This window comes from Clostridium lentum, assembly GCF_014287815.1.
GTDB lineage: Bacteria > Bacillota > Clostridia > Clostridiales > Clostridiaceae > Clostridium > Clostridium lentum.
Map to the genome: position 1 here is coordinate 173,015 of NZ_JACOOQ010000001.1, position 115,343 is coordinate 288,357.

The window sequence follows — 115,343 nt, forward strand, 5'->3', positions numbered from 1 at the left end:
TATAAAAAATAATTTAAATAATATGGTGTAAGAGAACTTTAGATTAATTGTAAGCAAGAAGGTTGAGGTAAGTATTTTAGATATTAATCATAAGATTAATATGTCTATCTAAAAATATTAGCTTTATAATTTCAAGAAAATTTTGGTAAGTGAATTAAAAATTTTTCTTAATGAGTGATATAATATTGTTATTAAATTGTAAGGGGGGATAATTATGGAGTTTGAATTAAATATTATCAGGTCAATACAAAGTATAGCAAGTCCGTTTTTGGATGGATTATTTCAATTAATAACTATGTTTGGAGAAGAAGCAATTTTAATTCCTTTAATTGCTGTTATTTATTGGACATTTAATAAGAAAATGGGCGAGTATATTGCTTATTCTTCTTTAACTAGTGTATTGATAAATGGAGCTGTTAAGGATGTTTTTAAAGCAAAAAGACCTATAGGAGAGCCAGGTATAAGATCTCTAAGAGTTGAAACTGCCACTGGATATTCTTTTCCAAGTGGACATACACAAGGGACAGCTTCTTTTTGGGGAGCAATAGCTATTTATTTAAAGAAGAATTATATGTATGCTATTTCAGGTATTATTATAGTTTCTGTAGCAATATCAAGATTATATCTAGGAGCAACTATTTAGTTGTTAGAAATATATACAAATATGTTTAATATATTTTTAATATAAAAAGCTCCCCATGTTTATAAAGAGCATGGAGTGATAGGCAAAGACCTATCCAAAACTACTTGAATTGCTGGAAGTTCCTAAAGCTAACTAAACCACAACGTAAACATGAAATAAGGTTAAGCGTGAAGGTTACGAGAGTAGAAAAAATTAGTTAGATGGCATAAGGTTAAATCCTAAGTGTTTATAAAATGGATAATCAGCAGGTAAGCCTCGAACAGAGGAAACTTCAACGACTATTCCGTAAAGGAAGTACATCTAAGTGGATGGAAGTGGGTAGCACCTTTTAAAAAGGTGGTGATATAGTCTGTGCTTATGTGAAAACATAAGAAGTTCATAGGAGAACTGGTATGGAGTAACGAACTATATTGAACACGCTAAAAATATACTAGTGTGTATATTTTTATTTATTCAAATAACCAAAATAAAATTTCTAAGAATAAATAATTTAAATTTTTAATTACGAAGAATGTTTAGTTTTTAATACTAAAGTTATATCTTTATTGATAAAAATATCACCTCTAAAAAGTATATAATTTAGAATAAAACAGTTATAAAAGTGGTATAACTAAAAAATGGATATATGAGGAGATGAAATTGTGAAAAAGTCAATAAAGATAAGATTATTACCGACAAAAAAACAAGAAGTATTAATGTTAAAAAGTATTGGTTGTAGTAGATTTGCTTATAATTGGGCTTTGAATAAGTGTAATGAAAAATATAATAATAATGAAAAATATTCAATAGGAAATATAAGAAAAGAATTTACTCAGCTAAAGAAAGAAGAAGAATTTAAATGGCTAAATGAAGTTTCTAGTAAGGTAACACAAGAATCTATTAGAAATTTAGAGAAAGCATTTAAAAGTTTCTTTAATAAAAAATCTAAATATCCTAAATTTAAAACTAAAAGAAAATCTAAACAATCTTTTTATGTTAGATGTGATAGTTTATATTTCACAGATAATATGTGTAACATTGAAAAGATAGGAAAAGTAAGATTTAAAACAAATTATAGTATTCCTAAAGATTGTAGTTATAGTAATCCTTACTGTAGTTACAATGGAAGGTGTTGGGTTTTAAGTTTTAGTGTTGAAGTAGAAGAAAACCAAACTACTTTGAATAAAAAGTTATCAATAGGAATAGATTTAGGCGTAAAAGATTTGGCTACTTGTTCTAATGGTAATGTATTTAAAAACATAAATAAAACAAAAAGAATTAAAAATTTAAAAAATAAATTAAAACACTTACAACGTAGTATTAGCAGAAAATATGAAAGTAATAAACAGGGAAATAAATTTGTTAAGACTAATAATATTATTAAACTAGAAAAATATGTGAAGCAAATTTATAGAAAGTTAGCTAATATAAGAAATAATCACATACATCAAACTACTAATAAAATAATAAAGTATTATCCATATAGAATTGTAATGGAAGATTTAAATATTAGTGGAATGATGAAGAATAAGCATTTATCTAAGGCAATAGCAGAACAAGGATTTTATGAGTTTATGAGACAAATTAAATATAAATGTGAATTTAATGGAATTGAATTTATTCAAGTAGATAGATTTTATCCATCAAGTAAAACTTGTTCATGTTGTGGATTTATAAAAAAAGATTTAAAACTTAATGATAGAAATTATAAATGTGATAAATGTGGTTTAGAAATAAATAGAGATTATAATGCAAGTATTAATTTAAGTAATTATTCTAGAGCCTAAAATGTTGAGAGGCTTTAGTCTTAGGGATTTTGGTGTATTCTTAAATGCTATGGAGTGTTATACAACCCAAAGTAGCTTAGGCAAAATAGGACACAATGAAGTAGTGAATAAATAAAAATATACACATTTAAGTATGTTTTTAGCACCAGTGCATTATCCCAAAGATGTTTTGTTTGGAGCTATCTTTGGTTTGTTGACATCTTTTATTACATATAAGTTATTTGGTAAAATTAATAATAGGATTGCTTTATATTTTGCTACATTTACAATTTTTCTACCAGCATTTTTCTATGCTCATTCAGCAGATTTTATTAAGGGTATGGGAACATTCTTAGGCTTTGTTCTAGGTATTTATGTGGAAAAGAAGTATATTAATTTTTCGGTGGAAGGAAAGTTATCTAATAAAATTTTAAGAATAGTAATTGGACTTGCAATCTTAATTATTTTAAAGGTTGGTTTAAAAGCAATTTTACCTAAAAAATTAGTATTTGATTTCATCAGATACTTTATGGTTGTATTCTTTGGTATTGGACTATACCCAGCTATATTTAAAAAGTTTAAATTATAACTTAAAAAATACAACAATAAGATATATATTATTTTACAGTACATTTAGGGCTACCCAATAATACAGTAAAAGAGTATATGCTAGGTGCTGATGGAGTTTTATATAATTATCAATCAGCTATAAATGGTATTTTACAAATGGAGCAATAAATAAAAATGAGTTATATAAAAATCAAATTTGATATAACTCATTTTTATTTATTAAGTATAAGAGCATAAAATTTATTCTAAATAATAATCCTCTTCCCAAGAGTATTATTGTTCTAACTGAGAATTTAGTTTAGAAATAGTTTCTTCTAACTCTTTAATGGAATCAAGTTTATTTTGAAGTTCTTCTTTTAATTTAGAAAGCTCAGTTTGCTTTTCTTTAAGGGATTCTTCATTTTTTATATTAGACTTTTCTAATGAAGAAATTTTTGAAAAAGATGAATATATTTTTTCTGTAAAGAAACCAGCAAAGATGGAAATGATGCATATTATAATTATTGTTAAATAATTAGTTAGTTTTATATTTTTTCTTTTGCGTATTCTTTTTTTTGTATCCATAATAACCGTTACCAATGCATAAAAATTTATAAGTATATATTTTTTAAACTGATAACAGTTTTCACCTCCGCTCTATATTTTATTTATTACATATTTACTACTAATTTAACATATATTTTTTAAATTTCATAATATTTAGTTTGTATCACTATCAGGTGATGAATCAGAAGGTATATCATCTTCAGCTGATGTAGGTGGAATAGAGTCAGTATCCAAATTATTATCCGGCTCGGTATTGGATTCAATTGGATTATTGTTTTCTGGAGGAACAACTACTGGAGGTTCTGGTGTTTGAGGAGTACTTTCAAGTAGTGATGAGTTTCCACCATTTAAACTACTACTATATGAATTATTAGTTGAATAAGAAGTTTCTTGTTCAGAGTAGCTAGGATAGCTTAAATCTTCTTCATTATCTTGTAATGGAAGAGCTAAATTTGAATTCACATTTTCACCTTCACCATTTTCATTTTCTGTAGTTTCTTCAATGTCTAATCCAAGTGAAATTTGAAGACTTTCTTTTTGAGATTTTAGTTTAGAAATATCTTCATTAGCATCAAGTATTTGTTTTTCTAAAGAGAAGATTTCCAAATCTATTTTTTGCAAATTTGATAATAATTTTTTGTTTCTACTTGTTATTTCAAGATATTTACCTTCATCATGGTTAATACCTTTAGTTAGCAAAAATGTTAAAGTAAAGCAACAAATTCCACAGAACAGTGGCATCAAAATTGCTTTATTTAAAAATTTTGATTTCATTATATGTCCCCCTATTGGTATGTATTTATAAAAAATTAATTATTAACTATATTTATTATCGTTATTAATATGCATAAAATCAATATAAAAATTAAAAATAAAATCCATAAATGTATTATAGTAGATAACAGATAATAAAAAAAAATAAGACAATAAATGACAATGAAATATTAAGGGTTTTATAAGAATTATTAAGAATTATTAAAAATTATATTTAAAATAAAGATTATAAGCACTTTTAATTTATAAATTTAATAATAAATAGAATAACATAAAAATAAGAAGGATTAAATAAGGAAAAAAATAACTTATTTGTCGTAATAAATATAAAATGCCAATCTTTTCAGAATGGAGAAGATGATATATAATTTATGAAGAATTATTATTGGAGAGGTGCTTATAATGTTTGCAATAGCTAGAAAACCTAAATCAACTGAAGCAGAATCTTATAGAAGATTGAGAACTAATATAGAATATTCATCATTTGATGATAAATATAAAGTAATTGTTGTTACAAGCTCTTTTCCTGAGGAAGGGAAAAGTACAACAGCAGGGAATTTAGCTATTTCTATGTCTGATACTGAAAAAAAGGTTTTACTAATAGATTGTGATATAAGAAAACCTAGTTTACATAAAAAATTTAAAATATCTAATTCAAAAGGATTAACTGAGTTAATAAGGGGTAGATCATCTTTTGATGAAGTTTCTTATAAATATAATGAAAACTTAACAGTTATCACTTCAGGTTCTAAGGTTCCAAATCCATCTGAACTATTAGCAAGTGAAGTTATGAATATATTTTTACAGGAAGCTAGAGAAAATTTTGATTATGTAGTTATAGATACACCACCAGTACAATTGGTAACTGATGCACAAATTTTAGGCAGTAAAGCTGATGGAACATTATTAGTTGTGAAAGCAGAATCTACCAAGAAAAATCAAGTTGCTTCATCGGTGGGATTATTAAGAAAAGTAAATGCAACAGTAATGGGAACAGTATTAAATGCAGTTAAAAATACTGTAGAAAAGAAATATAACTATTATGAATAAAGATAAATGAATAAAGGTATCCTATGTATAAATATAGGGTATTTTTTCATTTAGGGTTATTAAAATTACTAAGAATGTAATTATACAAAAAAATATAAAATATGATATATTATTTAAGAAGCTTATAATTTAATAATATGTTATATGGAGGAAGATTATGGTAGATATGCATTCACATATTATTTACGGAATAGACGATGGGTCTAAGAGTAAGGAAATGACTTTAGAAATGTTAAAGTTATCTATTGAATGTGGAGTAAAAAAAATAGTGGCAACACCACATTATATGAAAGGAAGGTTTAATGTTGAATATAGTGAGGTAAAAGATAAAGTAAATGAATTACGACAAATGGTAAGTGAAGAAAAATTAGATATAGAAATATACTGTGGACAAGAGGTTTATTATAGGGAAAATATATTAGAGTATTATGAGGAAGGTGCTATTGGAACTATAAATGATAGTAGATATATGTTAATTGAACTTCCAATGATGGAGTTTGATGTTAATAGTGTTATTGACAATTTATATGAGTTAACATTAAAGGGAATTATACCAATTATTGCTCATCCAGAAAGGTATATACCATTTATTAAAAATCCTAGTTTAATTAATGATTTTATAAAAGAAGGATATTTATTTCAATTAAATACAGGAAGTGTAATTGGTGATTTTGGTAAGGATGTAAAAAGATTAGCATTAAACTATTTAGAAAATAATGTGTATTCTGTTGTTGGTTCAGATGCTCATTCTAATGTAAATAGAAACACAGACATATCAGAAGCAATTTCAGGAGTTTTAAGAGACTATAAAGGTGAATTTGGTAAAAATGGACAATTAGTATTGGAAGATAAAGAAATAGTAAGAAAATCATTATTTATAAAAGAAAGAAAAAAGTTGTTTGGAATATTTTAAATCTAAATTATTTAGTACAAATACATTAAATTGGTTTTAATAGAAATAAAAAATACTTAAAAATAATAAAGAAATAATATAAAATATTATGTAAAGTGACAAATAAAAACATGCAAAATCACAGTGGATTTAATTTAATTTAATAATAAATTGAAATTTGTGTAGTATTTTTATGCTTTAAAGTTATATAATAGAAAAAGTCATATAATATTTATAAAAAGGAAGTGTGAAAAGTATATGGAAGAACAAGTAATTAGTATATCTGAAATAATAGATGCAGTAAAGAAAAGGTGGAAAATAATAGCCTTATGTACTTTAATAGCAACATTGGTATCAGGGATTTTTAACTTTTTTATAATAGCACCTACATATGAAGCAAGTACAAAAGTTTTTATAGGTAAAGAAGAAAGTAGTGTAGAAAATTATAACTATAATGATATAACAATGTATCAAAAACTTTTAAAAACATATTCAGAGCTTATAAAAACTAAGGATTTAATTAATAGATCTATAACTAATAGTGAATATGAATTGGAGGTAGAAGATGTATTAAATAATGTATCTGTTACAACAGTGGCTGATACACAAATGATACAAATAGCATATAAAAGTACAAGTCCCAATATAGCAAAAAATATGTTGGAGAATATAACAAATGAATTTATTACAACAGCACAAGAATTAGTACCTAATGGTAATGTGAGAGTTCTAGAAACTGTAGAATTACCAGAAGAACCAGTGGCACCAAATAAAAAGATGAATATAGCTATAGCTTTCATTTTAGGAATGATGGTAGGCCTTGGTATAGTGTTTTTATTAGAATATTTAGATAATACTTATAAAAATAAAGAACAATTAGAAAAAGATTTAGATATACCTGTACTTGGAGTTATTCCAATGTCTGATTTAGAATAGGGGGAAATATTAATGTTTGTAATGGAAAAAGCACCAAAATCAATTGATGCTGAAGCTTACAGAAGTTTAAGAAGTAATATTGAATATTCTTCTTTTGATGATGAATATAGAGCAATTGTAGTAACAAGTTCAGTGCCAGGGGAAGGGAAATCAACGACCAGTGGGAATTTAGCTCTTTCTTTAGCACAAAGTGGTAATAAAGTTTTATTAGTAGATTGTGATATGAGAAAACCTTCAATACATAAAAAATTTAAAATATCAAATATTTCTGGAACTGCGGAACTTTTATTAAGGAAGGAATCTTTTGAAGATGTTGCCAATTGTTATAATGAAAATTTAACAATTATAACAGCAGGAAAAATTCCACCTAACCCTTCAGAAATGTTATCTTCTAGAGCTATGGCAGCTTTTATTAAAGAAATGAAAAATGAGTTTAAATATATCATTCTTGATACACCACCACTACAAGCAGTAACAGATGCACAAGTATTATCAACTAAATCAGATGGAGTGTTACTGGTTGTAAGAGCTGGAAGTACTAAAAGGGAAATGGTTTTAAATTCTGTGGATTTAATTAAAAAGGTACATGGAAAAATTATTGGTACTGTTTTAAATGGGGTAGAAAATAAGAAGAATAACTATTATTATTACGGGGAATAACAATAAACATTTAAATGGAGGGGTTAAATGAGTGAAGTAATCGAAAATGAAAGAAGTAATATATTATATGAAGTAATTAAAAGAATAATTGATATAGTAGCATCTTTTACAGGACTTATATTACTATCTCCACTTATTTTAATAGTTTCAATGTTAATCAAATTAGAATCTAAAGGTGAAGTGATTTTTAAGCAAAAAAGAGTAGGTTTAAATGGAAAAGAATTTTATATGTATAAATTTAGATCAATGGTAATTAATGCAGAAGAACTTAAAGAACAACTGGAAAGTCAAAATGAAATGTCAGGACCTATGTTTAAAATAAAGGATGATCCTAGAATAACAAAGGTAGGTAAGTTTATTAGAAAAACATCTATAGATGAATTACCTCAGCTTATTAATGTTATTAAGGGCGATATGTCCTTAGTTGGGCCTAGGCCAAGTCTTCCAAAGGAAGTTGAAAAGTTTGAACAATGGATGATGGAAAGGCTTGAAGTTAAACCAGGATTAACATGTATATGGCAAATAAGTGGAAGAAATAATATTGATTTTGAGGATTGGATGAAGCTTGATATTAAATATGTAAGGGAAAGAAGCTTTAAATTAGATATGAAGCTTATATTAAAAACTGTATTAGTGCTTTTGGGAGATAAAAATGCATCTTAGTTTTTATATAAAATAGTATAAAAATGGGGGAATTGAAAATGAAAATAGCAGTGGTTGGAACAGGTTATGTTGGATTGTCTAATGCAATTTTATTAGCTCAACATAATGAAGTAGTAGCAGTTGATATAATTCAAGAAAAGGTAGATATGATTAATGATAAAGTATCACCTATAGTAGATAAAGAAATAGAAGATTATTTAAAAAATAAGAAGTTAAATTTAGTAGCAACAACAGATTCTTATAAAGCATATAAAGATGCTGAGTTTGTAATTATTTCAACACCAACAAATTATGATCCAGAAATGAATTATTTTAATACAAGAAGTGTTGAAGCTGTAATTGCCAATGTACTTTCAATTAATCCAGAGGCAACAATGGTAATTAAATCTACAGTTCCTGTTGGATATACCAAGAAAATTAAGGAAATGTTTGAAACAGACAATATAATTTTCTCTCCAGAGTTTTTAAGGGAAGGAAAGGCTCTATACGATAATCTTCATCCTTCAAGAATTATTGTTGGTGAACAATCTGAAAGAGCTGAAAAGTTTGCTAATCTTTTAAAAGAAGGAGCTATTAAGGAAGATATTCCAGTATTATTTACAGATAGTACTGAAGCAGAAGCAGTTAAGCTTTTCTCTAATACATATTTAGCATTAAGAGTAGCTTATTTTAATGAGTTAGATACTTATGCAGAAATGAAAGGTTTAAATACTAAACAAATTATTGAAGGTGTTGGATTAGACCCAAGAATAGGAAGCCATTATAATAATCCTTCCTTTGGATATGGTGGGTATTGTTTACCTAAGGATACTAAACAATTAAGAGCTAATTATGAAGATGTTCCAAATGAAATTATTGGAGCTATAGTTGAAGCTAATAGAACAAGAAAAGACTTTATTGCAGAACAAATAATTAAGAAAAATCCAAAGGTAGTTGGTATCTATAGATTAACTATGAAGACTGATTCAGATAATTTTAGAGCTTCATCAATTCAAGGAATAATGAAGAGAATTAAGGCTAAGGGAATTGAAGTTGTAGTTTATGAACCTGTTCTTAAGGAAGAAAGTTTCTTTAATTCTAAAGTTATTAGAAATTTAGAGGAATTTAAGACTATTAGTGATGTTATTGTTTCTAATAGATTAGCAGAAGAGTTATTTGATGTAGAAGAGAAAGTTTATACTAGGGATTTATTTGGTAGAGACTAATAAATATTAAAGAGGGCAATAGGAATGAAGAAAATTTGTTTTACTGCGTCAACTGGAGGACACTTTGAACAGTTAATGATGTTGAAGCCACTTATGGATAAGTATGATAGTTTTATTGTAACAGAAAAAACAGGATATTCGGTGATAAAAGACAATAGAAAAATTTATTACTTAAATCAAGTAAATAGACATGAGAAAACCTTCGTATTTAAGATGATAACTAATGCTTTTAAGAGTTTTAAAATATTTCTTAGAGAAAAACCAGATGTAATTATATCAACAGGTGCATTAGCAACAATACCTATATGTATATTTGCTAAGGTTTTAAAGAAAAAGATTATATTTATTGAATCTTTTGCAAAGGTAACTTCACCTACATTAACAGGTAAATTAATTTATAAATTTGCTGATCAATTTTATGTTCAATGGGAGCAAATGAAGGAATATTATCCAGAGGCTATATATGAGGGGGGAATATATTGATTTTTGTAACTTTAGGATCTCAAAAATTTCAATTTAATAGATTATTAATTGAAATTGATAGATTAGTTGAAGAAGGAAAAATAACAGAAGAAGTATTTGCTCAAACAGGATATAGCGATTATGAACCAAAAAATTATGAATATAAGAATTTCTTAGATAGAGATGAATTTAGCGATATTATGGGGAAGTGTGATAAGGTTATTACTCATGGTGGAACTGGAGCTATAATTGGTGCAGTTAAAAAAGAGAAGAAAGTTATAGCTGTATCTAGATTATCTAAATTTGGAGAACATGTTGATGATCATCAGTTACAGATTATTGAACAGTTTGAAGAAATGAATTTTATTAAAGGTATAAAGAGAATAGATGAATTAGAAGGAGCATTAACTAAAATTGATAAACTTAAATTTAATTCATATGTTTCCAATACTAAAAATATTTTGAAATATATTGAAGAATTTATAGATAAAGTATAGTAAATATCAAATTGGAGGATGTATGAAGAATAAGAGAGTTAGAAGACTTGTTAAATTTGTGTGGAGAAGGATTACACCGATAATATATAATATTTCTCCAGTTTTTTCATCAAAAATATTATTTAGAATTTCAACAGGAAAAAAACTAAATTTGAAAGAACCGAAGACATTTAATGAAAAGCTTATGTGGCTTAAATTATATGATAATAACGAATTAGTAGTGAAGTGTGCAGATAAATATGAAGTTAGAAAGTATGTAGAAGATTTAGGATATAAAAACTTATTACCTAAATTATATGGTATTTATGAGCAAAGTGAAGATATAGAGTGGAGTAAGTTTCCTAAAAAATTTGCTATAAAATGTACGCATGGATGTGGATTTAATATAATCTGTGATGATAAGTCGAAATTAAATATAAATGAAGCAAATGAGAAGTTGAAAAAATGGTTAAAAACTAGATATGTATTTGAAGCATTAGAAAGTCAATACGATAAAATGATACCGAGAATAATATGTGAAGAATATATAGAAACAAAAGATGGAGTATTACCTAATGATTATAAGATTTATTGCTTTAATGGTAAACCTAAATTAACACTAGTATGTACGGAAAGAGCTAAAGAAGTAAAAATGAAGTTTATGGATTTGAAATGGAAAGAAATGAATATAGGAAATCCAGATTTCTTAAGTGATGAATATCCTAATAAACCAGAGTGTTATGATGAAATGTTAAAAATAGCTGAAAGATTATCCAAGCCATTTCCATTTGTAAGAGTGGATTTTTATGATTTAAATGGTAAACCAATTTTAGGTGAAATGACATTTACACCGGCTGGGTGTGCAGCAAGATATTATAATGAAAATGGTCTAAATATGTTAGGAAGTATGATTAAACTATCTGAGAAATAAATATTATTTTAAGAATAAGAATTTAAAGTTAATATTTTGAAGGTAAATTGTATCAGTATATTTATAATAGTGGCGCATTATAATAAAGTATTTTTATAAATATGAACAGTATTAGATAATTATTATAAAAATATTGATATGCTATCAGTAGTGAAGTTGCTATCAGGAGATTTTGAATTCATCAGGGTTGTTGATTTAGATTGTTCAAATGGAAAAGTATATTTTGAAGAAGTAAGAGTTATATCTAATAATGATCGTATATTATGTGAACTTGATGAAAAAATTTATAAGTAGCTAAAATGATGAATTATATAAATATAATAAGAATACTTTTTAGTATTAGAATATAAGATGAGGACTAAATATATGAATAATAAATTGATTAAAGTATTAGAAATAGGACCTAGTGTAACTAGATCTAAAGGAGGAATGGCAACTGTTATTGATGGAATATATAAAGATAAGGTAAGCTTTCAAGGATATAAAATTGATTTATTTGATTCATTTATTGATGGAAATAAATTGAAGAGATTAATGTTTTGTATATATGCTTATATAAAATTTCATTTATTATATAAGCAATACGATATTTTTCATATTCATATGGCTTCATATGGGAGTACTTTTCGTAAGATTAAGTACATAAAATTTTTAAAAAGAAATAATAAAAAAGTAATAGTTCATGTGCATGGTGCAGCATATATGGAGTTTTACAGAGCGTTAAATGATAAAAGAAAAAAAATGATAACTGACACAATTAATGAAGCTGATTTGGTGATTGCATTATCAGAAACATGGAAATGTTTTTTTGAAAATGAGATAAAATTTAAAAATGTTGTAGTATTAAATAATGCTGTAGATACCAAAGAATTTAAAAACATAAATATTAATAGGAATCAAAAAGTAAATAAATTGCTGTTTTTGGGGAGATTAGGGAAAAGGAAAGGTACATATGATTTAATTTATGCGATTAAAGCATTAAAAGATATGGGAGTACTAGTTAAGTGTATTTTTGCTGGAGATGGTGAAATTGAAAAAGCTAAAATGTTGGCTGAAGAATTAGGAGTATTGAATCAACTAGAATTTACAGGATGGATTGATACAAAGAAAAAAATGAAATTGTTAAAAAGCATAGAAGTCATAGTGTTACCATCTTATAATGAAGGATTACCAATGACTATTTTAGAAGGAATGGCAAGTGGAAAAATTATAATTAGTACTACGGTTGGAGCAATACCTGAAGTCATTATAGAAGAGGAAAATGGTTTTTTAATAGAACCGGGAGATATTACAAAACTTGCAGAAGTAATAAAATATGTTTATGAAAATGAAGAGATTTTAGAGAAAATATCTAAAAATAATATTGCTAAAATAGATAAATATTTTAATATAAAAAAAATAAATAGAAAATTAGAGAAGCATTTTTATAATATATATACTAGATAAAGGTGGTATAATGAACAAATCATGTTACAGATTATTAGTATATCTAATAATTATAAATTCATTTATTTCAATTACAAATAAATTTTATCCGGGTTTTTTGCAAATAGGGAAAATTTTGGGTGGATTATTATTAATAAATATTGCAATAATTTTTAAAGAAACTTTAAAAATAAAAGATATATTTTTTTGTATATTTTTGGGGATATTTTCAGGGTTAGCTATTTTACACTCAGTAGAGCATTCTATTACAATTGAACATTTAATGTTTTTTATATCAACTACATCACTTATATGGAAATTGTGTGAAAGCAATGTACGTATTAATTTGAAGCAAGTTTTATCTAATAAAATTAAACTATTAAATAGATATGTATTTTTTATAGTAGGTTTGTTGTTAATTGGGTTAATTATGCCAAGTTGTTATAAGTATATTAATGGTGACAATCTATACTATGGATTTGCAGAAAGTGGTCATAAATTAGCAGGAAATATTTGCTTTGTTACAGCATTAACTATATTTATATATCAAAAAAGAAAATTTCAACTATACCAGGTATGTATTCTTGGAATATTATTTATGATACTTTTAATGACAGGTTCAAGAACTTATTGTATACCAGAAATAATCTTATTATTTGTATATTATAAATTTAACATTGGGAAATTAAGAACAAAATGGATAATTACACCTATTATTTTGGTGGCAACTGTGTATTTAATTATTAATTCAAATGTTCTAGAAAGGTTTATATCTATGGGGAATAATACTTATGTGTCCAGTAATTTCTGGGAAGCTGTATCCAGTGGTAGATTAATTTGGTGGAAAATTGATATACAAGAATTCGCAAAGTTAAGCATAATAGAACAGCTTTTAGGAAAGGGATTTGCATTTGTTTATCAGATAAATGAACAGTTTTATGGATTAAAAATTGGTGCTCATAATGATTTTTTAAATATATTATTATCTGTAGGCTGGATAGGACTTATAGGATATATACTGATTATTTTAAATTTATTTTTCAAATTTGGAAGGCAATTATTTTTTAAAAATGATAAGAGTATAATAATGAAGTTAAGTTTAATAGCTGTATATATATTATGGAATGCAAATATTAATGGATTTTATGGAGCACAACAGTATTTATTTAGCTTTATAATATTAATATTAATTTTTGATAAGAATTAAGGAAGTAAAGACTATTAGTTAGGAGTGGATTTTTGGTGGATAATATAAAAAAGAGAGTTCTATGGATAGATCTACTTAAAGCTATATCAATGTTATTTGTAATGTTAGGACATATTGATTTTTGTCCTAGTCAATGGAGTTATTTTTATGGCCCATTTTTTTTATCTGCATTTCTCTTTGCATCAGGTTACACATTTAATAATAAGAGAAGCTTTAGTGAATTTTTTATAAATAAGGTTAAGACTTTACTAGTCCCGATGTTTATTTTTAGTTTAATAAATATTGGAAGTAGGTTATTATTAACATTCAATAATGACCAAGTTATAAGTCAAGACATTAAGGATTGTTTTTTTCAGATTAGAGGGAAAAATGATGAGTTATGGTTTATAGCATGCATATTTGGAGCAAGTATTGTATTTTATTTTGTTAATAAATTAATTAATAAGCAAAAGATTTTTATTATTACTATTTTATTATTATGTTTTTGTAGCATAATTTATGATAAGACAATTGGTATACCATTACCATGGCATATTCAAATGTATGGATCAGCATGTTTTTATATGGGGCTAGGAGCATTATATAAACAAAATGAAAATAAATTAAGAAAGTTTATAAATTATTATTCATTAATGCTTACTTTAATAATGTATTTTATTATAGTATCAATGCAATATGTATATAAACAGGGAGACCCAATTGTATTTTATAATTACGGACAAAGTATATTGAGATATTTTACAATATCTGGGCTTGGTCTGGCTATGATACTCCAAATTGTGAATTTAATTCCTAATATAAAGCTATTATCTTTTATAGGAAGAAATTCGTTCATTTATTATGCATTTCATGGGAAAGTTGAAAGCTTAATATTAGTAGTATTAAAAAAAAGTGAGGTATTATCACAACAAGTTATAAATGGAAAGATGATTTTATTATTAATTATATACTTAATACTTGAAGTAATTTTATTAATACCAGTAGCAATTATTATAAATAGATATTTTCCATTTATGCTTGGGAGAAGTAAAGTGAGGAATTATTAATGAAAAAAATATTACATATTGTTTCTAGTTGGGGAACTGGTGGTGTAGAGAGGTATATTAGTAATTATATAAATGAAATGGATGAATATATATTTGATATACTTACTATTAGAAAATGTAAAAAGGAATCTGTTTTTACTCAACCAATTTTAGATAGGGGGGGAGAGTTTTTCTCTCTTAACCAAGTAGAAGGAAATATTTTTGAAAGAACTAGTTCTAGAAAAAAAGAATTAGTCAAATTGATTAATAAGAATAAATATGAAATTGTTCATATTAATGCTGGTACTGCAGATGCTTTTATACTTGCTCATAGTGTTAAGAAACAGTTGCCAAATATAAAAGTAGTAATGCATTGCCATGGTAGTAATGTAGAAGCTCCAAAAAAAATATTAAAGAGAGCATTTCATGAAGTTTGTAAGTTTATTTATGGAAATAATGTCGATTACTGTATTGCTGTTTCTGATATAACATTATCATGGATGTTTAAGAAAAGTACATTAAAAAACAAGCCATATTCTGTTTTTAGTTGCGGTATTGATATTGAAAAATTTAAATATAATAAAAGCGATAGAGAGAAAATTAGAAAAGAATTGGGTATAGAAAACGAATTTGTAATTGGAACGATAGGTAGATTTACACAACAAAAGAATCCATTTTATATAGTGAAAATTATATCAGAACTAAATAAATTAAATGATAATTTTAAGTTTTTATGGGTGGGAGAAGGAAAGCTTTTAGATGATGTTAAGGAAAAAGCAAAGGAACTAGGCATTTATGAAAAGTTTATATTTTATGGTATTAGTAAAAATATAGCTCCTTTATTATCTACAATGGATCTATTTATTTTACCGTCTTGTTTTGAAGGGAATCCAATTGTAGGAATTGAAGCTCAGGCTAATGGATTAAAATGTATATTCTCTAATACCATTACTAGAGAAGTTGATGTAACAGAAAATTCAGATTTTATATCTATTGTTAATAGTGAGAAGATATGGGCAAAGAAAATATTAGAATGTAAAGTTCCCCATGATAGAAATCTAAAAAATATAACAAGTAGTATTAAAAGTAGTGGATGTGATATGAAGGAAAATTCAATTAAATTAAGTAATATTTATAATATTCTAACGGAGAGAAAATAAATGAAAAAAATTATTATAATAATACCTTATTTTGGTGAATTCCCAAATTATTTTGATTTGTGGATGAAATCTGTTAAATATAATTCAGATATAGATTTTTTATTAATTACAGATAATAATATAACGGATAAACCTAATAATATAAAAATAATTAATATAAGTTTTGAAGAATGTATAAATAGAATACAAAAAAACTATAAATTTAAAATAAAAATTCCAACTCCATATAGACTTTCCACTTTTAAACCAGCATATGGAGATATATTTCAAGATGAAATTAGAGGATATGATTTTTGGGGTTGGTGCGATATTGATTTAATATTTGGAGATTTAAGAAAGTTTTTGACTGACGATATTCTTACTAATAATGAAAAAATATTATCACATGGACATCTTACATTATTAAAAAACAACAAAAAAATGAATGAGTTATATAAAGTTAAAAAATTCGATTGTATAAACTATAAAGATGCCTTTTCAGCTGGCCTATTATTTAATAATTTTGATGAATATCCTTATGGAATATCAAGAATTGCTAATAAGGAGAATATTAAAGTTTATAATGAAGGGATATTTGCTGATTTAGATAGTTTTTTCTTTACGTTTAGAAAGCTATACTCATATTTAAGTAAAGATGATGATTCAGAAGAAATCATTCAAGTATTTAAATGGGATAAAGGAAAGTTATTTAATATAATATTACAAGATAATAAAAGAATTGAAGAAGAGGTTGCATATGTTCATTTCCAAAAAAGGAGTATGCAAAATAATGACAATTGTAACGATAAATATATGATTGTTCCTAATAAGTTTATCAATAAAGAGGATTTATCTAATGAAGAAATAATTGATATTTGTGATTTAAATAAAAATAAGTATTATTGTGAAGAATTAAGAGAAAAGATTTCTAAAAATAGACAAAAAAGTTTTTTTAAAAAACTTTTTTCTTATATTTATTGGAAAAATCGTATTTTTCGATTTAAAATGATAAAAATTTTAAAGATTAAACCTTACGAATTTTCAAAAGGTGGATTCTAGGAGGAAAACAATGAGACCATTATATATTTGCTTAGCTACAGATGAAAATTATGCTCAATTAGCAACAGTAGCAATTACGTCAGTTTTCGAAAAAAATAGATATGCAACAGAAATTGAGATATACATATTAGATGGTGGAATAAAAGAAAAAACTAAGAATATTATGAGGTCTTTAACAAAAAAATATCAAAGAAAAATATTTTTTGTGGATGTTACAAATAAATTAAAAAAATTAAAGGAAATGAATGTGAATTCTCAAGGGAAATTTGGATCATATGCAGCATATTCTAGATTTTTTATTACTGAATATTTACCAGACTATGTTGATAAAATATTATATATAGATTGTGATACTTGTGTTGTAAATTCATTAAATGAATTATTTAGCATTGACATGAAGGAATATGCATTGGCGGGAATTTTAGATATTTTACCTCAGTTTCATAAAAAATATATAAATTTTTCAGAGCAAGATAATTATTATAATTCTGGAGTATTACTATTTAATTGTGAGATATGGAAAAAAGAAAATTATACGAATAAAATTATAGAGCATATAAAAAATATTAAAAGTAATTATTCTTTTCATGATCAAGATTTAATTAATATAATATGTAAAAATAAAATATTAACATTAAGCCCTAAATATATGGTGTTTTATCCAGAATATAAGTGGGGAGAAAAAAATATACGTTGGTTAAATGGGTTTAATCATGAATATTATTCGAATGAAGAACTAATAAATGCTTTAAAAGAACCTATAATTATCCATTATGTTGATAGTATTGTAGGAAGACCATGGTATGAAGATAATATAAATGATTATTCAAGGTATTGGGAAGAAATGAAAGCGAAATCTCCTTATGATGATAGTTTTACTAAAATAGTTAAGCCTTCATCAATAAGACACAAAATATTAAGAGGAATATATAGGTATTTACCTTTATCAATATTTATTACTATTCATAAGAAAAGAAGAAATCAATTATTGACAAAAAGAGAAAAAATATCAGGTATAAGAGGAAAAAACAATGAAACAGCATAATAAGTTAAAAAGAAATTCTAATTTTGAACTTTTAAGAGTAATAAGTATGTTTGCTATAATATTGGGGCATTTTTCTTATCATGGTAATTTTAATTTATCTCAACATTCTTTTTCAATTAATAAGGTTTTTTTAGAGTTTGTACAGTTTGGTGGAGATTTTGGTATAAATTGTTTTGTTATGATTTCAAGTTATTTCATGGTTGAATGGAATTTCAAAGTAGAGAGAGTAATAAAGATATCATATAAAGTATGGAGTTACTCAGTAGGATTTATAATTATATTTGTGACCTTTAAAATTTATAATCAAGATCTGTATACATTGATAAAAAGTATATTTCCTATATTGAGCAATTTATATTGGTTTGCAACTTCATATATTATATTTTATATACTAGTACCATTTATAAATATTTTCATTAAAAGTATTAATAGAAATATTCATTTTAGGATTTTATGTATTTGCTTAACTTTATGGTGCATAATTCCTACAATTACTCCTTTTGAGCTAATGTATAATGAATTGAGTTGGTTTATTACTTTGTATATACTTATCTCTTATATAAAGATTTATGAGCCTAAGATTACTAGTAGTTTAAAAGTAAAGGTAAGTATAATAGTTATAAGTTTTTTAACAATTTTAATATCAGTAATAGTGTTAACAAGTTTAGCTGATAAGATTTCAGTTATTAATAAATATATTACATTCTTTGAAAGACGAAATCGAATACCAACAGTGCTATTTTCACTAAGTGTATTCTTAATTTTTAAGGATTGGAAATTTAAATATAAACCATATATAAATTTATTAGGAAGTGCTACATTTGGTGTATATTTAATACATGATAATCCTCTAATGAGAAATGTTTTATGGAATGATATATTTAAAAATAATCAATTCTTCAATTCTAATTTACTATGGATATACGCTTTTATAGTAGCCTTAATAATTTTAATTTTTTCATCACTTATAGATATTATAAAACAAAATAGTATTGATAAATTAATGAATAAAATATTTATAAAAATTAAAGTAAAAAATATTATTATAGATTAGAAAAATTGATTAATTTTTTATATAAATTAAAGATAATAGGCTGAGGATAAAATTATGAAGAAAGATAGATCAATTACAAAAAATTATTTATATAATGTATCATATAAAATTCTAACATTAATTACTCCATTGATAACCACTCCTTATATAGCTAGAGTGCTTGGAGTAGATAATGTTGGAATATATAATTATACATATTCTATAATATCATATTTTGTATTGTTTGGAGTGTTAGGGTCAACGATATATGCTCAACGTGAAATTGCGTATGTGCAAAATGACAAAGAAAAAACAAACTTAGTATTTTGGGAGTTATTTTTTATTAGATTAATTACAGTAGGGACAAGTATATTAATTTTTAGTTTCTATTTTCCAAAATCAGAATATAAAATATATTTATTTATATTTTTATTTGAATTAATTGCAAATATATTTGATATATCTTGGTTATATTATGGGATAGAAGAATTTAAAGTAATTACTATAAGAAATTTTATTATTAAGATTATTGGAGTAGGATGTATATTCATTTTTGTTAGAAGTAGTACAGATTTAAATATATATATTTGGTGTCATGTTTTAATTTTACTATTAGGAAATTTATCATTATGGATTAGTGCAAAAAAATTTATAGGAAAACCTATATTTAAATTTAATACAGTTATGAAGCATTTTACACCGATTCTGATACTATTTTTACCACAGTGTATAGATTCTGTATATATGATTATGGATAAGATAATGTTAGGTAAAATATCAACTATAACCCAAGTAGGATTATATAGTCAAGCGGATAAAATAATAAAAATGGCCGTAACTATAGTAACATCTATGGGATTAGTAATGAGTCCTAGAATTGCATCTAGTTTTGCGACAGGTGATAATAAACAGATAAGAAGATATTTACATTCGTCTTTTGAGTTTATTTTTATAATAGCTATTCCAATAATGTGTGGATTAGTATCTATATCTGATAATTTTGTAGGTTGGTTTTTTGGTGAAGGTTATGAAGGAGTTATAATTTTAATAAAACTTTTAGCACCAACAGTTGTATTTTTAGGAATTAATAGTGTTATTGGATGGCAGTATTTATTATCAGTTAAAAGAGAAAAAGATTTTATTTTTTCAGTTTCTATTGGAGCTATTATAAATATTATTTTAAATATTATATTAATAATTAAATTTAAAGCAGTTGGTGCTGTAATTGCTTCCGTAGTTTCTATGGCAATAATGTCTATTATTAATTTTATATTTGTAAAGAAACAGATATCATTTAAGTATTTACTATCTAAGCTTTATAAACCATTAATAGCGGCTATAATTATGACTATTATTGTAGAAATAGTAGGAAAATATATTTCAGTATCATTTATTAGTACTGTTATACAAGTAATTGTAGGAATAATTATCTATATACTAATTCTATTCATTATTAAAGATGATATTATGATAAGGTATGTAAGTAAGATTAAGGGTAAGAAAAATAATAATAGAGATAATGATTAGATAGACTAAAAGATGAATAAAACTTTATAGACAATTTTTATTAAGTATATTAATCGATTGTTATGGAGAGTATAAAACTTCAGTTTTAGGAGTTCAAACAGTAGATCAAAAAGATGTTAATAAGTATGGAATAGTTGATGAACTACATGATGAACTGCATATTGAAGATAGAGTATACAAAGCTAAAGAACTGGTATATGATGTAGGGGATAAGATTGGATTTCTTGAGGCTACAGTTGAATATGCTCTTAGAAAAGAAAAGTTAAGAGATGGATTTATTGAGTATTTAAAAACTATACTATAATTTTATAACTTCTCCAGAAAAATTTAAGCACTAACTTTTTTCTGGAGAAATTTTTTAATGGGGTAGAGATATGAAGAGTTTAAATATGGAACAATTAATATTAAATTACGTAGAAAACAATATAACAGAAGAAATAAAAGAAGAATTTATAAATGCAGCTATACATTTTATAATTAACGAAGATAATTGTAGTCAAGCTGATATTATGAGAATCAAATATAGATTTAAGAAGATAAAATCACAAGAAATTATAGATTACTTAAAATTATGTTCAACTTATGGCTATATAATTTATAGATCAGTAATACTTAATTTAATTGAAGAAAGTATGAAATCTAGATGTTGTGAAGTTATTATAGAAATAAGCAATGAATTAACTAAGTATGTAACTATGGAAAGTGATGAAGATCAGTTACATAAAAATATAGAGTTAGCTATTAGCAAGTTATATATTAGTGACAATTGTAATAAAGTAGTTTTAGAAAAATTCAAAACATGTAATTTTAACTTTTAGTAATTTATATTATGAGGGGCTGTATCAAATATTATTTTGATACAGCCCCTGGAATTGAAGAAATACTTGTAATAACAGGAAGAAGTAAAAAGTGCATTGAAGATCACTTTGATAAATCTGTTGAATTAGAGCTTGAACTTGAAAAGAGTGGAAAGCAAGAAATGCTTAAAATGGTTAGAGATATATCAGATATGGTGGGTATTCACTTTATAAGACAAAAGGAACCAAAGGGGCTTGGACACGCTATTCAATGTGCTAAGACTTTCGTAGGAGATGAGCCATTTGCAGTACTTCTTGGAGATGATATTGTATATAACGAAGAAAAACCTTGCTTAAAGCAACTTATTGATTGTTATGATGAATATAAGACATCAGTTTTAGGTGTGCAAACAGCACCAGAAAAAGATGTTAATAAATATGGAATAGTTGATGGATTACATATTGAACATAGAGTATATAAAGTAAAAGGCTTAGTGGAAAAGCCTGCAGTGGAAGAAGCACCAACAAATGTAGCCATATTAGGAAGATATATAATATACTATGAGGACTGTTTAAAGAAGTGATATTACACAATTCTTTCAACAGTCCTTTAAATCTTAAAATAGTTATTCATAAAGGAAAGACTGAAGTTTTTCTCTTGTAGTTTCTTTATCTATTATCATATGATACATGTCTGTCCATTCAGTATAGTGATCGCCATCTTCAGGAAATCTTCCTTGGTTAATAGAGGCAGAGTTCATAGATAAAAGAGTTGATCCTATGGAAATGATTTCACTGTCAGTAAGGTTTGTTGAAACAAGTCCTAAAATATCATTAACTAAAGATAATCCTTCAGTTAATGATATATCTTTAAATTTATTAAATAGTGCATTTATAACAGTTCTATGACGTTCAGTTCTTTTATAATCACCACCAGATGTATATCTTATTCTACAGTATGCTGCAACTTGGGTACCATTTAAAAGTTGAGTTCCAGTGGTAGTTATATGTTCTGTAGATGTATTATTTTCTGAATCTATATTATCAATATAATTATTTATATAGTTTAATTCATCACTATAAATATTAAGTTCTAAACCACCTAGCTTGTCTATTATTATAGGAAGAGTGTGGAGATTAACTTGTGCAAATTTATATATAGCCAAGCCAAAATTATAATTTATAGTTTTAAGTAAGAGTTCTGCACCACCATCATTTAATGTATAGTTTAAATTTGACATTCCACCATCAGGAAGATCAAGATACATATCTCTCATCAAAGAACATAAATTAATTTCATTTGTTTTTTTATTAATGGATAAAAGCATAGTTACATCAGCTGCACCATTATTATTACTATAATCAGCACCTAGTAAAGCCATTGTAATAACTTCATCGCTATTTTCAGGAACAGTTCCTTTAGAAACTTCAGTAATGGAAGTTCTATCAATATCAATACGTTCAACTTTAGAACTAAGTGTTTTTATAAAAGCAAATATTGATAAAGTTATTAAAATAATTGCAATAGATGAGAGTAATAAGATTTTCTTTAATTTTTTCATAATGTATGAACCTCTTTCGTTATAGTGTTTAAATAAAAAATGATGAATCAAAGAGTACTTTGACACATCATTTTATTTTTATTGAGGTAACTGATCATTAAATATATAATTCATAACTTGAGTTCTTGTAGCAGTAGCATCAAAGGTTAAATAATATATTCCATCAATCATAGTTCCTTCACAATAGCCATCAATAGGGAAACGTTCTTGTTCAATAGTTACTCCATTTAAGCCCATAGATCCTATTTTTGTTGCAAGTTTTAATATTTCATTAGTATTTAAATTAGTAGTTGCATATTGAGCTAAAGTTGAAATAACATCTAGATATTGAGTAGCAGGTACATTTAAAGCTTTATTAAATAAAGCAGTTAATACTGTTCTTTGTCTTTCAGTTCTTTTAAAGTCTCCTCCGGATGTATATCTTATTCTTGAGTATGCAAGTGCTTGAGCGCCATCAACGTGATGAGCTCCAGGCGTTGTTATAATAGGAGAGTTAGTACCACTAACAGAATTTATATTGTTTATATATCCATTTATATAATTTAATTCTTCTTCTGTTATATCAATAGTTATTCCGCCAAGGCTATCTATAATTTTAGGAAGAGAAGCGAAATCTACTGCAACAAAATCAGTTATATTCAAACCAAAGTTTGTATTTAAAGTGTTAATTGCTAAGTTAGCTCCGCCATAAGCGTAAGCATGATTTAATTTATCATATCCATAGTTAGAAATATTTACATATGAATCTCTCATAAAAGATGTAAGTTTAAGTTTATTATGGATTGGATCTAAAGTAGCTACCATAATTGAATCAGATCTTCCTGATGTACTATCAGTACTATCTATTCCTAAAAGAGCAATATTAATTATTTCTGTATAATCATCATATTGTTTTAGTTCTTCTTCATCAACTACACCTAACTCATCTTCTTTAAGATCAATTTTTTCAGACTTATTAACTATATTATTAACAGTATAATAGCTATAAGTATATAAGGCGGCTATAGTTAGAATAATTGCTGAAAATATACATAATACTATCTTTGTCCATTTAGGAAGTTTTTTTGTTTTTTTATCTTTATTCATTTTAAAACTCCTTACTATATTCTTATAATCATTTAGTATAACAAAATGTTTACTAAATATAATAATGTATAATAATATTTATTATATCATAATAAACATTATTATGAAGAATATAATTGCGTATTTAATATTAAATACGGTATAATTTATAAGTGATATTTTTAGAAGGGGAATAATTATGAGTAAGAAAATTAGAAAAGCGATAATTCCAGCGGCAGGTTTAGGGACAAGATTTTTACCAGCAACAAAGGCACAGCCTAAAGAAATGCTGCCAATAGTAGATAAACCAACAATCCAATATATTATAGAAGAAGCAGTAGCTTCAGGAATAGAAGAGATACTTATTATTACAGGAAGAAGTAAGAAATGTATTGAAGATCACTTTGATAAATCTGTAGAGCTTGAGTTAGAACTTGAAAAAAGTGGTAAAGAACAAATGTTAAAAATGGTAAGAGAAATCTCTGATATGGTAGATATTCACTTTATTAGACAAAAGGAACCAAGGGGGCTTGGACACGCTATTAGTTGTGCAAAGACTTTTGTAGTTAATGAACCATTTGCAGTTCTTTTAGGCGATGATATAGTATATAATGAAGGAAGACCTTGTTTAAAGCAACTTATTGATTGTTATGATGAGTATAAAACTTCTGTTTTAGGTGTTCAAACTGTAGAAGCAAAAGATGTTAATAAATATGGAATAGTAAATGGAATTCATATTGAAGATAGAGTTTATAAAGTAAAAGGTCTTGTTGAAAAGCCACCAGTGGAAGAAGCACCAAGTAATGTAGCTATCTTAGGAAGATATATAATTACACCACAAATCTTTAAAATTCTTGAAGAAACAAAGCCAGGAAAAGGTGGAGAAATACAATTAACAGATGCATTATTAAAGCTTATTGATGAAGAAGCTATGTATGCATATGACTTTGAAGGAACAAGATATGATGTGGGAGATAAGCTTGGATTTTTAAAAGCAACTGTAGAGTATGCATTAAGAAGAGAAGACCTTAGAGATGGATTCATAGAATATTTAAATACATTAAAGAAATAATAGTTAAGATAAAATGGCATTGGACTGTAATCCAATGCCATTTTACTTTATTTCTTATTAATTGTTATTTTGAGTTTTAGAATTACCATTGACCAGGTAAAGCTAGTATTTCAACTGTAACATTTCTTCTTCCCCAAGCAATGCAATCTGCTTCTGAGTTAAAGTAAAGGTCAATAATATTTCCGTTTATAGCTCCCCCTGTATCAGCAGCAATGGCTATTCCATATCCTGAAACGTAAACTTTAGATCCTAAAGGAATAACGCTAGGGTCTACAGCAATGGTACTTATACCACCAGGATTATAAACCGGTTTAGTACCAGTAGCTGTTAATGTACCACCAGTATAAGCTGTTGATTGCATAGTTAATGTTGATAAGGCTGTAGAACCTGAGCTTGCCCCAGGTGTAAATGTTACAGTCATTGATTCACCTCTTGATGGAATGGCAGCTTCTGCTTTGGCCTTTTCTTCAGCATTAATTTTTTCAACTTTAAGATTACCTTGGGAAATACTATTATTAGCAGCTTCAATAACTGTAGAGCTATTTAAAGTAGGTATTAAATAAGTTAAAGTTGAAATTGATTCTTGTAATTCAGATATAGTATTAGAGTTTTCTATAATAGATACAGAATACGCAATAAGTTTTTGCTCATTTGCTTCTATTACAGATGAAACTTTAGCTTGCTCTTCATTAAGTTGTGCCATTTTTGTTTCTTGTTCAGATTTCTTGCTTTCTAATTCTTTTAAAGAACTTTCAGTTTCTTCTTTTAGAGCTTGTAAAGAAGCTTCTTTACTGCTAAGCTCATCCATTGTAACTGTTAAAGTTTCTTTTTTTTCTTTTACTTCACTAATTAATTCTTTGTCTAGATATACTATCTTGCTTACAGCATCAAATCTGTCAAAAATATCAGTTAGGCTTTCAGAAGCAAGCAAGTATGCCAGCATATTGGACATTAGATTACTTTTTTGGATATTTCTAAGTCTTTTGCTTAAAATAGATTCTTTTTCTGATATTTCTATTTCTGTTTGTTCCAATAAAGCTTTTGTACTTTTAATTTCTGCTTCTGTATTTGCAATTTGTGTTTCGTTATCTTTTAGCTTAGTATTGATATTGTCTATTTCTATATTTATATTTGCAATTTCAGAATTAAGGGACAATATTTGTTCATCTAGTAAGTCATATTGGGCTTTGCTTTCTGAGATAGCTTGTCTTTCATTATCTAAATCATCAGCATAAACTGAAAATGATCCAATTATGTTAGTGAAGCAAATAGTTGTAGCAAGTAATACTGATAGTACTGTTGATTTTCTATTCAAGAAAATCACCTCCTATTTTTATTTCTAACTTATTACCAAGATAAATGATATATAAGTTAGATGTATCCTTGTTGGATATATAAATAATTCAAAGTCATAAGTTAGTAATATTTTACCACTTAAGAGGCAGTGAAATTATAATATGTTGCTATTATACCACAAGATGTTGACTTTGCAAAAAACCTATATAATAATAAAAATGTAAAAGGATTACCTAAAGGGGTGTATAGAATGGAAAAGATTAAAGTTTTGTCGGTATTTGGAACAAGGCCAGAAGCGATAAAGATGTGTCCTTTGGTTAAATTGTTGGAAAAAGACGAACGAATTGATGCAAAGGTTTGTGTTACAGCTCAGCATAGAGAAATGCTAGATTCTGTTTTAGAGATTTTTAATGTTAAACCAGATTTTGATTTAAACATAATGGCTCATGGGCAAACAATAATAGACATATGTAATAAAGTGTTAGCAGGAGTTGATAAGGTACTTAAGGAGTTTAGACCTGATATTGTCCTTGTTCATGGAGATACATCAACTACATTAAATGGTGCTTTAGCAGCTTTTTATAATAAAGTTCCAGTTGGGCATGTAGAAGCTGGACTTAGAACAGGAGATATGTATTCACCATTTCCAGAGGAAGCAAATAGAAAATTAACAGGAGCCATAGCTACTCTTCATTTTGCACCTACAGAAAGTAATGAAGCTAACTTAGCTAAAGAAGGAATAGTTGAGAATGTATTTAGAACAGGAAATACTGTTATTGATGCATTATTAAGTGTAATAAATAAAGAACATAAATTTGAAAATGAAGAATTAAATAAAATAGATTTTAAGAACAATAAGGTTATATTGCTGACTGCTCATAGAAGAGAAAATTGGGGAGAACCAATGAAAAATATTTTTGCAGCTGTGAGAGAAGTGGCAGAGCAAAATAAGGATGTTCAAATAATATTCCCAATGCATAAAAATCCTTTAATAAGGGATTTAGCAAGAGAAAGTTTTAAAGGTATTGAACATAAGGTAGCATTAATTGAACCATTGGAATATGTGGACTTTGCAAATTTAATGAATAAATGTTATCTGATAATGACTGATTCAGGTGGCATTCAGGAGGAAGCACCTGCACTGGGAAAACCTGTAGTTGTTTTAAGGACTGAAACAGAAAGACCAGAAGCGGTAAAGGCTGGAACAGTTAAACTAGCAGGTGTTGAAAGAAATAAAATATTTGAAATCACTAATGAGTTAGTAATTGACGATTTAGAATATCATAAAATGGCACATGCAATAAATCCATATGGTGATGGAAAAGCTTGTGAAAGAATAGTGGAATTAATAGTGAAACACTTTGAATAATTGATAATTGAGAAAGAAAGTCCTTAGTGACTTTCTCAGTTATATTTATTTTAATAGGATAAAAAAACTTTATTAAATTGATTAATAAAGTTTGATTTATGCAATATGTTAGGTATATAATGTAAATGTAAACAATTTAATGTTTAAAATAGGGAGGTATATAAATGGCCGTTTTAATATCAGGTGGTATGGGATATATAGGAAGCCATACAGCAGTAGAGCTTTTAAATGGAGGTTATGACGTTATTATTGCAGATAACCTTTGTAACAGTAAAGAAATAGTTAAAGAGAGAATAGAAAAGATAACAGGTAAGACTACTAAGTTTTATAATGTTGATTTAACTTTAGAAGATGAAACAGAAAAGATATTCAAAGAAAATAATATAGATTCTGTAATTCACTTTGCAGCTTTAAAGGCAGTAGGTGAATCAGTAGAAAAGCCATTAGAATATTACTATAACAATTTAACAAGTGCACTTGTTATGTTAAAGGTAATGAGAAAGTATAACTGTAAGAATTTTGTATTTAGTTCTTCAGCAACAGTGTATGGAGATGCTAAAGTAGTGCCAATAACTGAAGATTCACCACTTTCAGCAACAAATCCATATGGTCAAACTAAACTTATGATTGAAAATATGCTTAGAGATATCTGCCATGCAGACAAGACTTTAAATGTTGCATTACTTAGATACTTCAATCCAGTAGGAGCTCATAAGAGTGGAACTATTGGAGAAGATCCAAATGGAATTCCAAATAATTTAATGCCATACATCACAAAGGTTGCTGTAGGTCAATTAGAAAAGTTAAGAGTGTTTGGCAATGACTATCCAACTCATGATGGTACTGGAGTAAGAGATTATATTCATGTTGTTGACTTAGCTGATGGACATGTTAAAGCATTAAAGAAACTTGAAACTAATCCAGGACTTGTAACATATAATTTAGGTACAGGAAAAGGGTATTCTGTGTTAGATGTAGTTAATGCATTTAGTAAAGCATGTGGAAAAGAAATTCCTTATGAAATAGTAGATAGAAGACCAGGAGATATTGCTACTTGCTATGCAGATCCAACAAAAGCTAATGAAGAATTAGGCTGGAAGGCTGAAAGAGGAATTGATGAAATGTGTGAAGATTCTTGGAGATGGCAAAGCAATAATCCAAAGGGATATGAAGAATAAACAAATAGTATTTTTTTAGTTAAAGTCTGCTTATTTTAGTATAAATATTGCTGAAATAAGTAGGCTTTTTTGTTTTTTAAATATCTAATTAAAACTTTTATTAACAAATTGGTTATATTATTGACAAATTTAGAGAGTTAATAAATAATTATTTAAGACAATAAATATAGAAAAATAAATAATTATAAAGAATAAGAGGTGCAAGTATTATGACCATGAGCGTTAAGAAGAATTATTTGTATAATTTATTATATCAAATGACTTCAGTTTTATTGCCTGTACTAACAATACCTTATGTATCAAGAGTTTTGTCTGCAGATGGAATAGGTATAAATACTGTTACATATGCAAATACACAGTATTTTATTTTGCTTGGTAGTTTAGGAATAAGTATATATGCAACTAAAAAGATAGCAACTATAAGAGAGAAGAAAGATAAGTTAAAGAAAACTTTTTGGGAGATATTTTCTATTCAATTTACTGGGTGTATTTTGGCTTACATGGTATTTGCTTTAACACTAGGGCAAAGTCACAAATATGGAGTTTTCTATATGCTACAAGGATTTTATATATTAGCAGCTGCTGTTGATATATCTTGGTATTTCCTGGGTATTGAAAATTTTAAAAATGCATCATTAAGAAGTTTTTTTGCCAAAATAATTTCTGTAATATTAATATTTATTTTTGTAAAAACAAGAGATGATTTATGGAAGTATATTTTAATTAACGCAGGAACAATGTTTGTAGGTCAATTAATTATGTGGTTTTATGTTGGTAAGGATATGCTTAAAGTTAAAGAAATTGGTAAATTAAAAATAGCAATGCACATTATGCCTATACTAGCATTATTTGTACCGCAAATAGCTACGCAAGTTTATACAGTTTTAGATAAAACAATGATAGATTTATTTAAGGGGGCAGTAGAAGCAGGATATTATGATCAATCACAAAAGATAGTAAGAATATTATTATCTGTTGTTACTTCTTTAGGTATTGTAATGCTCCCTAGAATTGCTAATCTATTTAGTAAAGATGATTTAAATGAAGTTAAAAAGAGTTTAAGAAAAGCATTTGTTGTAATTAGTTTTTTATCTATACCGATAACTTTTGGTTTAATAGGGATAAGTGATAAATTTGTACCAATACTTTTTGGTAATGAGTTTTTAAGTGTAATTCCATTAACTAAGATTTCACCGGTATTGGTAATAATAATAGGTCTTGGTAATGTTTTTGGTACACAGTATTTACTAGCTATAGGAAAGAATAAAGAGTATACAGCATCTGTTTGTATAGGAGCATTAGTTAATTTTTGCTTTAACTTATTATTAATACCACGATTTGCAGCTATGGGAGCAGTAATAGCTACAGTGTCAGCTGAATTATCAATTGCATTAATCCAGTTTTGGTTTGCCAGAGTGGTGTTTGATTTTACTTGGATAAAAGAAACATATAAGTATTGGGTAAGTGGGATATTGATGTTAGCAATTGTAAGATTGATTGGAAATGTAACACCAATTAGTATTTTATTCCTTGTACTTCAAATAGCGATAGGATCTCTAGTTTATTTTATATCATTAATCATACTAAGAGATAAATTTTTATTTGAAGCAATTGAAAATGTTATAGATAGAATTCGTAAAAGATAATTTATATAAAGAAGGTAAAAAATGATTAAAGTTTTAAAAAAAGTTAACTATTTAAGAAAACAAAGAAATTATAAAAAGTTTATAGATAATATTTTGAAAGTTGTAGATTTTACTCCTATTGAGAATAATGTTCCAGAAAAAGTAGAAAAGATAACTTTTATTATTCCTGGAATGCCATTATATAGTGGAGGTCATACATCAATTTTAAGATTAGGTACTGAATTAAGTAAAAATGGTTATGATGTAAGATATTTTTCAATTTATGATAATGAAAGTCTTGAAGAAATGAAAAGTAATGCAGAAGCTACATTATCAGGATATAAGGGGACTTTTATTAATGGATTAATTGAAGATATTGAAACTGATGTAGTAATTGCAACTCAATGGGATACAGTTTATCATGCAAAAAAAATTGATGGATATAAAATGTATTTTGTACAAGATTATGAGCCATATTTTTATATGTTTGGTGAAGCTTTTATAATTGCACAAAAGACTTATGAATTAGGATTCCATATGATAAGCTTAGGAGCTTGGAATAAGCATATGGTAGAAAGAGAATGCTCAATAATTTCACCAATAGATGTAATTACTTTCCCTTATGAGGGAAAAGAATATTATGATAAAGGTAGAAATTTTGATGAGTATCCTAATAAAAAAGAATTCAATATGGCTGTTTATGTTAAAGATACTGGAAAAAGAGCACCATATATATGTCAACATATGGTTAAAAAGTTGCAGGGCGACTTATTGAAAGATGGTATAACTTTAAATGTTAAATATTATGGTGAATCTACTGATTTTAAATGTGATGGAGGAAAAAATATAGGAAAGCTTACTAAAGAGGAATTGTTAGAGTTATATAATAATTCAGATTTTGGGATGGTTGGATCGTTAACAAATATATCTTTAGTACCATATGAAATGTTAGCTACAGGATTACCTATATTTGAATTTAAGGAGGGAACATTTAATTATTTCTTCCCTAAAGGTTCAGCTTTAGTTACATCATTTGATTATAATGAGTTTTATGAAATGTTTAAAAATGCAATTAATAATCCAAATTTATTAAAAGAAATAAATAAAGTTTCAAAGGAATATTTAAATACTTTAAGTTGGCAAAATACTGGTAAAGAATGTGTTGAAATATTAAAGAACTTGAAATAGGGGGAAGAACTCTATTAGAGTTCTTTTTTAAAGTTTTTTAGAGAATTAATTATTTATGATATAATTTTATAAGTTGTAAAAGAATTAATTTTATAAATTAATATAAAGGAGAGAAAATTTAATGAAAACTATATATTTAGTTTTACCTTGTTATAATGAAGAGGCAGTGCTTCACGAAACATCTGCTAGATTAAAAATTAAAATGAATCAGCTTATTAGTGAAAATAAAATAAGCAAAGATAGTAGAATAACTTTTGTTGATGATGGTAGTAAAGATAATACTTGGAGTATTATTGAAGAACTTAAAGAAAGTGATGAATTATTTGCAGGGATTAAATTATCAAGAAATAGAGGCCATCAAAATGCTTTATTAGCAGGATTAATGACTGTTAAGGATTATTGTGATGCAGCAATCTCTTTAGATGCAGATTTACAAGATGATGTTAATGTAATTGATAAATTTATTGATAGATTTATTGATGGGTGTGATGTAGTTTATGGTGTTAGAAGTGATAGAAAAACAGATACTGTATTTAAAAGAACTACTGCACAAGGATTTTATAAAGTAATGAAACTTTTAGGAGTTGACATAGTTTATAATCATGCAGATTATAGATTAATGAGTAAAAGAGCTTTGGAAGCTTTAGGAGAATTTGAGGAAGTAAATTTATTTTTAAGAGGAATAGTGCCTCTTATAGGATATAGAAGTGATGTGGTTTTATACGAGAGAAGTGAAAGGTTTGCAGGAGAATCTAAGTATCCACTTAAAAAAATGCTTTCTTTTGCTTTTGAAGGTATAACATCTTTTAGTGTAAAACCTATAAAATTGATATTAAATTTAGGTATGATAATGTTTACGACAAGTTTATTATTTTTAATATATTTTATAACTTTATGGTGTCTTGGCAAAACAGTTGAAGGATGGGCAACAATTGTTGTATCAATATGGATGTTAGGTGGAATTCAACTCTTATGCTTAGGAATAATAGGGGAGTACATAGGTAAAATTTATATTGAAACTAAAAAGAGACCTAAGTTTATAATAGATAAGTTTATAAAAAATTAATTATAGATTTAGGAGGATTTTAATATGAAGTTAAATAGTATAGGAAATATTTTATTAAAAATATTTGCATGTGTTTTTACAATAGTAAGTTTATATTTACTATTTATTAACATTACATCAAATTATGGAAGATTATTTCCTATGAAGAAATTAATAGTAGTATTAGGGGCTATAATTATATTAGCTATATTATTAATATTAAAACATATATTTGATAGGCTAGATGATAAAAAATTGATTAAAATTAGTATTTTATTTGGGATAATATTATTAATTTTACAAGTTATTTTTGTTATATATTGCAGAGTTAAACCAAGTTGGGATTTTGGAGTTATATTTTATGACGCTCATAGAATAGCTAATTCAGTATTTGAATTACCAGAATATTATTATAATTTTTATCCCAATAATATTGGTGCACTTCTTATGTATACAGCATTATTTAAATGTATAAGTTTATTTACAACAAATGAAATAGTTTATCTTATTGTGGGGAGCATTTTTAATATAATAATGATAGATGGAGCTTTAGTGTTAACATATATTTTAGTTAAGAAAGTATTTAATTTAAAAATGGCAACATTATTTAGTTTTTTATCTATTTTTATAATTCCATTATTTGCTTATTCTCCAATACTTTATACAGATACAACAACTATGATATTTCCAGTAGCAATATTATTATTTTTATATAATTATAATGAAAGTAAATCATATGATGAGATTTGGAATTTAATAGGTATAGGTGTGTTTGGGGCATTAGGTGTTATATTAAAAACTAATATAATTATTGTGGTAGTTGCTATAATTATATATATATTATGCACTAACAAAATAATAAAAGGTTTGGTTAGTAATTTAATAATTTTGATTTCATTTTTAGTTATATTTTCAGGATATAAGGCTATTGCAAGTTATGTAATGCCTATAAAATATAGTGAAGCAGGACTTCCTATGACTCATTGGATAATGATGGGACTTAAAGGTGATGGCGGTTATAATAAAGAAGATGTAGATTTTACCTCTTCTTTTAAAGATAAAGAAAAAGCTAAGAAGGCTAATATAGAAGAAATTGAAAATAGACTTAGAGATTATGGATTTAAGGGATATTTAGAATTTTTAGATAAAAAAATAAAGTTTACTTGGAATGATGGAACATATTATTCTATTAATAAATTATGTAGACAGCCATTAGAAGATAATAAAGTAGAGGAATATGTAATTGGGGAAAAGAATAATATAATTATTTATATTGCTCAAATGAGTAATTTAGCACTTATAGCCCTTATATTTATTTCTTCAATTGCAGCATTTAAATATAGAGATAAGCATAAAATTGTGCAATGTGTGCAAATAGCTATATTTGGAGTATTTTTATTTTTAGTTATTTGGGAAGCGAGGTCAAGATATTTAGTTTGTATTTTGCCGATGATGATGTTTGCTGCTATAGGAGGATTGTATTCTTTAGTGGGAGGAGAAGATCATGAAATTTATAAATGATGGTGTAATTAGATTTGTAAAATTTGGCATGGTTGGAGTAATAAATACATTAGTAAATTGGATAATATTTTTTATCCTAAATGCACTTGGTATGTATTATATACTAGCCAACATTATTGCATATATTTTAGGTACTGTTAATAGTTATTTATGGAATACTTTATGGGTATTTAAATATAAGGATAAGGCATCAACAGAGACAACAATAAAGTTTATTATTTTAAATCTTATTGGACTTGGATTAAATACAGGAATATTATATGTATTAGTTGATTTATGTAATTTAAATAAATTTATAGGGTTGGTTATAACAACAGCAATAGTGATGATTATAAATTATATAGTTAATAAGCTATGGGTATTTAGTAAATGATAGCTAAAGTATAAAAAAAGAGACCTAAGTAGGCTCTTTTTTTATATCTGTATTAAAAAGTTTCTCTAAGTGCAGTTATATTTTTGGCAACATATATTATTGTATAAGTATCTCCAGTATTATATAATTAATAATACATTAAATAAATAGTTAAATTATTGTTATATAGTTAAAATAAACAAAATTAATAAAAAAGTTACATGCCATAAAGAAAACGATTCCAACGACATTTAATTGACAAAAACATAGCTATTATAGTATCATAATGGATAGCCTTAACAGTTATAATTTGAAATATTAGTAAGTATAAACTACACTAACAATATTAGGTGTGGTTTTTATAATATAGTTGTTTTTTAGAACGTATGTTGTTTGTTAAATATAGAGGAAAACTTTAATGCAACGTTGCAAATAAAGAAAACAATAATAAATCTTTTAAGTGAGGGTTATAATATGAATAATGTAGCTTCTACAGATATTGTAGATAATGAAAAGGTAAGCTTATATTCAATTACAAAGAAGATTATGGATTTGGTTTTATCTTTCATAGGATTAATTTTATTGATTCCTGTATTCTTAATTTTAGCTATCTTAGTTAAACTGGATTCTAAAGGTCCAGTATTTTATGCACATACTAGGAAAGGTAAGAATAGAAGTGATATAAAAATATATAAGTTTAGGACTATGTATTCTAATTCAGATGAGATTTTTGAGTCTTTTTCAGATGAGCAAAAAGAGGAGTATTATAAAAATTTTAAATTAGATAACGATCCAAGAGTAACAAAGATTGGAGATTTTCTAAGAAGAACAAGCCTAGATGAAATACCACAATTAGCAAATGTTTTAAAAGGAGACTTAAGCTTAGTTGGTCCTCGTCCTATTGTAGAAAAAGAGATATGCAAATATGGACAATATGCAGATAAGCTTTTTTCAGTGATTCCAGGGGTAACAGGATATTGGCAGGCACATGGAAGAAGTGATACTTCTTATGATGAAAGAATTGAGATGGATATGTATTATATTGATAATAAATCAATATTACTTGATATTAAAATTATGTTTAAAACAGTTATATCTGTTATTAAAAAAGAAGGCGCAGTATAAATTGAAAGTTAAAATGGAGGATTATTATGTCAGTAACAGTAATATGTCCCTTATATAAATCAAAGCAATATATTAATTCATTACATAAATCATTACTTATGCAGGAAGATATAGATTTGAAAGTAATTAAATATATATTAACTGATACAGGTGATGGAGTAGATAAAATAGTAAATGACTTAGAAAAAGCAGAATTAACAATCATATCTATAAGTGATTTTTCACATAGTTTGACAAGAGAAAAAGCAGCAATGGAAAGTGATAGTGATATTATTGTGTTTATAACTCAAGATATTATTATTAAAGATAAAAAGTGGTTATATAAATTATGCAAACCTATTTATGAAGGGAAATGTGAGGCGGCATTTTCAAGACAAATATGTGATAATCAGTCTATTGAAAAATACACAAGAATAAATAATTATCCTAAGGAATCTAGAATTGTATCTAAGAAGGATACAGAAAGATTAGGAATAGTTACTTTCTTTTTCTCAGATGCAGCTTCTGCCGTTAAAAGAGATATATATGTTAAGTTAAATGGTTATGATGGAAAAGATTTATTGACTAATGAAGATATGTATCTTGCATATAAACTTATAAATAACGGTTATAAAATAATGTACAATTCTGAAGCAGAAGTTATTCATTCACATGATTATAAATTTAATGAATTATTTAAACGTTACTTTGATCAAGGAGCGTTTTTAAGTGATAATGCATACCTTACTCAGTATGGGACTAGTGGTAGTGCATTTAAATTACTAAAAGTAGTAGCAGTTGAATCACTAAAAGATAAGAATTTTAAAGTGTTTTTTAATATAATACCAAATTTTTCTGCTAGATTTTTAGGAGATAGATTTGGAAAAAGATATAAAAAACTTTCACTAGAGAAAGTGAAGAAGTATTCTGGTAATATAGGTTATTGGAATAGAATGGAGAATAATTTAAATAAGAAAAGGTAGGTAAAAGATATGAAGGGAATTATATTAGCAGGTGGATCTGGAACAAGACTATATCCTGTAACAAAAGCAATGTCAAAGCAAATGGTTCCGATATATGATAAGCCGATGATTTATTATCCAATGTCAGTTTTAATGCTTGCAGGAATAAGGGATATATTAATAATATCAACACCAAGAGATATTATTAATTTCAAAGAATTATTTAAAGATGGAAGTGAATTTGGATTAAATATAGAATATGCAGTACAAGAACATCCAAATGGATTAGCAGAAGCATTTATCATAGGAGAAGAATTCATTGGCAACGATTCAGTGGCAATGATATTAGGAGATAATATATTCTATGGACAAAGCTTCACAAGTCATTTAGAGAGTGCAGCAAAACTGGAAAAAGGAGCAACTGTTTTTGGGTATTATGTTCAGGATCCAAGAGCATTTGGAGTAGTTGGTTTTGATGAAAATGGTAAGGTTACTTCATTAGAAGAAAAGCCAGAGCATCCAAAATCAAAATATGCAGTACCAGGGCTTTACTTCTATGATAACTCAGTAGTGGAAAAAGCTAAGAATATAAAGCCTTCTGAAAGAGGAGAATTAGAAATAACTGATTTAAACAAAGTATATATGGAAGAAGGAACTTTAACAGTAGAGTTATTAGGTAGAGGAATGGCATGGCTTGATACAGGAACTCACACATCTATGCTAAAGGCATCAAATTTTGTTGAAGCAGTGCAAACTACACAAGGAACTTACATAGCTTGCTTAGAAGAAATAGCTTATAGAAAAGGATGGATATCTAAAGAACAAGTTATAGAGTTAGCAAAGCCTCTTATGAAAACTGGATATGGTAAATATCTTATGGATATAATTGAATAGTAATTAAGTGGTATAAGATAATTATGGATTTAATTAAAAAAATAGTGAAATAAATATCAATGAAGGCATTAGGAATTATTGCAGTTGTTTTAGTATACAATGCATTTCCTTATTTATTAAGAAAAGGAAAGTGATATTAAATGGGTAATTTTAGATTTATAGAAACAAAGATTCCAGATCTTTATATTATAGAGCCAAATGTATTTGGTGATAATAGAGGTTACTTTATGGAAAGTTATAGTAAGAAGGATTTTGAAAAAGCAGGTCTAACTATGAACTTTGTACAAGATAATGAATCAAGATCAAGTAAGGGAGTACTTAGAGGATTACACTTCCAAACGAAGCATACTCAAGGTAAGTTAGTAAGATGTACTGAAGGAGAAGTTTGGGATGTTGCTGTAGATTTAAGAAAGGGTTCACCTACTTATGGTCAATGGGAAGGTGTGTATTTATCAGCTGAGAATAAAAGACAATTTTATGTTCCGGAAGGATTTGCTCACGGGTTTGTAGTTTTATCAGATGTTGCAACTTTTAATTACAAGTGCACTGATTTTTATGCTCCAGAATATGATGGTGGAATTCCGTGGAATGATAAAAATATTAACATACAGTGGCCAATAGAAGGTTTGGACATATTATTGTCAGAAAAAGATAAAAATCATAAACAATTAAAAGAACAAGACCTTCCTTTTGTATATGAAAAATAATGAGAGGTATGGAGGAAAAGTTATGAAAATAGTTATAACAGGTGCTAATGGGCAACTTGGAAAAGAACTTCAAAAGATAATAAGAACAGGTAAAGCAGAAATTGGAGAAATATCTAAAAGTGTAGCTTCATCTGAGGTTTTTGCAGCAGATGTTGATGTTTTAGATATAACAAAGCTTGATAATGTGAGAGATTATTTAAATGATATTAAACCAGATGTAGTAATAAACTGTGCAGCATTTACTAATGTTGATGGTTGTGAAGAAAATTATGATGCAGCATTTAAGGTAAATGCAATAGGACCAAGAAACTTAGCTATGGTTTGTGAAGAGTTAGGTTCTAAGCTTTTAAATGTATCTACTGATTATGTTTTTGATGGTAAGCTAAGGGAAACTCAATTAAGAGAATATGATAAGGTAGAGCCACAAAGTGTTTATGGAACGACTAAATTACAAGGTGAAAACTATGTAAGAGAGTTTTCGTCTAAGTATTATATAGTAAGAACAGCATGGCTTTATGGATATGAAGGAAATAACTTTGTATACACTATGATGAGACTTGGAAAAGATAAAGATTCAATAACTGTTGTTAATGATCAAAAAGGTAATCCAACATCTGCAAATGATTTAGCATATCATATTTTAAAACTTATTGAAACGGAAGAATATGGTGTATACCACTGTACAGCAAAAGGTGAATGTACATGGTATGATTTCGCTAAGAGAATTATGGAACTTGCAGGCTTAAACTGTGTTGTTAATCCTATTTCAACTGAGGATTATATAAAAGGTCTTAATAAGAAAATAGCTAAAAGACCAACTTATTCATCACTTGATAATATGATGCTTAGATGTACAGTTGGTGATGACATGAGAAATTGGGAAGAAGAACTAGAAACTTTCATGGAAAATATTAAGAATAAGGGAGAATAGTGAAATGAAAACATATTTAGTGACAGGTGGAGCAGGATTTATAGGTTCAAATTTTGTATTATATATGCTAAAAAAATACCAAAACATAAGAATAATAAACTTAGATAAGTTAACTTATGCAGGAAATTTAGAAAATTTAAAGTCAATCCAAGATGACCCTAGACATATATTTGTGCATGGAGATATTTGTGATGCAGAATTAGTATCATCATTATTTGAAAAGTATGAAATAAACTATGTAGCTCATTTTGCAGCAGAATCACATGTTGATAGAAGTATAAGAGAGCCAGAAGTATTTGCTAAGACAAATGTAATGGGAACAGTTAATCTTTTAAATTGTGCAAGAAATGCATGGGAAAATGAAGATGGAACTTACAAAGAAGGAGTTAAGTTCTTACATGTTTCAACTGATGAAGTTTATGGTTCACTAGGAGAAACAGGATATTTCATGGAAACAACGCCGCTTGATCCACATAGTCCATATTCATCAAGTAAGGCAGGATCAGATCTAATGGTTAAGGCATATCATGATACATATAAAATGCCAATGAATATAACAAGATGTTCAAATAACTATGGTCCATTCCAATTCCCAGAAAAGTTAATACCATTATTAATTAATAACTGCTTAGATCACAAAGATTTACCAGTATACGGTGATGGAATGAATATAAGAGATTGGTTATTCGTTGAAGATCATGCTAAAGCAATTGATATGGTAATAAACAACGGAAGAGTTGGAGAAGTTTACAACGTTGGAGGACACAACGAAAGAACTAATATCCAAATAGTTAAGACTGTTATTGAATATTTAAACGAAAATGTTGATAAGGAAATAACAGAAACATTAATTAAGTATGTTGAAGATAGAAAAGGTCACGATAGAAGATACGGAATTGACCCAACAAAGATAAAAGAAGAATTAGGATGGTATCCAGAAACTGCTTTTGAAGTTGGTATAAAGAAGACTATTCAATGGTACTTAGATAACCAAGAATGGATGAAGAATGTTACATCTGGAGAATATCAAAATTATTATAATAAAATGTACAAATAAATATAATAAGTATAAATAGAGGTAGGTTAATTAGGAGTATAAATTATGATAGAAGAGAAAAATGAGATTTATAAATTAGTATATGTACTAATGGCTTTAGCTATACTTTTAATTCCTTTTAATAATTTACCATATCTAAATAATATATTAAAAGAATTATCATTTAGTGCTACATCTTATCCTATGTTGATATTGATAACAATTATGGCTATTTATATATTAAAGGAATCGAAGGTTGTTAAAGTTAAAGATAAAAGTATTTATATATTAATAACTTTTGTAATTTTATGTTTTATATTTTCATTACTTAACATTAGTGATATAATGACAAATTCATTTAAAGGGAAAACAGGAATAAGAAGATTTGTATTTCAATATCCAATGCTTGTTTTTGGAGCTATAACTAGTTATTGTTTTTATTATTTTTTAAGAAAAACTAAAATAATATTATGGACTATAAGAAGATGGATTTTATTTTCTACTATAATAGCAAGTGCCTACGGATTTGTTGAAATGCTTAATATGTTAAATATTATAGACACCAGTGAAATATTAAAAGCAGTATCAAATGTAATTCAACTATATGCTAGAGGAGAATTATATCCTAGAGGTATAAGAACAGTTTGTGGAGAAGCATCTTATTTTGGTATGTATGCAGCATTTGTTCTTCCATGGATTTTAAGTTATATTTATACGGAAAAGGAATATTGGAAAAAAGGAATAGCAGTTGTATATGCACTATATTTTATAGCTTTAGTTTTATTATCAAAATCAAGAATGGGATTACTTATTTTTTGGTTAGAATTTATTATTTTTGCAATTGGAATAATTATCATGAAAGGTAATTGGAAGAAAAAGCTTATAACAGTTCTTTTATTCCCATTGGTATTTTTAACATCTAACATAGTTAATAAAGTTGGATTTAATGAAGAGGTGAAATATGAAAATACTGCATCAAATGCAACTGTTGGAGCAGTAGTAGAGTCTTTAAATGATGAAAATAATATGTCTAATGTAGCTAGGTTTTCAATGATGAAAGCTGCTTTCAGAATAGGAAATCAACACTTATTAACAGGTGTAGGTGTAGGACAATATGCTTTTTATGCTACAGATAATGTTGAATCAGATGATTATAGATCAAGTGAAGTTACTAGATGGTTAGATCCAAAGCAAACTCAATATTGGCCTACTGTATTTGCATTACATGCTAGAATATATGCTGAAAATGGAATAATATGCTTTTTAATTTGGGTAGCATTATGGGCATATATTGGTATATCCTTATTAATTAGATATATTAAGTATAACGATATTAAAACTTTGATTTTAATGTCAAGTGTAGCAGGTGTTTTATTAGCATGCTTTAATATTGACACATATATATATTATCCATTATGGATTCTTATAGGATTGTATTGGAGATTTGGAAAAGAAAATATAGAGGAAAACAGTGGTGAAAGAGATGAAGAGATTTTCTTTAATTATGGCGACTTATGGAAGAGAAAAAGAGGTAGAAAGCTTTCTTAACAGTCTTAAAAAATCAAATTATGATTTATCTTTAGTTGAAGTAATTATAGTTGATCAAAATGATAAGATTGATTTAAATCATATAATAGAAAGACATAATGATTTAAATATTAAGCATATTAAATCAACAGTTAAAGGATTAGCTAAAAATAGAAATATTGGTCTAGAAGAGAGCCATGAAGGAATAGTTGCTTTTCCAGATGATGACTGTGAATATCTACCAGATACATTGAATATTATAAGTAATATTTTTGAATCTAATTCGGAAATTGACGTAGTTATGGGAAGAATAGTTGAAAGAGATGGTTCAGATTCATTAAGAAAGTGGCCTAAAGAAGAAATAAAAATCAGTAAATCTAACTTTTATACTAAATGTTCATCAGTAACTATGTTTTATAGAAATGGTTCTTCTTTAAGATTTAATGAAAAGTTAGGTGCAGGTAATTATTTAGGCTCATGTGAAGATAGTGATATACTTTATAGAGCTTTAAAGAGTAGTAAGAATATAGTATATAAACCAGAAGTGCAGATATATCATCCTCATTATAGTTCAGATACAAATATGAATGAAGGAAAAGTTAAAAGTTATGGCTTGGGTTTTGGAGCTTTTTGTAAATTTAACTTTGACTTTAATATATGTATTCTTTTTATTAAAGCAGAGGTATTCCATGTATTAAATACTATTATAGGAATATGTACATTTAATAAAGAAAAAATAAGAAAAGGATATATTGCATTTTCATCAAGATTAAAGGGACTTACCGTTGGGTAGTCCCTATATAAGCTTTTTAAGGTGGTGAATTATATGAAAGAAATAGATGTATCTGTTATATTATCAGCGTATAATGAGGAAGAGCGCTGGTTTAGGGAAGCTGTGGAATCAATTATAAATCAAAGCTATGAAAACTTTGAATTTATTCTTATATTAGATAATCCTAATAATACTTTATTAGAAGAAATAATAAATGAATATTGTAATAAAGATAATAGAATAGTCTACATAAAGAATGAAAAGAATTTAGGATTGGTAAAAAGTTTAAATAAAGGCTTAGAATATGCAAAAGGTAAGTACATAGCTAGAATGGATGCTGATGATATTGCAAATGTTGATCGATTAAAAAAACAATATGAGTTTATGGAAGCTAATAAGGACATAGACTTAATTGGAACCAGTGTTGACTTCATTGATGAAAATAATTGTATAATTCAGAAAAATACTTTTGTTGTAAAGAATAGTGATAAAATTAAAGATTATTTAAAATATACTAATGTTGTTATACATCCAACATTTTTCTTTAGAAAAAGTATTTTGCAGAAAGTAAATGGGTATAGAGAAATTTTATTTGCTGAGGATTATGATTTTATTTGCCGTGTTGTTGCTGCTGGATATAAAGTTAGTAATTTATCGGAATCATTATTACAATATAGAATAAGAAAGAATAGTATTTCAAGAGATAAAACATTAGCACAGATATATAATGCTTTTTATTTAAAAAAATTATATAAGGAAAGACTGAAGTGCGGAAAAGATAGTTACTCTATAGATGGCTTGTATTCTGAAGATAAGATATCAAAAAAAGAAATAAGAAACTTTGATAAGTCGGAGCAATTAAAATCTACAGCTGATAATAAAAGAAAAAATGGTAAAGCATTAGAGCGAAAAATAATTTTTGCATATTCCAAAATTATATCTAAATATGCAAGAAGAAATGCCATGTGCACAGCTTGGTATAAGATACTTGCAAAAATGTATGAATAAAATAAATATGTTTTTTAGAAAGGTAAGAAATGAGCAAAAAAGAAGTTTTAATTGTAGGACCTAATTTTTATGGTTATAATGAAAGTGTTGCTAAAGCTTTTCAAGTTAAAGGCTTTAAAACTAATATAATAAATTTTGAAGAAGAAAATATTCCAGTTACAGGGAATAAACTTGTAGATAAATTTTTACTTAAAGCTAAAAGAGAATATTATGTAAATGAATATGGTAAAAAAGTTAATCAGGAAATAATTGATTTTGTTGATAAGAATAATATAAAAAATATAGTTGTAATTAAAGGGAGCTATATTACTAGAGAAACTTTAGAATATATTAAGAAAAAAGGATGTAAACTGATAATGTGGATGATGGACTCTGTATATAGAGAGAGTCAATCAATGGATACTTTAGAATTATATGATTTTAGATTTATGTTTGAAAAAACCGATATAAAAAAGTTGCAAGAAACAAAGAATATAGATAGCTATTTTCTTCCTCTATGTTATGATAATTTTGTTTATGATGTTAAAGGAATTAAAAGAAGTATAGATATTTCTTTTGTAGGTAGTTTTGCAAACTATGAGCATAGAGTAATATTATTTGAAAAAATAATAGAGGAATTTAAATATTGTAATATTGAAATTTATGGTAAGTATTTAATGCCTAGTAAGCCAAAGAGATATATTAAATATTACTTAAAAGGATATAGAAAATATTTCAAAAATAGATTTTTATCACCTAAAGAAGTAAGTAATTTATATTCTAGATCAAAGATATGTATTAATATACATAATAAACAATCTAAAGAAGGATGTAATCCGAGATTTTTTGAAATAATAGGTACAAAATCTTTCGAATTAGTAGATAATATAGAATATATACAAAAGAATTTTAATGATTATACTGTTATTTATAAAGATACAGATGACTTAATAAATAAAATTAGATTTTATTTAAAACATGAACAAGATAGAGAGTGCATTATAGATAAAGGATATGAATATATTTCCCAAAATCATACTTTTATAAATAGAATAGAAGAAATTATTTCTATATGTGATATATAATACGATATAAGTATTTATGACTATTTTACATTAGTTCTTTTTTTCAATACAAATATTAATATTTTCTTAAAAATAATATTTTTCTTTATTACAAGAAGAATTAATAATATAATATATATGTTATTTTGAGTAGCGTTTAAGCGTAGGAAGAATTTAGGGAGGAATTTTATGGCTAATTCAGTGAGGAAAAAAGTATATTTAGCAATAAAAAGGTTAATTGACATAATAGGTTCTTTAATTGGCATAATATTATTAAGTCCCATATATATTATTATTGCAATTTTAATTAAATTTGATTCACCAGGAAAAATTGTTTTTGGACATACAAGAAAAGGTAAAGGTGGAAAGGATATAAAAGTTTATAAATTTAGAACTATGTATTCAAATGCAAATGAAATTTTTGAAAGTTTCACTTCTGAGCAAAAAGAAGAGTATTATAAGAATTTTAAACTAGATAATGATCCAAGAGTAACAAAACTTGGAGGTTTTTTAAGAAAGACAAGTTTAGATGAACTACCACAATTATTTAATATATTAAAAGGTGATATGACTATTATTGGACCAAGACCAATTGTAGAAAAAGAAATATCGAAATATGGAAATAAGGCAGAAAAGTTATTTTCAGTTGTACCAGGATTAGCAGGATATTGGCAGGCAAATGGTAGAAGTGATACTACATATGAAGAACGTGTTGAAATGGATATGTATTATATTGATAATATGTCATTTTATCTTGATGTAAAAATTTTATTTCAAACAGCAATTTCAGTATTAAAAGGTGAGGGTGCTATATAAGGAGTTAACTATTGTTAGCTCTTTTTTTGTTTTATATAGTATATAGAAATTTAAATTAAAACAATTTTAGTTTAGTAAAAATAAATCGATAATAGATTAAGAGGTGAAGTAAAATGAAGAAAAAATTTATTATATTTTTAATAATTGTATCAATATTTACATTGGTATCTTGTTCTAATGAAACAAATAAAAGTGAAAGTAGTATAGATAAAACTGTAGAAGATAATTCAGTACCAGCAGATAAAGAAGTATCTCAAAAAGAGGAAAATAAAGAAGAGAAGAATAAAGAAGAGAAGAATAAAGAAGAGAAGAATAAAGAAGAAGTAAATAATGAAAGCAAGGAAAATGTAGAAGAAAATAAAATAGATAATAACAGTATTGATGATAATATAAATGAAAAAGAAAAAAAATATAATGATAAATATAATATAATAAAAGATTTAATTGAAAATAAAAAGATGACTATAAAAAATTCTAATTATAGAGAAATTGAAGCAGAAAATGGATTAGGAGAAAATATAGTATATAAACTTAACGAAAATAATAAAATTGTCATAAGTTCTTCTGTAAGATTAACAACTATATTAAATGATGGAAAGTATGATATTAGTGGAAGCATATTTAGTAATATTTTAATTGAAGTATTAAATGATAGTAAATATATAAAAGATATAAATGAAGCAATTGGAAATTATTTTACTGAAGAAAAAGATATTTATACAAAAGATATTAATGAATTAAAAATAGATGTAAGTCAAGAATTTGATTTTATAAAAATAACAGTAACAGTTTAATATTATATTAAATAAGCTTATATTATTTTAAAATTATATTCACCAATTGGATATTTTATGGTATATTTATAATTGTCTGTTAATTAAATAATTTAACGAAAGGAGGGAGAATTTGAAGAAGATAGCTTTAATGATTACTACATTATTTGCATTAACTAATATAGTGGTGCCATCTACAGTAAGTTATGCTCTTAATAATATAGAGAGTGTTAAAGTTTTGGATGAAAATAGTAATTCTAATGAAATAATAGAAGAAAATTTATCGGAAGAAAATACTGAGGAAGATATAGAAAATATTATCAGTGAAAATGTAGAAAATAATGTGGAAAATCAAGAAGATATTGAAGCTTTAGAAGAAGTCACTGAAGATTTAAATATTAATAATGAGTCTGATATTTCAAATGATGAAGCCCAAAAAAAGAAGGAAATTTCTAAATCTATTGATAATAATATTTATGAAAAAGTAAAGAAGAATCCAAAGGAATTAAATGATTTTGAAAGTGATATTCAATTAGTTGCTAGTGAGAGATCAAGAACTACACGTGAATCAATAGTTGATGATGATATTTATATTGCCGCAGAAGATGTAGAATATCATGTTAAAGCTGAAGGTGATGAAGTTATACTTGTTGGTGAGTATACAGATGGTACAATTGAAACAAGTAAAGAAGTAGCAATTTATGATGATGCATTAATTGAACAGCTTGAGCAAGAAGAATTTAAATCTAACTATGAAAATGCATTAAATTTTGAGTATTTAGTTAAAAAAACTGATGCTAATTATGAAATTGTAGAAGCATATTCAGATGGAAGTTTCAAGTATATAGAAAGTGCAGATACTATTGGTGAGGCAATGAGTATTGCATTAAATGAATATGAAAGTGATGAGGCAATTCCATGTGTAATTGATAATTATGGTGTTGTAGTATATTCTACAAATGCTATGGCAAGATTTTTTAAGCATACAAATGGAAAGGTTGATAATTCTAACGTTACGTTATTATATCAAAACTCTAATCTTTCGGGGGTAACCAATTATATTAATCATAATTATGTTGATGATGCTCCTATTTTAGAGGATAATGGGAATGCTGTTAGGGTAATGGTTAATGGATATAAGGGTTGGACTAAAAAGGATACTAATACTGGTACATATGACGCGGTAATAGTTCCAATGAATCAAGTAACTAATCCTAGTTATTATACTGTAAACAATGGACAACTTCAACATTATATTACTACAGATATAACTGCAAAAAGTGGAACTTCAGGGAGTTTTAGAACAGTTGGTGTAGCACCAAGTTATTTAAGTGAAGGTGTAAAATATTATAGTTATGACGCTAGATATTTTTATACAAATTTACATACATTAATTAATGATATGAAAGGAAATTCATATTTTAATGCGGTAAATGGATCAAATCCTTACTATAATTACTATCAATATTTACCATTTAGAAGTAAAAGTATTTATAGTGCAAGCCAATTAAATTCTTTTATAGAAGCTAACACTCAAAATAACAGTAAATTAAGAGGGATAGGGCAATATTTAATTAATGCCCAAAATACTTATGGAGTAAATGCTCTTCTTATATTAGGTATTGCAATAAATGAATCAGCATGGGGATTATCTAGTTATGCTCAAAATAGAAATAATTTATTTGGTTTAAATGCAGTAGATTCTAATCCAGATGATGCAAGTAGATTTAATTCAGTAGAACACTGTATAAATGAATTTGCTAAATATTGGATTTCTTCTGGATATAGTGATCCTCAAGATTCTAGATATTATGGTGGATTTGTTGGAAATAAGTATATGGGAGCTAATGTTAAGTATGCTTCTGATCCATTTTGGGGAGAAAAAGCAGCATCTTATGCTTTTTCAGTAGATAAATATTTAAGCGGAAATAATATTAATTCATTGAATGATTATAATTATAATCAGTTAGCAATTTATTCAGCAGCTGGAAAAGTTGTAGATAGAAATAACAACTTATTGTATAATGTTTCTAATTCGATGGATTATTATGTTACATTTGTAGGAGTTCCTGTAGTATTAACTACAACAAAAACTCATGTAATTGGACAAGATGTATGTTACGAAGTATATCCTGAAAGAACTACGCCTTTATCTTCAAGTGGAGGTAGTGAATTTAGTGAAAATTATGATTGGAATAATAGAGGATATATTAAAGCGTCTAATGTAAAACTAATTAATACTGGTAAAAATACTTCTTCTAAAGATGAAAAGCCAGGAATAACATATCAGGCACATTCTGCTAAATATATGTGGCTTCCAGAAAAGTATGAAGATGAAGTTGCTGGAACTGTAAATGAGTATTTAAGAATGGAAGCTATAAGGATTTCTCTTCAAGGATATAATGGTGCATCTGTTAAGTATAGAGTTCGTGGTGAAGGCTATAATTGGCAAGAGTGGGCTAGTGATGGACAAGTTGCAGGTACAACAGGTCAAAGTAAGCGTATTGAAGCCATTGAAATAGTTACTGAAGGAATGCCAGAAGGATATTATCTTCAATATAGAGTTCTTGTTCAAGATTATGGTTGGATGAGATGGGTAAATGAAGGAGAAACAGCTGGAACTATCAATGAATGGAGAAGAATTGAAGCTATTCAAATAAGAATAGTTAAGGGAGAGTCTAACATTAAATATAGAACACATCTTGCAGATACTATGTGGCAAGATTGGCGTTATAATGGACAAATGTCAGGTACGGTAAACCAATATAGAAGAATTGAAGCAATTGAAATAATAGCTCCTGATTTACCAGAAGGTGCAAGTATAAGATATAAAACACATCTTGCAGATACTATGTGGAGTCAAGATTGGGTATATAATGGTACTATGTCTGGAACAACTGGTCAATCTAGAAGAGTAGAAGCAATAATTATTGAATTAGTTAATGCTCCGGATTATGATGTTATGTATAGAGTTCGTGGAGAAGACTATGGTTGGACAAATTGGACAACTGGAGGACAAATTGCAGGAACAACTGGACAAGGTAAAAGAATGGAAGCTATTGAAATAAAACTTATAAAACATTAAAGAAAAGCAGCTACGATTTATGTAGCTGCTTTTTATTTAATGTTTTGCGAAATTTAAAGTTAATTGGTAGCAATAATATTATTATGTATAGTGGAAGCCACATTAAAGCAACTCGATTGATTATAAACGAATCCTTACATAATACTAGTAAGCCGCATAATAATGTGAAATATATTGAAAATTTAAATAAATAAGTTAATGAATTATTTTTATTTACAAATATATTTATTAAAAGCTTTATAGCAAATACAATTGTTAAGATAGTACCTACAATATTTCCTAAAGAAAATAGTATTAGATATAATGATCCAGATTTTAAGAACTCAGGGAAAATAGGATCAACAACTATATGAATAAATGTTTGAACAAATATATTAATTACAAAGGTAATTCCACTTCCATATAAATTTTTTAATGCTATTTGTAGATTAGACATTTGACCATCATTAAAGCCTAAGAACATAAGCTCACCATTATTAAACTTAAAATTGGAGAAGAATAATAAAGTTAGTATAATTATTAAAAAATAAAGTATATCTTTAATTGTAATAATTTTTTTATCATTTTTATAACAAAATATTAATACTACTGGTAATATTAATGGTAAATATCCTCTAATAGGAAATATTAATAGTAAAAATAATAATAATTTTTTATAATTAAGAGGCTTTTTTAATGAATAATATAGAATTATTATTAAAAGCATTAAAATAATATTATCTCTCATTAATATTGTATTAGTAAGTATATAGCCAGGTAATAAACTAAAAATTGATACAGTTATCAAGGATTTTTTTTCATCTAAATATATTCGTGCTAACTTGTATAAATATATACTTGTTGGTATGTATGCAATTAATTTTATAAGTATTAAATCAACTACACTATTAATTCCTACAAATCTAAGTAATGCTAAAAAGATTACAAATATGTTTTTGTATCCAAAACCAGGAATATCTGCACCAGTTATATATTCATAGGCTGGAAATGAACCTTTTAAAAGATCTAATAATTCACCATTTTTTAAATGTTCACTTAGCAAAGCAGATTCAAAAAAGTATCTTTCTTCATCACAAAAATAAGAACCAGACACATCTCCAAATAAGATTCCATATTTAAATCCAGAATTAATGTTATTGTAATAAATTAATATGGTAATAAGTGAATATATTCCAATAAAAATAGAAGTAATAGTAAATAGATTTTTATTTATTATGTTTTTTCTATATAGATAGTAAGAAATACCCATAAGAAAAGCAATAAGTATAACTGACAAAAAAGTCATAATGAGTTCCTCCCACAATAAGTTAATTATATGTGATCTTATTATTAAATAATAGTTTTCATTCTAAAGTATTTTAAGTATTGACTATATTAGAAAACTGTAAACATGCACTATATACAATATAACTATAAATTATAATTAAGTAAAGATGATATGAGGAATAATTATTGAAATAATATTTTATTATGCTATTATTAATTAATAGGCTATTTTAATTGTTAGAGAGGTATTAGTAATGAAAGTAAGGAAAGCGATTATTCCAGCAGCAGGGTTAGGTACAAGATTTTTGCCAGCAACTAAGGCACAACCAAAGGAAATGTTACCAATAGTTGATAAACCAACTATTCAATATATTATTGAAGAAGCTGTAGCATCTGGAATAGAAGAAATATTAATAATTACAGGAAGAAATAAAAAATCTATTGAAGATCATTTTGATAAATCTGTAGAATTAGAATTAGAACTTGAAAAGAGTGGTAAGATAAAAATGCTTGAAATGGTTAGAAATATTTCTGATATGGTGGATATTCACTATATAAGACAAAAGGAACCTAAAGGATTAGGGCATGCAATACATTGTGCTAAATCTTTTGTAGGGGATGAACCATTTGCTGTAATGTTAGGTGATGATGTGGTGGATAATGATGTCCCATGTTTAAAGCAACTTATGGATTGTTATGATGAGTATAAGACAACAATTTTAGGTGTACAAGAAGTAATACCTGAAAATGTAAATAAATACGGAATAGTAAATGGTATACATATTGAAGATAAAGTATACAAAGTAAAAGATTTAGTAGAAAAACCTTCAATAGAAGAAGCACCGAGTAATGTAGCTATTTTAGGAAGATATATAATAACTCCTAAGATATTTGAAATATTAGAAAATACTAAACCAGGAAAAGGTGGAGAAATTCAATTAACAGATGCTTTAAAAACTTTAGTGGAAAATGAAGCTATGTATGCTTACAATTTTGATGGAAGAAGATATGATGTAGGAGATAAATTAGGTTTCTTGCAAGCAACTGTGGAAATGGCTCTTAAGAGAGAAGAGTTAAGAGATGATTTTATTAAATATTTAGAAACAAAGCCATGGGAAAATAAATAATTATAGAAGGATATATAAAGACTATAAAAAGTTTTTATATATCCTTTTTGTTATAAAAAGGATATAATTAAATTGTATATGTTAAAAAAATCAATATATGTTAAAAGTATTAAATTATGAAATGAGTGTAGTTATATGGATAAGCTTTCTGTGATAGTTCCTTGTTATAATGAAGAAAAAGCCATACTTTTATTTTATAAGGAATTTTGCAAAATTTATAGTTGTATGAAAGATGTTGAATTTCAAGTAATATTTATTGATGATGGATCTAGTGATAATACGTTAAATGAAATTAAAAAGATAGCCGATGGAGATGAATGTTGTAGTTATATTTCGTTTTCAAGAAATTTTGGAAAAGAAGCTGCGCTATATGCTGGTTTAAATAAAGCAAGTGGCAATTACATAGCTATGATGGATGTAGATCTGCAAGATCCGCCAATATTATTGCAAGAGATGTTTTATTTTATAAAAGTTAAAAGATATGATGCTGTTGTAGCAAGGAGAGTAAATAGGAAAGGAGAGCCTATAATACGCTCTTGTTTTGCAAGGCAATTTTATAAGATTATTAGAAGGATATCTAAAAATAATATTGTAGATGGTGCAAGAGATTTTAGAATGATAACAAGGCAAGTAGCTGAAGCAGTGCTTGGTATGAATGAATTTAATAGATTTTCCAAAGAGATGTTTAGTTGGGTTGGGTTTAAAACTAAATGGATTGAGTATGAAAATAAAAATAGGATTATAGGAGAAAGTAAGTGGTCATTTATAAAACTGTTTACTTATGCCATTAATGGAATTATGGCCTTTTCAACTATACCTTTAAGTATAGCAACAATAGCAGGTAGCTTATTTATTGTGGTATCAATGATTATGATTTGTATATTTATTATAAAGATTTTATTTTTTTCACAAAAAGTTGGTGAATTATCATTGTTAATATTGGCAATGTTTTTTATTGGAGGAATTCAATTGTTTTGTACAGGAATTGTAGGGCAATATTTAGCAAAGGTATATGTTGAAACTAAGAAGAGACCTATTTATATTATAAAAGAAGAAGTTTAGATAATAATTAGCTTTTATAAAGTGAATATAGGGTATATTAGATTGTTTTTAAACAGTCTAACACACCCTATATTTTTTAATTTTAACGAGGAATTAAACCAATCTTTTTTTGCATCTTTCTAAGAAGTTTCATAGAAACGTAATTAGCTTTTTCAGCACCTTCTTTGTAAATTGCTTCTAAAGCTTTCTTATCACTCATAAGCTCGTTAAACTTTTCTTGAATTGGAGCTAATTCATTGATGATAACTTCTGCGGTATCTTTCTTTAAATCAGCATATCCTTTTCCTACATATCTAGCTACAACTTCATCTGGAGTAACATTTTCAATAGCACAGATAATATCTATAAGATTTTTAACACCAGGTTGTTCTTCAGTGTAATTTATTACACCTATGCTATCAGTAACAGCTCTAGCAATCTTTTTTCTAATAACGTCTGGTGAATCCATAATCAAGATGTATGAATTAGGGTTTTCATCAGATTTAGACATTTTCTTAGTTGGTTCTTGAAGACTCATTATTTTAGCACCAGTCTTTGGAATATAAGGTTCTGGTACTTTAAATGTATCGCTGTAAGTTGTATTAAATCTTGAAGCTAGAGTTCTTGCAAGTTCTAAATGTTGTTTTTGATCTTGCCCTACAGGTACTAAATCAGTATTATATAAAAGAATATCACAAGCCATAAGTACTGGATATGTAAATAGACCAACACCGATAGATTCTCCCATTTTTTTAGATTTATCTTTATATTGAGTCATTCTGCTAAGCTCACCCATGTAAGTAGAGCAATTTAATAACCAGCAAGCTTCACTATGGGCAGGAACATGTGACTGAATGAATAATGTATTTTTAGCTGGATCGATTCCAGCTGCTAAATATATAGCTAAAACTTCAAGAGTTCTTCTTCTTAAATCTTTAGGTTCTTGTTTTACAGTTATTGCATGTAAATCAACAACACAATAATAACAGTCATATTCATCTTGTAGCTTAACCCAATTTTTAAGAGCTCCTAAGTAGTTTCCGATTGTTAAGTTACCTGATGGCTGAACACCACTAAATATAACTTTTTTATTTTCTGTTGTATTTTCCAAAAAAAACACCTCTTTTCATATTTTACGTAATTACATATTAGTTTAATTATAGAAGTAGGAAAAATTTATGTCAACGATTTAAATAAATAATAGAAAAAGCAGCCTAAGGGCTGCCTTTTATCTAGTATTTCTTATCTCTGTTCATTTTTTGAGTTTTTCTTGCTTTTCTGCATTCTGGGCAACGAACAGGATCATTTTCAAATCCTTTTTCTTTGTAAAATTCTTGTTCTCCTACAGTAAAAATAAATTCTTTTCCGCAGTCCTTACAAGTAATTTTTTTATCTTCCATTTTTAACCTCCTCAAAATTTATAGGGCTTATTGACACTTGATACATAACCCTTTAAAGATGAAGGGGTACTTTCTAATGATCATATAAAATCCTACTAAATTTCATTTATAATATTATTATATACATATATTTCCAAAAATGCAATTGAATTGTTTGTTGGAAATAATTATGCCTTTTTTGAAGATTTCATTGAAAAAGCTGTAAAAGCTATCAATGGAATCAATATAAAGAAGAATAGATTGCTATAATTATAGTATTTCAAAATATTAAATAAAATATAATTATTTTTTGAGAAAAGTGAAGCTAAAATAAAAATAATTATAGAATATGTAGCAATATATATTTTGTCATTTTTAATATATTTTTTATAAATAATATATATTCCATATGTACTTAAAAGATATTTTAAAAATAATCCTACTATAGCTTCCATTAAGAAAAATAATTCACCAAAATCAATGAATCCACCTAATTGAATGCGCTGACTCATGGTATATTCAGGATAAAATAAATTAGCGGCTCTAGATGGTCCAAAGCAAGAAATAATACCTATTATTGAATATATAGAGTATAAGGCTATAGTGCATAAGGCAATAAGGCTATGTTTTTTTAAATTATCTGCTTTTGTAAGATGCTTCAAATATGGTAGTGAAATAGCAAATGATGAAATGCATCCTAATAAAAGTAGAATACAATTAAAATAGTTTCCTATTGTTAAATTGTTTGTAAAAACCGGAAGGATATACTTAGTGTTTTTATAAGGCTCAGAAAATATGCTTAATATTAAACAGTTTACTATAAAAGAAATAATATTTATCGTAGTGAAAATTAATATTGTACGAACCTTCTTCCTTATTAAAAATAATGAAGGTAATAGGAAAAATAAAAGTATATACCATTGAGGAGTAGGTAGGAAAAAGCAGGTTTTAATGCAATTAGCTTCTACCATAGCTGCTTCCAATGAAGATAAAAATAATCCTATAGCAAATAAGAAAAGTAGAATATTTCCCATAGTTTTAGATAGACCGATGGTGAAAATATTATTTATATTGTAGTTTCCTTTTCTTGCTATTATATCTAATAGATAAGTAGCAATGCCAATTAATAATATAAATGCTGCAATTAAGCATATCCAAGTATCTCTTCCCCCTATGGTAATAAATTGTGAACAGTAAATTTTAAGACTTACAAAGGTTACTGCATATATAAAAATTATATAGTGTTTTGTTGATATTTTATTTTCATTCATCTCTCCACCTCGTATATATTTTAGTATTCTAAAATAGTATTCTCAAAAAAATGAATATTAAACACTATGGGAGGAATAATATTCTTAGGTGATGAATTATGAATAAAAATATCGATTATTTAAAGGAAAGGTTTAAAGACTGCTTTGATGTTAAGTTTAGAGAGTTATCTACTATACTTGGAAATGGGACAGTGGTATTTATTGATGATTTATGTAATAGTCAATGGATGATGGAGTATATGATACTTCCTCTTAGAGGTTTTGGAGAACTTAAGGGAGAAGAAGGTATTAGTACTCCAAAAGATTTAATAGATAAAGTTTTAGATATGAATATGACTGGTATAGCTAAGGATGTAGATGATGCAATATTTCATGTTTTAAGCGGAGATGTAATATTAGTATTAAATGATTATGAAGAGATAATATACAGTGAAGTAAAGAACATGGTAAGAAGGGGAATTGGAATACCTGATACTGAATCTGTATTGAAGGGACCAAGAGAGGGATTTAATGAGCTCATAGTAGATAATGTTGCTTTGATAAGAAGAAGGCTTAAAAATCCAGATTTGAAATTTGAAGCTGTATATGTTGGAGAAAAATCTCAAACAGCTGTAGCCATAACATATATAAAAGGAATTGTAGATGAAAATGTACTAGAGGATATAAGAAAAAAAGTTAAAAGTTTAGATTTAAGATTTGTACTAGATTCTAATTATATTGAATGTAACTTAAAGAAAGAAAATTCATTTTTTGATACAGTAGGATATACAGAAAAACCTGATGAAGTTTGTGCAAAAATCTTAGAAGGAAGGGTAGCCATTATTGTTGATGGCACATCATTTGTAATAACTGTACCTTATTTTTTTATGGAAAATTTTCAAATGCCAGATGATTATTATGTAAATAAATATTTTACTAATTTTAATAGGGTATTAAGATGGATTGCCTTTTTTATAGCTTCATTCCTACCAGGATTATATGTAGCAGTAATAACTCATCATTTCTCTATGATACCTACATTATTTATATTTAGGCTTGCTGTATCAAGGGCTGGAGTTCCTTTACCAACTTTTGTTGAAGTAATAATAATGATGCTTGCTTTTCAATTTATAAAAGAAGCAGGAATAAGATTGCCAAAGGCCATTGGAAGTGCTATGAGCATTGTATCAGCATTAATTTTAGGAGATGCAGCAGTTGGTGCTGGAGTAGCATCAAGAATTACCATAATTGTAGTAGCTATAAGCACATTATGTTATTTTCTAATACCAAAACTTTATGGAGCAGTATCATTTTGGTCAATAGTTATTGTTTGTTTTTCAGCATTGCTTGGACTTCCAGGATTCCTTTCAGCTTCGCTTATTTTTATGACTCAGATATGTGAGTTAGATTCTGTAGGATATCCATTCCTATTCCCATTAGGAAGCTTAAGTGAATATAGATTCAAAGATATATTGTTTAGAGGAAGTTTAAATAGGATATCAAGAAAAATAATTGGAGTAGGATGTGATAAAGATGGCAAAAAGAAATAAAATATTCAAAATACTTATCATCTTACTTATTCCATTAACTTTAACAGGTTGTTTTAATTATAGGGATATAAACAAGGTAACTTTTGCAACAAGTATGATTTTTGATACAGATGATTTGAGTCAGGTGATAGTATATCTAGATTGTATTAAGCCTTATAGAAGTACTAATGAAAGTTCTGATAAAGGTAGAAGGCTTATTTTTAAAGGTGTAGGAAAAACTACAGAAGATGCTTTAGAGAAAATTGATAATTTCTCCAGTGCTAAGCTAAATTATAGTCAAGTAAAAGCATATATATTTACAGAGAAGGCAGCTAAAGTAGGAATTAAAAAATATTTAGATTTAATAAATAATTATGGTGAAATGCAAATAAAGCCTAGTGCATTTATTTATTATGGAGATGTTGAAGAATTGCTTAAAGCTACGTCTGGTGATGATGAATTCTTAGGTATGTATTTAAATGATATAATGAATAAAAAACCATTTAATAGTCTTTCACTTCAAGCTAATGTAAATTATTATTTAAGCAATAGACTTATGGGAGATAATACATTGTTACTTCCAGCAGTAAATTTAAAGAAGGATGTTTTAGACCAAAAAGTTCAAATAAATGGTTCTGGTATATTAAAAGACAATGTACTTGTTGAAAGGTTGGATCAGGAAGATACATTATTATATGAACTTATGATGGGAAGTGTCTATGAAGGTACATTTGAAATTGGTAATCCTAATACGGACACTGATTTTATAAGTTTAGATGTTTTATCAAGTTCTGAAGATAGTATGTTGAGATTTGATAATAATAAATTTACTTTGGTAAAAAATATTGAGGTTGATTTGGAAATTTCAGATATTCAAGGAGAGGCTATTGTAGATAGTGAATTTATAAATTATATAAAAGTTAATGAAGAAGAATATATTAATAGTTATATAACTCAATTGTTTAATAAGTATAAAGAAAAGGGAATAGATATATTTAATGTTTATAGAATGAAGGAAATTTATTATGGAAAAGAATCTATTGATGACCCTTTAAGTATTTGTGATTTTGAGGTAAATACAAAAGTAAACATAAATGGAACTGGATTATCAAAAAATGCTTTATAAATATTAAAAAAAAAGATGAAAAATAAAATAAAAAATAAAAACTTGATATTTTTACCAATAAAGGGTAAAATTATATTAAGTTAAATTAAAATATAGATAATATTACTATTATATTATCTATATTTTTTAATGTAGCTTTTAATTTTTTTATGTTAATTATTGAGAGGTTTAAAATGAATAATACTATTAAGGCATATGATTATATAAATGAAGAATTTAAGCTATATAAGGATGAAATGGAGAAAAAAGTTAAAATATTAGAGAATATAGTTGAAGTTGAATTTTATCTAAATAGTATTGTAAGCAAATCAGATTTTTTTAAAGAAGTAAATAATATTATAATATCCGCACTAAAAATTGATTATAGTACCATATATTTAATAGAAAATGATAAATATGTAGCTAAAGTATCAAATAATAAGTTTAGTATGAAGGTATTAGAAGAGAAGTATATTTACCTATATGACGGTATTGATGTATCAATTTTTAATATGGAATATGAAAATAGTAAGGATAATATCACTAACTCTAAGTCAATAATGCTGATTCCTTTAATATTAGGGGATAGGATTATTGGATATATATTTTTAGAACATTCGGAAAAGGGATATTTTAGTTATAAATATCAAGAATATATTAAGAAAATGGCTAATTTGATAGCTGTAGCTATTAAAAATGCAGAGTTATATAGAAAATTAAAATTAGCAGCAAAAATTGATTATCTTACAGGTTTATACAATAGAAATTATTTTTATAATAGAGTAGCTAAGAGTAGTAGAGATAGAAAATATTATGCAATTGTTATGATTGATATTGATAATTTTAAGAGTATAAATGATGAATATGGACATCCTGTAGGTGATATTGTTATTAAAAATATTTCACAGATAATTATGGATAACATTAGGGAAAGAGATATTGCTGCAAGATATGGAGGAGAAGAAATCATACTATATATTGATAATGAGCAGGTAAATGAGGAAGAGATATATAATATGATTGATGATATAAGGAGAAAAATAGCTAATAATAGCATTATAATAGAAGAGGATATAATTGAGGTAACTGCGAGCTTTGGTGTAAGTTTTAGCAAGTCAGAGGATCACATTGATGATGTTATCAAGGAAGCAGATAGGCTTTTATATAAAGCAAAAAGTATTGGAAAGAATAGAGTTATTATACATTAATATAATTGTTGCATGTCTATGATAGAGTAATGTGATTATAGATATGCAGCATTGTTATTTTATTTTCATAAAAACTTAAAAATAGTTGGAACATTTTCAGTATGTTTTGAATATTATATAGTACAGGAAGGTATAAATTTATAGAGAGCTGAAGAAAATGTTGTTATAAATATGGGCGATTTTTTCATTTATATATAGAATTAATTAGTGAATAATACAAAGTAAATTGAGAATAATAATTTTAAGTAATGTAAGTGCTTTAATATTGTTAAATGTTAATTATAATGATGATCTAATCATCATTAATAAATAATCATAGAAATAAGGAGTGGTTCCAATGATACAAGTTTTTTGTGCAAGGAGAGGTTCTGGAAAGACTAAAAGGTTAATAGAATTAGCTAACCACCAACAATTAGAAGCTAAGGGAGATTCAGTTTACATTGATGATGATTCAAGACCAATGTTACAGCTAAATAGATCAATAAGATTTGTTGACACGATGGAGTATGAAGTAAGAGATTGTAATGATTTTTATGGCATGATTTGTGGTATAATCTCATCAAATTATGATATAGAAAATATATATGTAGATGGGTTATTTAATATAATCAATTGTACAATGAAAGAATCAGCTCAATTAATAAAAAGAATAGCCAATTTAACTGATAGATTTGGAATAAATGTATATATTAATATAAATATTAATGCCAGTGAAGAGGTGCCTGAAGGAATAAAACAATATGTAGCATAAAAATGAAAGAGGTCAGTAATGATCTCTTTCATTTTTTAAAATAACATTTTCTTGATAAAAAACGTTGTTATAAGATATACTGTATATAGTGATTTACGTAGGAGGTAAAGTTAAGATGGCTAATGTTTTAGATGAATTATTAGAACGTGGATACATAAAGCAATTCACACATGAAGATGAGACAAGAGAGTTATTAGAAAAGGAAAAAATAACTTTTTATATAGGTTTTGATCCAACAGCTGATAGTTTACATGTTGGACACTTTATAGCAATGATGTTTATGGCTCATATGCAAAAGGCAGGTCATAGACCAATAGCATTACTTGGTGGTGGAACTGCCATGGTAGGAGATCCATCTGGAAAAACAGATATGAGATCTATGCTTACAAAAGAGCAAATTGAACATAATGTTTCATGCATTAAGAAGCAAATGGAAAGATTTATAGATTTTTCAGATGATAAGGCTATATTAGTAAACAATGCTGATTGGTTATTAAACTTAAATTATGTAGATTTCTTAAGAGATGTGGGAGTACACTTCTCAGTAAATAGAATGTTAAGTGCAGAATGCTTTAAGCAAAGACTTGAAAAGGGACTTTCATTCTTAGAATTTAACTATATGTTAATGCAAGGATATGATTTCTATGTATTAAATCAAAAATATAACTGTAAGATGGAACTTGGTGGAGATGACCAATGGTCAAATATGATTGCTGGAGTTGAACTTGTTAGAAGAAAAGCTCAAGGCCAAGCTATGGCAATGACTTGTACACTTTTAACAAATAGCCAAGGACAAAAAATGGGTAAAACAGTTGGTGGAGCTTTATGGTTAGATCCAGCAAAAACATCTCCATTTGAATTCTTCCAATATTGGAGAAATGTTGATGATGCAGATGTTGAAAAATGCCTATCATTATTAACATTCTTACCAATGGAGGAAGTAAGAAGATTAAGTGCTTTAGAAGGTTCTGAAATAAATAAAGCCAAGACAGTACTTGCTTATGAAGTAACTAAACTTGTTCATGGAGAAGAAGAAGCAACAAAAGCTAAATCAGCAGCAGAAGCATTATTTGCTGGTGGAGTAGATATGAGCAATGTACCAACAGTTACTATAAGTGCTGAAAGCTTTGGTAAAACAGTTCTTGATATTATAGCTGAAACTAAAATAGTTCCATCAAAAGCTGAAGGAAGAAGATTAATCCAACAAGGTGGTCTTTCATTAAATGGAGAAAAAGTTACAGAAGTAGCAAGAATATTTACAGAAGAAGATATTCAAGATGGATCTGCTTTAATTAAAAGAGGAAAGAAGAATTACACTAAAATAGAAGTACAATAATTCAATAAATAAAGGAGATAGAAATTTTATCTATCTCCTTTATTTTATATAGTTGGATTATTTCACTGAATATATAAATAAGAAGTTTAGAAGATAATATTTTTTACGATAACTAAATTAGATACTTAAATATGGTTAGCTAAGCCATAATGAATGGAGGGGTGAAAAATTAATAATATATCAACATTTACTTATGGAAAATATATAACAACAGAAAAGGTGAGCTTTAGAGGAGGCTATGAATTTAATCAAGGAGATACTTTAAAAGGAAGAGTTATTAAGGAGGATTCCCAAAGTAATAAGGTTACCATAAAATTAACTAATGGAATGGAGATAGAAGCTGAACTGCAAGGTGAAGTGGATTTAAAAGGTGGCTTATTAAATTTTGAAGTAGCAGAATTAAAAGATAATATGTTGTTTCTTAAGCTAACTGCTAATAATACGGAAGTAATAAATGAAGAAATTGCCAAGGAAAGTATTGATGAGATAATGAACTTTATCTTGAAAGAAGGTTTAAAGAAGGAAGATTACAATATGCTTAAGGCTATGGTGAAATACAATATACCTCTTACTAGGGAAAATATTACTACTGTAAAGAGCATAATGGAATTTAGTGATAAGATGAATAATAATCCAGTAGAAATAAAAAATTTTATAAATTCTTATTTAAATAGTAGGGATATTGCAGCAAATAGTAAAGAAGGAGTTTATGTATCACAAAAGCTTTATGAATTCTTTGAAGCTTTTTCTAAGACTAATTTACAAGAAGTACTTTTATTCTTAGAAAATGACATTGAATTTACTAAAGAAAATTTAGAGAGTTTTAATAAGTTATTTAATAATGAAAATGCTATGGAAAAAGTAATTAATGAGGTTAATGAAAAATTAGGTAATGCTATAGCAATTGAAGATAATACTTTAAATAGAGAAATTTTAGAAAAAACATTAAAGCAAGAATATTCAAAAGATGTTATTGATTATAAGAATAATAGCAATAATGACATTAATGATATGAAAGAAGTTAAAGATATTAAGAATATTAATGATATAAAAGATATTAAAGATATTACAGATAATAATATTAATAATAGTAGCATATTATCAAAAAGCTCAACAGGAAAAACGATTCAAGCAACATTAATAAAAGAAAGTTCAAAGGATAATATAATTAATGATGGTGCAAAAAGTGATTTTTTTATGGAAGATGATGTTAAAGAAATCATTAAAGTACTAAAAAATGAAAATAAGTCCATGGTTAATGAGAATAAGTCTGAACTTAATATTAATAAAGAAGTTTTAAGAGAAAGTATATTAAAACATACAGGAAAAGAAGTAAGATTAAATGATGCTGAAGCAAAGTTATTGGAAGTTATAATTAATAAAGATGAAATTAAAGATAAAGAAATAAATTTTATAAAAAATTTATTTAATAGTGTAGAAAGTAGACAAAAAGGTGAAGAAAAAGAGTTAAAATCCAATGATATAAGAGAAAATATATTTAGCATAAGTAAGGATTTATCTAAAAATATTACAGAAAAATCTGAAGGAGCTAAAGAGGTCATAAGAAATATAATTTCTAATTTAAAAGAAAGTGACGAAAATTCTTCGCAAATTTTAAATATAATGAAAAATAGTATAAATGATTTAAAGTTATTCAATAAAATTAATGATCAATATTATTGCTTAGATGTACCAATAAATTTTAAGGAAAATGAATATCCATGTAAGCTTATTATTAAGGATGATAGGAAAGAAGGAAAATCTATAGATAGCAGTAATTTCAAGGTGGCTATATCAGTTAAAACAGTAAAGCTTGGCACAGTTGATGCTCTTTTAAATGTAAAAAATAGGAACATTGATTTGCAATTAAAATGTGATAAAAGTGTTATGAATTTATTTGTTATTTCAAAGGAGAAGTTAAAAGAAATAGTTGAATCATCAGGATTCAGTACTAAAATAGAAATTGTTGAAAGGACAGAAGAACTTCAACTATCGTCTTGTAGAGAATTTTTTAATGATAATAATATTGCGGCAGTGGATATTACAGTATAAGATAGTAGGTGGAATATAGTGCAAAATAGAAAGAAAGCTGTAGCTTTAAACTATGATGGAGCTAATGCACCAATAGTTACTGCAGTAGGAATGGGAATTATAGCAGATAAAATATTAGAAAAAGCAGAAGATAGTGAAGTTCCAGTGGTTTTTAATAAGGAACTGACAGATTTATTATGCAATGTTGATGTAGGAGATGCTATACCAACAGAAGTTTATGAGGCTGTAGCTCATATAATTGCTTATATTACTGAATTAGATAGCTCTTTATAGGAGGTTGAAGTTAAAAGATGGCATTATATGCGATATCAGACTTACATTTAGCTTTAAATGTTGATAAGCCTATGGATATCTTTGGAGAAAGATGGCTTAATCATGACGAAAAGATAAAGGAAAATTGGATTAGTAGGATTACAGATGAAGACACTGTACTTATAGCAGGCGATATATCATGGTCTATGAAAGCGGAAGATAGCAAGGTTGATTTAGACTGGATAGATAGTCTTCCAGGAAAAAAGATAATTTCTAAAGGAAATCATGATTATTGGTGGAGCAGCATAAGCAAGTTAAATGCAATGTATGAAAATATGAAGTTTATTCAAAATAATTTTTATACATATAATGATTATGCTATTTGTGGAACTCGTGGATGGGTATCGCCTGATAGTGAGAAATTTACAGAAAAAGATGCAAAAATATATGCTAGGGAAGCCATAAGATTAAGGTTATCTTTAGAAAGTGCAAAGAAATTAGGATATTCTAAAATAATTGTTATGATTCATTATCCGCCATTTAATGAAGGTTATGAAGAGTCAGAATTTATGAAGATTTTTAAAGAATATAATGTAGAAAAAGTTATTTATGGACATTTACATGGATTAGGAAGATTTAAAGCAAAAACTGGAATAATAAATGAGATAGAATATATTATGACTTCTTGTGATTTTATTGATTTTAATCCAGTAAGAATTTTATAAGTAATGGGGATATCTCAAAATAAAATAGGTTATTTTGAGGTATTTTTATTTTAAATAGAGAATAAGAAATTATTTTAAAAAACAATTTTTAAACAAAGATAGTGAAATTTTGTTATAATAGTAATGAAGTAACATGAAATTTACAAAAGTTTTTATTTTATAGTAAACGATAAATAAGGGTGATAAAAAGAATGGCTATTCAAAATTGGAAGAATTTTTTAATGGCTTATGAACAAGCTGTTGATGAATTAAAGGTGAAGTTAAGAAGCATAAGAAAAGAGTATAGAAGAAGAAATGAATATTCACCAATTGAATTTGTAACAGGAAGAGTTAAGGAAGTATCAAGTATATTAGAAAAGGCTAATAAGTTTGAAATTCCTTTAGATAGGCTGGAACAAGAGATGGAGGATATAGCTGGTATAAGAATTATGTGCCAGTTTGTTGATGATATAGATAAAGTGGTGGAGCTTTTAAGAGTAAGAAAAGATATGCAAATACTTTACGAAAAGGATTATGTAAGTAATGTTAAGTCAAGTGGATATAGAAGTTATCATGTAATTATTAAGTATACAGTTAATATGGTTGATGGGGCAAAGGATATATTGGCTGAATTTCAAATAAGGACATTAGCAATGAACTTCTGGGCAACGGCAGAACATTCATTAAATTATAAATATAAGCAGCATATACCAGAGGAAATAAAGGTTAAGCTTAAGAAAGCTGCTGATGCAGCCTTTGAATTAGACCAACAAATGCTTGAGATAAAGGATGAAATAAAAGATGCACAAAAATTATTTGAAGTTAAATCAGATATTATTTCGTCTATTATGAATAATATTTTAACATTAATATCCTTAGGTAAGGTTGCTGAAGCTACTAGGTATGAAGTTCTTTTAAATAGGCTTATAGAAGAGGGAGAAGTTTGGGAATTAAATAATCTTCTTGATATAACGAAAAAAGATTTGGAAAGGTATAAAGACAACTAAAATATTGATAATAAATAAAATACAATAAAAATATAATCATGCACAGGATCATTTTATGGTTGCAATGGAAGTAATTACTTTGGTAGAAAGAATGATTAAATTATATAAGATTATATATAAAGAAGTAGATGAAGAAAATAATAAACTACATACTACGTAGTTTATTATTTCTATATATTTTTTTTATGTCAGTAAATGTTTTCAGAAAAAGTTTAAGGAGGAGTTTAGAATGAAGGTATTATTTGTTTGTGTTCAAGGTTTAGCTAGTGCTATAGTTATTAGTTCATTAAAGAAACAAGCTAAGAAAGAAGATATTGATATGGATATTCTTGCTGTAGGTATACGTGAGTTTGAAAAGGAAATAGAAAAGGGATGCAATCTAGCAGTTATAGCACCACAAGTAATGCACAAGTATGATTATTTGAGTAAGATATCCAATGATAGAGGAATACCATGCATATTAGTAGATAAAGATATTTATGGGTCAAGCTCAGAGATGAATCTTCTTAATATGGTTATGAAGGAAATAAAGTAAATAAAGTATTCATAAGACATTAACGTAGTTTTTTCTATTGGGACCTAGCATTAAATATTTATGATATAATATTGATGGGGGTGTACTATGAAAGATAAGATAACTAAAAAGGATAAATGTTTTATAGCAATATTGACTATTTTATTTATAAGCTTTTTCCTAAATTGCTATCAAGTTATAGTAAACAAAAGATATAAAAGAACCATTGAATTGACTTGTTATGGAAATATTGAGGAGATAAGGATAAAAAATGAAAGTGTGCTTAGTATTTTAGATAAATGTATTAAGGCTAGGAATATTAGTAATGAGGAACTATTAAAACTGTATAAAAATTATTCAGCTATTGCTAATGCTGAAATAGATCTATTGGAATACTACTTAGAATATAGAGATAACCCTAATATAAAAACCAGCAATAAAAATGTATCCATTGAAAATAAAAATATTAATGGTGTATATTGGCAAATAGAAGAGGTTATTTATAGTTATATTAAAAGCAATTTAAGTGAAAAAACTGAAAGTATGAAAATTAATGATGATAAGTTAGAGGAAGTTAGTGTGCTAAAAGAAATGGCAGAAAAATTAAATGAATATTACATAAGTTTTTATAATGAAAATTGCTCAAATTTAGATGAAGATTCTAGAGCTGATAAGATAATAAAACATGCATATTGGATTAATATATTAAAGGAAATACAAAATATTAATGAAGAATATATTGATTATGAGTTTTCTAATGAAAACATTAGTTAATATTGAATTATGAATTTTGGAATAAATTCATTAATGGAGTTAGAATAATATTTAAAAAATCAATTAAAAAAGAGTGCTACTAAGCACTCTTTTTTAATGACCGCAGCCACCTCCGCAAGAACCGCATCCACCTGCAACTTCGATAACTGGTTTAAGAGATAATCCTCTTCCATCATTTTCTTCAGAAGAAAGTAATTTAAATCCACCAAATTCATCAACTAATTTGCTTTCAGCTATGAAAGTTATATCATTCATTGTTTCAACAACATCATTTTCATTTGCTTCGTCAACAGTTATATTAAAAGCTGGACCACTGCATCCAAAACCTGCTAAGTTTATTCTAATACTATATTTTTCCACTTCATTTTCATCTAAGAAAGCTTTAAATTCTTTATATGCTTCTTCGCTTACTAAAAACTTATTCATATTATCACCTCAAAAATATTTTTCCAAATTATATTCATAGTATACCATATTACTCGGAAATAGCAAGGAATTTTTAAAAGGAGTATATGAGAGTAAAGGACATTTTTACAAAATTATAAATTATATTGAAAATTAAACAAATTAACAATATAATAAACCTATGTATATTGGCTAAAAATGTTGCTAAGAAAGGAATTGTTTGATTTGAAGCCCTTTAATGATAGTTATGTTTTAGAAAAAATAGATGAATATAGCAAAAAAATTTCACCAGCTAAGGTTGGTAGCTATGAAATAAAAGCAATTGATGGATTAAAAGGAATAATACAAGGCTATTTATATGCTAAAGAAGGAGAAGTTAATAAGCCTATATTAGAACTTCATGGACCAGAGCATATATGGATGAGACTTACTCCTTTAGAAGTAGAAGGTGCGTATTTTTCAATAAAGAGAGCTCATGGAAAAGTAGGTGTAGTTGGCTTAGGGTTAGGCTATACTGTTTGGGAAATGGCTAAGAAAGAAAATGTTAGTGAAGTAACTGTTTATGAAATAAGCCAGGAAGTAATTGATTTGTATAATAAGAATTTTGCTGACAATCCTAAAATAAAAATAATTCAAGGCGATGCCTATACTGCAGAAAAAGATAAATTTGATTTCTTTTATGCAGATATATATGAATACAAATTAACTTCACAAGTAGTAGATGATTATGAGAAGTTTAATAGGCTTCATGAAATAGAGGAATATGCTTTCTTTGGTATGGAACATTTCTTATTAAGCTGTAAATATGAAGAAATCGTATGGGTTTATATACCTGAAAGTTGGATGGAAATGAGTAAGGATGCTTACAGAGCATTAGGTGAAGCAGGATACCTTTCTTATTATACTGCATTAGATGAAGAATTAGTAAGTCAAGTACTTGCTAAATTTAAACCAGTGCTAGAAGAGCTTAGTTAATGATGGATTATGAATTAAGGAAAAAACTCAGTTTAGGCTGAGTTTTTTTTATTTCTTAATAATCAAATAAAAAAAGAGTGATTAGGCACTCTTTTTTTATTTTACTACTATATTAACAAGTCTTCCTTTGATTACTATGACTTTAACAATATTTTTACCTTCTGTAGCAGCAAGTATATTTTCATCAGTTAAAGCAGCTGCTTTAATTCCTTCTTCATCTAAATCAGTAGATACATTAATCTTAGATTTAATTTTTCCGTTTACTTGGATAGCTATTTCTACTTCATCTTTAACAAGAGCATTTGGGTCAAATATTGGCCAAGCTTCGTTAAATACTGAGTATTCACCAGTTAATAGATTCCATTGTTCTTCAGCAAAGTGAGGAGCAAATGGTGCTAAAGTCTTGATGAAGTCTTTGCATACAGTCTTTAAGAAGTCTAAGTTCTTAGTTTCTTCTTGAAGATATTTAGAAAATGCATTAACAAATTCCATCATTCTTGCTATAGCAGTATTGAATTGCATCTTATCAGCATCTTCAGTAACACCTTTAATTGCGTTGTTTAACCAGAAGTTTAATTCTTTTTCAGTTTTATCAATAGTGATTTTATTGTTTTCTCCATTAGCAATAGCTTCTCTAGCTAAATCTAAGTATCTTTCAATTCTATCTACGAATCTAGCAACAGATTTAATTCCATCATCACTCCAAGCTCCACCTTCTGTGTAAGCAAAACCAAACATTAAGTACATTCTAAATACGTCAGCACCGTATTCTTTAATGTAGTCATCTGGAGAAATAGTATTTCCTTTAGATTTTGACATCTTTAATCCATCTGGTCCTAAAATTAAACCTTGGTGAGTTAAGCTCTTAAATGGTTCGTCAAAGCTTAAGTATCCCATATCTCTTAAAGCTTTAGTGATAAATCTAGCATATAGTAAGTGCATGCAAGCATGTTCAGGTCCACCAACATATTTGTCAACTGGTAGCATTTTGTCTACTAAGTCCTTATCGAAAGCTTTTTCTGAGTTTTTGTTATCTACATATCTCATTTGGTACCATGAAGAACATACGAAAGTATCTAATGTATCGCATTCTCTTTTAGCTGGTTTACCACAGCATGGGCAAGTAGTATTGATGAATGATTCACATTTAGCCAGTGGAGATTTTCCATCAGGTGCAAATTGAACATCATATGGTAATTGTACTGGAAGATCTTTTTCTGGAACTGGTACAGTACCACAGTCTTCACAGTAAATCATAGGGATTGGGGCTCCCCAGTATCTTTGTCTAGAAACTAGCCAGTCTCTTAATCTATAATTAACTTTTGATTCACCTAATTTATTTTCTGCTAATTTAGCAACGATTTTTTCTTTAGCTTCTTCAGTAGTTAAACCATCAAATTGTCCAGAGTTAACAAGTACTCCGTATTCACAGTATGGAAGTTCAACTTCTTCACCTTTTTTGTTAGTGATAACTCTTTCTATTGGTAAGTTAAATTTAGTTGCAAAAGCAAAGTCTCTTTCATCGTGAGCTGGAACAGCCATAACAGCACCAGTACCATAAGTAGCAAGTACGTAATCACCAACCCATACAGGTACTTCTTTACCGTTTATAGGGTTTATTGCATATGAACCAGTGAATACACCAGTTTTTTCTCTTGAAAGAGATTGTCTTTCTATATCAGATTGCTTTTTAGCAGCTTCTTTGTATTCTTCAACGGCAGTTTTGTTTTCTGCAGTAGTTAGTTCATCTACTAATGGATTTTCAGGTGCTAAAACAACATAAGTTACACCATTTAATGTATCAACTCTTGTTGTAAATACATCAAAGCTAGTTGCTGAATTTTTAACTTTGAAAGTAACTTGTGCACCAGTAGATTTTCCTATCCAGTGTTTTTGCATAGCAACAGTTTTTTCTGGCCAATCTAAAGTATCTAATTTTTCTAATAACTCATCAGCATATTCAGTTATTTTAAAGAACCATTGAGTTAAGTCTTTTTTAGTTACTTCAGTAGAACATCTTTCACAACATCCTTCATGAACTTGTTCATTAGCTAAAACTGTATTACATGATGGACACCAATTTACAGGGGCTTTCTTTCTGTAGGCTAATCCATTTTCGTAAAGCTTTAAGAATATCCATTGAGTCCATTTGTAGTATTCAGGAGTACATGTGATAACTTCATTTTCCCAGTTAAACATAGCTCCCATAGCTTTTAATTGATCTTCCATAGTCTTGATATTTTTTTCGGTAGAATCCCATGGATGAATTCCTGTTTTAATAGCAAAGTTTTCAGCTGGTAGACCAAAGGCATCAAATCCCATTGGTTGGAATACATTGTATCCTTGCATCTTCTTTAATCTTGCCCATGAATCAACTGGACCATAATTGAACCAGTGACCAGCATGTAATTGACTTCCAGATGGGTAAGAGAACATTTCTAAAACATATAATTTTTCTCCTTCTTTATTAGGATTAAATTTATAAAGTTCAGTTTCTTCCCATTTCTTTTGCCATTTTTTATCAATAGCAGTTCCATAGTTACTCATTTTAAAATCCTCCCTAGGTTAATTGATAATTGAAAATTGATTATGGATAATTGAGGTAAAAATTCCTCAGGAGTTTCATACATAATTCTAACTTTTCAATTATCTGCTTTTAATTAAATAAAAAAGCTTCCATCTCTATATTTAAGAGACGAAAGCTATTATTTCGCGGTACCACTCTTATTAGAAAATCAAAAAAAGATTTTCTCACTCGAAATCGTTAACGGGAATCCCGTACTTGCTTTTGACAAGTAAGTTCCAAGACAAGTTCCTATAATGTAAACACTGTTTTACACCTTCCAACAGTTCTCTTAAGATTACAAGGTTATAGTACTACTTCTTTTCAACACTTTATACTATATTATTTGTTTTTTATTATATAGTAATTAAGAAAGTTAGTCAATAATAGTGATAAAGCCTTTTTATAGGAATTTCAATATATGATATAATATGTTTATTACATACCAATATAGTATATAATTTAAGAAAAATTTAAAAAAAGAATATACTATATTATATATTTTTTAATATATGGTAAATATTGTTTTGTAGAAGGAGTTAAATAAGGGTATAATCGTAAATAGTTTATGAACATTAATATTTTGTAAAAATAATGCTCGTGTATAAGTGAAAAATTCTTGTAAATACTAAATTAGAGAGATAAGAATAAACTAACTGATGAAAGAAAAGGAGATTTTTATGGCAATTTTAAATAGCATTATAGGTATTTTATTTATATTTGCAGTGGCATACTTATTATCAAATAATAAGAAGCGTATAAAATGGAGAACCATAATAATTGGATTTTTAATTCAATTTGGATTTGCATTAGCCGTTTTAAAGTGGAGTGTAGGTAAGTATGTTTTAAGCAAGGTTGCTCTTGGAGTACAATCAGTTATCGATTATGCTCAAGAAGGTATTAGTTTTGTATTTGGTTCACTAGCTAATGATGGAAGTATATTTTTTGTTAATGTATTATGTGTAATAATATTTATATCCGCAGTTGTTTCTATACTTTACTACTTAGGAATAATGCAGTTTGTTATTAGAGTTATAGGGGGAGCTTTATCTAGGCTTTTAGGAACTTCTCAATTAGAAACAATATCTTCATCAGCAAATATTTTCTTAGGTCAAACAGAGGCGCCACTTTTAATTAAACCTTATGTTTCAAAGCTTACAGAGTCTGAATTGTTTGCAGTAATGGTTGGTGGATTAGCATCAGTTTCAGGTTCAATATTAGTAGGATATTCAATGCTTGGAATTCCAATAGAATACTTAATTTCAGCAGCATTTATGGCAGCACCAGCTGGTCTTATAATAGCAAAAATTCTTTGTCCAGAAACAGAGCATGATAAGGTTCAAAATGAAGTTGAAATGATTAAAGATAATTCAGCAAATGTTGTTGATGCAGCATCAAAGGGTGCAATTGATGGGTTAGGTCTAGTTCTTAACATAGCAGCTATCATTTTAGCATTCGTTGCAGTTATAGCATTAATTAACGGTTTAATTGGTTGGATTGGAGGCTGGTTCGGTGTATCTGACTTAAGCTTACAAGGAATATTAGGGTGGATATTCTCACCAGTAGCAGCGATAATAGGTGTTCCGTGGGGAGAAGCTGTAACAGCAGGATCATTAATAGGTCAAAAATTAATATTAAATGAATTTGTTGCATTTAGTAATATGGCACCTTTATTACCAGAATTATCAGCAAAGACTACAGCAATAGTAACATTTGCCTTATGTGGATTTGCTAATATTTCTTCTATTGCTATTTTAATAGGTGGTATAGGTGGAATGGCTCCAAATAGAAAAGCTGACATAGCAAGATTAGGATGGAAAGCTGTTTTAGGTGGAACACTAGCAAACCTTCTAAGTGCCACAATTGCAGGACTTCTTTTAACTATATAGTATAAAAAATCACATGGCAAAAGATCAATGTTATTAAGTTAATAAAATTACGTTAGTAATTGCTAAAGAGTATGATATAAAAAAGTATCATGCTCTTTTTTTCTAAAAGTTTTGATTTTTGTATTTTTAATTTTATAGGCTATAATATTATGGAGAGGAGTTGAAAAGTTATATGAATACTGTTTTAGTAGTAGATGATGATAAGGAAATAGTTGATGCAATTGAAATATATTTAAAAAATGAGGGAATTGGTGTTATTAAAGCATATGATGGTATACAAGCTATTCAGGCATTGATGGAAAATGAAATACATTTAATATTGATGGATATTATGATGCCTAAGATGGATGGATTACGAACTACTATGAGGATTAGGGAGGAAAAAAATATTCCAATAATATTAATATCAGCAAAATCAGAAGATACTGATAAGGTATTAGGTTTAAATATGGGAGCTGATGATTATATTACTAAACCTTTTAATCCTTTAGAATTAATTGCTAGAGTAAAATCACAATTAAGAAGATATATGACTTTAGGAAATTACGTTAATGTTTCTAAAGAAGATGAAAAGGTAATAAAGTCCAGTGGATTAGAAATCAATTTGGAAAGTAAAGAAGTATTCGTTGAAGGTGAGTCTATAAGGGTTACAGCAACAGAGTTTGGTATATTAGAGCTATTATTAAAAAATAAGGGAAGAGTATTTTCTATTGATGAAATATATGAAAATGTATGGAAAGAACCAAGCTATAATGCTGAAAATACAGTTGCAGTACATATACGAAGGATTAGAGAAAAGATAGAAATCAATCCTAAAGAACCCAAATATTTAAAGGTGGTGTGGGGAATTGGTTACAAAATTGAAAAGTATGAATAAGAAATTTTTTAACTATTTCTTATATATTCTTATATTCATCTTTTTATCAATGTCGATTTTGTCAGGAGTTGAAGTGATTAACAACTATGATTTAACACTGCCAGAGAGGATTTATGTTGATTCATATCTAGCACAGGAAATAGATGATTATATAGGAATGGCGCTAGATTATGCTATTTATTATAAAAATGATGAATATGTTAATGATATAAACAATATAAACCAATATGAAATTGATAGTTATAAACAAAAAATAGAAAAAAAGATTGAAAGCCAATATCAAAATATCAAAAGTATAAGAGAAAGTTCGCAAGGTTTTCATGATTATAGTTATGATGAGCAACAGGCTATATTAAATGAAGAAAGAAAGAAGATAGAAGAGAAATATGCATATGATGAAGCCAGTTTACTTGAAGAAATTTTAGAAAGTAAAAAGACGGCATATGAAAATCTAAAAGTTCAGCTAAGTGCTTATAATAATATTGATTTTGCAGCTTTTGATATACTGAGTAATAGCTGGATTACTAAAAAAAAAGTAGATGAAGATTTGATAAAAGATACAAAATACTATTCTATAAGAAAGATTACCACTAATGATGGTGTTACTGAAAATGTATATATATCAGGAAAAAAATCTACTAATTCTCATATAGTAAATAGAATTAAAAGAAATTCTTCAGGATATTATACCAGTGGAAATTACGTATCATCATATATACAAAATCAATCATCCAAATATTATTATTTAAATAATTATAGTATAGAACTATATGTATGGATACCAAAAGTTTTGCAGAAGGGAGATTCTATATATAGTGCTTATAAATCTATTGAAGAGATAGGACATGTTATAGGTATTAAGATAATAGTATGTTTGGTATCAGTAGCTATATTAGCATTACTATTATATTTAAAAAAGAAAGAAAATAGCAGGATGCATGAAGTTGATATATTAATAGATAAATTAAAGAAATATCCATTTGAATATAAGTTGGGAGGCTTATTGTTAGCATACATAGCATATAAGCTAATATTTAATAGTTATTATAATAAAATACTTGGTGAAGGAAGATATTTAATTAGCTTTACTTATAGGAATATACTTACATTATCTATTATTTTAATTTTATTATATGTAACAGTAGAGACGTTAATAGTAAGCTATTCTGAGGGAGCAATTTTTGAAAATACTATTAGTAAAACCATATATTATACAACAAAAGATATAATTAAAAGAGGATCGTTCATAAAGAATATCTTTATAATTGGAATTATGTATATATCTACAGTAGTTATATTATTGTTGGTAGGTATATTTAATAATGGAAGGTTATTATGGCCATGTTTTATAGTAGGCTTTTTAATAAGTTTTGCTCTGCTTATCAAATTAATAAAAAGCATGGTATATTTAGATAAAATAATGCTTGGGGCAAAGGATGCAGCCAGCGGAGAATTAACCTATAAGATTGAGGAAAGAGGAAAAGGATACTTATCTAACTTGGCACATGATATCAATAATATTAAAGAGGGCTTAAGAAAGTCTTTAAAGAATGAAATGAAGAGTGAAAAGATGAAAAGTGAGCTTATAACTAATGTCTCTCATGATTTAAAGACTCCGTTGACCTCAATTATAAATTACATTGATTTATTAAAGCGAGAACCTATAGAACCAGAAAGTGCAAGAGATTATATTGCTGTTCTAGACAGTAAATCTCAAAGGCTAAAAGCGCTAATAGAAGATTTGTTTGAAGCTTCTAAAGCTGCAAGTGGTGAAATGGAGCTTCATTTGGCTAAAATAGATATAGTGCAGCTTCTAAGACAGACTTTAGGTGAGTTCGATGAAAAACTCATTGAGAGTTTATTAGAGATTAGAACTAATTTCCCAGAAGAAAAAGTTTATGTTAATGGAGATGGAAGAAGATTATTTAGAGTCTTTGAAAATTTAATTTCCAACATAACCAAATATTCTTTAAGAGGGACAAGGGTATATATTGATATTATTAAGGATGAAAAAAATGCCATTATTGTAATGAAGAATATCTCATCTTATGAACTAAACTTTGATGCTGGGGAAATAACAAATAGATTTAAACGTGGAGATGAAGCAAGGACTACAGAAGGATCTGGTCTTGGGCTTGCTATTGCTAAAAGTATAGTAGAGCTTCATGGCGGAGAACTGAATATAGAAATTGATGGAGACTTGTTTAAATCAATTATAAAAATGGAATTATATCAAGAGAATAATTAATAGAAAGAATCAAATAGCATTGTTATTTGGTGCTTTTAATTTATTTAAAGGAGTTAATAGAAGAAAGAAGTAACTAATGATTAAAAATATAACTATTCTTATCTAATTGATAATTAATATCATATAGAGAGGCTATAAAGCTTTTAGTAGTGCTAGTTGAAAGGTATTCTCAATTAGAAAAAAATTTAAAAAATTTTAAAAAAAGGGCTTGTAATTAATAATAATTATTATATAATAATAAGTGTAAGGTTACTTACAAGAAACAGAAGAGTAATTATTCAAAGTAGATATATAAATTTAAAAATATATAAAAGATTTTAGGAGGAATAAAATTATGAAGAAATTTGTATGTATAGTATGTGGATATATTCATGAAGGAGAAGCTGCACCAGCAGAATGTCCAGTTTGTCACGTAGGAGCTGATAAGTTCAAAGAACAAACAGGAGAAATGACTTGGGCTGCAGAACACGAAGTAGGAGCTGCACAAGGAGCTTCAGAAGACATAATGGCTGATTTAAGAGCAAACTTTGAAGGAGAATGCTGTGAAGTTGGTATGTACTTAGCTATGGCAAGAGTTGCTCATAGAGAAGGATATCCAGAAATAGGATTATACTGGGAAAAAGCTGCTTACGAAGAAGCAGAACATGCTGCTAAGTTTGCTGAATTATTAGGAGAAGTTGTTACTAATTCAACTAAGAAAAACTTAGAAATGAGAATTGAAGCTGAAAATGGAGCAACTGAAGGTAAGTTCGATTTAGCTAAGAGAGCTAAAGCTGCTAACTTAGATGCAATTCATGATACAGTTCACGAAATGGCTAGAGACGAAGCTAGACACGGAAAAGCATTCCAAGGATTATTAAACAGATACTTTAAATAAAAAAATAAATGAATATAGAGTTATATCAAATTAATTTGATATAAGATGATGAAAAAGGAATTCTAATTTGAATTCCTTTTTTAATATTAATAAATTTGAGGTTTTATATTCCTTATTAGTATAATATAAATTAATTAAAGTATATAATAAAAATATTATATAAAACCAAATGCTAAGGGGGAATAAAAGTGCAATTTTATATTGCTGTAGCTATATTACTAATGTTAGTTAATATGATATCTGTATTTTCTTTGATTTTTATTGAAAGAAAAGATCCAACTACTACATGGGCTTGGTTATTAATTTTGCTGCTTATTCCTGGAGTAGGATTTATTGTTTATTTACTTTTAGGACAGAATTTAAGTAGACAGAAAATATTTAGAGAAAAGAAAATAATTGATAAGACTAGAGCTGCTGGATTAGAAGAAATGCAGGAGATTCATGGAATAAAGATGGAACTTCAAGATGAATACAGTGATTTAATCTTAATGAATTATAATCAATGTGGATCAATTTACACTACAGGTAATGAAGTGAAAACATATATAAGTGGTGAAAAGAAATTTCAGGATTTAATTAAGGATATTAGGTCAGCTAAAAGCTTTATACATATTGAATACTATATTTTTAGATTTGATGACTTAGGAAAAGCTATTATAGATGAGTTAAAATCAAAGGTGGATGAGGATGTTGAAGTAAGGCTTTTAGTAGATGGAATGGGCTCTAAAAATTTAAAGCAAAAAGAAATAAGATATATTAAGAGTTTAGGAATAAAATTTAGTATCTTTTTTCCAGGGGCATTTCCAAGAATAAATACAAGAATCAACTATAGGAATCATAGAAAAATTGTAATTATTGATGGTGAAATAGGATATGTAGGTGGATTTAATGTAGGAAATGAATATGTTAATAGAGGACATCAATTTAAATTCTGGCGAGATACTCATTTAAAAGTGAAAGGGCAAGCTGTAAATGAGTTAAATAAAAGATTTATTTTAGATTGGGATTATGCTTCTAATGAAAATTTTGATAATATAATAAAATATTTTCCTAAGCCTAAGGAGTATGGACGTGTAGGTATGCAGATAGTATCTTCTGGACCAGATCATATGGATGAATATATAAAAATTGCTTATATGAAAATAATAAATAATGCTAGAAAGTATGTATATATTCAGACACCATATTTAGTTCCTGATGAACCGATTTTGGAAGCTCTAAGAATATCGGCATTATCAGGTGTTGATGTGAGAATTATTGTTCCTGATAAGCCAGATCATTTCTTTATGGAGTGGGTATTAAGTGCTAATATAGCTAACTTAATAGATTATGGGGTGAAAATATATAGATATAATAATGGTTTTATTCATTCCAAAACAATAGTGTCAGATGATATTGTTAGTAGTATAGGAACAGCCAATATGGATAATAGAAGCTTTAGATTGAATTTTGAAGTTAATGCTTTTATATATGATGGAGTAGTGGCTAAGGAACAATCGAAAATATTTTTAAATGATCAAAAATTCTCAACATTTGTAACAAAAGAAGCATATGAAAAAAGAAGTAGGGTATTAAGAATAAAAGAATCTTTAATTAAGCTAGTATCACCTATTCTATAATTTAAAAAGTATTTATAAGAGGTGCCTATAGGTGGTGAAATATAGGAGTAATCTCAGAACATTAGATTATTTTATGTATTTTACTATTTATGATAATATAAAATTATATTTATGTGTATAGATAAATGAATAATTAAGAATGGATAGTTAAAAATTCATTTTTAATTCTTCATTTTAATTTTTATTGAGGTGGCGTTTTTATTGGAATTAAAAATTGATTTAATTAAAAGAAGTTATCCTATCATTATTGAAAAGGGATTAATTAATAATATTCAATATAAAATAAAAGAACTATATAAAGGAAAGAAAATTTTTATCTTAACAGATGATAATGTAAATAATTATTACGGAAATAAAATAGTAGATAGCTTGAAAGCAGAAGGATATGATGTAAAATTAATGGCTCTTGAAGCGGGAGAACATAGTAAGTCCTTTAGTACATTACCTAAAATATACAATGAAATGTTAGATTTTAAATTAACAAGAAGTGATATAGTTATTACTCTAGGTGGTGGAGTAATAGGTGATATTGGAGGATTTGCAGCCTCAACTTACTTGAGAGGAATTAAATTTATTCAAGTGCCTACTTCTCTTTTAGCACAAGTAGATAGTAGTGTTGGTGGAAAGGTAGCTGTTGATTTACCAAGAGGTAAAAACCTTGTAGGAAGCTTTTATCATCCAATAGCAGTTTTTATTGATCCAGAAGTATTAAATACTTTAAGTGATGAATTCTTTACTGATGGAATGGCTGAAGTAATTAAATATGGATGCATTAAAGATAAGAAGTTTTTTGATTTTTTAAATAGCTTAGATAGTAAAGAAAAGCTTATGGATAATATTGAAGAGATAATTTATACTTGTTGCAACATTAAAAAGCTTACAGTAGAAAGAGATGAAAAAGATAAGGGTGAAAGAATGTTATTAAACTTTGGTCATACACTAGGTCATGCCATAGAACAGTATTATAACTATTCAAAATATACCCATGGAGTAGCTGTAGCTATTGGTATGTATGAAATAACAAAAATAAGCGAAGAAAAGGGTTTTACGAAAAAAGGTTCAGCAGAGAAGATTAAAGAAATACTTAAAAAGAATAATCTTCCTTATGAAATGGACATCAATATGGGAGAGGTTATTCACAGTGTTGAACTAGATAAGAAGAACTTAGGCAATGACCTTAATTTAATTTTACTTAAAGAAATAGGAAATGCAGAAATAGTAAAAAGCAACAAAGGCTATTTTGAAAATTGATAATTTAAATAATGGAGGAATTTTTGTGGCTGATTTAAAAGTAGGAAACATGAAGCTTATGGGGAATGTAAAAGTGCCTCCTTCAAAAAGTATGGCTCATAGGGCAATCATTTGTGCAAGTCTTTCTCATGGAGTCTCTAAAATAGAAAATATTGATTTTTCAGATGATATTATTGCCACTATGGAAGCAATGAAAGCATTGGGAGCTAAGATTTATCAGAATAAAAATTATATAGAGATTCAGGGAATAAATCATAATGAAGATAATAAAGAGTTAAAGATTATTGATTGCAATGAATCAGGTTCAACTTTAAGATTTTTAGTACCAATTTCTTTATTGATTCCAGGAAAAAAGAAGTTTATAGGCCGAGGTAATTTAGGAAAAAGACCATTAAATACATTTTACGAAATATTTGAGCAGGATAATATAGAGTATTCTTTTGAGGAAGGTATTTTAAATCTGCAATTAGAAGGTACCTTAAAAGGCGGAGAATATTATTTAGCTGGAAATATCAGTTCTCAATTTATAACTGGATTATTATTTACCTTACCTTTAATTAATAGGGATTCAAAAATAATAATAACAACAGAAATGGAATCAAAAGGTTATATAGATTTAACATTATCTGCATTAAGGGATTTTGGTATAGAAATAATAAATAATGATTATAAAGAATTTATTATTAAAGGTAATCAGCAATATAAAGCAAGAAATTATAGGATAGAAGGTGATTATTCTCAAGCTACATTTTTCTTAGCGGCAAATTCCATAGGTAATAAAGTGGAAATAGATGATGTGTTGGCAAACTCAGCACAAGGTGATAAGGAAGCTCTTGATATTTTAGCAAGGATGGGAATGTCAATAGAATGGAATAAAAGTAAAAATAGAATTGTTCCAGTAAAAAATATAGGTTTAAAAGCCACTGTAATAGATGGTTCTCAGTGCCCAGATATTATTCCTGTATTATCGGTGGTAGCGGCTTTAGCACAAGGGACTACTAAGATTATAAAGGCTGGTAGGCTTAGAATTAAGGAATGTGATAGATTAAAGGCTGTAGCATCGGAACTTACTAAGCTAGGTGCTAAAATAGAAGAAAAAGAAGATGGGCTTATTATTGAAGGTGTAGAAAGTTTAAAAGGTGGAGTAGAGGTGTGGAGTTGGAAAGATCACAGAATAGCAATGACTTTAGCAATTGCAGCTACAAGATGTGAGGAGCCTATTATATTAAAGGATTATGAATGTATAAGTAAATCATATCCATCATTTTTTGATGATTACAGAAGATTAGGAGGTATAGCAAGTGAGTGGAATGTGGGGAAATAAAATCAAGATATCTATTTTTGGAGAATCTCATGGTAATGCCATAGGAATTAATATAGATGGACTTGAACCAGGTTTTGAAATAAATTTAGATAAAGTATCATCTGAGATGAAAAGAAGAGCTCCTGGTAGGAATAATTTATCAACGCCAAGAAAAGAAGCTGATGAACCAGAGATATTAAGTGGATTTTTTCAGGGAAAGACTACAGGAACTCCTCTTTGTGCCATCATAAGAAATAATAATACTAAGTCTAAGGATTATGGAAAGCTTAAAGATATAATGAGGCCTGGTCATGCTGATTATACAGGGAAGATTAGATATAATGGTTTTAATGATTATCGAGGTGGTGGTCATTTTTCAGGAAGAATAACAGCATCTATTGTTTTTGCAGGAGCAATATGTAAGCAGATATTAGAAGCAAAGGGAATTAAGATAGTGTCTCATATAAAATCTATTGGTACAATTGAAGATAAAAGCTTTTTAGATGAAAAAATTACGGAAGGTTTTATTAATTCATATATGTCAAAAGAGTTACCATTAATAGATGAATTGAAAGAAGAAGCTATGAGAAAAGAGATACTGCTAGCTAAGGAAGAGTTAGATTCAATTGGTGGTACTGTGGAGTGTGCAGTTCTTGGGATAGAGCCTGGAATAGGTAATCCATTTTTTGATTCAGTGGAATCTACTTTAGCACACTTAATGTTTTCTATACCAGCAGTAAAAGGCATTGAATTTGGTAGAGGGTTTGAGCTTACTCAAATGAGAGGAAGTCAGGCTAATGATTCTATGTACTTTTCAGGAGAAAAGGTTTTGACTAAGACCAATAATAATGGTGGTATATTAGGCGGAATAACTAATGGCATGCCAGTTATATTTAAGGTTGCAATAAAGCCTACATCGTCCATATTAAAGTCACAAAATACTGTAAATATCAATACAGGGGAAGAAACAGTTTTAGAGGTAAATGGTAGACATGATCCATGTATAGTTCAAAGAGCACTTCCTGTAATAGAAGCAGCAACAGCAATAGGAATTTTAGATTTAATTGAAAATTAAATCTAAGTTAATCATTTCATGGATTTTAGCGGTGGCAGTTAATTGATAGGAAGGGGTATTTCAGTGTTAGATATAGATAAGTTAAGAGATGAAATAGATGATATAGATAAACAGATTATTGAGCTTTTTGAAAAAAGAATGGATGTTGTGTTAAATGTGGCAAAATACAAGATGGAAAGAAATCTTCCAATTTTTAATGGAGCTAGAGAAAATGCTGTTATTGAGAAGAATTTAAAAAGACTTAAAAATAAAGATTATAGTAACTATGCTGAAAAATTTTTAAATGATATGATGACGACCAGTAGAGAACTTCAGCAAAGTATAATGGGGCAATTAAAGATAGGAGTACAAGGTGTAGAAGGCTCTTTCAGTGAAGAAGCAAAAATAAGCTATTTTGGTGAAGAAAAAGGTATGGTATTTTATGATGAATTTGAAGATGTATTTGATGCTTTAAAAAATGGTGAGATAGATTATGGTGTATTACCAGTGGAAAACTCATCAACAGGTGCCATTACAGTGGTATATGATTTAATGAAGGATTATGGCTTTTATATTGTAGGAGAACAATGTGTAAAAGTAAGACAAAATTTAATTGGATTAAAGGGTACAAAGATATCAGATATAAAGGAAGTATATTCTCATCCGCAAGGGTTTGCTCAAAGTAGTGAGTTTTTAAAGGAGCATAAAGAATGGATTCAAATACCATATCATAACACAGCTTTAAGTGTAAAGTATGTCTGTGAAACAGGGGAAAAATCAAAAGTAGCTATTGCCAGTGAAAGAGCAGCTAAGAGATATGGACTTGAAGTTGTTAAAGGTAATATCAATGATGAATCAGAAAATACCACTAAGTTTATTGTTATTGGCAAAAATTTAGAATATGATAAATTTTCTAATAGGGTAAGTATAGTATTCTCACTAGAGGATGAAGCTGGAACATTATATAAACTTTTAAGGCATTTTTCAGAAAATAATATAAATCTTAAAAAGATAGAATCAAGACCAATAAGCAACTTGCCATGGAAATATGTATTATATATAGACTTTGAAGGAAATCTTAATAATGCAGAAGTAAAAAATGCAATATCATTAATTCAAGAAAAAAGCAGATACTTTAAATTATTAGGAAATTATAAAAGCAAAGAATAGAAAAAATAAAAAATTAAAAAAGGGGGCATTGTAATGGAATTTTTAGGTGTGTTAGGAGAAAAGCTTCCACATACTTATTCTCCTATAATAAATAAAAGAATAATGGAGCTAATTAATGTGGAAGGAGCTTATAAAAAGTTTGAACTGCCAAGAGGAAATATGCAGAAATTCATTGATGGAGTGAAAACTTTAGATATAAGAGGATTTAATGTAACCATTCCATATAAGGAAGAAGTTATGTCTTTCTTAGATTATATTTCTGATGAAGCAAAGAATATTGGGGCAGTAAATACTGTAGTTAATAAAGATGGAAAGCTTTGGGGTTATAATACTGATTATTTTGGCTTTCATAGTACTTTAAAAATAGCAAATATAGATGTAAAAGGCAAAAGAACGGTTATTTTAGGTAGTGGTGGTGCTAGTAAAGCTATTAGGGAGGTACTTTTAGATGATGGGGCTGAAGAAGTATATATAGTAAGTAGATATCCACAATATAGTTCAGAGAATAGCAAGGATAAAAGAGTTAAGCTTATTAATTATGATGAGTTGGCAAAGCTTAATGGATATTTATTGGTAAATTCTACGCCGGTAGGTATGTATCCAAAAGTAGGTGTATCTGCTGTGGGAGATGAAATTATAGAAAAATTTCAAGCGGTAGTTGATATAGTATATAATCCTACAGAAACAGAAATATTAAGAAGAGCAAGAAGTTTAGGAAAGATTTCAATTGGTGGATTATATATGTTAGTAGGGCAGGCTGTAAAAGCAGAAGAAATCTTTCACCAAATTGAAATAGATAAAGAAATCATAAATATTATTTATAATGAATTGAAGAAAGATTTTTAGTGGGGTAAGTAAATGAATAATAAAGAAAAGAATATAGTCTTAATAGGATTAACAGGCTGTGGAAAGACCACTGTAGGAAAGATGCTTGCACAGAAGATTAATTATGATTTTATAGATATGGATGATTTTATAATTGAGTCCACAGGTAAGACAGTACCTGAACTTTTTGCTGTAAGTGAAGAATATTTTAGAAGTTGTGAAACAAAGGCTTGCAAAGCTTTAAGTAATAAAAGAAAAACAGTAATAGCTTCCGGTGGTGGTGCTGTTAAAAAGCAAGAAAATATGAAAGCATTTCATGATAATTCTATAATAATATTTTTAGATAGACCTGTAGATAATATTGTAGGTGATGTTGAGATAAAAAATAGACCACTTTTGGTAAATGGCCCAAATATTCTTTATAGATTACATGATGAAAGATATGATTTATATAAAAATCAATGTCATTATAGAGTTGAAAATGATAAAACATTAGATGAATTGGTTAATACTATAATTACTATAATTAATAATGAATAAAATAAAAAAAATGAAATGGAAGCTAATTTGTGAGCTTCCATTAATTTTTTCTTGCTAATATGGACATTGCTTTTTGCAAAATTTCATTTTCTTCCTTGATTTTTTCAAAATCTTTCTTTAATTCATGAACTTCTTTTAAGGAATTATCAATATTTATATTAATACAACTAGTACTAGAATCATCAACAAAATTATAATTATTCTTTTTATTATGAAATTCTCTATATTCAGTAGGGGAACAGTTTACTCTGTTAGTAAAAATATTGGTGAAGTGCGTTGGATTATCATATCCAACTTTTCTTGCAATAGATACTAAAGATTCAGTGCTATTTATAAGCATAAGCTTGGCATCGCAAATTCTTAAATCAATGGCATAGTTTATTGGAGAAACACCATATTCTTTAGTAAAAGAATGGCTTATATGACCAGTGCTTATATGAAAAACCTCAGAAAGTTTCTTTAAGGTTATTTTTTCAGTATAATGCTCACTTATATATACAAGTACATCTCTTATAAATGAAGAGTGATTATTTTCAGATGATTCTTCTTCATGAGGAATTAAATGATAAAGAGTTGAAGTTAATGAAGTGGCTAAAATATCACAAACACCATGAGAAATAGAATTATTATTTAAGCAAAGATTATATATTTCCTTAAATGTATTTTTTATAAAATCCTCATGAATTCCAGCATTCATTATATGAAATGTTTTATTAGGTAAAAGCATAACATCTTCAGTATTATAAGTAATTTTGTAATTACCTATAATACATGTCCAAGCATCAGCAGGATAATCTTTATCAGAAGTTATGGAATGAAGAACGCCTTTTTCCATAATAAGAATTTGACCTTTTTCCAATGTGAATGTATTCATATCTACGGTATACTCAGCTTTTCCATCGGCAATATATACTATTTCAGTAGCATTTTTATGTAAGTGATAATTATATACCCAACCAGGATTATTAAAATTATGACAAAGTCTTAAAAGTTTTGGTTGTTTATTGTTTTCAAATATATTGTTATCTTTTGGTGTAAAGTCATAAGAAAACATAAAAAATACTCTCCTAAATTATTAATTTTCAAGACAATTATATAATTAAACTTCTATATATTACAATAAAATTATGGAAAAAAGCAAGATAATATAGCTTAAAATCATAAAAACCCATTAAAATCGTAGTTAAATCATTAACAAATAGCAAGATAATTTTTTAACAATGTAATATAATTAGTGTTCAAAATTTTGAATTAATAATATAATAAATACATAAGATGACAGAAGAATTCTAAAGTAAATTGTTAAAAAATATACATTCAATTGAGAAGGGGAATAAAAATGAAAGAGCAAAATAAATCAATGAAAAGTTTGTATCCAACAGCTTTTGTACTATATTTAAGTTTCTTTGTACATGGTTTTGGTGCAGCAATATTATCACAAAATACTAAATCATTTCAAGTTTTATGGAATACTGATGCAGCAGGAGTACTTTATGTAATATCTGCATTAGGTATAGGAAGATTAATTACGTATCCTTTTTCAGGAGCAATTTCAGATAAGTTTGGTAGAAGACTTACTGTTATTATAGGGTGTTTAGTGTATATAGGATTCTTTGGGGGAATATTATTGGCACCAAATACAACAGTAGCTTTCTTTGTAGCAATATTAGCTGGTGTAGCTAATGGATTCTTAGATTCAGGAGTACTTCCTGCAGTTATGGAAATATTGGTGCAATCATCAGGGCTTGCAAGTATTTTATCAAAGTTATGTATAGCAATAGCACAATATATTTTGCCAGTAATGGTTACTTTCTGGGCATCTAATGGATTATGGTTTGGATGGACATTTGTAATTTGTATAGTATTATTAGCAATTATATCATTATTATTAACTAAGCTTCCTTTTGCAACTGTAGGAGAAGCTAAAGTAGAAACAGCAGCAGATGTTGTACAAGTTAAATCTAATTTTTGGATTGAAGGAGTAGCTTTAATTATAATGGGATATACAGCTACAGCAACTTTCCAAGTATTTTTAAATATAAATAAAGATTATGGAATGACATTCCTAAATATGACAGAAGCAGCAGCAGGTAAGATTGGATCAAACTATGCATTAGGTTCAATATTTGCAGTATTACTAAATGTTGTTTTAGTTAAATGGATTAAACCAGTTAGAATGATAGTAGTATATCCAGCATTATCATTAGCAACATTATTATGGATGTATTTTGTACCAAGTCCAATAGTAGCGCAAATAGGAGGTTTCCTAATTGGTGCAACATGTGCTGGTGGAGTGTTACAATTTTTAGTTTCTGTAATGTCTGACCTTTTCCCAGCTTCAAAAGCTAAAGCTGTAAGTATGATTATGATAGCAGGTGCATTATGTGCATTCAGTATAACTGCTATAGCAGGAACAGTAACTAGCAAATTTGGTGTTCAATACACATTATTAGTATCAGCAGTATTAGCTGTAGTTAGTATAATAGCATCAATAGTAGTTAATATAAGATATAATATGTTAATGAATAAATAAAAAAGATTGAAATTTCACTTCCTTATGATAATCTTAAGGAAGTTGAATTTTTAGATAAAACACAAAGTATATATAGACAAAGAGAGGATGAATTATAGTGAAAAAAGTAATGTTATTACATGGTGTTAATCATAATATGTTTGGTAAAAGAGATCCAAAGCAATATGGAACAATAACTTTAGATGGAATTAATAAAAAAGTTGATGATTTAGCAAAGGAATTAGATATAGAAGTTACAAACTTCCAAACTAATAATGAAGGTGAATTTGTTGATAAAATTCATGAAGCATATTTAGAAGGATATGATGGAGTTATGTTAAATGCTGGTGCATGGACTCATTATAGCCATGCTATAGGAGATGCACTTAGAATGTTAGAGTGCCCAGTTATTGAATTACACATGTCAAATGTACATGCTAGAGAAGAATTCAGACATCACTCAGTTATATCACCAATAGCTTCAGGAATAATAGTTGGTCTTGGTTCATCAGTTTACACTTTAGGACTAAGAGCTTTTGATGATATATTTAGAGGAAATAATGACTAATTAAATTTATTTAATACTTTTATATTAAGGAGATTAAAGTAATGGAAAAGAGAATTACAGGACATACTGAGTTAATAGGACTTATGGCTTATCCAATACGTCATTCAAGTTCACCAGTAATGCATAATGCAGCATTTGCTAAATTAGGATTAGATTATGCATACTTAGCATTTGAAGTAGATAATGATTCTTTAGAAGGGGCTGTTCAAGGAATAAGATCTTTAAAATTAGTTGGATCTAATGTTTCTATGCCAAATAAGACAGTTGTACACAAATATTTAGATAAATTATCTCCAGCAGCTGAAATGTGTGGTGCTGTTAATACAATAGTAAATGAAGATGGTGTATTAACTGGTCATATAACAGATGGTACAGGATATATGATGTCTTTAAAAGATAATGGTGTAGATGTTATTGGTAAGAAAATGACAATAGTAGGAGCAGGGGGAGCTGCTACTGCAATAGAAATACAAGCAGCTTTAGATGGAGTTGCAGAAATTTCTATATTTAATAGAAAAGATGAATTTTGGGCAAACGCAGAAGAAACTGTAAGAAAAATCAATGAAAAAACTAATTGTAAAGCACAATTATTTGATTTAGCAGATTTAGATAAGTTAAAAGAAGAAATAGCAAGCAGCTATCTTTTCACTAATGCTACAGGGATGGGAATGAAGCCGTTAGAAGGACAAACTTATATTCCAGATAAATCATTCTTAAGACCAGATCTTATTGTTTCAGATGTTGTTTACTATCCAAGAGAAACTGAATTGTTAAGAATGGCTAAAGAAGTTGGATGTAAAACTATGAATGGTATTGGTATGATGTTATTCCAAGGAGCTGCAGCATTTAAGATGTGGACAGGAGAAGACATGCCAATAGAATATATGAAAGAAAAACTAGATATTAAATAATAATGTTTAGAAGGGTTGTTATTAAACTGACTTTTTTAGGAAGTTTTTTTTAACAACTCTTTTGTCAATGAATGAAATAATATGGTAATATTACAAAAGAAAAGTAAAGGAGAATAACAGTTATGAAGATAATTAAATGGTTAGATGATAACTTTGAAGAGTTTATTCTAGTTATTCTTTTATTAGCTATGACTTTAATAATGGGTATACAGGTATTTACTAGATATTTATTAGGTAATTCATTAGCTTGGTCGGAAGAAATAACTAGATATTTATTTATATGGTCAGGGTTCATTAGTGTAAGTTATTGCACAAAAAAATGTATATCTATAAAAATAGAACAATTTATATCTATCTTTCCTAAGAGAGGAAAAGCAATGATTAAGTTAGTAAATCATACAATAGAAATAATATTTTTCTTATTTTTAATTCCATATGCTTATCTTTATTTAAAATCAGCCGTAGTTAGTGGACAAACAAGTCCTGCTTGTGGTATTCCAATGTATTATATACAGGCTGCACCATTATTTAGTTTTATACTAGTCTCTATAAGGATTATACAAAGATGGATAGAAGAATTAAAATTTATTAGGGAGGTTTAGTATATGATGACAGGGGTTATATTTTTAATATTCTTTATATGTTTGATGATAGCAATACCAATATCAATATCTTTAGGAATTGTATCAATATTACCAGGTATACTAGATTCTTCATTTACAGTAAGTGCTAAGTATATAGTTAGATCTATGTTTGGAGGTTTGGATAGCTTTCCTCTTTTAGCAGTGCCAATGTTTATATTCTCTGGAATATTGATGGCTAGAGGAGGAATATCAAAAAGGCTTTTTAATGTTTTTTCTTATTTTTTAGGAAAATTTACGGCAGGTATTCCATGTGCAGTAATTGTAACCTGCTTATTTTATGGTGCCATATCAGGCTCAGCACCTGCAACAGTAGCAGCTGTTGGAAGTATGACTATTCCGTTTTTGTGTGAACTTGGGTATGATAAAAAATTTGCTACAGCTATTGTTGCAGTGGCAGGAGGGTTAGGGGTTATTATTCCACCTAGTATACCATTTATAATGTATGGGACAACAACAGGAGAATCTGTAAGTGATTTATTTATGGCAGGAATAATTCCAGGAGTAATTATTGCAGCTTTATTAATGATATATTCAATTGTATATTGTAATAAGTATGGAGAAGATAGAGAAAAAATTAATAAGGTAACAGGTGAATTAAGAAAAAATGGTTTGTTTAAGTTATTAAAGGAAAGCTTTTTTGCTTTATTATCACCTATAATTATTTTAGGATGTATTTATTCTGGAGTGGCTTCACCAACAGAAGCAGCTGTTATATCTGTATTTTATGCATTAATTCTTAGTGTTTTTATATATAAAAGTATTGAGATTAAAGAGATATTTGATGTTTGTGTTGAAACCATAAGGACTTTTGCACCAATATTATTTATTTTAGCAACATCAGTTGCTTTTTCAAGAGTTTTAACATTAATGCAGGTGCCACAGATTGTAAGTGAATGGATATTAACTAATTTTAGTAATAAAATAATTATATTATTAGTTATAAATTTAGTGTTATTGGCAGTTGGAATGGTTATGGACACCACTCCAGCAATTCTTATATTAACACCTATATTATTACCAATAGTTACCGCTATAGGTGTAAATCCAATTCAATTTGGAGTAATTATGATTGTAAATTTAGCTATAGGTTTTATTACACCACCAATAGGAATTAATCTTTTTGTGGCAAGCTCCTTAACTGATGTGCCAGTTATGGATATAGCTAAAAAATCTATTCCTATGATTATTTGTTTCTTAATTGCATTATTATTATTTACATTTATACCATCAATAAGTTTAATGCTGTTATAAAAATGGAGGTATGTCATGAGGAAAAGAAGCAAAAGAAAAATATTATGTTTTTCACTTGGAATGATACTAACTATATGTTTAACAGGATGCAGTATAGCATCAAAAGATGAACAGGTACAAACATATGCATGGCCAATTGCTACAGCAAGCCCGGAAGACACTGTAACGCAGATATTAGCAGAAAAATTTGCGGAAGAAGTAGATAGGCTTAGTGAAGGAAAAATGCGTATAGAAGTATATTCTAATAGTATATTAGGTGGAGATAGAGAACTTTTAGAAAGTTGCAAGGATGGAGATATCCCCTTTGTAGTTCAAAATACAGCACCACAGGTTTCTTTTATTAAAGAAGCAGCAATATTTGATTTACCTTGTGCATTTTCAGATATCAGTGAAGTTAGAAGCGTAGTTGATAATAAGGAGTTTTTATCAATTATGAAGAAGGCTTATAGAAATTCAGGGTATGAACTTATGGGATATGCTGATCAAGGTTTCAGAGTTATGTCTACTAATAAGCTCATAGAAGATATAAGTGATTTTAAGGGTCAAAAGATTAGAACAATGGAAAATACTAATCATATAGAGTTTTGGAAGGCTATAAGAGCAAGTGCTACACCAATGACTTTCAGTGAAGTTTATATAGGACTTCAACAAAATACTATAGATGCACAAGAAAATCCTTATGAAGTAATTGTATCTAATAAATTGTATGAGCAACAGAAATATATTGTTGAAACCAATCATTTAGCACATTTAATATCATTAATAGTTAGTGAAGAGTTTTATAAAGAATTAACTAAAGAGCAAAGGGAAATAATAGATGCTGCATCGGAAGCAGCTATTAAATATGCAAGAGAAGCTTCCGATGTAAGAGTATCTGAAAAAATAGATGTTATTAAAGAGAGTGGAACAGAGATAATAAAAGTTTCTGATGAGCTAAGAAATAAAATGCTAAATGCCAGTGAAGAAATTTATAATAGTATTAGAAATATAGTTGGTGGTGAATTAGTAGATTTATATATTGAGAAATAGTTTTTATAAATATTAAAAATATTTATAAAAAGAGAAGATTGAAAAAAAGAAAAATTAAATTTTTAACATATAAATTAATAATAAATGCATTAAATTCTAAATGATTAAAAAAATGTAAGAAGAATAATGATAGTAATATCATATAGAAAATATTTATTAAAATATATAAAAAAAAATATATTTTAACTTGAAAAAGGGGAGTGGTAAGTTTTAGCTACTCCTATTTTTATTGTTATTATAAGAATAAAATGAAATTGGAAATTTATAGACAAAAATTAGGTGTTAATAAGTAATCTATAGAATATATCTATAAATAATGTGCTTAATATCAATTGGAATAGTGATGAAAGGTACAATATAATAAATATAACGTTAAATAATTAACGTGATTAAAATAACAATTATTTCAATGAAGAAATTAATGATTTAGCAATATTTATAAGCAAAGATAATGATAAATAAATTTATAGTTAGGAGATATATATGAATAATTACAAAAACCTTTTAAGTCCTATAACAATTAAACATATGACAGTAAGAAATAGAGTAGCAATGCCTCCTATGGGAACAAATTATGGTGGAGCTATGGGAGATTTTACTGATGAGCATATAACATATTATGAAAAAAGAGCAGAAGGTGGAACAGGTCTTATTATAGTTGAAAATGCTTGTGTAGACTTTCCTTTAGGATCAAACGGTACAACTCAAATAAGATTAGATCATGATAGATATATTCCAAATTTATTTAAATTAACAGAAAGGTTACATAGACAGGGTGCGTCTGTAGCTATTCAAATTAATCATTCAGGTGCTTCAGCAGTTCCAGGTAGAATAGAGGGAAATACTCCAGTATCATCTTCTAATATACCATCAAAAACTGGAGGGGCAGTGCCAAGACCTTTAGAAATAGAAGAAATACATGCAATAGTACATAAATATGCAGAAGCTGCTAAGAGAGCTCAAATTGCAGGTTTTGATGCTGTTGAAATTCATGGTGGACATTCATATTTACTATGTCAATTCTTATCACCTGTGTATAATAAAAGAACTGATGAATTTGGTGGAAGTGTTGAAAATAGAACTAGATTTGCAAGATTAGTTTTAAAAGCTGTAAGAGAAGCTGTAGGACCAATGTTTCCAATAAGTTTTAGATTTAGTGCGGAAGAGTTAGTTGAAGGTGGAAATACATTAGAAGATTCTTTAGAAATGCTAGAATATTTACAAGAAGATGCAGATATTTTAAATGTATCAGCAGCTTTAAATGATTCACTTCAATATCAAATAGATGCTAACTATTTAGAAGATGGATGGCGTTCATACATGGCTAAGGCTGTAAAAGAAAAGTATCCAGAAAAAGTAGTTATAACATCAGGAAATATAAGAAATCCTAAGATTGCTGAAAGAATAATTGAAGAAGGACATGCAGATATGGTGGCTATAGGACGTGGACTTATAGCAGAACCACAATGGGTTAATAAGGTTAAAAGTGGAAGAGAAGATGAATTAAGAAAATGTATATCTTGTAATATTGCTTGTTCAGGACATAGAATTGGATTAAATAGACCTGTAAGATGTACAGTTAATCCAAGTGTAATATTTGGAGATACTCATAAAGAATTAAAAGTAAACAAGGCTACTAATGTGGTAGTTATAGGTGGAGGAACAGCTGGACTTGAAGCAGCTTGTACTGCTGCAGAAGTAGGATGTACTACATTCTTATTTGAAGCTAAGCCATACTTAGGAGGATTAGCAAGAGAAATAGCAAAACTTCCAGCTAAAGATAGAATAAATGATTTCCCAGATTATTTAATAAACAGAGCTAAAAAATTAAAGAATTTATATATATTTACTAATACTACTGCAACGATAGAAGCAATAGAAAATTTAAAACCAGATGTAGTGGTAAATGCTACAGGTTCAAACCCTCTATTACCTCCAATTACTGGATTACACAACGTAGTTGATAAAGAAAATGAAAAAGTAATGTCTATCTTTGGATTTATAAAAAATATTAAAGAATTCGAAGCAATGAAATTAGAAGGTAAGAAGATTGGTGTAATTGGTGGAGGAGCTGTTGGGCTTGATGTTGTTGAATATTTTGCTAATAAAGGTGCTTGTGTAACAATTGTTGAAAGAATGCCAGCAGTAGGAAATGGATTAGATTTTATAAGTAAGATAGATTTCTTATCTATGTTAAAGAAAAAAGAAGTTGACGTAAGAGTTGACACTTCATTATTAGAAGTTAAGCCAAATAGTTTTATTATTAATAAAGATGGTGTAGATGAGGAATTAGAATTTGATTTTGGATTTGTATGTTTAGGAATGAGAGCTTATTCACCATTAATGAATGAATTAGAAGAAAAATTTGCTTCTAATGGAGTAGAAGTTGTTAATATTGGTGATAGTGTAAGAGCTAGAAGAATTATTGAAGGTGTTGATGAAGGTAGAAATATAACAGATACACTAAAGAGAATAGGAAGATTATAAGATATAGTTATAAGCTAATGTAAAATTAATATTTTGCATTGGCTTATTTTTATTAATATATATAATGGATTAAAAAGTGCTATAATTTCAGATATAATAAATATTTATTTATATTTTATAGGTGGAGAAAAAGATGAATTTAAATTATTTAAGATATTTTAGAGTATTAGCCAAAATGGAGCATTATACTAAAGCTGCAGAAGAGCTAGCAATAACTCAACCCAGTTTAAGTCATGCAATGTCAACTTTAGAAAAGGAACTTGGCACATATCTTTTTGAAAAAGATGGAAGAAATATTAAACTTACTAAATATGGAAAAATATATTATGAATATGTAGAGAGAGCATTAGGAGAATTAGAAGAAGGCGAAAAAAGAATTAAAGAGCTAATAGGTATAGGAACTGGTAGCGTAGAATTGGGATATATATTTACTTTAGGACCTGAATTTGTACCTAAGTTGGTAAATGGCTTTATAAATGAAGAAGGGAATTCAAAAGTTAAATTTACTTTTGGACAAGGAACTACATCCTGTTTATTAAAGGATTTAAAAAGTGAAAAATATGATATAGTATTTTCATCTATAGCTAAAGATGAAGAAGAAATAGAGTTTGCACCTATAATGGAAGAGGAGTTAGTAGTGATAGTAGATAAAGACCATGTTTTGGCCAGTAAGAGTTCGGTAGATTTAGCAGAGATAAGTGAATATCCATTTATTGCTTTTGGTAATAAAAGTGGAATAAGACAGATAATCGATGGATTATTTAAAGCTGTTGATAATAAGCCTAATATCATTTGTGAAGTGGAAGAAAATAATGCCATTGCTGGATTGGTGGAAGTTAAATATGGTATATCAATAGTTCCTAAAATTACAGCACTAAAATACTTTAATGTGAAGATATTGCCAATATCTAATCCACAGCATAAAAGGTATATTTATATGGCTACTTTAAAAAATAAATATCAAAGTCCAACAATGAAGATGTTTAAAAAGTATGTTGAAGAGTTTTGTAGAAAAAATAGTCTTGGATAAAAATATAACTTAAAAAAATTCCTATGCTAAAAAATACATTATATTATGGAAAAATAGGTATTTACTAATGTGAAAATATATAATTAGCATATTTTTTATGCTAAAATATATACAATAATGGTAGAAGAATTTTAGTATGAGACGAAAAATTTAGCTGAAATTATAAAATAGATGTAGTTGGAGGTAAGTATATGATCGTAGTAATGAGGCCCACAGTAAGAGAAGATACTATTAATTTTGTAAAAAGTAATTTAGAGAAATATGGCGTAGAAGTCAATGTATCTAAGGGAGGTACATATTGTATTTTAGGATTAGTAGGAGATTCTTCTAAAATAGATTCAGATAAGATTTTAACTTTTGAAGGCGTAGAAAAAGTATTAAAAGTACAAGATCCATTTAAAAAGGCTAATAGATTATTTAAGCCTGATGACAGTATAATAAATGTAAATGGCACTTTAATTGGTGGAGGAAATCTTGGCGTAATGGCAGGTCCTTGTTCAGTGGAAAGTGAAGAACAAATTTTAGAGATAGCTAGAGCAGTTAAGAACTCAGGGGCTAATTTCTTAAGAGGAGGGGCTTTTAAGCCAAGAACATCACCTTATAGTTTCCAAGGCCTTGAACTTGAAGGGTTAAAACTTTTAGAAATTGCTAAAAAAGAAACAGGGTTAAATATAGTAACAGAAATAATGTCTACAGATTATATTGATGAATTTGTTGATAGAGTTAATGTGATTCAAGTTGGAGCAAGAAATATGCAAAACTTCGATTTATTAAAGCAATTAGGTAAGACTAATAAGCCAATACTTCTTAAGAGAGGAATTGCTGCAACTATTGAAGAATGGTTAATGTCTGCTGAGTATATCATGGCTGGTGGAAATGAGAATGTAATTCTTTGTGAAAGAGGAATAAGAACTTATGAAAATTACACAAGAAATACTTTAGATTTAAGTGCAATTCCTGTAGTGAAAAGATTATCACATTTACCAATAATAGTTGACCCAAGCCATGCTGCTGGATACTGGTATTTAGTTGAGCCTCTTGCTAAGGCTGCCATAGCTGTTGGAGCAGATGGACTTATGATAGAAGTTCATAATAATCCACAATGTGCATTAAGTGACGGACAACAATCAATTAAGCCAGCTGCTTTTGATGAACTTATGAAGAAGGTAAAAGTAATAGCAGAAATGGAAGGGAAAAAACTTGTTTTTTTATGAAGAGAGAGTTTATGAAAATAGTAATAGTAGGGTTAGGGGTTATTGGTGGTAGCTATGCCATGGCATTGAAAAATGCTGGGTATGAAGAGGTTTATGGTATAGATACTAATATTGAAACATTAAAAAAAGCTAAAGAAATAGGCATAATTAAAGAAGGATATGTTGAAGGAAAAGAAGTAATTAAGGAAGCAGATATTATTATTTTAGGCATATATCCTAATTTAATCAAAAGATTTATAGAAGATAATAAGCATAATTTTAAAGATGGAGCTATAATAAATGATGTTACTGGGATTAAGGAATTGTTTATTGATGAAGTATTAAGTATATTGCCAGAAAATATTGATTTTGTCTTTGGTCATCCCATGGCTGGAAGAGAAAAAAAGGGTATAGAATATGCTAGTGATGAGGTTTTTAAAGGAGCTAATTATTTAATTACCATAACTGAAAAGAATAAAGAATCTAACATTGAGATAATAGAAAAGATTGTTTATGATTTAGGATTTAGTCATATTAAGGTGATAACGCCTAAATACCATGATGAAATGATAGGTTTTACCAGTCAGCTTCCTCATGCATTGGCTGTTGCTCTTATTAATAGCGATGAAGAAGGAAGAGATACAGGAAGTTTTATTGGTGATAGCTATAGAGACTTAACGAGAATTGCTAATATTAATGAAGGATTATGGAGTCAATTATTTTTAGGAAATAAGAATAATTTATTAAAATCTATGAAAGCTTTTGAGGTAGAATTCAATAAGATACTTAAATGTATAGAAGATGAAGATAAGGAAGCGTTGGAGAAATTATTTATTAAGTCATCTAAAAGAAGAGAAAAATTATAAAATAAAAAAACTATGGTCTTTCCATAGTTTTTTATATTTTTAGGAGGATATTTGCTTACACTATAGAATATTCAAAGAATCATATAAATATGAAAAAATTTATTTTATCTGCCTGGTGTTGAACTGGTGATTCCTCTTTCTGCTAGAATATCATAAATTGTTTGTGAAGTAGTATCAGCCAGTGTATATCCAAGAGCAGTAACTACTTTTTCTAAGTTTTCAATAGAATCAGTTTCTATTTCAATATAGGGGAAAGGACAAAAGTTCTTATCATTAATATCTATTTCTACAAGAGAATTTTCTAATTTATAACTTTCTCTATATTTTTTGATAGATTCTTTAAGTTCTAAACCTAGGGATAAGAAGATTCTTCTAGACATTTCAGCGTCCATAACTATGGTTTCATTTTCCTCCATAACTTTAAATGTATCTTGGCTTATCATTTTTTTTGTTGTCATAAAGATTGTTTCTTTATTAGTAAGTCTATCAGTTATAGTTCTTATTCTTGCATATCCTTTAGCTTGCAGTAATCTTCCATCAGAAAAATCATAAATCTCATTTACTTGATCTTCTGACTTTACTTTTACACCACCTAGAGCTAATAATTTTGATCTTATATCTTCTACATCAATATCAACAATTCTTGTTTCTAATTCTTTCATAAATTTCTCCTATACTATATAAGTGTTTTAATTTCTAAATCTAATAATCTATTTTTAAGCTCAGTATAATCTATATTTAGCTTAATATCATCAAGATTAACTTGGGCTATTGATTCAATATCAGTTTTTATAGTAGCTAGCTCTTTACTCATGAAAGCAGATTCTTTAGCACATAATTGTATACCAAATACTTCTTCATTTTTTAGCTTTTCTATATCTTCAGCATTAGAAAGTCTTATAGGGAATTTTAATTTTCCTAGCTTTTCTTCAAATAAAGGTTGTAAAATAGTATCTTCTTCAGTAACTTCATCAAAAATAGCATTATAATTAATTTTATCACCATTTCCTAAGGCAATTACACCATCAGCTAGCATATAAGAAATTGGAGAACGACCAATACCTAAGCTTTCCTTGAAGAATTTCTTAAGTTCTTTTTCTTCTCTAGCACTCAAATTTTCAATTGTTTCATAGATAGCTTCAATAGTTCCATATTCTTGTAGTAGTGGAATAACAGCTTTCTCACCAACGCCTTTTACACCAGGGATATTATCAGAAGTATCTCCACAAAGAGCTTTATATTCAACTATTTGATATGGCTTTAATCCTTTTATATCTTTTAAGGTTGAAAGAGTAAATTCAAAGAAGCCATCAGGTACGTTAAATTCTTGTCTGTTTAAATTTAAATCTTCAAACATCTTATCAGCTTTGCTGCTACCTAGCCATACTCTAGTGTTGCTGTCGACTAATTGAAGATAATCTTCGTCTTTTGTGTGAAGAAAGACAGGAATTTCAGTTTGAAATCTTTTTGCCAGTGAGCCAGCAAAGTCATCAGCTTCATAAACTTCTTCATCATCTCTTCCACTTAAGAATTGAGGTATTATTCCTTGAAGAAGGTTTTGTGTACTAATAAACTGTTCTTTTAATGGATGAGGAGTTGCTTTTCTTGTACCTTTATATGTACCACCAGCAATTTCTTGTCTGAAAGTTTGTCTTGAAACATCCCATACTACAGCTAAGTGAGTAGGTTGGTTTTTCTTAATTAAAGATAAAAGCGTTCTCATGAAAGGAAATACACCGTTAGTATATCTTCCATCAGAAGTTTTCATAAGCCTTTCTAAGGCCTTTTCTTTATCTTCATCAGTCTTGGCCATTAAGTAAGCAGTAGCAGTGGCATAAAAGCTAGTGCTTAGCAAACTGCTACCATCTATAATAAGTAATTTTTCAGTCATAATATACTCCTTATACAATAGTTTTTTTTATTATAAGTATAACCTCTATTATAACAAAAAACTATAGTTTAAAAATACTATAGTCGGTGTTAGTATAAAGTAGTGGACACATTAAGATGAACTAAGTAAAATAATATTTAGTTAAGAAAGGATGTGTCCATTAAGGGAAATAGTAGAAGTATACAATCAAAAAATATAATTATATAATAGTAGAAGTATTTAAATAAGGAGTGTTTATTTATGGAATACGTTAATGATATAAATATTCAAGAAGCAGTAATACATATTTTAGATAGTAATGGTATTGATCCAGTTCTAAATGAATTTACTTTAGAGCTTACAGAAGACATATATAAGTTTTTATATAGACATATTGAAAAATGTTTTAAAGATGAAGAATTAAAAACAGCTGTTTTTAATGAAGAAAGAAATATAGTTAAAGAAATTGTACAAGATTATTTAAATGGTGTAGATCATGATATAGTGAATCTTTCTAAGGAGCTAGCAAGACAGTTATTTGCCATAATGAATGGTAATACTAATATTCCATCATGTGATTTAATTGTTGTTTCTTTAATAACAGATCAAGGACCAATGATAGGTATACTTAAAATGGATTATGTTAAAAACTATACTCATCAAGTAGATTTTGTTGAAGATAAAATAGGAATAGGAATAGTTCCACAAATGGCAGGACTGCCAGGTAGTGGTCAAAGAATTCAAAAAGCTGCATTTATAAAGCCAATAAGAGAAGAGAATAAGTTCGATTTATACGTTATAGATAAACAAAGAAAATCTAAAGATGATGAAGAATATGGTGCTAATTATTTCATGAATCATTTCTTAGGATGTTCAGTGGTAGCTAATAATAGAGATATGACAAAGACATTTTTAAAAGCTACAGAAGCATGGACAAGAAGCAATATAACAGAAGATGCAGTAAAAGCTGAAAAAATAAGAACAGCTGTGAAAAGTAGATTAAAAGAAGATGATTCTATTAATATAGAAGATTTAGCTACTCAATTATTCCATAATGAGCCAAATGCAAAACAAGATTTTTCTGCTTTTATCAAGGGTCAAGGAATTGAAGAAGAAGTATCTGTTGATAAGGCTTGGGTTGAAAAGAAGTTAAAGCGTGTAAGATTAAAAATTGATAAAGATATTGATTTATATATTGATGAAGAAACTTATCATGATAATAGCAAATTTGAAATTCAAAGAAATGGTGATGGAAGTATTAATATGATAATAAAACATGTTATAAATTATATAGAAAAATAATATTAAGAATTAAAATAAAAAATGATATAATAAATTAAATAAATTATGTAATGGAGTGTTAGTATATGCCTAGAGTTTTATTAAGTCCTAAAATAGACTTTGTATTTAAGAAAATATTTGGAAATGAAAAACATCCTGAAATACTAATATCTTTTTTAAATGCAGTTATGGAGCCTATTGATCCTATAAAATCAGTACAAATTAAAAATTCAGATATAGAAAAAGAACATATAGAAGATAAGTATAGTAGGTTAGACATAAAAGCTATAACAAATAGTGGAGAATATATTAATGTAGAAATACAGGTAAAGAATGAATATAATATGATAAAACGAAGTCTTTACTATTGGAGTAAATTATATGAAGAACAAATTATTCAAGGTGATAACTATGAAAAATTAGCTAAAACAGTTTGTATAAATATATTAGATTTTAAGTATTTGAAAAATAATAGGTATCATAATGCATATAGATTAAAAGAAATTAAAACAAATGAACAGTTAACAGATGTAATGGAAATTCATTTTATTGAAATACCAAAGCTTAAAAAAGTTAAAAATTCACAAGAAATAACAGATATGCTAACAGCTTGGATAGAGTTTATAAATAATCCAGAAGGTGAGGTTATTGCTAATTTGGAGATGTCAAAAAAAGAAATAAGAGAAGCAAAAGAAGAACTAATTAGATTAAGTGCAAACTCTAGAGAGAGAAGTATTTATGAAAAAAGAAAAGAATCATTGCTAAATAAAACTAGTGCTATTATAAAAGCTACAGAAGAGGGAAGAGCTGAAGGAAGGGCTGAAGGAAGAGCTGAAGGAAGAGCTGAAGGAAGAGCTGAAGGAAGGGCTGAAGGAAGGGCTGAAGGAATAGAAGAAGGTAAGAAGAATGAAAAAATTAAAAATATAAAGAGCTTTTTACTTCTTGGTATTGATGTAGAAACTATAGCTAAAGGTACAGGAATATCTGTTGAAGAAGTAAAAAGGATAAAAGAAGAAACAAAAAATTACTAGATAAATTCAAATTAATTTTTTGTATTTTTATTAAAAAAATCTTAAAACTATTATTTAATAGTGGATAAATTTAAAAATTTATAGTAGCATATTAATAAATTTTTAATAGGAGTGTTTTTTATGGTAAGAAATAAACTTAAGAATATGGCATTAAGTATTGCAGTACTTATGGGGCTTGGAATGGCTTCACCAGTATTTGCAAAATCAGACTATAATCCAGGTGACATATTAGCTCTAGGTTCTGACTTAACTGATGCACAAGAAGCAGCTCTAAGAAAGTATTTTAATGCGCCAGATGGCACAAATACTATATATGTAACAGATGAAGTAATCATAAAACAATTAGGTTTAGATCCAAATGATCCAGCTAATTATGCTGGTGGATGTTATTCAAGTGCATATGTAAAATTATTAGATGATAATAGTGGAATTAATGTAAAAGCTACTAATTTAACAGAAGTAACTGAAAGTATGTTGATGAATGCTTTAATTACTTCAGGAATAACAGCAGCAGATGTTAAGGTTTCTTCACCATTTAAAGTTACAGGAACTTCAGCTTTATCAGGAATACTTGCAGGTGTTGAAGAAGTTGGTGGCTTTGAAATTTCATTAAAGCAAAAGGAAACAGCGCAAAAGGAAATTGAAACGACTGTTGAAGTAGGAGATGAAATTGGTTCAGAAGAAGCTTCTACAATAATTAATGATATTAAAACTGAAGTAATTAAAGAGCAGCCAAAAACAGAAGAAGAAATTAAGAAGATAGTTGAAAATATTACAAATCAATATAATGTGAATATTAGTATTAATGCAAAAGATTCCATTGTAAACTTAATGAGTCATGTTAATGACTTAGGTTTAGATTATTCAGAATTAAAGAGTTCTTTAAAAGAAGCAAGTAATAAATTAAGCAATAATCTTAAGGAGTTAGGAATTAAGCTAAAGGAAGAAGGTTTCTTTGAAAAGATTAAAAACTGGTTTGTAGATTTGTGGGACAAGTTTATAAATTTATTTAGAAGCAATGATAATAATGAAGAAGAAAGTAAAGAAAATGCTCCTTTAGACTTTAATCAAGAACCAATAAAAGAGCAATCTGACGATGAAAATCAAAATTTAGAAGAAGAAATTAGACCAGTGGATGATACACAAATAGGAGACACAATAACAGAAGATTCAGTAAATGATGAAAATGTAAATGAGGATACAACAACTTCAGAAGAAAAACAAGTATCTGATGATACAAATACTAACTCATCAACAATGGATTCAGAAACAATTACAAATTAATTAAAAGCTGAAAGCTGGGAATTCTTAGCTTTCAGCTTTTTCTTTATAGTGTAAAATTACTTTAGTAATTTTACAAGGACTGCTTTTTGAGCATGTAGCCTATTTTCTGCTTCTTCAAAGATAGTATCAGCATGAGCTTCCAGTATTTCATTAGTGATTTCTTCACCTCTATGAGCAGGAAGGCAGTGAAGTACTATGGTATCTTCTTTAGCTAATGTCAAAAGCTTTTTATTTACTTGATAGCCATCAAAATCTATCCTTCTTTTATCACACTCTTCTTCTTGTCCCATGCTAGCCCAGACATCAGTTACAATGACATCAACATCTTTGACAGCTTCTTCTGGAGAAGTTGTCATAAAGAAAGAAACACCATTTTTATTTGCTAATTCATGGCCTTTATTTATATAGTAAGCAGGTGGCTTATAGTCAGAAGGATTAGCAATAAAAACATCCATTCCTAAAGTAAGACATGCTACTAAAAGAGAATTACACATGTTATTACCATCACCAATATATGCTACTTTTAAGCCATCAAGAATTAATTTTTTTTCTCTAATTGTCATTAAGTCAGCTAATACTTGGCATGGATGCTCATCATCAGTTAAGCCATTTATAATAGGAATTGAAGCTACTTTTGCAAGAGTTTCTACATCTTTTTGTGAAAATGTTCTTATCATAATACCATCTAAATATCTAGATAATACTCTTGCTGTATCTTGAATAGGCTCTCCACGACCAATTTGTAAATCTTTTGAGCTTAGAAATAGAGGATGACCTCCTAATTCATACATACCAACTTCAAAAGATACTCTTGTACGAGTAGAAGCTTTTTCAAAAATCATCCCTAAAGATTTCCCCTTAAGCAAATGATGTTCAATTCCATGCTTATTTTCATATTTTAATTGATCTGCCAGGTTTAAAATATCTAAGATTTCTTCTTTAGATAAATTATCCATACGTAATAAATCCTTTTTCATAAAAACCCCCTTAAATCAATTAACTTAGGCATTTTAATAAAATGGCTAAGCCTTTTTTTATTTCGATTTCACTTATAGTAAGTGGTGGCAGAAGTCTCACTACATTTTTGCCAGCAGTTAGTATTAAAAGACCTTTTTCAAGAGCTTTCTTTTGTATTTCATCTGGAGGACAAGAGACTTCAATGCCAATCATAAGACCTAAGCCACGTATATTTTTAACTAAAGGCAGCTTTGATTTTGTAAGTGTTTGTCTTATAAATTTCCCCTTGGCTTGTACAGATGATAGTAATTCATCATTACAAATTTGATCTAAGACAGCCAATGCACCAGCGCATACCACTGGATTACCACCAAAAGTTGAACCATGATCGCCAGGTGTAAAAGTATTAGATAATTTTTCATTACAGAGTATAGCACCAATAGGTAGACCTCCGCCTAAGCCTTTAGCAAGTGTAATAATATCAGCTTCTACACCAAACTCCTGAAAGCAAAAGATATGACCTGTTCTACCTAGTCCACATTGAACTTCATCAAAAATGATTAAAACATCTTTTTCTTTACATACATTATATACTTCTTGTACAAAGTTACTATTTAATAAATTAACTCCGCCTTCTCCTTGAATTGCTTCCATTATAATAGCACATACATCATCAGTAAGCTTTTCTTTGAAATCTTCTATAGAATTAGGTGTTACGTAGTCATAGCCATCTGGAAATGGATCAAAGTATTTATGGAACTTATCTTGTCCAGTAGCTGTAAGGGTAGCTAAGGTTCTTCCATGGAAAGAATTTTTTAAAGAAAGAATTTTATTTCTTTTTCCACCATATTTCATATAGCTATATTTTTTTGCTAGTTTAAGGGCACCTTCATTTGCTTCTGCACCAGAGTTGGAAAAAAACACTTTACTCATTTTAGAGATTGTAGTTAATTTGTTAGCTAATTTAACAGTAGGAGTGCTTAAAAAGATGTTTGAAAGATGAGCAAAAGAATTAAGCTGATTTAAAATAGCTTCATTTAATTTTTTATTGTTATAACCAACAGAGCTAACGCCAATTCCACTGGTAAAATCTATATATTTTTTATTATTTTCATCAAATAGGCAAGAACCTTCCCCATGAGTAATTATTATAGGCAGAGGAACATAAGTATGCATTAAACATTCATTAGCTTTTTCAAATAAATTCATTGAAAAACCTCCTTAATTAATTGATAATTTAAAAGATTTCTGTTCCAATTCCTTTTTCAGATAGTAGCTCAAGTAGTATAGCATGAGGAATTCTACCATCTATAATAACTGATTTTTTTACACCAAGGCGTACAGCTTCAACGCAGCAACTTATCTTAGGTAACATTCCGCCTTGAATTACTTTGTCTAAAGTAAGCTTAGGTATTTCATGAAGCCTTAAGGTGGAAATTAATGAAGAACAGTCCTTCGGATTCATCAGTACTCCTGGAACATCTGTCAGTAAAAGAAGTTTTTCTGCCTTAAGAGCGGCAGCAACTTTAGAAGCACAAGTATCAGCATTGATGTTATAGCTATCTTTATGGTCATTATCAGTACCTATGGAAGCAACCACAGGAATGTAGCCTGCTTCAATGGCTAACTTTAAAGGGGCCGTATTCACATTAGTTATTTCACCAACATATCCTAAGTCCACATCGGAATTTATCTTTTTACAAGTAATAAGATCACCATCTATACCTGAAAATCCCAATGCTTTACCACCACAATGACCAAGAAGTTTCACAAGATCTTTGTTGACTTTTCCAGCAAGAACCATTTGAGCAACATCCATGGTATCTTTATCAGTATATCTTAGACCATTAATAAACTTACTTTTATGATTTATTTTCTTTAAAGTACCACTAATATCAGGACCACCACCATGAACAATGATGGGATTTATTCCTATACATTTCATTAAAACAATATCGTTGATGATAGTTTTGGTTAATTTATCATTAACCATTGCATTGCCACCATATTTTATCACCATGGTTTTACCATAGTAGGCTTGTATAAATGGTAAGGCTTGAATTAATATATTTGCATGTTCACTATGATTCAATCTAATTCACTTCCTAACTTCTATAATCGCCGTTAATTTTTACATAGTCATAAGTTAAATCACAGCCCCAGGCAGTAGCAGAGGCCTTGCCAGAATGTAAATTAATATTTATCTTCACATCATCCTTTAATAATATTTCTTTGGCTTTACCTTCATCAAATTCTACATAACAGCCATTTGCACATACTAGTATTGAATCTGTTTCACAAGCAAATTCAACAGTTACTAAATTAGGATTAAACTCAGTATTAGCATATCCTAAGGCACAAAGTACTCGGCCCCAGTTGGCATCGCTACCAAAAATAGCAGTCTTAACTAAGCTAGAGTTAATTACACTTTTAGCAAGAATTTCTGCCGATTTCTCATTCTTACAGCCAGAGACATTACATTCAATTAATTTGGTGGCACCTTCACCATCTTTGGCAATTTCCTTAGCTAAATGGATATTAAGGGTATTTAATGCTTCAAGAAAAGTATAGTAGTTATGGTCTTTTTCATTTATGTTATCATTATTAGCTAAGCCATTAGCTAGTATCACAACCATATCATTAGTACTGGAATCGCCATCAACACTTACTCTGTTATAGGATATATCAACAGAAGATTTTAAGGCTTCTTTTAAAAGTTTTGCATCAATATTTAAGTCTGTAGTTATAAAAGAAAGCATGGTAGCCATATTAGGATGAATCATACCAGAACCTTTGGCCATGGCACCTATAACTACAGGAGTACCGTTAATTTGGAATTCAATGGATATTTCCTTCGTGGCTGTATCAGTAGTAATTATTGCTTCAGCAGCAGAGTGTCCCCCATAACTATTAAGCTGAGCTATAGCTATAGGGATACCATCTTTAATAGCATCAATATTTAAGGGAACTCCTATTACCCCAGTAGAAGCAACTAAAACATCATCAGCTTTTATATTTAAGGCTTTTCCACAAAGAGAAGCCATTTTTTTAGCTTTTTCTAAACCATCATCACCTGTGCAAGTATTGGCATTACCACTATTAATTATGATGGCTTGTGCACATTTATTATTTAAATGCTCCTTGGTGATAAGTAGTGGGGCACCTTTAACTTTATTTTTTGTATAAACGCCACATGCAGTAGCTGTAACGTCAGAATAAATAATAGCTAAATCTTTTTTTAAGGAACTTTTTTTTATGCCGCAATGAATTCCTGCAGCCTTAAACCCCTTTGGTGCAGTAACACCTTTATTTATATTAATTTTAATTTCAATAACCTCCTTAAAAATTAAAATGGAGGGCTTATCATATTTAGCCCGCAATCTTCATTTAGTCCTAGAATTAAGTTTAAGTTTTGTATAGCTTGTCCAGCGGCACCTTTAATCATATTATCTATAGTGCTGATAATTATCAATTTATTTTTTCGATAGTTTTCATGTAATGAAATTTGACAATTATTAGAGTATTTTACATTTTTAATTTCTGCTGTGGTATTTAAAGGTAATACTTGAAGGAATTTTTCATTTTTATAAAACTCATCATATATTTGATGTATTGATTTAAGTGATAGATTATTTTTTGTTTCGCAATAAATTGTTGAAAGAATACCTCTATTTATTGGTAGAAGATGAGGAGTAAAGGTTACTTCTATAGATTCGCCAGCAATAGATGAGAGTGTTTGTTCAATTTCAGGAGTATGCCTATGACAGCCTATGTTGTAAGGGACAAAGTTTTCATTTAATTCAGGGTAGTGACTTTTAAGAGAAAGTCCACGCCCAGCACCAGTAGCACCAGATTTGGAATCAATAATTACATTATTTGTTTTAATTAATGAATTTTTTAGTAAAGGCATTAATGCTAAAGCAATGCTTGTTGGATAACAGCCAGGGTTAGCAATAATACTACAATTTTTAATTTTTTTACGGTTTAATTCAGGAAGTCCATAAACGCTAAGTTTATGTAAATCACTATTTATAAAATTTTTACCATACCATTGTTGATAATCTTTTTCAGAATCAAGTCTAAAATCTGCACCTAAATCGATGATTTTCTTTTTTCTTTCTAAGGCTTTTAGAGCAAATTTTTCGCTAAGTCCATGAGGAAGAGCAGTGAATATTACATCACATTTCTCAATAACATTCTCAGGATTTTCGCAAATTAAATTGATTTTATTAATAAGAATTTTATAGATGGAAGCTATTTCTTCACCTTTAAAAGATGAAGACGAAATAGCTTCAACAGTAACCAAAGGATGGGTTAAAAGTAGCCTTAAAAGCTCTATGCCCACATAGCCTGTAGCACCAATAATTCCTACTTTAGACATTTTAGCACCTCCAATTTTTCACCTATGAAGTTTTCTAAAAGGGAAATTTGATTTTGTACTGATGAGGAGCTAGGGCCTCCCATAACACTTCTGTCTTCTACACAAGTTATTAGATCTATGGCTTTATATACATCTTCTTCAAAGAAAGGAGAAAATGATTTAAATTCATCTAAAGTTAAATCGTAAATAGTCTTATTTTCATCTATGCAATATAAGACGATTTTACCAACTATTTCATGAGCATTTCTAAAGGCTTCACCTTTTTTTACTAGGTAATCAGCAACATCAGTGGCATTGGTAAATCCACCAGAAGCAGCTTTATTCATTACATCCTTTTTTATTTTCATGGTATCAAGCATTCCAGTAAAGGTTTGGATTGATAGTAGTACAGTATCAAGTCCATCAAATAAAGATTCTTTATCTTCCTGCATATCTTTGTTATAAGCTAAAGGAATTCCTTTCATCACAGTTAAAAGCGTCATTAAGTCACCATAAACACGGCCTGTCTTACCACGAACTAATTCTGCTACATCAGGATTTTTCTTTTGAGGCATTATGCTACTACCAGTACTATAAGCATCATCTAATTCAACAAAGTTAAATTCATCTGTACACCAAAGGATCACTTCTTCTGAAAAACGTGAAAGATGCATCATTATAAGTGAAAGGGCAGATAATGCTTCAATGGCGTAATCTCTATCTGAAACAGAATCAATACTATTTATTGTAGGATTATTAAAGCCAAGTTCATTACTGACAAAATTTCTATCTATAGGATAAGTAGAAGTGGCCAATGCACCGCTACCTAAAGGCATTTCATTCATTCTATCATAGCAGTCTAGAAGTCTGCCGTAGTCTCTTTTAAGCATTTCAGCATAAGCCATTATGTGATGAGCAAAAGTAATTGGCTGTGCTTTTTGCATATGAGTATAGCCAGGCATTATGGTATTTATATTTTCTTTTGCTTTGTTTAAAATTACAGTTTGTAAATTTAATACCTGGTTGGCTACCACTATTAAATATTTTTTTACATATAATTTAGTGTCTAAAGCCACCTGATCATTACGGCTTCTGCCAGTATGAAGTTTTTTTCCTTCATCACCAATATAATATGTTAGAGTACTTTCAATAAAACTATGGATATCTTCTGAAGCGTTATCTATATCAATAACTCCGTTTTCTATTCTTTTTAATATTTCATTTAATCCATTCACTATTTTTTCACTGTCCTTTGATGATATTATTCCTTGTCTGCCAAGCATTTTTACGTGAGCAAGGCTTCCTATAATATCTTCCTTATACATACGAGAATCAATAGATATTGAGGCATTAAAGGTATTTACTAATTCATTAACGCCAGATTTAAATCTTCCCCCCCAAAGCTTCATGGTTATTGATCCTGTTTCTTAATTGCTGAATGCATTTTTGAATTTACTATTGTAGGAAGACCAAAAAGATTTATAAATCCTTCAGCATCTTTTTGATTATAGATACCATCTTCACCAAAAGTAGCATATTCTTCGCTATATAAGGAATAAGGAGAAGTCATACCAGCATTTACGATATTACCTTTATATAATTTTAATTTAATTTCACCAGTGACAGTTTCCTGTGTTTTATTGACAAAGGCAGATAAGGCTTCTCTAAGAGGAGAGAACCATTGGCCATTATATACTAAGTCAGCAAATTTTAAGGCAATGATTTCTTTATAGTGGGCAGTTTCTTTATCTAAACATAATTCTTCTAAGTCTTTATGAGCTTTATAAAGGATAGTTCCACCAGGAGTTTCATAGATACCACGAGATTTCATGCCTACAAGTCTATTTTCCACCATATCAATGATACCAATAGCATTCTTTCCACCAATCTCATTTAATTTTTCCATTAACGCAACACCAGAAAGTTTTTCACCATTTAAAGCAATAGCAATACCTTTTTCAAAAGTTAAGCTTATATAAGTAGCTTCATCAGGTGCATTTTCTAAAGTGTTAGAAAGCTCAAGAATCTTATGATATTTTGGCTCATTTTCAGGATATTCAAGATCAAGGCCTTCATGGCTTAAGTGCCAAAGGTTTTTATCTTTACTATAGTTTGTTTCATAAGTAATTTTTAGCGGAATATTATGGTCTTCGGCGTATTTAATTTCTTCTTCTCTAGATTTTATATCCCAAATTCTCCATGGAGCAATGATGTCCATATCAGGAGCAAAATGTTTCACAGCAAGTTCAAAACGTACTTGGTCATTACCTTTACCAGTACAGCCATGGCAAATAGCATCAGCACCTTCATTAAGAGCAATTTCTACTAATTTTTTACCAATGATAGGTCTCGCAAAAGAAGTTCCTAGAAGATATTTCCCTTCATAAATAGCACCAGCTTGAATAGTTGGGAATATATAATCTTCCACAAATTCTTTAGTTAAATCTTCAATATAAATTTTAGATGCCCCAGAAGATAAAGCTTTTTCTTTTAAGCCTTCAAGTTCATCTTTTTGCCCCACATTTCCAACAACAGCAATAACTTCACAGCCATAATTTTCTTTTAGCCAAGAGATAATTATAGATGTATCTAATCCTCCAGAATAAGCTAGTACAACTTTATTGTATTTTTTCATAGATATAGCCCCCTTTATATACCAAACCAGATATTTCTTATTTTAAAATTAATTTCCAAATACTTATATATATGATTATATTCCGAGATGAATAAATATGCAACGATTATTTTTAAAAATGCATAAAAACTTTATATTTAGCTTTAAAATGCATAAAAACTTAATATGAATGTATAAAATATGTAGTGATAAAATAAAAATAGCATGAAGTAGTATATTTAAAAGTTTTAAAAAAATATACTACTTTATGCTATTAATAAATGACAACAGTACGACAAATATTTTTAAAAGAAAGAGTAGAGCCATTTTTACAAGTTACATAAAGGGTTAATGGAAGGCTTCCTCTAAAATCACTTGGAATATCCTTAGGGGATATTGAAACTGTATAGTGTGATTCATTAGAAGAAGTTGAGTTTTTATTTAAAGCTATATCTGCCAAGAACTCTTTATCATAGCCATCTATTTCTACCCATACCCTAACAGGTTGGAAATCAGAAAGTTCATAAGTATTGAAAATATTTATACCAATGGATGCACTATCATCAGAAGAATCAATCTTTTGATCAAATACTTCTGATTTTAAAGGATAGTAGTCAGTACTTATTATATGTTCAATTTCATTTGCTCTAGAATTAGTACCTTCTGTAATAATTCTATATTGATAATTTTTGCTATAATTGAATGATAAATCAGCACTATAACATAAGGTTGAATTTTCATTTAAAGATATCTTAGTCCAATTAGATGGATTTTCCTCATCAGCATAAATTATGTATGGAATTTCTCCATTTTGTAATTCTTTAAAATATACATTAAAAGAAAGTGTATATGTATCATCAGTAAAAACAGATGATAAAAGACTTATATCCAATGAAGAAACAAAAGAAGCTTTCTTGGATATTTCAGATGGTAAAGAATCAATTTTATTTTCTAAAGAATTTAATTCATTCTTTATTTCTGATATTAAGCTTGAATTTGAATTTATATAATTACTTAATTCCATGGTTTTATTAATGAGAAATAAGTTTAAAATAATATTTGTACCTAATAAAAGGTAAGATATTTTGATTTTTTTCATTGCCATTCCCCTTTTTTTATTTAATTCCATAACGACTTTCATTATACACTAAACAAGAAAAAGATGGTAATATATAATATAATTAACAAAAATTAAAATATATTTTTTAAATCAGGTACTTGAAGGTCTTTTATATGTTGTGCTGCAAATTTCAATAGATGTAGTGAAGTAGAAGCCTCAGACATATCATCTTTTTCAATATAGACTGTAAGCTTTAGAGCTTCGTTTAATAACACGTCATAATCAAGATGATTAATATAAATTGAAGGAATAACAGCTTCTTCATCAAGACGGCTAAAAATAATCATAGCAGCTTCAAAGCTTTCTTCTTTATTTTCACTGGATAGTCCATACTCTAAAAATTCGCAATCGTTGATTGTTTCTGTACATAAATTTTTAAATTTCATATCTGAATAAAATAAAAAAGATATTAAAACCAAAAAAATAAAAATTGAAATTAATGAATTTTTCATTTGTCCTCCTCAATATATTCATCATATCTTTGAAAAAAGAATTTTCCTTCGGTATCAGTCATAGCTAGAATTATTTCTTCAATTTTTCCTGCTTTATGTTTATCTAGTTCATGTTGTATCCAAGCTTTATTTTTTCTACTGCTAGTTAATGAATTATTATTAATATGGCCATCAAGAATGTATATAATAGGTAATCTTGGTGGAGAGCTACTGGAACTTTTATTATTTTTACAAGATGACTTATGCTTTTGAGTATCTGAAGAGAAACCATTTCCTTCACTAGCACTATTACTAGTAGGTTGAGTATTGCTTGAACATTTAACTATAGGACTTGGAGAACTAGAACTTGAAGCAGAGCTTGAGCTAGTCAAAAATGACAATTGTCCGTTATTTTCCAAAATTGCATACTCAATTTCATTTAAATCAAAGTAACCAGCTAGTCTAAGTTCTTCCATAAGTTCATCTAGATTGATTTGTTGTTTTGAAAGAGCCTTCATATTTATCTTGCCTTTATGAACTAAAATTACTGGCTCACCTTCTAATATTTTTCTCGCCAATTGGCTTTTAAGTTGAAGTTGAGTCAGAATTGTTTTTATAAATAGCAATGTAATTATAGGTATTATACCTAAAATTAAAGGAAGACGCGTATCTTGCATTGGAAGTGCTGCTAAATCTGAAATCATTATTGTTATTACAAATTCGTAAGGTTGTAACTCTCCTATTTGACGTTTTCCCATCAATCTCATCACCAATATTACCAGTGAGTAGAGAATAATGGTTCTTATTAATACTATAAACATATGCTAAAACCACCTCAAAATAAGTATTTGTAAATATTACTCTTTTATGCAAAGTATATCTTTTATAAGCAGAAAGATTTTAAGACAAAATAATATAAAATGATAGAAAAAAATCTTTTTATGTATATAATAAAAATAAGAGGTGAACAGTTTAGGAGGAAGAATTATGGACAATATACGAAATAATTCTAGAACACTACAATTTATATTTATAAAAGCAGTTTTAGATTTATATAAAGATGCAACAGTAACTATGGAACATAGTATAGGAAAATGGGTATTTGGAGAAATTCATAAGAAAGATCCTTTAACTGCTGAAGAAGTAAATGATATTAAGAAGGAAATACAAAAACTAATTGATAAAAATTATCCTATAAAGCGAATTAAGGTAAAAAGAGAAGATGCAATAAAAATTTTTCAAAACTACGGTATGGAGGATAAAGTAAAGCTATTGCAGCAAACAAGCTTTCAAGTAGTAACTTTATATGAATTAGATGGAAGATATGATTATTTTTATGGACCAATGTGGGAATCAACAGGTGTCATTAAAAATTTTGATGTTAAGTTTTATAATGGCGGATTTATTTTAGGATATCCAATAGATGAAAATTTAATGATAGTAAATAAATTTGTAGAACAAAGAAAGCTAACCAATATATTTAGAGAAACTGAAAAGTGGTTAAATATTTTAGGAATAGGGGAAGTTGGCTCATTAAATGAAAAAATATCAAATGGAGAGCTAATTGATTTGATTATGATAAGCGAAGCTCTTCATGAAAAGAAAATTGCTCAAATATCAGATATGATAAGTGATAAAAAAGAGATAAAAGCTGTTTTTGTATCTGGACCAAGTTCATCAGGGAAAACGACCTTTGCCCATAGATTAGCTATTCAGTTGAAGGTAAATGGATTAAGTCCAATACCAATATCTCTTGATAATTATTTTGTTAATAGGGAAGAAACTCCAAGAGATGAAGATGGAGAATATGATTTTGAGTCAGTAAAATCTATAGATGTAAAATTTTTTAAAAATCAAATGAAGGAATTATTTGAGGGTAAGGAGGTAGAAATACCTATATTTAATTTCTTAACAGGATATAGGGAAAAATTAGGTAACAAGGTGAAAATGCCTAAAAATGGCATCCTGATAATTGAAGGAATTCATGGACTTAATCCAATTTTGACATCTTCCTTAGATGAAAATAATATCTTTAAAATTTATATTTCAGCATTAACACAGTTAAATTTGGACAATCATAACAGAATTTCCACAGCTGATGTAAGACGTGTGAGAAGAATTGTTAGGGATAGTTTATCTAGAGGTAAAAATGCAGAAGAAACATTGCTTATGTGGCCAAGTATAAAGAAAGGTGAGGAAAAAAATATTTTTGTTTACCAAGAAGAAGCAGATGTTATGTTTAATTCTACTTTAGTATATGAATTATGTGTATTAAAGAGAAAGGCCCTAGAAGAATTAGATAAAGTAAGTGCAGATAGTAGTGTTTATGATGAAGTAAAAAGGCTAAAAGCATTTTTAGGATTTTTTGATGAGATAGATAAAGCACTGGTACCAGAGAATTCAATTTTAAGAGAATTTATTGGAGGGAGCATCTTTTATAAATATTAATTAATATTTATAAATTGGTAATGGATAATTAGTAATTGATAATTGCTGATGAAAGTCTTGGACTTTCTGAAGAATATATTTGTGAAATTTTCTTAAACAGTTTCATCCATACTTAAACAGTTTCATCCATAATTATCAATTATCCATTATCAATTAAAAAGACTGGGGGTAGTTTATGAAAAGCGTAGGTGTATTTGATATTTTAGGACCAATAATGGTTGGACCATCATCATCTCATACGGCAGGTGCAGCTAGATTAGGGAAGATAGCAAGGGCAGTTGCTGGAGGTGATATAAAAAAAGTTATCTTTTTATTACATGGATCTTTTGCTAAAACATATAAGGGACATGGTACGGATAGAGCTCTTGTAGCTGGTATATTAGGTATGGAGCCTAGTGACTTAAGGTTAAGGAATGCATTAGATATTGCAGAAAAAGAAGGAATTAAGATAATTTTTCAGGAAGCTGATCTTGGTGATGTTCATCCTAATACAGTTAAAGTATTAATTGAAGGTCGAGAAGGTGAAGAATATGAAATGGTTGGTTCATCCATTGGTGGTGGAAGTATTAATGTTACAGAAGTAAATGGAAGTAATGTTGAGTTTACAGGAGCATATCCAACACTAGTGATTTCACATATGGATGTTCCAGGAGTTGTATCACAAGTTACAGCACTGTTATTTGAGTTAGATATAAATATAGCTTTTATGAAGGTAATTAGAAGCCAAAAAGGAAAAGAAGCAACTATGGTTTTTGAATTAGATGGAGAAATGACTGAGGAAGCTGTAGAACAAATTAAAAGCTTTGGATACATAAAAAAAGTTA

107 protein-coding genes, 2 pseudogenes and 1 other annotated feature (1 of these 110 cut by a window edge) are annotated in these 115,343 nt (G+C 27.9%); of the genes and pseudogenes, 85 read left to right on the forward strand and 24 right to left on the reverse strand.

Translation table 11 applies throughout. From position 1 onward, the window contains the following. Positions 1-214: 214 nt before the first annotated feature. From H8R92_RS00790 to H8R92_RS00800, 3 genes are all read left to right on the forward strand, one after another. Complete coding sequence (locus tag H8R92_RS00790) at positions 215-643, forward strand: phosphatase PAP2 family protein (protein ID WP_186834408.1); 429 nt, start codon at positions 215-217, stop codon at positions 641-643. Positions 644-1,284: 641 nt separating this feature from the next. Further along, the gene (locus H8R92_RS00795) at positions 1,285-2,409 is read left to right on the forward strand and encodes an RNA-guided endonuclease InsQ/TnpB family protein (protein WP_186834409.1); all 1,125 of its coding nucleotides are present in this window, start codon (positions 1,285-1,287) and stop codon (positions 2,407-2,409) included. Between the two features lie 133 nt (positions 2,410-2,542). After that, on the forward strand, positions 2,543-2,977 hold the full coding sequence (locus tag H8R92_RS00800) for a hypothetical protein (RefSeq protein ID WP_186834410.1): 435 nt from the start codon (positions 2,543-2,545) through the stop codon (positions 2,975-2,977). A 254-nt stretch (positions 2,978-3,231) separates the two neighbouring features. Here H8R92_RS00800 and H8R92_RS00805 read toward each other — a convergent pair whose 3' ends face one another. Next, positions 3,232-3,522: a hypothetical protein gene (locus H8R92_RS00805; RefSeq protein WP_186834411.1), complete on the reverse strand. Its 291-nt coding sequence runs from the start codon at positions 3,520-3,522 to the stop codon at positions 3,232-3,234. A 135-nt stretch (positions 3,523-3,657) separates the two neighbouring features. Continuing rightward, a complete protein-coding gene (locus H8R92_RS00810; RefSeq protein ID WP_186834412.1) occupies positions 3,658-4,278 on the reverse strand; it encodes a hypothetical protein in 621 nt (206 codons plus the stop codon). A 402-nt stretch (positions 4,279-4,680) separates the two neighbouring features. Here H8R92_RS00810 and H8R92_RS00815 point away from each other — a divergent pair, with 402 nt between their 5' ends. From H8R92_RS00815 to H8R92_RS00910, 21 genes and pseudogenes are all read left to right on the forward strand, one after another. Continuing rightward, positions 4,681-5,328, forward strand: a complete 648-nt coding sequence (locus H8R92_RS00815; RefSeq protein ID WP_186834413.1) for a CpsD/CapB family tyrosine-protein kinase — start codon at positions 4,681-4,683, stop codon at positions 5,326-5,328. 157 nt (positions 5,329-5,485) lie between these two features. Next, positions 5,486-6,241 carry a tyrosine-protein phosphatase gene (locus H8R92_RS00820; RefSeq protein WP_186834414.1) on the forward strand — a complete coding sequence of 252 codons (756 nt, stop codon included), beginning with the start codon at positions 5,486-5,488 and terminating at the stop codon, positions 6,239-6,241. 237 nt (positions 6,242-6,478) lie between these two features. Continuing rightward, positions 6,479-7,156 (forward strand): YveK family protein, encoded by a 678-nt coding sequence (locus tag H8R92_RS00825; protein ID WP_186834415.1) that lies wholly within the window; start codon positions 6,479-6,481, stop codon positions 7,154-7,156. Positions 7,157-7,168: 12 nt separating this feature from the next. Beyond that, complete coding sequence (locus H8R92_RS00830) at positions 7,169-7,816, forward strand: CpsD/CapB family tyrosine-protein kinase (RefSeq protein WP_186834416.1); 648 nt, start codon at positions 7,169-7,171, stop codon at positions 7,814-7,816. Between the two features lie 27 nt (positions 7,817-7,843). Beyond that, positions 7,844-8,479 carry a sugar transferase gene (locus H8R92_RS00835; protein ID WP_186834417.1) on the forward strand — a complete coding sequence of 212 codons (636 nt, stop codon included), beginning with the start codon at positions 7,844-7,846 and terminating at the stop codon, positions 8,477-8,479. Between the two features lie 38 nt (positions 8,480-8,517). Continuing rightward, positions 8,518-9,684, forward strand: coding sequence for a nucleotide sugar dehydrogenase (locus H8R92_RS00840; protein WP_186834418.1), 1,167 nt, complete (start codon positions 8,518-8,520; stop codon positions 9,682-9,684). Between the two features lie 24 nt (positions 9,685-9,708). Further along, positions 9,709-10,167, forward strand: a complete 459-nt coding sequence (gene pssD, locus H8R92_RS00845) for a PssD/Cps14F family polysaccharide biosynthesis glycosyltransferase (protein WP_186834419.1) — start codon at positions 9,709-9,711, stop codon at positions 10,165-10,167. Next, entirely contained in the window at positions 10,164-10,643 is a 480-nt protein-coding gene (gene pssE / locus H8R92_RS00850) for a PssE/Cps14G family polysaccharide biosynthesis glycosyltransferase (protein WP_186834420.1), read from the forward strand. The genes pssD and pssE overlap by 4 nt, the downstream gene beginning before the upstream one ends. A gap of 22 nt (positions 10,644-10,665) precedes the next feature. Further along, on the forward strand, positions 10,666-11,553 hold the full coding sequence (locus H8R92_RS00855) for an ATP-grasp fold amidoligase family protein (protein ID WP_186834421.1): 888 nt from the start codon (positions 10,666-10,668) through the stop codon (positions 11,551-11,553). A gap of 138 nt (positions 11,554-11,691) precedes the next feature. Then, on the forward strand, positions 11,692-11,847 hold the full coding sequence (locus tag H8R92_RS00860) for a hypothetical protein (protein WP_186834422.1): 156 nt from the start codon (positions 11,692-11,694) through the stop codon (positions 11,845-11,847). Between the two features lie 72 nt (positions 11,848-11,919). After that, positions 11,920-12,999, forward strand: a complete 1,080-nt coding sequence (locus H8R92_RS00865) for a glycosyltransferase family 4 protein (RefSeq protein WP_186834423.1) — start codon at positions 11,920-11,922, stop codon at positions 12,997-12,999. Positions 13,000-13,114: 115 nt separating this feature from the next. After that, a complete protein-coding gene (locus H8R92_RS00870) occupies positions 13,115-14,185 on the forward strand; it encodes an O-antigen ligase family protein (protein ID WP_186834424.1) in 1,071 nt (356 codons plus the stop codon). 35 nt (positions 14,186-14,220) lie between these two features. Continuing rightward, the gene (locus tag H8R92_RS00875) at positions 14,221-15,231 is read left to right on the forward strand and encodes an acyltransferase family protein (protein ID WP_186834425.1); all 1,011 of its coding nucleotides are present in this window, start codon (positions 14,221-14,223) and stop codon (positions 15,229-15,231) included. After that, entirely contained in the window at positions 15,231-16,370 is a 1,140-nt protein-coding gene (locus tag H8R92_RS00880) for a glycosyltransferase (RefSeq protein ID WP_186834426.1), read from the forward strand. Before H8R92_RS00875 ends, H8R92_RS00880 begins: the two co-directional genes overlap by 1 nt. Then, entirely contained in the window at positions 16,371-17,408 is a 1,038-nt protein-coding gene (locus tag H8R92_RS00885; protein ID WP_186834427.1) for a DUF6625 family protein, read from the forward strand. Between the two features lie 10 nt (positions 17,409-17,418). Next, positions 17,419-18,453, forward strand: coding sequence for a glycosyltransferase family 8 protein (locus H8R92_RS00890; protein ID WP_186834428.1), 1,035 nt, complete (start codon positions 17,419-17,421; stop codon positions 18,451-18,453). Then, entirely contained in the window at positions 18,440-19,507 is a 1,068-nt protein-coding gene (locus tag H8R92_RS00895; protein ID WP_186834429.1) for an acyltransferase family protein, read from the forward strand. Before H8R92_RS00890 ends, H8R92_RS00895 begins: the two co-directional genes overlap by 14 nt. A 54-nt stretch (positions 19,508-19,561) precedes the next feature. Next, positions 19,562-21,013 (forward strand): flippase, encoded by a 1,452-nt coding sequence (locus H8R92_RS00900; protein WP_186834430.1) that lies wholly within the window; start codon positions 19,562-19,564, stop codon positions 21,011-21,013. A gap of 40 nt (positions 21,014-21,053) precedes the next feature. Beyond that, positions 21,054-21,317 (forward strand): annotated as a pseudogene (locus tag H8R92_RS13110) (hypothetical protein); the annotation flags it as partial. 70 nt (positions 21,318-21,387) lie between these two features. Then, positions 21,388-21,831 (forward strand): hypothetical protein, encoded by a 444-nt coding sequence (locus H8R92_RS00905; RefSeq protein ID WP_186834431.1) that lies wholly within the window; start codon positions 21,388-21,390, stop codon positions 21,829-21,831. 44 nt (positions 21,832-21,875) lie between these two features. Beyond that, a pseudogene (locus H8R92_RS00910) lies at positions 21,876-22,367 on the forward strand (UTP--glucose-1-phosphate uridylyltransferase); the annotation flags it as partial. A 69-nt stretch (positions 22,368-22,436) separates the two neighbouring features. Here H8R92_RS00910 and H8R92_RS00915 read toward each other — a convergent pair. Next, positions 22,437-23,372, reverse strand: coding sequence for an LCP family protein (locus H8R92_RS00915; protein WP_186834432.1), 936 nt, complete (start codon positions 23,370-23,372; stop codon positions 22,437-22,439). 78 nt (positions 23,373-23,450) lie between these two features. Then, positions 23,451-24,458, reverse strand: coding sequence for an LCP family protein (locus H8R92_RS00920; RefSeq protein ID WP_186834433.1), 1,008 nt, complete (start codon positions 24,456-24,458; stop codon positions 23,451-23,453). Positions 24,459-24,636: 178 nt separating this feature from the next. On the opposite strand from H8R92_RS00920, the gene galU (H8R92_RS00925) reads away from it, so the two are divergent. Then, a complete protein-coding gene (gene galU, locus H8R92_RS00925; RefSeq protein WP_186834434.1) occupies positions 24,637-25,509 on the forward strand; it encodes a UTP--glucose-1-phosphate uridylyltransferase GalU in 873 nt (290 codons plus the stop codon). 82 nt (positions 25,510-25,591) lie between these two features. On the opposite strand, the gene H8R92_RS00930 is transcribed toward galU (H8R92_RS00925), so the two are convergent. Further along, entirely contained in the window at positions 25,592-26,824 is a 1,233-nt protein-coding gene (locus H8R92_RS00930; RefSeq protein ID WP_186834435.1) for a 3D domain-containing protein, read from the reverse strand. A gap of 231 nt (positions 26,825-27,055) precedes the next feature. Between H8R92_RS00930 and wecB the strand changes: the two genes are divergently transcribed. From wecB to H8R92_RS01030, 20 genes are all read left to right on the forward strand, one after another. Then, entirely contained in the window at positions 27,056-28,174 is a 1,119-nt protein-coding gene (gene wecB / locus H8R92_RS00935; RefSeq protein WP_186834436.1) for a non-hydrolyzing UDP-N-acetylglucosamine 2-epimerase, read from the forward strand. A gap of 164 nt (positions 28,175-28,338) precedes the next feature. Then, on the forward strand, positions 28,339-29,352 hold the full coding sequence (gene galE / locus H8R92_RS00940; RefSeq protein ID WP_022212847.1) for a UDP-glucose 4-epimerase GalE: 1,014 nt from the start codon (positions 28,339-28,341) through the stop codon (positions 29,350-29,352). 215 nt (positions 29,353-29,567) lie between these two features. Then, the gene (locus H8R92_RS00945; protein ID WP_186834437.1) at positions 29,568-30,998 is read left to right on the forward strand and encodes a flippase; all 1,431 of its coding nucleotides are present in this window, start codon (positions 29,568-29,570) and stop codon (positions 30,996-30,998) included. A 21-nt stretch (positions 30,999-31,019) separates the two neighbouring features. After that, the gene (locus H8R92_RS00950; RefSeq protein ID WP_186834438.1) at positions 31,020-32,165 is read left to right on the forward strand and encodes a glycosyltransferase; all 1,146 of its coding nucleotides are present in this window, start codon (positions 31,020-31,022) and stop codon (positions 32,163-32,165) included. A gap of 121 nt (positions 32,166-32,286) precedes the next feature. Next, on the forward strand, positions 32,287-33,231 hold the full coding sequence (locus tag H8R92_RS00955; protein WP_186834439.1) for a glycosyltransferase family 2 protein: 945 nt from the start codon (positions 32,287-32,289) through the stop codon (positions 33,229-33,231). 24 nt (positions 33,232-33,255) lie between these two features. Next, on the forward strand, positions 33,256-34,731 hold the full coding sequence (locus H8R92_RS00960; RefSeq protein ID WP_186834440.1) for a glycosyltransferase-like membrane protein: 1,476 nt from the start codon (positions 33,256-33,258) through the stop codon (positions 34,729-34,731). Beyond that, complete coding sequence (locus tag H8R92_RS00965; RefSeq protein ID WP_186834441.1) at positions 34,715-35,104, forward strand: GtrA family protein; 390 nt, start codon at positions 34,715-34,717, stop codon at positions 35,102-35,104. Before H8R92_RS00960 ends, H8R92_RS00965 begins: the two co-directional genes overlap by 17 nt. Positions 35,105-35,557: 453 nt before the next feature. Then, positions 35,558-36,208, forward strand: a complete 651-nt coding sequence (locus tag H8R92_RS00970) for a sugar transferase (protein ID WP_022212853.1) — start codon at positions 35,558-35,560, stop codon at positions 36,206-36,208. 26 nt (positions 36,209-36,234) lie between these two features. Further along, positions 36,235-37,170, forward strand: coding sequence for a glycosyltransferase family 2 protein (locus H8R92_RS00975; RefSeq protein ID WP_186834442.1), 936 nt, complete (start codon positions 36,235-36,237; stop codon positions 37,168-37,170). Between the two features lie 9 nt (positions 37,171-37,179). After that, positions 37,180-38,043, forward strand: coding sequence for a glucose-1-phosphate thymidylyltransferase RfbA (gene rfbA, locus H8R92_RS00980; protein WP_186834443.1), 864 nt, complete (start codon positions 37,180-37,182; stop codon positions 38,041-38,043). A gap of 140 nt (positions 38,044-38,183) precedes the next feature. After that, positions 38,184-38,750: a dTDP-4-dehydrorhamnose 3,5-epimerase gene (gene rfbC, locus H8R92_RS00985; RefSeq protein WP_186834444.1), complete on the forward strand. Its 567-nt coding sequence runs from the start codon at positions 38,184-38,186 to the stop codon at positions 38,748-38,750. A 22-nt stretch (positions 38,751-38,772) separates the two neighbouring features. Then, positions 38,773-39,681, forward strand: a complete 909-nt coding sequence (rfbD, locus tag H8R92_RS00990) for a dTDP-4-dehydrorhamnose reductase (RefSeq protein WP_022212857.1) — start codon at positions 38,773-38,775, stop codon at positions 39,679-39,681. A gap of 4 nt (positions 39,682-39,685) precedes the next feature. After that, positions 39,686-40,738 carry a dTDP-glucose 4,6-dehydratase gene (rfbB, locus tag H8R92_RS00995; protein WP_022212858.1) on the forward strand — a complete coding sequence of 351 codons (1,053 nt, stop codon included), beginning with the start codon at positions 39,686-39,688 and terminating at the stop codon, positions 40,736-40,738. A 45-nt stretch (positions 40,739-40,783) separates the two neighbouring features. Next, positions 40,784-42,265: an O-antigen ligase family protein gene (locus tag H8R92_RS01000; RefSeq protein WP_022212859.1), complete on the forward strand. Its 1,482-nt coding sequence runs from the start codon at positions 40,784-40,786 to the stop codon at positions 42,263-42,265. After that, the gene (locus H8R92_RS01005; RefSeq protein ID WP_022212860.1) at positions 42,222-43,037 is read left to right on the forward strand and encodes a glycosyltransferase family A protein; all 816 of its coding nucleotides are present in this window, start codon (positions 42,222-42,224) and stop codon (positions 43,035-43,037) included. Before H8R92_RS01000 ends, H8R92_RS01005 begins: the two co-directional genes overlap by 44 nt. A 33-nt stretch (positions 43,038-43,070) precedes the next feature. Next, positions 43,071-44,024, forward strand: coding sequence for a glycosyltransferase (locus H8R92_RS01010; protein ID WP_022212861.1), 954 nt, complete (start codon positions 43,071-43,073; stop codon positions 44,022-44,024). Between the two features lie 29 nt (positions 44,025-44,053). Next, positions 44,054-45,088, forward strand: a complete 1,035-nt coding sequence (locus H8R92_RS01015) for a CgeB family protein (protein ID WP_022212862.1) — start codon at positions 44,054-44,056, stop codon at positions 45,086-45,088. Between the two features lie 168 nt (positions 45,089-45,256). Next, on the forward strand, positions 45,257-45,883 hold the full coding sequence (locus H8R92_RS01020) for a sugar transferase (protein WP_022212863.1): 627 nt from the start codon (positions 45,257-45,259) through the stop codon (positions 45,881-45,883). Positions 45,884-45,996: 113 nt separating this feature from the next. Beyond that, complete coding sequence (locus tag H8R92_RS01025) at positions 45,997-46,677, forward strand: hypothetical protein (protein ID WP_186834446.1); 681 nt, start codon at positions 45,997-45,999, stop codon at positions 46,675-46,677. A gap of 112 nt (positions 46,678-46,789) precedes the next feature. After that, a complete protein-coding gene (locus H8R92_RS01030; protein WP_186834447.1) occupies positions 46,790-49,741 on the forward strand; it encodes a glucosaminidase domain-containing protein in 2,952 nt (983 codons plus the stop codon). Between the two features lie 10 nt (positions 49,742-49,751). On the opposite strand, the gene H8R92_RS01035 is transcribed toward H8R92_RS01030, so the two are convergent. After that, a complete protein-coding gene (locus H8R92_RS01035) occupies positions 49,752-51,026 on the reverse strand; it encodes a glycosyltransferase family 39 protein (protein ID WP_186834448.1) in 1,275 nt (424 codons plus the stop codon). A gap of 235 nt (positions 51,027-51,261) precedes the next feature. Here H8R92_RS01035 and galU (H8R92_RS01040) point away from each other — a divergent pair, with 235 nt between their 5' ends. Together galU (H8R92_RS01040) and H8R92_RS01045 are read left to right on the forward strand one after the other, a co-directional pair. Next, positions 51,262-52,134, forward strand: a complete 873-nt coding sequence (galU, locus tag H8R92_RS01040) for a UTP--glucose-1-phosphate uridylyltransferase GalU (RefSeq protein WP_186834449.1) — start codon at positions 51,262-51,264, stop codon at positions 52,132-52,134. Positions 52,135-52,269: 135 nt separating this feature from the next. Then, entirely contained in the window at positions 52,270-53,196 is a 927-nt protein-coding gene (locus H8R92_RS01045; RefSeq protein ID WP_186834450.1) for a glycosyltransferase family 2 protein, read from the forward strand. 82 nt (positions 53,197-53,278) lie between these two features. Here the strand turns inward: H8R92_RS01045 and trpS are convergent, their stop codons facing one another. The 3 genes from trpS to H8R92_RS01060 all read right to left on the reverse strand — a co-directional run bounded on the left by trpS (position 53,279) and on the right by H8R92_RS01060 (position 55,825). After that, positions 53,279-54,286, reverse strand: a complete 1,008-nt coding sequence (trpS, locus tag H8R92_RS01050) for a tryptophan--tRNA ligase (protein ID WP_186834451.1) — start codon at positions 54,284-54,286, stop codon at positions 53,279-53,281. Positions 54,287-54,407: 121 nt separating this feature from the next. Next, on the reverse strand, positions 54,408-54,575 hold the full coding sequence (locus H8R92_RS01055; protein ID WP_022212870.1) for a zinc-ribbon domain-containing protein: 168 nt from the start codon (positions 54,573-54,575) through the stop codon (positions 54,408-54,410). Positions 54,576-54,742: 167 nt separating this feature from the next. Continuing rightward, the gene (locus tag H8R92_RS01060) at positions 54,743-55,825 is read right to left on the reverse strand and encodes an endospore germination permease (RefSeq protein ID WP_186834452.1); all 1,083 of its coding nucleotides are present in this window, start codon (positions 55,823-55,825) and stop codon (positions 54,743-54,745) included. A gap of 98 nt (positions 55,826-55,923) precedes the next feature. Here H8R92_RS01060 and H8R92_RS01065 point away from each other — a divergent pair, with 98 nt between their 5' ends. The 11 genes from H8R92_RS01065 (at position 55,924) to H8R92_RS01120 (ending at position 67,036) form a co-directional block, all read left to right on the forward strand. Continuing rightward, entirely contained in the window at positions 55,924-57,354 is a 1,431-nt protein-coding gene (locus H8R92_RS01065) for a spore germination protein (RefSeq protein WP_022212872.1), read from the forward strand. Further along, positions 57,338-58,459, forward strand: coding sequence for a Ger(x)C family spore germination protein (locus H8R92_RS01070; RefSeq protein ID WP_186834453.1), 1,122 nt, complete (start codon positions 57,338-57,340; stop codon positions 58,457-58,459). Before H8R92_RS01065 ends, H8R92_RS01070 begins: the two co-directional genes overlap by 17 nt. Before the next feature lie 173 nt (positions 58,460-58,632). Further along, entirely contained in the window at positions 58,633-59,646 is a 1,014-nt protein-coding gene (locus H8R92_RS01075) for a sensor domain-containing diguanylate cyclase (protein ID WP_186834454.1), read from the forward strand. A gap of 337 nt (positions 59,647-59,983) precedes the next feature. Further along, a complete protein-coding gene (locus H8R92_RS01080; RefSeq protein WP_186834455.1) occupies positions 59,984-60,397 on the forward strand; it encodes a hypothetical protein in 414 nt (137 codons plus the stop codon). Positions 60,398-60,512: 115 nt separating this feature from the next. Continuing rightward, positions 60,513-61,733 carry a tyrosine--tRNA ligase gene (gene tyrS / locus H8R92_RS01085; RefSeq protein WP_186834456.1) on the forward strand — a complete coding sequence of 407 codons (1,221 nt, stop codon included), beginning with the start codon at positions 60,513-60,515 and terminating at the stop codon, positions 61,731-61,733. A gap of 219 nt (positions 61,734-61,952) precedes the next feature. Further along, entirely contained in the window at positions 61,953-63,785 is a 1,833-nt protein-coding gene (locus H8R92_RS01090; RefSeq protein WP_186834457.1) for a hypothetical protein, read from the forward strand. An 18-nt stretch (positions 63,786-63,803) separates the two neighbouring features. Then, positions 63,804-64,058, forward strand: coding sequence for an EscU/YscU/HrcU family type III secretion system export apparatus switch protein (locus H8R92_RS01095; protein WP_022212878.1), 255 nt, complete (start codon positions 63,804-63,806; stop codon positions 64,056-64,058). Positions 64,059-64,075: 17 nt separating this feature from the next. Then, the gene (locus tag H8R92_RS01100; protein ID WP_022212879.1) at positions 64,076-64,762 is read left to right on the forward strand and encodes a metallophosphoesterase; all 687 of its coding nucleotides are present in this window, start codon (positions 64,076-64,078) and stop codon (positions 64,760-64,762) included. A 191-nt stretch (positions 64,763-64,953) separates the two neighbouring features. Then, complete coding sequence (gene yjbM / locus H8R92_RS01105) at positions 64,954-65,748, forward strand: GTP diphosphokinase (protein WP_022212880.1); 795 nt, start codon at positions 64,954-64,956, stop codon at positions 65,746-65,748. A gap of 229 nt (positions 65,749-65,977) precedes the next feature. Beyond that, complete coding sequence (locus H8R92_RS01115) at positions 65,978-66,283, forward strand: PTS sugar transporter subunit IIB (protein ID WP_022212882.1); 306 nt, start codon at positions 65,978-65,980, stop codon at positions 66,281-66,283. Positions 66,284-66,370: 87 nt separating this feature from the next. Next, on the forward strand, positions 66,371-67,036 hold the full coding sequence (locus H8R92_RS01120) for a hypothetical protein (protein WP_186834458.1): 666 nt from the start codon (positions 66,371-66,373) through the stop codon (positions 67,034-67,036). 93 nt (positions 67,037-67,129) lie between these two features. On the opposite strand, the gene H8R92_RS01125 is transcribed toward H8R92_RS01120, so the two are convergent. Continuing rightward, positions 67,130-67,462: a HesB-like protein gene (locus tag H8R92_RS01125; protein WP_022212884.1), complete on the reverse strand. Its 333-nt coding sequence runs from the start codon at positions 67,460-67,462 to the stop codon at positions 67,130-67,132. 204 nt (positions 67,463-67,666) lie between these two features. On the opposite strand from H8R92_RS01125, the gene H8R92_RS01130 reads away from it, so the two are divergent. Beyond that, a complete protein-coding gene (locus H8R92_RS01130) occupies positions 67,667-68,416 on the forward strand; it encodes a polyamine aminopropyltransferase (RefSeq protein ID WP_186834515.1) in 750 nt (249 codons plus the stop codon). Between the two features lie 96 nt (positions 68,417-68,512). Here H8R92_RS01130 and leuS read toward each other — a convergent pair whose 3' ends face one another. Further along, positions 68,513-70,963 (reverse strand): leucine--tRNA ligase, encoded by a 2,451-nt coding sequence (leuS, locus tag H8R92_RS01135; protein ID WP_186834459.1) that lies wholly within the window; start codon positions 70,961-70,963, stop codon positions 68,513-68,515. A 141-nt stretch (positions 70,964-71,104) separates the two neighbouring features. After that, positions 71,105-71,316: a binding site (T-box leader), on the reverse strand. Positions 71,317-71,659: 343 nt separating this feature from the next. Between leuS and H8R92_RS01140 the strand changes: the two genes are divergently transcribed. The 11 genes from H8R92_RS01140 to H8R92_RS01190 all read left to right on the forward strand — a co-directional run bounded on the left by H8R92_RS01140 (position 71,660) and on the right by H8R92_RS01190 (position 84,632). Next, positions 71,660-72,868, forward strand: a complete 1,209-nt coding sequence (locus H8R92_RS01140) for a NupC/NupG family nucleoside CNT transporter (protein WP_022212887.1) — start codon at positions 71,660-71,662, stop codon at positions 72,866-72,868. 172 nt (positions 72,869-73,040) lie between these two features. Continuing rightward, on the forward strand, positions 73,041-73,745 hold the full coding sequence (locus H8R92_RS01145; RefSeq protein WP_022212888.1) for a response regulator transcription factor: 705 nt from the start codon (positions 73,041-73,043) through the stop codon (positions 73,743-73,745). Between the two features lie 49 nt (positions 73,746-73,794). Further along, positions 73,795-75,993, forward strand: coding sequence for a HAMP domain-containing sensor histidine kinase (locus H8R92_RS01150; RefSeq protein WP_243175328.1), 2,199 nt, complete (start codon positions 73,795-73,797; stop codon positions 75,991-75,993). A 334-nt stretch (positions 75,994-76,327) separates the two neighbouring features. Next, positions 76,328-76,870: an NADH peroxidase gene (locus tag H8R92_RS01155; RefSeq protein ID WP_022212890.1), complete on the forward strand. Its 543-nt coding sequence runs from the start codon at positions 76,328-76,330 to the stop codon at positions 76,868-76,870. A 188-nt stretch (positions 76,871-77,058) separates the two neighbouring features. Beyond that, positions 77,059-78,489, forward strand: a complete 1,431-nt coding sequence (cls, locus tag H8R92_RS01160) for a cardiolipin synthase (protein WP_022212891.1) — start codon at positions 77,059-77,061, stop codon at positions 78,487-78,489. 201 nt (positions 78,490-78,690) lie between these two features. Next, entirely contained in the window at positions 78,691-79,740 is a 1,050-nt protein-coding gene (gene aroB, locus H8R92_RS01165) for a 3-dehydroquinate synthase (RefSeq protein WP_186834461.1), read from the forward strand. A gap of 25 nt (positions 79,741-79,765) precedes the next feature. After that, a complete protein-coding gene (aroA, locus tag H8R92_RS01170) occupies positions 79,766-81,064 on the forward strand; it encodes a 3-phosphoshikimate 1-carboxyvinyltransferase (protein ID WP_330606846.1) in 1,299 nt (432 codons plus the stop codon). Beyond that, positions 81,042-82,118 (forward strand): chorismate synthase, encoded by a 1,077-nt coding sequence (aroC, locus tag H8R92_RS01175; RefSeq protein ID WP_186834462.1) that lies wholly within the window; start codon positions 81,042-81,044, stop codon positions 82,116-82,118. Before aroA ends, aroC begins: the two co-directional genes overlap by 23 nt. 63 nt (positions 82,119-82,181) lie before the next feature. Beyond that, positions 82,182-83,267: a chorismate mutase gene (locus H8R92_RS01180; protein WP_186834463.1), complete on the forward strand. Its 1,086-nt coding sequence runs from the start codon at positions 82,182-82,184 to the stop codon at positions 83,265-83,267. 33 nt (positions 83,268-83,300) lie between these two features. Continuing rightward, positions 83,301-84,113, forward strand: a complete 813-nt coding sequence (locus H8R92_RS01185) for a shikimate dehydrogenase family protein (RefSeq protein WP_186834464.1) — start codon at positions 83,301-83,303, stop codon at positions 84,111-84,113. A 12-nt stretch (positions 84,114-84,125) separates the two neighbouring features. Beyond that, on the forward strand, positions 84,126-84,632 hold the full coding sequence (locus tag H8R92_RS01190; RefSeq protein WP_022212897.1) for a shikimate kinase: 507 nt from the start codon (positions 84,126-84,128) through the stop codon (positions 84,630-84,632). 40 nt (positions 84,633-84,672) lie between these two features. Here the strand turns inward: H8R92_RS01190 and H8R92_RS01195 are convergent, their stop codons facing one another. Continuing rightward, positions 84,673-85,686, reverse strand: a complete 1,014-nt coding sequence (locus H8R92_RS01195; RefSeq protein WP_186834465.1) for an AraC family transcriptional regulator — start codon at positions 85,684-85,686, stop codon at positions 84,673-84,675. Between the two features lie 285 nt (positions 85,687-85,971). Here H8R92_RS01195 and H8R92_RS01200 point away from each other — a divergent pair, with 285 nt between their 5' ends. The 10 genes from H8R92_RS01200 to H8R92_RS01245 all read left to right on the forward strand — a co-directional run bounded on the left by H8R92_RS01200 (position 85,972) and on the right by H8R92_RS01245 (position 97,123). Next, the gene (locus tag H8R92_RS01200) at positions 85,972-87,165 is read left to right on the forward strand and encodes an MFS transporter (RefSeq protein ID WP_186834466.1); all 1,194 of its coding nucleotides are present in this window, start codon (positions 85,972-85,974) and stop codon (positions 87,163-87,165) included. Between the two features lie 97 nt (positions 87,166-87,262). Further along, positions 87,263-87,712, forward strand: a complete 450-nt coding sequence (gene aroQ / locus H8R92_RS01205) for a type II 3-dehydroquinate dehydratase (protein ID WP_022168655.1) — start codon at positions 87,263-87,265, stop codon at positions 87,710-87,712. A 41-nt stretch (positions 87,713-87,753) separates the two neighbouring features. Beyond that, entirely contained in the window at positions 87,754-88,623 is an 870-nt protein-coding gene (locus H8R92_RS01210) for a shikimate dehydrogenase (RefSeq protein WP_186834467.1), read from the forward strand. Positions 88,624-88,745: 122 nt separating this feature from the next. After that, positions 88,746-89,225, forward strand: coding sequence for a TRAP transporter small permease (locus H8R92_RS01215; protein ID WP_186834468.1), 480 nt, complete (start codon positions 88,746-88,748; stop codon positions 89,223-89,225). Between the two features lie 3 nt (positions 89,226-89,228). Then, positions 89,229-90,518, forward strand: coding sequence for a TRAP transporter large permease (locus H8R92_RS01220; protein WP_186834469.1), 1,290 nt, complete (start codon positions 89,229-89,231; stop codon positions 90,516-90,518). A gap of 15 nt (positions 90,519-90,533) precedes the next feature. Then, positions 90,534-91,547: a TRAP transporter substrate-binding protein gene (locus H8R92_RS01225; protein WP_186834470.1), complete on the forward strand. Its 1,014-nt coding sequence runs from the start codon at positions 90,534-90,536 to the stop codon at positions 91,545-91,547. 483 nt (positions 91,548-92,030) lie between these two features. Beyond that, positions 92,031-94,034: an oxidoreductase gene (locus tag H8R92_RS01230; RefSeq protein ID WP_186834471.1), complete on the forward strand. Its 2,004-nt coding sequence runs from the start codon at positions 92,031-92,033 to the stop codon at positions 94,032-94,034. A gap of 133 nt (positions 94,035-94,167) precedes the next feature. Continuing rightward, a complete protein-coding gene (locus H8R92_RS01235) occupies positions 94,168-95,064 on the forward strand; it encodes a LysR family transcriptional regulator (RefSeq protein WP_022212905.1) in 897 nt (298 codons plus the stop codon). Positions 95,065-95,255: 191 nt separating this feature from the next. After that, positions 95,256-96,278: a 3-deoxy-7-phosphoheptulonate synthase gene (aroF, locus tag H8R92_RS01240; protein WP_186834472.1), complete on the forward strand. Its 1,023-nt coding sequence runs from the start codon at positions 95,256-95,258 to the stop codon at positions 96,276-96,278. 11 nt (positions 96,279-96,289) lie between these two features. After that, positions 96,290-97,123: a prephenate dehydrogenase gene (locus H8R92_RS01245; RefSeq protein WP_186834517.1), complete on the forward strand. Its 834-nt coding sequence runs from the start codon at positions 96,290-96,292 to the stop codon at positions 97,121-97,123. Positions 97,124-97,227: 104 nt separating this feature from the next. On the opposite strand, the gene H8R92_RS01250 is transcribed toward H8R92_RS01245, so the two are convergent. Both H8R92_RS01250 and H8R92_RS01255 read right to left on the reverse strand, forming a co-directional pair. Next, the gene (locus H8R92_RS01250) at positions 97,228-97,785 is read right to left on the reverse strand and encodes a class IV adenylate cyclase (RefSeq protein WP_022212908.1); all 558 of its coding nucleotides are present in this window, start codon (positions 97,783-97,785) and stop codon (positions 97,228-97,230) included. A gap of 14 nt (positions 97,786-97,799) precedes the next feature. Continuing rightward, positions 97,800-99,014, reverse strand: a complete 1,215-nt coding sequence (locus H8R92_RS01255; RefSeq protein WP_186834473.1) for a 5'-3' exonuclease — start codon at positions 99,012-99,014, stop codon at positions 97,800-97,802. A gap of 240 nt (positions 99,015-99,254) precedes the next feature. On the opposite strand from H8R92_RS01255, the gene H8R92_RS01260 reads away from it, so the two are divergent. From H8R92_RS01260 to H8R92_RS01270, 3 genes are all read left to right on the forward strand, one after another. Further along, positions 99,255-100,295 (forward strand): nucleoid-associated protein, encoded by a 1,041-nt coding sequence (locus tag H8R92_RS01260; protein WP_186834474.1) that lies wholly within the window; start codon positions 99,255-99,257, stop codon positions 100,293-100,295. A gap of 65 nt (positions 100,296-100,360) precedes the next feature. Beyond that, on the forward strand, positions 100,361-101,305 hold the full coding sequence (locus tag H8R92_RS01265) for an Rpn family recombination-promoting nuclease/putative transposase (RefSeq protein ID WP_186834475.1): 945 nt from the start codon (positions 100,361-100,363) through the stop codon (positions 101,303-101,305). A gap of 120 nt (positions 101,306-101,425) precedes the next feature. Beyond that, entirely contained in the window at positions 101,426-102,589 is a 1,164-nt protein-coding gene (locus H8R92_RS01270; protein ID WP_022212912.1) for a DUF1002 domain-containing protein, read from the forward strand. A gap of 56 nt (positions 102,590-102,645) precedes the next feature. Here the strand turns inward: H8R92_RS01270 and argF are convergent, their stop codons facing one another. The 10 genes from argF to H8R92_RS01320 all read right to left on the reverse strand — a co-directional run bounded on the left by argF (position 102,646) and on the right by H8R92_RS01320 (position 112,892). Next, positions 102,646-103,566, reverse strand: coding sequence for an ornithine carbamoyltransferase (gene argF, locus H8R92_RS01275; protein WP_186834476.1), 921 nt, complete (start codon positions 103,564-103,566; stop codon positions 102,646-102,648). 19 nt (positions 103,567-103,585) lie between these two features. Further along, entirely contained in the window at positions 103,586-104,755 is a 1,170-nt protein-coding gene (locus H8R92_RS01280; protein ID WP_186834477.1) for an aspartate aminotransferase family protein, read from the reverse strand. A 28-nt stretch (positions 104,756-104,783) separates the two neighbouring features. Then, positions 104,784-105,638 carry an acetylglutamate kinase gene (gene argB / locus H8R92_RS01285; protein WP_243166541.1) on the reverse strand — a complete coding sequence of 285 codons (855 nt, stop codon included), beginning with the start codon at positions 105,636-105,638 and terminating at the stop codon, positions 104,784-104,786. 13 nt (positions 105,639-105,651) lie between these two features. Beyond that, positions 105,652-106,872: a bifunctional ornithine acetyltransferase/N-acetylglutamate synthase gene (gene argJ / locus H8R92_RS01290; protein ID WP_186834519.1), complete on the reverse strand. Its 1,221-nt coding sequence runs from the start codon at positions 106,870-106,872 to the stop codon at positions 105,652-105,654. A 20-nt stretch (positions 106,873-106,892) separates the two neighbouring features. Further along, on the reverse strand, positions 106,893-107,927 hold the full coding sequence (gene argC / locus H8R92_RS01295) for an N-acetyl-gamma-glutamyl-phosphate reductase (protein WP_186834478.1): 1,035 nt from the start codon (positions 107,925-107,927) through the stop codon (positions 106,893-106,895). Then, on the reverse strand, positions 107,915-109,315 hold the full coding sequence (argH, locus tag H8R92_RS01300) for an argininosuccinate lyase (protein ID WP_186834479.1): 1,401 nt from the start codon (positions 109,313-109,315) through the stop codon (positions 107,915-107,917). Before argH ends, argC begins: the two co-directional genes overlap by 13 nt. Positions 109,316-109,317: 2 nt before the next feature. After that, positions 109,318-110,541: an argininosuccinate synthase gene (locus H8R92_RS01305; protein ID WP_186834480.1), complete on the reverse strand. Its 1,224-nt coding sequence runs from the start codon at positions 110,539-110,541 to the stop codon at positions 109,318-109,320. A 253-nt stretch (positions 110,542-110,794) separates the two neighbouring features. Then, a complete protein-coding gene (locus H8R92_RS01310; RefSeq protein WP_186834481.1) occupies positions 110,795-111,619 on the reverse strand; it encodes a hypothetical protein in 825 nt (274 codons plus the stop codon). 92 nt (positions 111,620-111,711) lie between these two features. Then, positions 111,712-112,059, reverse strand: a complete 348-nt coding sequence (locus H8R92_RS01315; RefSeq protein WP_186834482.1) for a DUF4363 family protein — start codon at positions 112,057-112,059, stop codon at positions 111,712-111,714. Between the two features lie 29 nt (positions 112,060-112,088). After that, positions 112,089-112,892 carry a YetF domain-containing protein gene (locus H8R92_RS01320; RefSeq protein ID WP_022212921.1) on the reverse strand — a complete coding sequence of 268 codons (804 nt, stop codon included), beginning with the start codon at positions 112,890-112,892 and terminating at the stop codon, positions 112,089-112,091. A 166-nt stretch (positions 112,893-113,058) separates the two neighbouring features. Here H8R92_RS01320 and H8R92_RS01325 point away from each other — a divergent pair, with 166 nt between their 5' ends. Both H8R92_RS01325 and sdaAB read left to right on the forward strand, forming a co-directional pair. Next, positions 113,059-114,519, forward strand: coding sequence for a nucleoside kinase (locus H8R92_RS01325; protein ID WP_022212922.1), 1,461 nt, complete (start codon positions 113,059-113,061; stop codon positions 114,517-114,519). Between the two features lie 175 nt (positions 114,520-114,694). Beyond that, positions 114,695-115,343: the 5' portion of an L-serine ammonia-lyase, iron-sulfur-dependent subunit beta gene (gene sdaAB, locus H8R92_RS01330; RefSeq protein WP_186834483.1), read on the forward strand. Its footprint extends 32 nt past the window's final position; 649 of the gene's 681 nt are visible here — the first part of the coding sequence; the start codon lies at positions 114,695-114,697; the stop codon falls past the right edge of the window.

Coding starts and splice junctions, on each gene's coding strand:
- H8R92_RS00790 (WP_186834408.1), top strand. CDS start 215: ATGGAGTTTGAATTAAATATTATCAGGTCAATACAAAGTATAGCAAGT.
- H8R92_RS00800 (WP_186834410.1), top strand. CDS start 2,543: ATGTTTTTAGCACCAGTGCATTATCCCAAAGATGTTTTGTTTGGAGCT.
- H8R92_RS00805 (WP_186834411.1), bottom strand. CDS start 3,522: ATGGATACAAAAAAAAGAATACGCAAAAGAAAAAATATAAAACTAACT.
- H8R92_RS00810 (WP_186834412.1), bottom strand. CDS start 4,278: ATGAAATCAAAATTTTTAAATAAAGCAATTTTGATGCCACTGTTCTGT.
- H8R92_RS00815 (WP_186834413.1), top strand. CDS start 4,681: ATGTTTGCAATAGCTAGAAAACCTAAATCAACTGAAGCAGAATCTTAT.
- H8R92_RS00820 (WP_186834414.1), top strand. CDS start 5,486: ATGGTAGATATGCATTCACATATTATTTACGGAATAGACGATGGGTCT.
- H8R92_RS00825 (WP_186834415.1), top strand. CDS start 6,479: ATGGAAGAACAAGTAATTAGTATATCTGAAATAATAGATGCAGTAAAG.
- H8R92_RS00830 (WP_186834416.1), top strand. CDS start 7,169: ATGTTTGTAATGGAAAAAGCACCAAAATCAATTGATGCTGAAGCTTAC.
- H8R92_RS00835 (WP_186834417.1), top strand. CDS start 7,844: ATGAGTGAAGTAATCGAAAATGAAAGAAGTAATATATTATATGAAGTA.
- H8R92_RS00840 (WP_186834418.1), top strand. CDS start 8,518: ATGAAAATAGCAGTGGTTGGAACAGGTTATGTTGGATTGTCTAATGCA.
- pssD (WP_186834419.1), top strand. CDS start 9,709: ATGAAGAAAATTTGTTTTACTGCGTCAACTGGAGGACACTTTGAACAG.
- H8R92_RS00855 (WP_186834421.1), top strand. CDS start 10,666: ATGAAGAATAAGAGAGTTAGAAGACTTGTTAAATTTGTGTGGAGAAGG.
- H8R92_RS00860 (WP_186834422.1), top strand. CDS start 11,692: ATGCTATCAGTAGTGAAGTTGCTATCAGGAGATTTTGAATTCATCAGG.
- H8R92_RS00865 (WP_186834423.1), top strand. CDS start 11,920: ATGAATAATAAATTGATTAAAGTATTAGAAATAGGACCTAGTGTAACT.
- H8R92_RS00880 (WP_186834426.1), top strand. CDS start 15,231: ATGAAAAAAATATTACATATTGTTTCTAGTTGGGGAACTGGTGGTGTA.
- H8R92_RS00885 (WP_186834427.1), top strand. CDS start 16,371: ATGAAAAAAATTATTATAATAATACCTTATTTTGGTGAATTCCCAAAT.
- H8R92_RS00890 (WP_186834428.1), top strand. CDS start 17,419: ATGAGACCATTATATATTTGCTTAGCTACAGATGAAAATTATGCTCAA.
- H8R92_RS00895 (WP_186834429.1), top strand. CDS start 18,440: ATGAAACAGCATAATAAGTTAAAAAGAAATTCTAATTTTGAACTTTTA.
- H8R92_RS00900 (WP_186834430.1), top strand. CDS start 19,562: ATGAAGAAAGATAGATCAATTACAAAAAATTATTTATATAATGTATCA.
- H8R92_RS00905 (WP_186834431.1), top strand. CDS start 21,388: ATGAAGAGTTTAAATATGGAACAATTAATATTAAATTACGTAGAAAAC.
- H8R92_RS00915 (WP_186834432.1), bottom strand. CDS start 23,372: ATGAAAAAATTAAAGAAAATCTTATTACTCTCATCTATTGCAATTATT.
- H8R92_RS00920 (WP_186834433.1), bottom strand. CDS start 24,458: ATGAATAAAGATAAAAAAACAAAAAAACTTCCTAAATGGACAAAGATA.
- galU (WP_186834434.1), top strand. CDS start 24,637: ATGAGTAAGAAAATTAGAAAAGCGATAATTCCAGCGGCAGGTTTAGGG.
- wecB (WP_186834436.1), top strand. CDS start 27,056: ATGGAAAAGATTAAAGTTTTGTCGGTATTTGGAACAAGGCCAGAAGCG.
- galE (WP_022212847.1), top strand. CDS start 28,339: ATGGCCGTTTTAATATCAGGTGGTATGGGATATATAGGAAGCCATACA.
- H8R92_RS00945 (WP_186834437.1), top strand. CDS start 29,568: ATGAGCGTTAAGAAGAATTATTTGTATAATTTATTATATCAAATGACT.
- H8R92_RS00950 (WP_186834438.1), top strand. CDS start 31,020: ATGATTAAAGTTTTAAAAAAAGTTAACTATTTAAGAAAACAAAGAAAT.
- H8R92_RS00955 (WP_186834439.1), top strand. CDS start 32,287: ATGAAAACTATATATTTAGTTTTACCTTGTTATAATGAAGAGGCAGTG.
- H8R92_RS00960 (WP_186834440.1), top strand. CDS start 33,256: ATGAAGTTAAATAGTATAGGAAATATTTTATTAAAAATATTTGCATGT.
- H8R92_RS00965 (WP_186834441.1), top strand. CDS start 34,715: ATGAAATTTATAAATGATGGTGTAATTAGATTTGTAAAATTTGGCATG.
- H8R92_RS00970 (WP_022212853.1), top strand. CDS start 35,558: ATGAATAATGTAGCTTCTACAGATATTGTAGATAATGAAAAGGTAAGC.
- H8R92_RS00975 (WP_186834442.1), top strand. CDS start 36,235: ATGTCAGTAACAGTAATATGTCCCTTATATAAATCAAAGCAATATATT.
- rfbA (WP_186834443.1), top strand. CDS start 37,180: ATGAAGGGAATTATATTAGCAGGTGGATCTGGAACAAGACTATATCCT.
- rfbC (WP_186834444.1), top strand. CDS start 38,184: ATGGGTAATTTTAGATTTATAGAAACAAAGATTCCAGATCTTTATATT.
- rfbD (WP_022212857.1), top strand. CDS start 38,773: ATGAAAATAGTTATAACAGGTGCTAATGGGCAACTTGGAAAAGAACTT.
- rfbB (WP_022212858.1), top strand. CDS start 39,686: ATGAAAACATATTTAGTGACAGGTGGAGCAGGATTTATAGGTTCAAAT.
- H8R92_RS01000 (WP_022212859.1), top strand. CDS start 40,784: ATGATAGAAGAGAAAAATGAGATTTATAAATTAGTATATGTACTAATG.
- H8R92_RS01005 (WP_022212860.1), top strand. CDS start 42,222: ATGGCGACTTATGGAAGAGAAAAAGAGGTAGAAAGCTTTCTTAACAGT.
- H8R92_RS01010 (WP_022212861.1), top strand. CDS start 43,071: ATGAAAGAAATAGATGTATCTGTTATATTATCAGCGTATAATGAGGAA.
- H8R92_RS01015 (WP_022212862.1), top strand. CDS start 44,054: ATGAGCAAAAAAGAAGTTTTAATTGTAGGACCTAATTTTTATGGTTAT.
- H8R92_RS01020 (WP_022212863.1), top strand. CDS start 45,257: ATGGCTAATTCAGTGAGGAAAAAAGTATATTTAGCAATAAAAAGGTTA.
- H8R92_RS01025 (WP_186834446.1), top strand. CDS start 45,997: ATGAAGAAAAAATTTATTATATTTTTAATAATTGTATCAATATTTACA.
- H8R92_RS01035 (WP_186834448.1), bottom strand. CDS start 51,026: ATGACTTTTTTGTCAGTTATACTTATTGCTTTTCTTATGGGTATTTCT.
- galU (WP_186834449.1), top strand. CDS start 51,262: ATGAAAGTAAGGAAAGCGATTATTCCAGCAGCAGGGTTAGGTACAAGA.
- H8R92_RS01045 (WP_186834450.1), top strand. CDS start 52,270: ATGGATAAGCTTTCTGTGATAGTTCCTTGTTATAATGAAGAAAAAGCC.
- H8R92_RS01055 (WP_022212870.1), bottom strand. CDS start 54,575: ATGGAAGATAAAAAAATTACTTGTAAGGACTGCGGAAAAGAATTTATT.
- H8R92_RS01060 (WP_186834452.1), bottom strand. CDS start 55,825: ATGAATGAAAATAAAATATCAACAAAACACTATATAATTTTTATATAT.
- H8R92_RS01065 (WP_022212872.1), top strand. CDS start 55,924: ATGAATAAAAATATCGATTATTTAAAGGAAAGGTTTAAAGACTGCTTT.
- H8R92_RS01070 (WP_186834453.1), top strand. CDS start 57,338: ATGGCAAAAAGAAATAAAATATTCAAAATACTTATCATCTTACTTATT.
- H8R92_RS01075 (WP_186834454.1), top strand. CDS start 58,633: ATGAATAATACTATTAAGGCATATGATTATATAAATGAAGAATTTAAG.
- H8R92_RS01080 (WP_186834455.1), top strand. CDS start 59,984: ATGATACAAGTTTTTTGTGCAAGGAGAGGTTCTGGAAAGACTAAAAGG.
- tyrS (WP_186834456.1), top strand. CDS start 60,513: ATGGCTAATGTTTTAGATGAATTATTAGAACGTGGATACATAAAGCAA.
- H8R92_RS01100 (WP_022212879.1), top strand. CDS start 64,076: ATGGCATTATATGCGATATCAGACTTACATTTAGCTTTAAATGTTGAT.
- yjbM (WP_022212880.1), top strand. CDS start 64,954: ATGGCTATTCAAAATTGGAAGAATTTTTTAATGGCTTATGAACAAGCT.
- H8R92_RS01115 (WP_022212882.1), top strand. CDS start 65,978: ATGAAGGTATTATTTGTTTGTGTTCAAGGTTTAGCTAGTGCTATAGTT.
- H8R92_RS01120 (WP_186834458.1), top strand. CDS start 66,371: ATGAAAGATAAGATAACTAAAAAGGATAAATGTTTTATAGCAATATTG.
- H8R92_RS01125 (WP_022212884.1), bottom strand. CDS start 67,462: ATGAATAAGTTTTTAGTAAGCGAAGAAGCATATAAAGAATTTAAAGCT.
- leuS (WP_186834459.1), bottom strand. CDS start 70,963: ATGAGTAACTATGGAACTGCTATTGATAAAAAATGGCAAAAGAAATGG.
- H8R92_RS01140 (WP_022212887.1), top strand. CDS start 71,660: ATGGCAATTTTAAATAGCATTATAGGTATTTTATTTATATTTGCAGTG.
- H8R92_RS01145 (WP_022212888.1), top strand. CDS start 73,041: ATGAATACTGTTTTAGTAGTAGATGATGATAAGGAAATAGTTGATGCA.
- H8R92_RS01150 (WP_243175328.1), top strand. CDS start 73,795: ATGTCGATTTTGTCAGGAGTTGAAGTGATTAACAACTATGATTTAACA.
- H8R92_RS01155 (WP_022212890.1), top strand. CDS start 76,328: ATGAAGAAATTTGTATGTATAGTATGTGGATATATTCATGAAGGAGAA.
- H8R92_RS01185 (WP_186834464.1), top strand. CDS start 83,301: ATGGAATTTTTAGGTGTGTTAGGAGAAAAGCTTCCACATACTTATTCT.
- H8R92_RS01190 (WP_022212897.1), top strand. CDS start 84,126: ATGAATAATAAAGAAAAGAATATAGTCTTAATAGGATTAACAGGCTGT.
- H8R92_RS01195 (WP_186834465.1), bottom strand. CDS start 85,686: ATGTTTTCTTATGACTTTACACCAAAAGATAACAATATATTTGAAAAC.
- H8R92_RS01200 (WP_186834466.1), top strand. CDS start 85,972: ATGAAAGAGCAAAATAAATCAATGAAAAGTTTGTATCCAACAGCTTTT.
- H8R92_RS01210 (WP_186834467.1), top strand. CDS start 87,754: ATGGAAAAGAGAATTACAGGACATACTGAGTTAATAGGACTTATGGCT.
- H8R92_RS01215 (WP_186834468.1), top strand. CDS start 88,746: ATGAAGATAATTAAATGGTTAGATGATAACTTTGAAGAGTTTATTCTA.
- H8R92_RS01220 (WP_186834469.1), top strand. CDS start 89,229: ATGATGACAGGGGTTATATTTTTAATATTCTTTATATGTTTGATGATA.
- H8R92_RS01225 (WP_186834470.1), top strand. CDS start 90,534: ATGAGGAAAAGAAGCAAAAGAAAAATATTATGTTTTTCACTTGGAATG.
- H8R92_RS01230 (WP_186834471.1), top strand. CDS start 92,031: ATGAATAATTACAAAAACCTTTTAAGTCCTATAACAATTAAACATATG.
- H8R92_RS01235 (WP_022212905.1), top strand. CDS start 94,168: ATGAATTTAAATTATTTAAGATATTTTAGAGTATTAGCCAAAATGGAG.
- aroF (WP_186834472.1), top strand. CDS start 95,256: ATGATCGTAGTAATGAGGCCCACAGTAAGAGAAGATACTATTAATTTT.
- H8R92_RS01245 (WP_186834517.1), top strand. CDS start 96,290: ATGAAAATAGTAATAGTAGGGTTAGGGGTTATTGGTGGTAGCTATGCC.
- H8R92_RS01250 (WP_022212908.1), bottom strand. CDS start 97,785: ATGAAAGAATTAGAAACAAGAATTGTTGATATTGATGTAGAAGATATA.
- H8R92_RS01255 (WP_186834473.1), bottom strand. CDS start 99,014: ATGACTGAAAAATTACTTATTATAGATGGTAGCAGTTTGCTAAGCACT.
- H8R92_RS01260 (WP_186834474.1), top strand. CDS start 99,255: ATGGAATACGTTAATGATATAAATATTCAAGAAGCAGTAATACATATT.
- H8R92_RS01265 (WP_186834475.1), top strand. CDS start 100,361: ATGCCTAGAGTTTTATTAAGTCCTAAAATAGACTTTGTATTTAAGAAA.
- H8R92_RS01270 (WP_022212912.1), top strand. CDS start 101,426: ATGGTAAGAAATAAACTTAAGAATATGGCATTAAGTATTGCAGTACTT.
- argF (WP_186834476.1), bottom strand. CDS start 103,566: ATGAAAAAGGATTTATTACGTATGGATAATTTATCTAAAGAAGAAATC.
- H8R92_RS01280 (WP_186834477.1), bottom strand. CDS start 104,755: ATGAATTTATTTGAAAAAGCTAATGAATGTTTAATGCATACTTATGTT.
- argC (WP_186834478.1), bottom strand. CDS start 107,927: ATGTCTAAAGTAGGAATTATTGGTGCTACAGGCTATGTGGGCATAGAG.
- argH (WP_186834479.1), bottom strand. CDS start 109,315: ATGAAGCTTTGGGGGGGAAGATTTAAATCTGGCGTTAATGAATTAGTA.
- H8R92_RS01305 (WP_186834480.1), bottom strand. CDS start 110,541: ATGAAAAAATACAATAAAGTTGTACTAGCTTATTCTGGAGGATTAGAT.
- H8R92_RS01310 (WP_186834481.1), bottom strand. CDS start 111,619: ATGAAAAAAATCAAAATATCTTACCTTTTATTAGGTACAAATATTATT.
- H8R92_RS01320 (WP_022212921.1), bottom strand. CDS start 112,892: ATGTTTATAGTATTAATAAGAACCATTATTCTCTACTCACTGGTAATA.
- H8R92_RS01325 (WP_022212922.1), top strand. CDS start 113,059: ATGGACAATATACGAAATAATTCTAGAACACTACAATTTATATTTATA.